The organism is Paenibacillus faecis (assembly GCF_008084145.1).
GTDB lineage: Bacteria > Bacillota > Bacilli > Paenibacillales > Paenibacillaceae > Fontibacillus > Fontibacillus faecis.
Window position 1 is genome coordinate 157,190 of the sequence record NZ_VSDO01000006.1, and the last position, 115,343, is coordinate 272,532.

Consider the following 115,343-nt stretch of genomic DNA (forward strand, 5'->3'; position numbering starts at 1 on the left):
CACTCAACTGGCTAAAGCCGTAATCATAACCACCCGTCCAACGGGTGGTTTGCTCTTGGGGTATAACCCCCTGTTGCCAAACTGCGCCTAAAGACGCTAGCCTGACAATAAAATTGTTCAGGCTCAGTGTTTTTGTCACTTTCACTTACCAGTTAAACTGGTTTACTTCTTTTTGCTACTGTTTCTGCTGAATGGATCTTCATACTCTTTTACGCTCAGTTTATCAATTGCTTGGTCATGTGCTTCCTGCTCACGTATATATTTAGCGACGGTGGCCTCATTTAAGCCCACAGTGCTGACGTAGTACCCCTCCGCCCAAAATTTCCGATTTCCATACTTATACTTCAAGCTGGCATGCTTCTCAAATATCATTAGCGAACTCTTTCCCTTTAGATATCCCATAAACGATGATACAGAGATTTTTGGAGGTATCGCCACTAACATGTGTACATGATCTGGCATCATGTGACCTCTATGATCTCCACTCCCTTGTATTTACATAACCGCTTGAATATTTCGATTAAGTCTTTCCTCACTTGATTATAGATCTCTTTCCGTCTATACTTCGGGGTGAACACGATGTGGTATTTGCACATCCATTTCGTGTGGGCTAGACTATAGCTCTTGTTTGCCATCTAAGACCATTCCTTTCATTATTGAGCCTGAACATCTCAATTTTATGGGAATGGTCTTGTTGGTCAAACCCTAGATCCCTCCACCCGCATAGCGGGTGGTTTTTTGTTTCGCACGCTTCGCGTACTCAACTGGCTAAAGCCACTAACAAAAAAGTCGCTAAATTAGCGACTTTCTATGGAACTATGTTCTTGTCCCTCGACAGTTGATAAATTGGATGCGTTGCATTAGTTGATGCTTGAATGTGTCCGTTAATCCCACTCAAAGGCACCTGTGTACAATTGATAATAAATCCCTTTAGCCGCCAGCAGCTGCTCGTGATCCCCGCGTTCCTTGATTTGGCCTTTTTCAAGAACCATAATGGCATCGGAATTTCGTACGGTAGATAACCGGTGGGCGATCACAAACACGGTTCGGCCCTCCATCAGGTTATCCATCCCCTTCTGGACCAGCGCTTCTGTTCGTGTATCGATGGATGATGTTGCTTCATCCAGAATCATGACAGGCGGATTGGCAATCGCCGCTCTGGCAATCGCCAGCAATTGACTCTGTCCCTGTGACAGTCCATTGCCGTTGCCGTCAAGCCGGGTCTCATACCCGTCAGGCAAACGTTCAATAAAACTCGCCGCATATGACAGCTTCGCAGCCTGGATCACCTCATCGTCACTGGCCTCCAGCCTTCCGTATCGAATGTTCTCAGCTACCGTACCCGAGAACAGATGGGTATCCTGCAGTACAATTCCCAGAGAACGCCGCAAATCTGCTTTTCGAATACGCTGAATATGAATGCCATCATAGATGATCTCGCCTTCTGTAATATCGTAAAAACGATTGAGCAGATTGGCTACGGTAGTCTTGCCCGCACCCGTTGCGCCTACGAACGCGAGTTTCTGTCCAGGCATGGCATATAACGTCATATTCTGAAGTACCTGTTTCTTTCCGTCATACGTAAAGCTGACGTCCTTAAACTCCACGTTGCCTTTCAGTACAACGCTTGTTCCGTCCTCCAGTTTCCAGACCCAACCGTCCTGATTCTGGTTTTTCTCCAAGGTCACACGGCCCTCATCTGCTTCAGGCTGTTCATCCATCAGGTTAAAGATCCGCTGAGCCCCTGCAAGTGCTACGACAAACATGCTGACTTGCGAGGAAATTTCGGCAATGGGCATTGTGAAATTACGGGATAAACTCAGAAAAGCAGCGATAATTCCCAGACTCAGACCGGCATTCCAGCCCGATAACGCCATAGCTCCGCCTGCAATGGCCACAAGCACGTAGATTAGTGTGGCCAGATTCGCATTGATTGGCATGAGGATATTCGAATATTTGTTAGCTGTCGCCGAGTCGTCAAATAATCTATCATTCAGGCGAGCGAATTGTTCCATCACTTTTTGCTCGCGACCGAACACCTGCACCACTTTTTGCCCATGAATGATCTCCTCGATATATCCATCCACCACACCGATCGATTCCTGCTGCCGGAAAAAGTGCTGGGTTGCCTTAGTACCCACGGTTTTTGTAATCCAGAGCATGGCAAGCGCACCAAGCACAACCACGATCGTTAACGGCACATCCAGATACAACATCGTACCGAGAACGACCAACACTGTCACCGCAGTGGACAACAGCTGGGACAATCCATCCGTCAGCATCATGTTCAGCGTGTCCACATCGTTCGTGTAATGACTCATAATATCCCCGTGGGCTTTACGGTCAAAATATTTAATCGGCAGCTTCTGCATGTGATCGAATAAGCGGTCACGAATCCTCTTCATAATCTGTTGCGAGATCGTAATCATCAGCCGTTTCGAGACAAACGTACTAATGACCCCAGCAGCGTAGATTACAGCCAGAATGATTAAAGCCTGTAACAAGGCGTCAAACACTGGATTCTGATTTCCGAGCAACGGTGTAATATAGTCGTCGATCAGCAATCGCAGAAAGGTCGCAGAAGCGACAGAGACGGCGGAACTAACCAGAACTAGGAACAGCGCCAATGCCGTTTTGAATTTGTAATATTTAAAGTAGGCCAGCAGACGTTTTATTGTCCGGCCGTAATTGATGTTATCCATCCAGTGCTTCACCGCCTTTCGTCTGTGTAAAATAAGCTTCTTGATAAATGGTATTTCTGCCCAGCAGTTCCTGGTGGGTTCCGATATCCACCATCTTGCCTTCATCCAGCACGACAATTTGATCCGCATCTTCAACCGATGCAATACGCTGGGCAATAATAATTTTGGTTGTATCCGGGATGCTTTCCTTGAAAACGCTGCGGATTAACGCGTCGGTCCGTGTATCTACAGCGCTGGTGGAATCATCCAGAATCAGAATCTTCGGTTTTTTGAGCAAAGCTCTGGCGATACACAGTCTCTGCTTCTGACCTCCCGAAACGTTCGTACCGCCTTGTGCCAAATGAGTGTCATATCCATCCGGAAACGTGGAAATAAACTCATGTGCCTGCGCCGCTTTGCACGCTTCAATCAACTCATCATCGGTGGCATTTTCATTGCCCCAACGCAGGTTCTCCTTAATCGTGCCTTCAAACAGGACGTTCTTTTGCAATACCATCGCGACCTGGCTGCGAAGCACATTTAAATCGTATTCCTTCACATTGACTCCACTGACAAGGACTTCACCCTCACTGGCATCATATAGACGTGGAATCAGTTGCACCAAGGTGGACTTTGCACTGCCCGCAGCTCCTATAATACCGATCGTCTGTCCCGAAGCAATTCGCAGATTGATACCTGAAAGAGCATCATTCTCGGCTTTATCGGAGTAACGGAAGGACACATTACGGAATTCAATCTCTCCACTGTGCAGCTCTGTAACTGGCGATTCCGGACTGGTAATGTCCGGCTGTTCACTTAACAGATCATGAATCCGGCCTGCCGAAGCGCGAGCAATGGCAACCATAACAACGACAATGCCCAGGGTCATCAAACTCATTAGAATTTGCATGGAATACGTGAATACACTCGTAAGCTCACCGGTAGTCATGCTTCCACCCACAACCAGTTTAGCTCCAATCCAGGAGATGATCAGCATCACGGCATACAGCACAATTTGCATCAGTGGAAGTTCGTACGACATAATGCGTTCTGCCTTAACCATCTGTGCAAATATCCGCTGAGATACGGCTTGAAACTTGGATACCTCACGCTCTTCTCGTACATAGGATTTCACGACCCGAATGCCGCGTACATTTTCCTGAACAACTTTATTCAGATCATCGTAACTGCCAAATGCACGCTCAAAAATCGGAAAAGAATACTTCATGATGATGATCATGCCAATAGCCAGGACAGGGATAACAACCATGAACCAAGCAGCAATGGACGGGCTGATGCGATACGTCATAATCGTCGCAAAAATCATCATCACCGGACTGTGAAAGGCAATCCTGATAATCATTAGAAATGCATTTTGCACATGCGTAATATCCGTAGTCAGCCTGGTGACGATACCTGAGGTTGAGAATTTATCCATATTGGAATACGACAGCCGCTGCACATGACGGAACAGGTCGTAACGCAAATTTTTTCCGAACCCCGACATGGCAATCGCAGAATGCTTACCCGCCAGCGCCCCAAAGACCAGAGACACAAGGGCAAACAACACCAGAATCAAGCCGTACTTCATCACCTGATTCATCTGCCCCCCCGTGATCCCCTGATCAATTAATTCGGCCATAAACAGCGGGATTATGGCTTCCATGGCCACTTCACCAAGTAAAAACAAAGGGGTCAGCCACGTATCTTTTTTATATTCCCGTACACTTTGCAGTAATTTCCTTACCATAAGCATTCTCCTCATCTAAAATAAACACACTGATCTGCGATCAAAAGTAGACTCACGATCAGAACAGATGCTATTATAAACTGTATAGTAACTATACAGTCAATCCGCTTTTTTTGACCGGGGGGTACTTATGCATCCAAATGAAATGCTGTCCATTAGTGCTTTTTCCAAGCTGTCCGAGGTTTCGCGCAAAACCCTCATTTACTACGACCGCATCGGTCTGTTCAAACCTGCCTTTGTGGCCGATAACGGTTATCGCTATTACAGCCACAGCCAGTTTGAAACGATCGGCGTTATTCATATTTTCAAAGAGCTGGGCATGTCCCTGGAGGAAATTCAGCAGCATCTCGGTGAGCGTTCTCCGAAAACCACCCTTCGATTGCTGTGTAAACAGGAGGAAAATCTGCAACTGCAGATCGCCAAGTTGACTCGGGCGAAACAAATGATTATACAGCGTGCGGAAAATATAGAGCAATCCATGCATCTGGACACCAGCCAAATGTATGTCATCTGGCAACCTAAAACCCCCTTGCTGCTGAGCCGCCGCATCTACTCATCCAAAAAGGAGTTCCCTGATGAGCTCTGGGAGGATTTTCGGGTCCGGCTAAACAAGGAGCATGCGCCACTTGGATACCCCAGTGGGGTCATCATTCCCAAAGAAGATCTGCTGAAGACGAATGGCGACATGATCTCCCATATGTACAGCTTCATGACGACAAAACATCACAAACAGGCCTATATGCCGGAGGGATTCTATCTCGTGTCTTATGCCAGAGCAGATTATGGGGATACCGATAAGATCTATGCGCAAATCTTTAAATATATAAAGGAGAAACAGTACGTCATTAAGGGCGATGCTTACGAGGATTACATGCAGGATGAGATCGTATTGCAACATGCAGAGGATTATCTGGTTCGGGTTATGGTGCACATTGAGGAACCGGCAGATGGTTATCATTTTGGAGAATAAGACGGATGCGCAGCGTCTGGATACCTTTGGAGGTGGCCGGTACGGCGCTCTCGGCGTACAACCACGCTTCCTGTCCAAATTTCGGAGTCTCCCCTTTTTGCAGCACAGGATAAGGCGCGAACACGAAAGTCGCTCCTTGCAGCGCATGGGTTTGGCTGTAAGCAAACCGCCTCGAGTAATGCACTTATTTCGCGGACGATAGCTTTTGCGCGGTACGCTCCAACAGGGAGTTCCCAATGCGATTTTTCTTGAGAGTCTACAGATCGAAACGTCGTCGTCTCGATATCAATTCGCGACCCAAGTCGCAGACTGCTATCCTCAATTTTGATTCGATATTTCAATTCATCTCCCCCCTTTCGTTATTTCTGACAGTATAATTTCAATTGACATACTTGAAAAGTACGCACTTTTGGGTATGTCAATTTCAATGAAGTGACTTAGTTTCATGAAGGAAACCTTAGTTAACATCAGGATAGAAGATACACATTTGTGACGATAAAACAAAAAAGCCGCTATTTTAGCGACTTTCTATGGGAACATGATCTTGTCCCCCGACATTACCCCTTTCTCTTTTTGATTTCTTTCCATAATCGTGTTAACAAAAAATAAAACCCGTTGGAACTAATCATCAACGGGTTTTAAAAATTCAATTTTTAACATATACATCAACCGATTTTTGGAGTTTGATATTCTCATCATCTGGTTTGCTCATGACCGAAGCTGTGAAGTAATACCAGCCGTCGGTATGTTTGTACACCCAAGGATCGGCGCGGTTTACCCGTGCCCCGCCAGCCGGGGATGCATGTCTACCGTTCATGCATTACCAAATTAGCACAGCATTGTTTTATGTAAATATGAATTTATTTATATATATTTAAAGTTAAATTCGAAAATCGATACCAGTACAAGCCGCTGGCGCTGTCAATATCCCGGTTTACCATAACGTGAGCTGTACTGTTTTGTCATCTTCTTTTTCATGAAATCTACCCTTTTGACACATATTCGAACGTTGCTCTATTTACGCACACCCCGTGCAAAATATAAGCTTTAAGTGAAAACTCGCTAATATAATCTAAATATAGGAGAATAAAAATATGACCTTAGATAACAAACCGCTTCTGGCAACCTTGCAGCCTCACATTCAAAGCTTTCCCATGAATCAAGTTATGCTGACCGACCCGTATATGGTTAACGCTTTTGCCAAAGAAATCCTCTATCTCAAAAGCTATAACCCCGACCGGCTCCTCGCCGGTTTCCGCGAAAACCGGGGGCTCACTCCCAAAAGCGAAAAATACCCCGGCTGGGAAAATACCGAAATCAGAGGGCATACGCTGGGTCATTATCTGACTGCGCTGGCACAGGCCTACCAGAGTACCGGCAGCAGCGGGCTTTTGCAACGGCTGGAATATATCATTGATGAACTGGCGGAATGCCAATTCGAGAATGGCTATTTGTCGGCTTTTCCCGAGAATCTGTTCGATAATGTGGAAAATAAACAGCCTGCCTGGGTTCCCTGGTATACCATGCACAAAATCATCGCAGGTCTGGTCGCCGTCTACAGCTCAACCCGCAGCACAGCGGCGTACAGCGTAGTTTCCCGGCTGGGTGAGTGGGTGTACCGCCGCGTCTCTGCCTGGTCGCCAGAAATTCAGGAACGGGTACTCGCAGTTGAGTACGGAGGAATGAACGATTGCCTGTATGACCTGTATAAGATTACGCAAGACGAGCACCATCTGTACGCAGCCCATATGTTCGATGAGCTGACGTTGTTCACGCCGATCCATGAAGGCCGGGATATTCTCAAGGGCAAACACGCCAATACAACGATTCCGAAGTTTCTCGGTGCGCTCAACCGTTATCTTGTACTGGGAGAAGGCGAGCGTTTCTATCTGGAAGCTGCAGTACAGTTCTGGGACATGGTTGTCAATCACCATAGCTATGTTACAGGCGGGAACAGCGAATGGGAGCATTTCGGCGACCCGGATATTCTGGACAGGGAACGCTCCAACTTTACCGCCGAAACCTGCAACACTTACAATATGCTGAAGCTGACCAGAGAATTGTTCAAGCTCACGGGCGATAACAAATATGCGAATTTCTACGAGAATACATTCATCAATGCCATTCTTTCGTCACAGCATCCGCACACCGGCATGACGATGTATTTTCAGCCGATGGCTACGGGCTATTTCAAGGTGTACAGTTCACCTTTCGAGCATTTCTGGTGCTGCACCGGAACTGGCATGGAGAGCTTCACCAAGCTGAATGACAGCCTGTATTTCCACCGCGGCAACAGCATTTACATTAATCAATATGCCAGCTCCAGCCTGGTGTCGGAACAGCACCGGATTGAGCTGACACAGTCGGCTAATCTTCCTTATAACGACACGGTAACATTTAGTGTACGTACCCTGGGCAGCCTGGAAGCCACAATTGCGCTGCATTTGCGCATCCCAGAGTGGATCGCCGGGACGATGCAAATTCAATTGAACGGCGAGGCGGTGGCCTACAAGACTGAAGGCGGTTATGCTGTTCTGGAGAATAGCTGGAAGGATGGCGACAAGCTGAGTATTCAATTGCCGATGAAGCCGTACTACCACACACTGCCAGACGCGCCGAATGTAGTGGCTTTCAAGTATGGGCCGGTGGTACTCAGCGCCGCTTTGGGTACAGAAGATCTGGCGCAGTCAGCAACAGGAGTGGCCGTCAGTGTGCCAACGAAGAATATGCTGATCAAGGATTTCATTACGCTTTCGAACCAGAACATCGGCGATTGGCTTGACCGCTTCGAAGAGCATTTTGTACGCAGCAATGATGAACTGGTTTTCGTCCTGCGGGGAACAGATGAGGATGGGCGGCTGGAATTCACACCGCATTACAAGCAGCATGAGGAACGGTACGGCATCTACTGGAAGCTCGTAGAACCGGATTCGAAGGAACTACAGGAGCATATTTTGCAGGGGAAACAAAATCAAGCCATCCGTGCGGCCACCATTGACAGTCTGCCGGTAGGCAATGATCAATACGAGCTTGAGCATGGCGTCAAGGGAGAGAATACATCCGTTGCCGTCTGGGACGGGTATACCCTGAGACAAGCGGAGAACAACGGCTGGTTCAGCTACCGGCTGAAGGTGCTTCCTGATCAGGACAACTATTTGTCTGTCACCTGCTTCTCCGGCAACAACGGCAGAACCCTTGATATTTATATAGACGGTGAGCTGCTTGTCAGCGATACTCTCATGATAGATAAGGTCCGCACCTTCTATACCAAACGCTATCTCATTCCAGCAGAGTGGATACAGTCCTCCACCGAGGTAGAAGTGAAATTTGTCATTCCGGGGCAAAAGAACGGAATCTTTGATCTGCTGCGGATGATGACGAGCTACAGCAGCGATGCGGAGTTGGCGGATCTGCACTTTAATGCGGGCACCCTCTCCAAAACGTTCGCCCCCGATCAGTCCGACTATACCTTGACAGTGGCCGCCGGCACGCCGGCAGTGCGGATGCATGCCGTACCGTCGCACAAAAATGCGCTCGTCTATATCAATGACATCCTGATCGAAGATACCCTTCCGAGAACAGTGTTCCTTCCGGATCTTATAACGAGCTTGCATATTATCGTCAAGGCGGAAGACCTGGAGACGGCTAAGGAATACAGAGTTACCATTATTAAGCCAGCCTAGAACAACAGATCCGTAGTATAAAAAAATACCCGGTCTGCCAAGCAGGTTCACCGCTCCGGCAGGCCGGTTGTTTTTATGAAGCTTGCTATGTTAATTTTATTTTTACAGTTATCTATATAACTTATATAGAAAGGGGGCCACACGAATGATTGCTTACAAACTGGCGGTTGACAAGCCTGTTGATCTGGAGATTACGGGGAAATTTGTTGCGCCGTCGCCGAACTGGGTGCATTTGAACCGGGTGCTGTGCGATTACGAGCTTATTGTTATGACCAGCGGCACATTATACATTGCCAGCAGCGAGCAGCGCTTTTCCGTGTCCAAAGGAGAATACCTGTTGCTCCCGCCGCTCGCGAAGCAGTATGGGTATAAAGCCTCCGAGTGCAGCTTCTACTGGCTGCATTTCTCTTCGGAGAATGCCATCGAACTGACAGAGCCCGCCTCCGTTTCCCCTAGCGTAAGAGCTGGAGAAGTGATTCTGCCCCAGTCGGGAACACTTGGCAGCCTGGAAAAAATCATCGTCATGATGAAGCAGCTTCAGGACTCCGTCCGCTGCTACAACGACAAGACGCTGAACAATTATATGTCCACCGTCATTTTGTGCGAGCTGTACAACCAGGTCCTTTTCTCATCGCACCCTCCTGCCGGAAAAAGCAAACAGGAGCAGCTCTACAATGACATCGTGGATTATATCAAATGGAGCCGGAGCAAGCATATCAAGGTGTCCCAAATCGCTGATTATTTTGGCTACAACGAGAAATACCTCTCTCATCTCTTCAGCACAATTTCCGGCACATCCCTGAAGCAGTATATCCTGCAGCAAAAGATGGAACTGGCCAAATTTCTGCTGACAGACACCAACCAAAATATTAACGAGGTCTCACTCCAGCTCGGTTATTCGGACTGCCATAATTTCATGAAATCCTTCAAAAAGATCGTCGGCCTGACGCCTACCGACTTCCGCAACGCATATGCGAAGCGGCTGCTGTTCTATGAGTGAGAGAGAACAATTTTACAGACCGAAGAATGAATCCAACTGCTCCACAGGGATGTTACTTCATCCCTATTTTCTTGTGTCGGGTTGTCTCAGTCCAAAAGCGTGTTTATGCGAATACGGTCAATCTTTGCATCTTTGATATGGAACGTCATTACATCCACATAGTTGGCCGGCGTATACCGGTATTCATCCTCCGCGCTGGTCGCTCCATTGCCCATTAGATTCCCTTCGGGATATGCTTTTTTAAGCTGCTCAAAACTGTCGCCGACTTTCATATTTCGGACTGTGGGATATTCAGGGGCTGTAATTTCAATCGAGGTTATATAGAAATCAGTACCTTCTCCTGTATTGAAGGTTTCGATTTCAAGCCCTGGAAAGGTGTATACAATTTTTGTGCGGCCAAGCAGCTGATCCATATTGGTCTTATCGTCTGCCGTATAGGTGTGGGATTTTTTCTCATCCGCTTTTCCCAGCATGCTTTCAAGCTTTGCATCGTCAACGATATCGGAAAGGGCAATGGTATTGTCCTTGTAGACGAAAGCCAGCTCTTTTAAAATTACATTCCCGTCCTTGGGAATCGTTCCTTCCTTGATTACGCCGGAATCGGCACTGCCGCCTTCCGGGTTACTGCCTGACGAAGGTACGGGAGCCTCCGGCGTACTCTCCCTGGTTCCCTGACATCCCGCCAATAAAGTCCCAAGAAGGACTATGGACAACATTAGGGTTGCAGGTTTGCTTAATACTTTCATACGGGTCCCCTCCCAAACTGATTTCTTAATTTTATGAAGTCATCATATGAAAACAAATGATTAGTCTAATCACAATCTTGTATCATTCTTGTAACTTCAATGCTAAAGGAAGAAGGATGGACACGGTGGTCCCAACGCCCACTTTGCTTTCAATCTCCAATTTCCCGTCAAATTTCTCAACGATTTCTTTGCATATAGAGAGTCCCAATCCTGAACCTTTGGCCACGTGAGCATTTTCCGCCCGATAAAATCTTTCCTGCACCCGGGCAATTTCATCTTCACGGATCCCGACGCCTTCGTCCCTTATTTGGATGACCGCCTTCTCCTCCCTGATAAACGTCTCGATTCTAACCTGTGTGCCGCCTCGGGAATACTTTAAGGCGTTATCTACAATATTTGCGGCCGCATGCGACATCAGGGTTGGATTGACGCAGGCGAAGACCGGTTTCCCCGGCTTGAAGTCAAGCAAAATGTCTTGGTCTTCCGCTTTTGATCTCATTTCTGCGGCCACACGTTCGGTTAACACGGTTAAATCCGTCTTTTCCTTACCCATTTCATCCGAACCTGCCTTGTCAAACCGGGATAACAGCAGCAACTCATTGATAAGCAGGGTCAGCCTGTCCGATTCATTTACAAGATGAGCATAGATCTTTTGTAATTCCTTGTCCTCATTTTCTTCTTCATATAAATATTGGGAAAATCCTCGGATGGCCGCAAGCGGTGTTTTCAGTTCATGAGAAACATTCGAAACAAACTGCTTCTGGTGCTGGATATACTCATTTAATTGAATGCCCATCCGGTTTAGTCCAGCGGCCAGCATCCCGAGCTCGTCTTTTCTGTTCAAATTTACCTGCTGAAACTGCTGTTTGGAGAATTTCTCCGTGGCCCCAAGCAGATATTTGATCGGTTTTGTTGTATTACGGGCAATAAATAAGCTTGCTAATGTAATCAGAAATAGAAATCCTGCTGCCCCGGCAAGCAAGATATACCGGATTTGATCCATCATCACGTAGAAATATGAAATGTCCTCCACAAATTCGAATACAAAGCTGTTTTGATAATATTTATCTTGAATAGGCACTGTAAAATAGAGCAATTTAGCATCGGTGATGGTGTACGCATAATTCCCTTTGAGGGCCTTTTGAAGGTTTCCCTGAAAAATTAGAGGAGTTCCATCGTTGATGACAATGCCGTCGACGGCCCATCCCAATAGCTTCTCACTGCTGTCGTAGATCCGCACTTCCTGGCCTGCAGATTTCAGCCTTTCCAAAGCGATTCTCGCCACCTCTGCAGCCGGTTCCTCGGCCGCCGTTCTATCCTGCATGGCGAGGGTTTCTCTAAAGGACAGCTCATACAAGTCGGCCTGCTTCATCATTTTCTTCTCTATCGTCACAAAACTAAAGTAGTCGATAGCTTTGTTCACGGAAATAATAATAATGGCAAAGGATAATACGGAGAAAAATAAATAATTCAACAGCAGCCGGGTTGCATATTTCAGTTGGAGCCACCTCCAAGCTGGTAGCCGAAGCCGTAGACGGTTTTCACATATTTGGGGTTTTCCGTGTCGTCCTCCAGCTTCTTTCTTAACCGCATGATGGTCATATCCACGCTACGGCTGTCTCCCAAATAATCAAAGCCCCAAACGAGCTCCAGAAGTTCATCCCGTGTAAAAACTTTTCCCGGCCTTTTAAGCAGCGTCTCCAGAATTTTAAATTCTTTAGCGGTCAGGGAAACCGGCGCCCCGTTCTTAAGCACCACTTTTCTGTCCAGATCAAGTGCCAAGTCCCTATAATACATCGGTTGATCTTCCCCTAATGTATTCGGATCGTTGTTTTCATATCTCCTGAGGACCACTTTAATTCTTGCAATAAGCTCCCGGTTATCAAAAGGTTTGGTCAGATAATCTTCCGCACCGAGCTCCAGTCCTAACACTTTATCTATAATCTCATTCTTCGCCGATAACATAATGACAGGAATAGCTTGTTTATTGGTGATTTCTTTACATAAATCATACCCCGAGTAGTCCGGCAGCATTAAATCCAGTAAAACCAGGTTCGGTTTGAAGGAGTCCAACTCCTTGAGCCCCTTACCTCCGTCTTCCGCTGTCCGCACCATAAAATTTTCCCTTTTGAGCACAAGCTCAATTAAATCTCTGAGGGCTGCTTCATCATCAATGACAAGAATCTTTTTCACGCGATCCCTCCTCTTCTTACAGAGTTATTGTTATCGTAATCAAATACATGGTTAAACACCAGTCTCAGTCTCAATCTTAACCTTATTTTTTATCTCGAAACCTATACCTACTTTCAGGTGGTGATCGATCTATTAATAAAGAGCCATGCAAATACGCACGGCTCTTTATTGTCTTGCTGTTTTGTTTTCCCATTTGGCGCTAATCAAAAGACTTAATACGGTTCGAAGCAAACAACTCATGAACATGGTGATCAGGTTGAAAAAAGGCTTTTCATCACGTATCTCCCCTTCTTTATGTCATCAAAAATACTTGATCAACGTGGCCAGGGCCCCTCGAGCCGAGTCGGATTGATAATTTCCATAGGCTTCAAACGCTTCGTCCAACGCAAACATATGCGTGATAGCAGGATTTACCGTAATTCGCTGATCAGCAAGCAGCCTGACGTACTCATCCATATTTCTTCCTTCCGTCCAACGCACGAAACCGATGGGATAATCCTGATTGTTCTTCTCGTACTGCATATCGTACCTTCCCGGCCCGCCCGCTCTCGAGATCAGGACCTGGGCTTCTTTGCGAAACATCAAATCTCTTGAAAACTTCATGGACAAATCACCGACGATCACGACTTTTCCCCGGTCACGAAGCCATTCAAGCGACTTGTTGATCAGCATTTCTCCAGGTCCGCCGGCACATAAGAGAATGGAATCGAATCCGTACCCCCCCGTTTCGTTCACCACAAAACGATCCACTTCCTCTTCACTTGAAAAGCTCGCTTGAATGCCCATCTGCTCCTGAAGCAGCTGAACCCGAGCTTCGCTCAGATCATATGCAGCAGTGTGGCATGCAGCAGCAGCGGCAATTTGGGCCACAAGATTTCCGAGAATACCCAGTCCAACGACAAGCACCTTGTCGCCGAACCTCACGTCGGCTGTACGCAGGGCATGTATGGCAATGGCCCCGAGCCCTGTAAATGCGGCCTCCTCAGGTTTGACATGATAAGGCACTTTGGTTACCAGATTGGTCGGTACCGAAATCACCTCTGCGTGTCTTACGTAGGGCACACCGTAACAAGCCACTCGGTCTCCCGGGAAAATATCTCTGACTTCACTTCCCGTTTTTTCCACAATCCCAACAGCGCTATAGCCAAGGTATACGGGAGATACGCCTGATCTCTTAATCGCGCTCATCTCCGTACCGGGACTAATCGCCGAATATTCGGTTCTCACTTGGACATGTCGTTTGTTCAGTGCGGGGATATCCGCTTGCAGTATCGTAACTTTTCCTTCCTTCGCAGCAACGATTTTCATTAGATAGAGCTCCTCCTTATGTCGATTTAGCCTTTTTCCGAACCGAGCATCACACCTTTGGCAAAATACTTCTGGGCAAACGGATAGATGAGCAGAACAGGGATCATGGAAAGCACGATCGTCGCATTTTTGATGGACTGAGGGGCAAGAGCCGAACGGTCGACAAGTCCCGCGTCGTTTTCCGCGCTGTAGATTAGCATATCCCGCAGCACGACCTGCAAAGGATATTTATCCGGATCGTTCAAGTAAATCAGCGGCAGGAAAAAGCTGTTCCAGTGACCCATGAAATAAAAAAGTCCGATAGAAGCAAGCGCAGGCTTGGATAAAGGAATGACAATGTTGAACAGAATGCGGTATTCGGAGGCTCCGTCGATCAGGGCCGCTTCGCGTATCTGGGAAGACATGTTTTCGTAAAAGCTTTTTAGAATAATCAGTTCCATGGTCCAGATGGCATTGGGAAGTACGAGTGCCCAAACCGAATCTGTTAACCCCAACTGCTGCACGACTACATAAGTGGGTATAATGCCGGGATTCAGGAACATGGTTAGAACGATGGCCAGCATAAAAAACTTGCGTCCGAAAAATCCTTTTTGGGACAAGGGATACGCGGCAACAGCCGTGATAAGTAAATTCACAAACGTGCCGAATGCCGTATAAAAAACAGAATTCAGATAGGCTCTTGGAATCGTGTCATTTTTAAGCACCTCGGCATAAGCTTCAAGGTTCAGACCTTTCGGGAAAAGAAACACCCTACCTTGAACGACTGCTGCTGTATCGCTCAAAGAAACGGCCGTAATGTACACAATGGGATAGAGTGTCGCTATAGCAACAAGACAGAGTATCAGCGTGTTAAAAACACCAAAAACAGATATTTTGCGTTCTCCTACCATAAGCCGTTTCCTCCCAGCCGTTTGCTGATCGCATTGGCGGACAGCAGCATCACCATGGCCACGAGCGCCTCGAACAGCCCTACTGCGGCCGCATAACTGTAATTCGATTCAAGCAGTCCTTTACGGTACACATACGTTGAAAATACATCGGCAACATTATAGGTCATCGGATTGTAGAGCAGCAGTACTTTCTCGTAACCGACGCGAATCAAGGAGCCGGTTTTCAATATAAACATGATGAGCATCGTGGGAAACAATCCGGGAAGCGTGATATGGCGGATCATATGGAAACGGCTGGCGCCGTCCACCTTGGCGGCTTCATAGAGCGTGGGGCTGATTCCCGCAATCGCCGCCAGATAAATGATCGATTCGTATCCTGCGTTCGCCCATATTTCCGAAATAACATAAATCGGACGGAACCAACCCGGATCAACGAGAAAATACTTTTTCTCGAAACCGAACGCAGCCAGTACTTGATTCAAAATACCATGGTTCGGAGAAAGGAAATCGATAATCATGCTGCTGATAATGACCACGGACAAAAATGCCGGCAAATAACTGAAGGTTTGAACGGACTTTTTAAACCATTTGTTTCTAACTTCGTTCAGCAGAAGGGCAAGCATGATTGGAAAAGGAAAGCCAAAAATGAGCGTATACAACCCAAGGAGCAGCGTGTTCCGGAACAGCATCCAGAAGTCTTGGTTCGTAAAAAACTTGATGAAATGCTCAAATCCCACCCATTCGCTGCCAAGCACTCCTGTAAACACGCTGTAGTCTTTGAAGGCAATAATCAGTCCATATAGCGGCCCGTAACGAAAGATGACGTAGAATAGGATGCAAGGTAGAAACAGCAGAAGCAGTTGCCTGTCGCGTTTCATATGATTCCACGTTTTTCCAAGCCGGCTTCTGAAGCTCTTCTTTGGCACTTCTTTATGGTAAACTGCCGAATGTCCCGTACCGATGTCTGCCATAAGATTTTCGCCTCCAATCCTTTTTCCCGCAAGGAGGGAATCGTTCCATGCCTCGTCCCCTCCAGTTGATTCACAGGTTTAAGGCCTTTTATTTGGACTCATCGTATCTTTTTTGAGCTTCATTATAGATCGTCATCAGTTCCTCCACGCCGCCTTTGCTGATTTGGCCTTTGAAATCCTCCCACTCGGCATCTCCGTAGCTGGCGTCAAGAATATATTTCGCGTTAAATTCCTCAGCCGATTTTTGCAGCGATGTCTGCAGCTCGGCGATCTTGGAAGTTTCTTCGTCCGTAAAATTAAGGATAGGATCAAGTGGTTCGAACCGATTCTCGTTCACGATTTTATCCTGCGCCTCCTGCTCTTTTTCCGAGAAACGATAGTAGATGCTTCGATGGTCCGGTCTTAGGTAAGCTCCTTCCAGCCACATGGCATACCGATCCTCCAGCACGGTAATATCGACAAGCGGAAGATCCTTCAGTTCCGGGTAGACCGGATATCCGTCCTCGCCCCATTCGAAGTTAACCCCTTCCACCCCGATGGTCATCAGTTCACTCCCGGATGGGCTGGTTAGATAGTCGAGCAGTTTGAGTGAGGTTTCTGTATTTTTGTTCTTGGCTACGGCAACGCTGAAATCCGAAACTTCTGGCAGGGTTCTGACATTGCCGGTCGGTCCCACGGGGTTTGCATACCTGAGGTCATAGTCCGGATTTTGCCCTTTGATCTGGTTGTAGAAGAGATCAAGGCGTCCAATCCAGTCAAACGTGACAAACGATTTGTCCGTCGTCATCTTGGTCGTCCAGGAATCCTGCGTGTCCGTCAAAAATTCCGGATCGAGCAGTTCTTCATTGTACAGCTTTTTCATGAAATCGAGCATGTCTCTATGCTCTTGCTGTACTGCGGCGTACTTCCAGATTCCATCTTTTTCATCGTAATAGGCCGGGTACTGATCCGTATTGCCGAGCCCCCAGCCGAAGGCCCAATCTCTGAAGATATTGGCCATGCTTTTGGATGCATAGGGGTAAGAATCGGGGTAAGCTTCTTTTACTTTTTTCAAAGCTTCGTAAAACTCGTTCGTGTTCGTCCATTCCTTAATGCCTAGCTCATCAAAGATATCTTTCCTGTACATGAATCCGTGATTTACTTTTCGATTGAGGTTATATATAGGCCAGGTATATATGTTGCCGGCTTCATCGCCGAAGGATTTGATGACCCAGTCGTTTTCTTCCATATATAGCTTTTTGAAGTTAGGGAGCTGATCCGCGTATTCATTGATGGCCGCTACACCTTTTTGTTTGCCGATTTTTTTGAGTTCGGCCGGTTTTAACCCTGTAAAAATGTCCGGCAGCTTACCGGATGCCACAATGACTTTTAATTTATCCTGGTAGGTTTGTGGGGAATAGGTTTGGAAGTTCACTTTAATACCGGTCCGTTTTTCAAGCTCCTGGACAACCAGTTTGCTCGGACCGAGATCTTTCGCGTTGCTTGGCAGCATGTACGTGATGGTCGTCGGCTCATCTACAAGAGGCAAAGTCAAGCCGCCTGTATCACCGTACTTTCCGGGCTCCTGGGGCGGCAAGGCGGCGGAACCGCCTTTGTCCGTACCGCTGCTGCATGCGGCAAGGATCGAGGTTAACAGCGTGGTCGCAAGCAGCATGGAAATCCTCTTTTTCAGCTTCATCAAACATTCCTCCTTCAGATAGGTGGATCTGATTCACTAGAACAAGGGGTCAATCCGTATAAGGCCTAATCACATTTCCATGAGGACGGTGCGTTTTTGTAGACGGCTTTGCTCCGCACACTCCAAAAACCGGATGACTTCCAGCGTTTCAGAGGGATGCACCGTGTACACGCCGTTTTTGAACAAATTTATGACAGACTTTAAAAGCTCTTTGTAACTCGGTTCAAGCGGGACATGGCGGGTAGCGTTTCTGGTGTGCAGGCTTATTCCAAAAGACTCTGGGCCACTTCGGATTCCGCGAATCGTTCCCATTCGCCCCTCTTTCCAGGTTCCGGTAATGAGATCGTCGTGATCTGTGGAAAAGGCGGTCACTTCCCTGCACCCGGGGCCCATGATTCGAAACAACAGTTCTGCCGAATGGATGCCGTACCAAAAATAATGCCCCTGCGTCGATTCGACGTGCATCGGGCCGTACACGTCCGCCCCCAAGATGTCTCCTCTTGTGCATTCAGGCAGGGCTTCTGCATAACGTAAGCTTGAAGCACTCATTAATGGGATTTGAAACTCTTCTGCGAGTTTAATGATTTCACTTGCGTCTGCTGTCGACAAAGTAAAAGGCTTATCGATAAATACCGGTTTCCGGTAAGGACAGATGGCCTTGAATTGATTCAGATGTGTCCTTCCGTCGGCACTCAAGATAAGGATGGCATCGGTGCTTTCTGCAACTTCCTGTACCGTGGGCATCAATCTCACTCCGTATTCTTTCGTCATCCGGCCGGCAAAAGTGTGTACACGACTGATGCTGAGAGGAAAATCCGGAGATCCGCCCGCATATGCGGCCGTCACGGTCACATCCGAAAAAAGAGTCTCCTGGGTTTCATGAAGAGTACGGGTGAATGCCAGGGCATGCGAGCTGTCAAGCCCAATGATTCCGATATTCATGGCTGGGAAAGAGAAGCAAGCCTAGACGATTTTGTCAAGCAGCATCTGGATGAATGGCTTTGACCCATCTTCCCGCCTGCGCCTAATATTAGAAGCTCCCCGTCTACTTTATATAAGTCGCTGATTAGCCGGTCCGATGCCTCCGAAAGCTTTGCTTCCAATTCAGCCACGGTCTTCATCCGAATAAAGTCACCTCTCTTTGTTAAGTTCTGTAATTGGATCATATGTGGTATTTATTTTCACTAAGAAATTAGCATATGCCAAGTTGTCTGTCAACTGGTTCTTTTGTAGTTCATATAAAATAAAAAAAGCACTTCCTCATGGCAGTGCTTTTTAGGCTTCTTTTCGGTTTTAAAGATTGAGACTTTTAGACGGAAGCAACACTTCAGCAAGTCCCTCTTCATCCGTTAAATAAGACATGTACTGCTTCAGGCTTTCTCCGAAACGAATCTGTGTTTCCATAGAAATCGACAGATCGCGATACGTCATGTATTTCGAACTATAGTCTCGATGAAGCTCCAGCCTGGACGGTTTGTTTTTAAGCTCCACTGAAAATGTTTCCGTAATATATCTGCTTGCAGGTAAACTGTATGTGTACTGTCTGATATAGGTCTGTGCCTCATCTGAAGTGAGATAATTCACAAAGCAGGCCGCCGTGTCCTTTCGGCTCGATTCGGCACTGAGAGCAATGGCTGTAGAGAGAAGGAGTGTTCTATCATTCTTAAAATGTGGCAGCGGAGCGATATCAAAGGAAAAATTCGCATTCTTCAGCTCATTCAGCATGTAATATGTGGTTAGCATGACGGAGATCTTCTGCTCCTTAAACAATTTCTCGGCTTCGAATTCACCTTGTGCCAAGGCAAGCGGAAATATTCCTTCCTCTGTCACAAGATCCCTGAGCCATCGTAATCCTTCTGTGGGCAAGCTGGTTCCGTTCTGAGCTGGACTGGAATCGATCGAAGATGGATCGTCCTCATTTTGCAACCAGAAAATGGGCCACCGATTCATGGAAAATAATTGAAAAGCGATGCTGTAGCGATGAGGCGCCTTGAGCTCCCTGAGCAGTGCCGCCAGTTCATCCCAACTCCAGCTGCTGTTTGGTTCACCCAGTCTTTTCTCCCTCAGATGCTCCTTGTTGTAACACAAAATAACAGGTGAGTAAACGAAAGGCTGTGCTGCCAGAACACCCGATTCCTTCTCAAAATAAGGTGTAAGAAAAGGGTATATCGTATCGTCTCGATCCTGGTCGGCAAACAAATCAAGGTAGTTTTTCTCTTGGAATTGGTACATATCCTGCAAGTTGATGGTTAATGCATCGATAATCCCCAGTTTGATCAGATTGGCGATATTGTCTGAATTCATATAAGGAAGCTCAATCGTTTCCACATGAATATGCGGATGTTTCTCGTGGAATCGCTTAATTAGTTCCTCCATCCCCGCTTCTTTATACAATGAGGGATATACGCCAAAACGAATGGTTTCCTTGGAAGCAGGCTTTGTTACCTGCGTGCCTACCCTGGGAATTTTAATGATCAAACCTTCTTGTACGAGCTCATCCAGAACGTATCTCACGGAGTTTTTGCTTAGATTGTACTGTTCTGTCAGTGCCAACTCGGAAGGAAGAAATTCTCCCGGGCTGTAAGCTCCGGAGTTAATTTTTTGCTTCAGATCGGCAGACATATGTCTGGTTCTGGTCTGAAAAGTATGACGATCTATTTTCGCCATTGGCCGTTCCACCTATCCTCTTCATCTTTTTATGTTCTAACTATATTTCATTGCACTTCCTGATTATTATTTTATTATACCAGATATGAACCAGTTGCACACGCTGTGAGTAAATTAATTCACTTAAAATATTATGGCGACAAACAGAACTTACTGCTTGCCGTTGTGGAAGAAAGCAGTTCGGCGGTTCTGGATATGATTGATCGAGGGATTTCATCCATCTCTGGGAGTTTGAGGGTCTTGAGCAGGCGCTCATCTTATTTTGCGAACAAATCATTGCTTCTGCGAACGGTTCGTCCGATTACATGGCTTTGACCCGTCTGCTTATGGTGGAAGCCGCCAACCTGCCGGACTCGTTTTTGGAAAGCCTGGATAACGCTACTGAAGAGGGGATTATCAGGAGATTTACCGAATTTGGCCAAAAAGGTTTACTCGATGTGCCCGATCCTAAAATGGCTGCGAAGCACTTCGCTGCATTAACGTCTTTATTGGCATTTAATCAACCATCATAATGATTGCGGTTTTGCTTAACGATAAAAGACTGGCGGGGCCGCAGCTGCAGGTCCAAATCCGTGCCGTAGAACGCGCCCCACTGCCGCTTGGTAACGACATGGGCGTTTTTCACGCCGGCCAATTCCGGCAGGATGCGGTCCCAGCCTTCGGGATATTGCCCGATACCAAGCTGCTGGTCGGTTTGCGGCTTCAACGTATCTTTGCCGTCGAGGGACGATGAAACGCGGACCAGCACAACGAACCCGCCTTTCTCTGCAAACGCGCCCCGTCAGGGAGTCGGGCGTTTTTTTTTGATCAGCGTATTGACCGACGGGTTCAGCCCCGAGGCCGAAAAAGCGATTCCGGCGATCAGTGAGACATGGGCTTGCCCCTTGGGTAAGCTGGTCGACGTACCCGGTGATGACCGGATCCAACGGAATACGTGGATCGTTTCAACTATTTTTCTTCTGCTTTGCAACTTGCCTACCGCCGATGGTAAGCATGATAACTCCAATTACTGCTAGAATAATCCGAACTAAAAATGGACTCAATGTAAACACAGTTTCACCTTGCCAGTGCAATCCGAACAACCTTTCATCTAGCCCTACAGTCTCCAATAATGGCTTAAGAAACAAACTCAGCGCTAAAAATACTAATCCCCAAATAATACTACTTTTCATTGATTAAAAGCCTCTTTTCCAACTTTTATTTGGCTCTGTAAAGGAATATGCTTTTGACCCTACTCCTCAATAAATTGCTGTCGTTTTCACCCTTGTGAACCACCTCCTGTTATCTTCATTAACAGTGCTTATTTGAGCCCACGTTCTAACTTCTTTTTGCTACTGTTTCTGCTGAATGGATCTTCATACTCTTTTACACTCAGTTTATCATAAGCCAGTTACCCCCAACAGTTTCCACATTTGTTCTTTTTCCAGCCTCGGATGAAGATAATTTTCAGTCAATGCCCTTCCAAATGTCGGGCATCATTATACTTTATAAGTGACCAAGTCTTATCTTCTTGCCTGGACCAGTGCGTAATGGACGTATGGTTCGTTTGAAATCCAACTTTCGGCATTTCAAAGGCGTTTAATCCGAAAAAAAACTGAAACGAGCAATCGATCACACCCCCGTGACACACGATTGCTATGGTCTTTCCCTCGTATTGGTGACAAATTCGATTAAGGGCTGACCCTACACGCAAAACAAATTGAGGCCAATTCTCGGCTCCGGGTGCTATCACGGAAAACGGGTTCTGCTTAGGGTTATGCAAGGCCAGTAATTCGTCCAGAGTCTCTTTGTTCATGCCGAGCGCTTGACCAGCACGCATCTCTTGAAGATCATCATCCAAAACAACAGAAACTTTTAGCCCTTCGGCAATGATCTCAGCGGTCTGCTTCGCCCGAAGAAATGAGCTTGCTATCCAAACATCCGCCCGGATTTCCTTGATCTAACTAGCCGATCTCTTAATTTCCTGGCTTGCACCACGCCCAGCTCTGTTAGTCCGTAATCATTAACGATGCCATCCTTTATAATACAAGCCTCTCCATGTCTTATCAGGTAAAGCTGCGTCATGGATCTCGCCACTCCTTTTATCATTTATACTTCGGCAGCTAAACTTCCAGTCCCCTAGGCACTCATCACACCGAGAAGCTGCTCGCGGTAAAACTAAATTTGCTGGAGCCGGTCCACCTCTTTTTGGCCGTAGTGATTCTTATTTAACTAAGATCAGATCCGTCGGCTTCATTCCCGTGATCTTTTTGAACAAGGTGCTGAAATACGGCACATTTTTGTATCCGACCTTTTCCGCCACCTCATAAACGAGCATGTTGCGCTCAAGCAGCAGCTCCCGGGCTTTCTCGATTCTCACGCGGGTGAGGTAATTGTTGAAGGTTTCCCCTGTGATGTTTTTAAAAATAATGGACAGATGGTTCCGCGAAATATAGATTTTTTCCGAAAGCTCGGCTAACGTAACATCTTCGGCGTAATGCTCATGGATATAATGAGTCATGAAATCGACGACCTGCCGGTGTTTGCTGTTCCCCCGAAGCTGGCGGCTTCTGCATATCACGGATATCTTGGAACACAACCATTCACCGAGTTGAACCGGATCCGTCAGCGAAATCAATTCTTTGGCGATGAGATCGTTCGGGAACAAGTCATTCAGCAAAATGCCTGCTTCATATAAGCTGTAGTTGAATACCCCCCACACCTCGCCGGCCTGCATTTGAATATACTCCGGTGTAATCGCTTTCTGATTTTCCAACAGCTTCACTTGCTCTTCAATCAGGGCCTTGGCTTCTTCCTCCTGGGACGATTTGATCGCACCCGCAATTTCAACGTAAAATTTGACCGGAAACAAAATGATGGACTGCTGATTTTCGCTCTCCTTCTCTTCTCTCTCGTACCCATACATCTCGTAGTTCGGGGTGAGCCGCTGGGTTCTCAAATCAATCGCGCGAAACGCCTCTTCGGTTGAGTCGGGAATTTTCGTCCATTCTTGCTTTATTTCCCCGATGCCGACGCGAATCTGGAGCTTCACATAACATTTAACGCTTTCGATCAGCTTCATGCCCAGTTCCTTCAGCCGCTCCTCCAATTCCCCGCGATTCTCCTCCGGCTGGGGGTGGACGATCAGCACCGCTCGGGAGCTGTGCAGCTCGGTATATTCGATCGCCGCAAAGATTTTACGCGCCACCTCGCACGCGATATTGCTGATGGCAAACCGGAACAGGTTCCAATCGGTCAAAGGGAGTTGACTGGCCCGCATATCGCGGACCGTATCGATGCCGATGGCGATATGATTGCATTTCGACCAATACCGGTATGGACGCGGCAAGCTGTCGGGAGAGCGGTATGTGCCCTCAAGCGTTCCGACCACCGCGGATCTTACCCATTCTTTTTCGATAAAAGGCTCGTAAAGCTTGAGTTTCTGCTCGACCTCGCCTTGCTTGATCCGCTTCTCTTCCTCCTCCGTTAGTTCCTCGACCACCTTGGACAAAATCCTTTTTAGCGTCGGAACGCTGATCGGTTTGGACACGTAGTCACTTACGTTAAATCTTAACGCTTGCCTCGCGTATTCGAAATCGGAATAACCGCTCAAAATAATGATCTTGCCATCGTACCCTTCCTTTCTCAACTGTTCGATCATGTCCAGGCCGTTCATCGACGGCATATAGATGTCCGTGATAATGATATCGGGTTCTGTCTCGCGGATCATGTCCAGGCCGTCCGCTCCATTCAGCGCTTCACCCGCCCATACGGCGCCGAGCTGTTCCCATGGTATTGCCCGCTTCATGCCCTGAAGTACCTGACGTTCATCATCCACAATGGCAATTTTCCACATTTCGCTGTCCTCCTAATCCTCTTACTTATCCTTCCCCGCAGACTGGGGAGGCTCCGTCAGACGCGGCAAATCGACCACGACGCGAGCACCGCCTTCTTCCCGCTCCGCCAGTTTGACTCCATAGCGGTCATCGAAGTAACCCGCGATCCTTTCCCTCACATTGCGCATCCCGTACCCGCCTGTGCGGCGAGGCTGTTTCCTGTCGGCGGCCTTACTGAGCCCGGCTCCGTCGTCTTCGATCGTGATTTGCAAGCTATCGGTTGTATCCTCGAACCGGATGCGAATAAAGCCGCGGCTCCGGGCATTAAAGCCGTGAACGATCGAGTTTTCCACGAACGGCTGGAGCGTTAGCTTCGGTATATACAAGTCGCGAAGCTCCGGCGGTGCTTCAATCTCGAATTCAAGTCCTTCGCCCCAGCGAAGTTGCTGGATTTCCAAATAACAAGTAATATGTTCCAGTTCCTCGGCAATCGTGATGAAGCTGTTGCCGTTCGACAAGCCGATACGGAACATGCGTCCCATCAGCTCAAGAATGCGGCTAAGCTCATCCTGCCCAGCTTCAATGGCCATCCAGTTCAACTGGTCCAGCATATTATAGAGAAAATGAGGATTAATGTTGGCCTGCAGCGCCTCAATCTCCGCTTTGCGCTGCTGCTCGTACCGCCGTTCGAGCGAGCGGTACAGTTCCTCAATCCGCTCGTTCTGCTTGCGGTAACCGGCAAACAGATACCCGAATTCGTTTTCGTAATCGCGGGGAAGCTCCGTTTTATTGCCATCGACGAAATCCGACCGCATGGCCGTAACAAGCTGTTTGATCGGCTTCGTAAACTGGCTGCTGAGATAATGGGTTAGCAGGAGGACCGACAAAATGGCGGCGAGACCGATAAACCCGATCACCATGGCAAGCGTATAACTGCCTTCGGTGATTTGCTTCCACGAGGAAATCTCCACCAGCGTCCAGTTGGAGTCCTGCAATTTGGAATATACGAGCAGCGAATCGCCGATTTTGGCATTTCCCCGGATCCGGACATGCCCCGATTCCTCGTCTTTGGCATTGATCCATTCGGACAGCTCCGTATGGTCCAAAACTTGTCCGGTTCTGACCAATTCCCTGCCCTGGGAGTCCACCATCAGCCGATTGGCATTGGAGGTATGGCCGGCCAGTATTTTGACGATCTCTTTATATTTAATATGAATCACCAGTACCCCCAGGTACTTGTCATCGTACACGATTTTGCGGCCAAAACTGAGCACCGGGACTTCTCCTTGGAAGCTATTAATGTCATGTTCAGTGGACCAGGCGAAATCATTGTTCACAAAAGCGCCGGCCCAAGCCTCTTGGTTTAGCTTGTTCAGGTCCCGGAACTGGATGTAATTGTCCTCTTCCCGCTGAAAAGGGTGTTCCATATATAAATCGATGCCTTGGATCAACGGAATCGAATAGGTTAGATTGGCCAATGCATTTACAACGTTGATGGAACGCCGATAAGTGTCGTATTGGTCCCGCCGATCCTTAAGAAAAGAGATAATCTCGTTATCGCGGGAGGTGGACAGCGAAATCTGTTCGATCATCGTAAGACGCGTCATAATCTCGTTGTTCAACTCATCCAGCAGCCGCTGCTGATACAGCGAGCTGGTTTTAACTAGCTCGTTGGAGGAAATAATGTAGCTGGCCCACGCGATGCAGGCGACCACGACCACGATGACTACGGCAAAGCTGCGAAAAAAAAGGGTGTCGACGCGGAATTTTTTAAAAGGGCTGATCATCTCTCGGGTGCTCCTTTCCGGTACATAAGGAGAAAAAACGGTAAAGCCGCGAAACGAATCGTTTCGGCAAAGCTCTACCGTTATATTATTGGCGGCCCACCATCCTTATCCCTTTATTCCGGTTGTGGCAATGCCTTCAACAAAATACTTTTGCAGGAACATGAATACGAAAGTGGCCGGCAGAATGGATACGAGCGACATCGCCAGAAGCTGGCCCCATTCTTGAGCGGACTGGGAATCGTTGATCATCCGCAGCGCCAGGCTGACCGTATATTTGTCAACCGAGTTGATATACAGCAAGTGGCCGAGAAAATCATCCCAGTTCCAAAGGAAGCAGAAGATCATGACGGTGACGATAGCCGGTTTGGTCAACGGCAGCACGATCCGCCAGAAAATGCCGAACCAGGAACAGCCGTCGATTTTGGCCGATTCGTCCAGCTCTTTCGGAATCCCCCGGATGAATTGAATAAGCAGGAAGACGAAAAACGTACCGCCGGCGCCTGCCGCTGCCAAGTGAGGGACAATAAACGGCAAATACGTATTGACCCAGCCCAGCTGATGGAACAAAGAGTATTGCGGAATGATCAATACTTGTCCGGGCATCATCAAGGTTAACATGAAAATGGAGAACCAAAAGTTCTTCAGCGGAAAGTTCAGTCTGCCAAACCCGAAGGCCACCAGCGAGCTGGAGATCAAGGTGACGGCCAACACGGCGATCTCCAGGCCGAAGGTATTAAGATAAAAGTCCGTAAACGTGTGTCCGGGAACCGAATTCCAGCCTTTCACGAAGTTGCTCCATTGCGGAACCTTAGGGAAAATATTCGGCGATCCCAGTTCGGTATTGCTTTTAAGCGATGCGCCGATCCACCAAAGCACCGGGTAGACCATCACAAAACTGAACAGAATCATGAAAATATGCCGGATGAACGGTTTTATTTTGATCATCATCTGCGTCTCTTTCTCCCTTCCGTCTCCGTTTCATAGAACACCCAATATCTCGACGTTCCGGCGATGATCAGCGATGCGATAACGATGATGACCAGCATGATCCAGGCGAGCGCCGAGGAGTATCCGAGCTGATACCGGCTAAACGCACGTTCGTACAGATAGAGGGCGTATACGTAGGTCGAGTTCATCGGACCTCCGTTGGTGATGACAAACGCGGAGGTGAACATTTGGAACGCGTTGATCACGCCCATGATCAGATTGAAGTAAATAATCGGCGACAACATCGGAAGCGTAATGCGGAAAAACTGAACAAATTGGTTCGCCCCGTCTACGGAGGAAGCCTCGTACAAGTCGTTCGGAATTTGCTTCAGCCCCGCCAAGAAAATCACCATCGCGGAACCAAACTGCCAAACCGCAAGCAGAACGAGCGTACTCATCGCGGTATCCGGGCTGGTGATCCAACCCTTGCCTTCGAACCCAAAGGCGGCGATGATTTTGTTGAAAATTCCCTCTACGCCAAAGATGTTCCGCCACAGCATGGATACGGCGATACTTCCGCCGATCAGCGATGGAAAATAGATCGCTGTGCGATATACCCCGATTCCACGAATGGCTTTGTTCAGCAGCATGGCGATCAACAAAGCCGCGATCAGCTTTAAAGGGACGGAGGCGATCACGTATTGGAACGTAGCGCGAAGGGATTCTTCAAACTTCGGATCCGAGCTAAAGATGTTGACGTAGTTTTTGGTTCCTACCCATTCGATCGGTCTGAGCAGGGTGTAATTCGTAAACGAATAATACAGCGATAATAAAAGCGGATACGCCGTGAGCCCGATAAAGCCGATCAGCCAAGGCGAAATAAATAAATAGCCGGCAATGGGAGCATCCCATTTTTTCAAAAAAGAACGTCGTCTTTTCTTCACGATCCTCTCCTGATTTGCGGCTACGGGTGCGGAACGACCCATATGCGATCACCTCTGTAGTTTGTCTGATAGCTTAAGTATAGATGGGTCTCCTAGGCGGTTAAATGAGGGTAATCCTCGATTTCTTTTAAAATATCACGAAAAAATCCTAACGGACACGGCGTCACCTTTTCGTTTATACTCTTAACGCAAACAGAGGAATGGCTCCCCATTCCTCCGAAATAAGTCCGCAAATGAAATTCTTGAAACCGCCAACGGCAATCCGTCACGCCTATTAATAAATCCGTCTGCCCCGTTCGTCAGGGATGCCGCTTTTGCGGAAGAAATACGTGTTGATCTGGTCCCGCCATTCTTTGGCGTGTTCCGCTTGCTCCGCCAGCCGGACCGCGACCTGCTTGTGCAGCGACTCGGGGATCAGGCCGGCCAGGCTGCCCCAGGTTTCTTCCAACCGGGCGGCGAGCTCCGCGCCTTCGAAATGCGTATCGTAGATGTGCTGGATGACCGTTTTGCCGGAATGCAGGACATGGGTGTACGGGACATGATGGAAAAACAGCAGCAGTTCATCCGGGCAGCTCTCCAAAGATTCGTACAGCCTGAAATTGGGCTCGGCGTATTGGGCCGTGTATCCCGTACCCGTCGCTTTGGTCCGGTCCACACCGATCCCGCGGCAATCGGCAAAATGGTACGTCCCCCACATCGAATACTCATAACCGTCGACGTTAGGCCCGTAATGATGATTGGGATTGACCATAAACCCGATGCCAAGCGGTGCCGTATAGGATTCGTAAATACTTATGGAGTCCAGCAAAATACCGCGAATCGTCCGGACCACCCGCTCGTCGTCCCCAAACGTCAGGCGGATCCACTCCTCCGCGATTTCCTCGTTGGTCAGCTCCGGATTCCAAGCGAGCCGGCCGTATCCGTACAAATTGGCCTGAGCCAGCAAATGCCCGGTCCAGTTGGCATCGTCCCCGATGTTGGAAACAGCAGCGAAGCCACTGTACCGGCTCCCATGAACCGAACCATCAACGATGCGTTTGATTGGAGTACCCTCCCCCTGCAAATACGTATCGAATTCCAGCACTTCCTTCCATTGCGGCACCAGATAACAAACATGCCGCTGCTGCCCGGTATACTCCTGGGTAATCTGAAACTCGATCATCTGGTTTGTGGCAGGCATTGCGCCGAGAAGCGGCGACACGGGCTCACGCACCTGAAAATCGATCGGCCCGTTTTTTACCTGCAGGATGACGTTATCATTAAAGCGGCCGTCCAGCGGGACAAAATGATCGTACGCCGCTCTGGCCCGGTCCGTCTTCCGGTCGCGCCAATCCTGCTTGCAGTTGTATACGAAGCAACGCCAGATCACGACGCCGCCGTGCGGGTCCAGCGCTTCGGCCAGCATATTGGCGCCGTCCGCGTGGTCGCGGCCGTAGGTGAATGGCCCGGGCCGGTTCTCCGAATCGGCTTTGACGAGAAAACCGCCGAAATCGGGGATATAACGGTAAATGTCCGCCGCCCGCTCGCGCCACCACCGCTTAACCTCCGGGTCCAGAGGATCAGCCGTGGGCAGGCTGCCGATCTCCAGCGGCGCTGCGTAATTGATACTGAGGAACAAATTGATCCCGTAATTGCGGAAAATCCCGGCAAGCCCGGCCACCTCCGGCAAATACGCTTCCGTAATCAGCATCGTTTCCAAGCGGTGCACATTTACATTGTTGATCGATAGAGCATTCACTCCGGTGGATGCCAATAGCCTGGCATAATCGCGAATTCGCTGCAAATCGGAGGTGATTTTGCCGTCCGCATAAAAAATCGAGTTCCCGGCATAACCGCGTTCGATCGACCCGTCGATATTGTCCCATTGGTTGATCATCCGGAGTTGGTTGACCGGATTTTCCACGATATGAATAGCGCTGATGGGGCTGCCAATACCAATCAGTCTTAGCAGATGGAAAACGCCGTACAACACGCCTGCGGAAGAAACCGCGCCAATGGCGATGCGTCCGGCGGACGCATCGCTTTGGATCGCGAAGCCTTCCGCCCCGATGCCTGCGCGCGTTTCTTCGTCAATGAATTCCTGAAGCAGCGAGTTGCCGCCGATGGTTCCAATCACAATGCCTGAACCGCCATCCCAGGTATGTGAAATTTCGGGCGTTTGCCCCAACATCCCTTCCAGTCCGCGGACGAGTTCGGCCACGGCGGAAGCGATGATTTCATCCTGCTCCGCAACGACAATGCGGCGATAATCAGCATACTGTTCAAGCGTTTTACCTGCTAACCGGTTATACCCAAGCCAGGCCTGATAGCCCGTGTTTTTTGCGAAAAATGGTGTATGGCTCATGCGTCCACTACGCTCCTGTCAAATAATTTGGAAAAGCGGCTTTTCAGCAACAAAATAAACGGGAAGGCCGGGGTACCGCGCCCTGAGCACACCCGCCAAATAATTCATGCCGGGCTCCTCGCTTTGCGCGTGGCCCAAGACGATGATGGCCTTGCGTTTTCCTTGCTGCACGGCATCTCTTACATATTCGGGCGTTTCCCACTCCGGACCTTCGCCCAATATAATCAAATCCAAGTTTTCCTGCTCAAAAAGCGGAATCGCCGTAAGGCCGCCGCCCCTGTATCCCGCGAGCAGGCCAATTCGCGAACATATCATGGACAGGTCGCCAACGACGCGCACATACGGAACGCCAAGCTTGCTCTTGAGGTGGCCGGCAATTTCACGTACGCTCGCCTCCGGAATTTGGATGATGGCCGATGCCGGGTGATATTCCGCAAGGTGCTTCTGCCAGTCCAACTGCTCGATCAGACCGGCCATAATCCCGTCGGGCTGATAACGATGCCAATAATCATGAAACCTGAAAATAGCCATTCCGGTTTCCTCGATCAGCTTTCGTTTTTCCGTGGCTACAGAATCATTTTTAATGGCCTCTCTATTATTATGATGGCTGAAAAATATCCCTTCGTGGCTGATCAGCAGATTTGCCCCTGCCTTTGCGGCCTGACGAATGACGTCAGAAGAGGCCACAAACGCCGTGGCGATTCCCCTGACTTCCGCCGACGGATCTCCGAATTCAAGCACATCCACCGTTGTTTCGAGCTGCCCCACGGGCCTGATGAGTTCATGAATAACATCCTCGATTCGAAGCGGCATGTTTTCTCCCCCTTCTATTCCTATAATCTCTGAAACGGGTAATATAATACCCGGAACAAGGTTAGCGTTCCGGGTTTTGCGTCTGGCCAAGCTTAGTTTTCGTAAGATGCGGAAGCTTCCTTCAATTGATCAAAAGCTTGTTCCGGGGTAATTTTACCGAAACTGAGTTGGTCATGGACATAAGGGAAGTCTTTATCAATAAAGTTCGTCCAACCGCCAGCGCCTGCCGTCCAGGTTTGCGCGTCAGGTGCGGAAGCGTTATACATGTCCAGACCGCCTTTATCCGTTTCGCTCATGCTGGATTCCAGAATTTTGGCGCTTTCGCTATTTGCCGGGATACCGCGCAGAGTGCCCAGGGTCTTAGCCGCTTCCGGATCATTAACGAACCAGTTCACAAATTCGATCGCTTCTTTTTGGTTTTTGGAGTCATTGGTAACCGCCAAATACATGGAGGGCTTCACCCATCCCCCCGCTTGCTCCGCACGAGGCATCGTCACAAGGGAGTAAGCGCCTTTTTTCAAGCTGTCCCAAGAAGTGAGCGCATTGGAGAAGCTGTAACGGAACAAAATTTTGCCCGAAACCATCAGATCCATTTGCGGATCAAGCTCTTTGTCCGCCGTGTTTACGTCTGCCGGAGGCACCAATCCTTCCTTCCGGAGCTTGTCAAAGTGATTCGCCCAGTCGATGAAGGTATCACGGTCGATGTTGAAATGGCCGTCGTCCGTAATGACCGGGCCCTTGCCTTTAGCGTATTGATAAGCCGAATACACGAAGTAGTTGGCGGCATAATCTTTAACGAAGTATTGTCCTTCCGGCAGCTTGGATTTGGACGATTCGGCTAACGCGAAGAAATCGTCCCATGTCCAGCCGTTGGCCGGAGTTGGAATGCCCAGTTTGTCGAGGGCGGCTTTATCGTAAATCATGCCGAACGCAACCGATCCAAGCGGAACAGCGTATTGTTGGCCGTCAAGCGAGCCGCCCGCGAGCAGCTTCGGATCGAATTTGGATACATCCACATCGGTCAATGGCGTCAATTGATTCCGGCTCATCCAGTCCGGCATCCAGCCCGGATCCAATTGAACGATATCCGGAGCATTTTTAGCCGCCGCTTGCGTGGAGAGCTTATCCAGATAACCGTCCATACCGGAATACTCCGGTTCAAAAGTGATGTTAGGATGATTTTTCGTGTACAAATCAAGAGCGGCTAACGTAGCCTGATGCCGATCCTGTGACCCCCACCACATAATCCGCAGCTTAACTTGCTTGTTGCTCGTGTTCGCAGCCGCGTTTCCAGAATTTCCTGTTTGCGAATGATCGGCAGAATTTCCTCCTCCTCCGCCGCAGGCGGCCAACGATCCTACCAGTGAAGCTGTCATCGCCACCTTAAGTAAACGCTTCCATATAAACATTGTGAAACCTCCTTTTGAATAGCAGATATCTGTTTACATCTCCTATAGTACCGATTCAAAGAGGAGGTTTATATAAGAGCAATGCACAATTTATTATAAAATTCCTCGAAAATAATCAGCCGGCATGCTATTCCTAAATTTAGTGAGAAAAACCATTTTTTATTGCGCTTATCATTCCAGGAACAAGGAAAAAGACACCAAAAAATACGGTCAGCAAATTATAATGGGGCGTTTCATAGAAATTAAACCATTCAGCAAAAATTGGAGTATCAAGTATTCTTCCAAGTATCGTTCCATGGGTATCTCTGTAATTTAGTTTCCATCCAGTTGCTTCAGATATAATAAAGAATATTTGTGACAACAAGAACACACCAATAGAAGATACCCAGTATCTTTTCAACAATGGAACAGTATTTTGTTTCCTAACCAAAGTAATCTCATCCTTTATTTAATCCCATTTTCTATTTATATTATAAAGTTAACTTCATTAAATAAATTAACACAGTTTAATTCATTTTGTAAATGCTTGCCATATCTCCCCGCAAGACTTTGTCCTGCAGCAATAAAAATCAGCGATGGATCGGTTCCACCGCCGGGCTATCGTCTTTTAATTGTTGAGTTACCAGAACAAACATTAAGTCTCTTTCCGTTTGTATACACGTACCGCGACTAGATATGCGACGATCAGTATCCCTAAGCACCAAGCGAGAGCGACCCAAATATCATTGCCCACTGGTTGGTCGGACAGAAGCGCTCGGATGGATTCCACGATCGAGGTTACCGGCTGATTTTCGGCAAAGGCGCGAACGAACCGTGGCATCGACTCGGTGGGTACAAATGCCGAACTGATAAACGGCAGAAAGATTAGCGGATAGGAAAACGCGCTTGCGCCTTCTACCGATTTGGCGGACAGTCCGGCAATCGTCGCCACCCAAGTCAAGGCAAGCGTGAACAGCATGAGAATACCGGCTACGGCAAGCCAAGGCAGTACCCCCGCCGACGAGCGGAAGCCCATAAGCAAGGCAACCAGAATGATGACGACAAGCGAAATCGCATTGGATACCAGCGAGGTCAGCACATGCCCCCACAGTACGGCGGAACGCGCAATCGGCATGGTATGAAACCGCTCGATGATGCCCCGTTGTTTATCCAAGAACAAACGGTAAGCCGTATAGGAAATACCGCTTGCAATAGCCATCAGCAGGATACCGGGCAACAGGTAATTTACATAATTATCCGTACCGGCTTGGATTGCGCCGCCAAACACGTAGACGAACAGCAGCATCATCGCAATCGGAGTGAAACAGACCGTGATGATGGTGTCCATGCTGCGGAAAATATGACGCATGGAACGTCCAAGCATAACGCCCATATCGCTGAAAAAGTGGTTCTTCATCGTATCCATTTAGACAGCCTCCTTTTTATCGATTATTGCAAGGAATATTTCCTCTAACGACGGCTGTTTTTCAACATACTCCACCTTTGTGGATGGGAACAATTCTTTCAGCTCTGAAAGCGTACCGTTCGCGATAATTCTGCCTCCGTGAAGAATGGCGATTCGGTCGGCCAACTGCTCGGCTTCCTCCAAATACTGCGTGGTCAAGAGTATCGTCGTGCCGCCAGCCGCCAGCTCCTCGACGATCTTCCAAACCTCGATGCGCGCCTCCGGGTCAAGTCCGGTAGTCGGCTCATCCAGGAAAATAATCCGCGGACTTCCGACAAGGCTCAAGGCGATGTCGAGCCTGCGGCGCATACCGCCTGAATACGTAGAAGCCCTGCGGTCAGCGGCGTCTGTCAAGCCGAAGCGTTTAAGCATGTCGTCTGCAACCTGACGCGGATTTTTTAGATGCCGCAGCTTGGCAAGCATGATCAAATTTTCTCGTCCGGTCAATATCTCGTCCACGGCGGCAAATTGCCCGGTCAGACTGATCGCATGCCGCACTTTCTCGGGTTCTAAGGCGACGTCGAATCCGTTTACCATGGCGGTGCCTCCGTCTTGTTTGAGCAGCGTGGCGAGGATTCTGACCATCGTCGTCTTGCCCGCGCCGTTGGAGCCAAGCAAGGCGAAAATCTCACCTCGTTTCACTTCAAAATCGACGCCCTTTAGGACTTCTTTGCCCTTGAAAGACTTTCGCAGACCTTTCACATCCATTGCCTTTTCCATCCCGAAATCCCCCTTACTTCTTTTTATCCTTGGCCTGGTTACCTTTTTGGGCAACGGACTCTAGATAGATTTCAGCGTAAGTTTTTGAATCTTGAATTAGATCGTCACAGAAGGCCGCTACGTCTCTGCCCGTCACTTCGAGTACGCCTTTTCCCATGGCTGCGCCCTCTTCAAAAAGATCGACGATCCCCGAGAGCAACCCCGTCCCGTCGGTAAGCTCAACGGGGCCTACCTTGAAGAGATATTTCTGGATCTCTTTATAAACCGATCTGGTAATCCTGCGGAAGCGCTTTAACACGCGCCACGTGCGCCCGCCACTCTTTTTTGCCTTCGATGATGTCTCGTATTCTCATCATATCCACCTCCTATTTGCCTAATTTTTTTGCAATAGTATTGTTGAGCTGCTCGCGCCACTTGTCGCGATAAGACTTTGCCCCTTCTTCGCCGGCCAATGCTGAACAGAAGCCATTGATATCGTCACCCAGCACCTCATGGATACTCTGACCCTCCGCAGCCGATTCTTCGAGCAGGCCAAGCACGCCGTCAAGAATTGGCATGAGGTTGCGGCCGGTGAAATCGGAGTGCGGCCAGAGATAGGCATTGATTTCTTTCCATGCCGCTTGATATTCAACCGGCAGCTTTTGGGCTCGCAATTCAAAAGCTTTGAATTCTTTATTCATATCATTGCCAGTTATTTTATTCCAGAAATTCATTACTTCCTCTCCTTTAACTCGTTAATTTTTGAGGATACGAACTCCCATTTTTCCCAGAACCTCCGCAGCTCCTCGCTCCCCGCTTCATTGAGCGCGAAAAACTTTCGTGGCGGCCCCATGTCGGAGGGCTTTTTGGTGACCTCTACCAGCTTGTTTTTTTCAAGCCGGATCAGGATGGTGTACACCGTTCCCTCCACAACATCCTTGAAGCCGAGGGCGTTCAGCTGCCGCGTGATTTCGTAACCGTAAGTTTCATTGCGGCTTATAATCTCAAGGACGCAGCCCTCCAGCACCCCTTTGAGCATTTCCGTAAGGTTTTCCAACACAATCACCCTTCACTATTCTGTATGACTGGTATTTAGTATTACTTACTACCGCTATAAAGTAACACGTAGTAGTTGCTTTGTCAATAGGGTTTGATCTCCCATTTGGGACCATGTCCTTGTCCCTCGACAACTCCCCCGCAACCAGATTCCTTCCGAGGCGACGTATCCGTACCCACGCTCCAAAACAAACAGGCTGCCACCAAGCGGACTAAGCGCTCGGGACAGCCTGTTCCGGTGCATTTTTAGTTCAAAGCCGAAACGATTTCATCCGTCGTCCGGATCTTGCCGATCCGCGGAAAAATATGTTTGCATACATAATCATGTTCTTCCCGCGTTGACGCAGTCATGGCATCTTCGGCAAAAATTTGTTGGTACCCGTGCTGGAACGCCTCTCTGGCCGTCGTGTCCACGCCGATGGAGGTGGAAATCCCGCACAGCACGATCGTATCGATGCCGCGGCGCCGCATCTGCAGATCCAAATCCGTGCCGTAGAACGCGCCCCACTGCCGCTTGGTGACGACATGGGCGTTTTTCACGCCGGCCAATTCCGGCAGGATGCGATCCCAGCCTTCGGGATATTGTCCGATAACGAGCTGCTGATCGGTTTGCGGCTTCAGCGAATCTTTGCCGTCCGGGGACGATGAAACGCGGACCAGCACAACGAACCCGCCTTTCTCTGCAAACGCGTTCGCCAGTCTGCCAGCGTTCTGAATGACCTGACCGCTCGTATAAGGAGCGACTTGACGTCCGGAATTGGCGATCCCCTGCTGGAGGTCAATCACGACGAGCGCCGTTTTCCCGATTTCAATATCCGTCACTTTCAAATCCGTCATATTTCAGCTCTCCTTTTCATTTGTTGGCTTCCGCATCGACGCTTCCCTGCGCCCTGTTCATTTTCCGGTACACTCTAAAATAGACCCAAACCGCGTTTGCCAACAGCAAAGCACTGGTCGTGAAGAATACATATTTGACGCCGAGCCAACCCGCCACCTGTCCACCCATCACGGAACCGGCGAAAACGCCCAAATACCCGGCCGCCATGCTGAAGCCGAACACGCGGCCCGTCAGGGAGTCGGGCGTTATTTTTTTGATCAGCGTATTGACCGACGGATTCAGCCCCGCCGCCGCGATCCCCAGCAAAAAGCGCAGCCCCGTCAGCTGCCAAGCGTTCGTAACGAAAGCTTGCGGGATAAACACGAAGCCCGCCGCAAGCAGTGCGGCCAGCATCACTTTATGGGTTCCCACTCGATCGGACACCTTGCCGAGCTGAGGCGCAGCCAACATATTGGCCAGCCCCGAGGCCGAAAAAGCGATTCCGGCGATCAGCGCGACATGGCTTGCCCCTTGGGTAAGCTGGTTGACGTACACGGTGATGACCGGTTCCACGGAATACATGGCCACACTCAAGACGAAAAAGGTAACGAACAAAGTCAACGTCAAGCTTTTCTCGTGAATCGCGCTCCAAATTTCTTTCATTCCTGGCACTTTGGTCTCCGTCCGCGTAAAATTTTCCTTCACGAACAACACCGTCGTCGCAAAAGCGATCAACATCAGCGCGCCGATGAGAAAAAAATCGTTTTGCATCCCGAAGTTTTCCCCGATAAGCCCTCCGATCGTCGGCCCCAGCAAGGAACCGGCGATATTAGCCGTGGACAATGTGCCTAAAGCAAAGCCCGCATGCTCCTTGTCCGTTTGGGTGGCGATCAACGTTGTGCAGGCGGTTCCATAGCCCGTGATCACCCCTTGCAGCATCCTTAATCCGATGAGGGCGTACACATTCGGAGCCACCCCCATGCAGCCGATCACGATCGCCATCCCCAGGCTGGCCCGCAGCAGCATCGGCTTGCGCCCGTATTTATCCGCGGCCAGTCCCCAAATCGGTGAAAAAATCGCCGACACGATAAATGTGATTCCGAACGCGAGTCCGGAATACCGCGCGACGGCTCCGGGATCGTCGACTCCAAGCTGCCGGATGTATAGCGGCAAAATCGGCGCGATCTGGCTCATGCCGATCCCCGTCACAAACATACCGAACCAGCACACGAGCAAATTCCTTCTCCAAATCGGCATACAGCAAAGCCTTCCTTCTGTTAAAACCCGTGAAAATGAAATGTCTGCGCATGCGCAATGAACAATATTGCAGGATTATATTAACGGAAAGAAAGGCATTACACCATGCATAATTTTAAATTCCATGGACAATTTTGCTGTAAAATTCGGAAGGACTGATCCCTTCTATTCGCTTAAAGATTCGGCTGAAATAAAACTCGTCGGCAAATCCAAGCTCCGCAGCGACTTCCTTAACTTTTCTGTCTCCCTCGGCAAGCAGTTCCTTGGCTTTGTCCACTTTGATTTTGTTGAAAAATTCAATGACCGAGTATCCCGTCGTGCTCTTGAACGCCCGGGACAGGTAATACGAGGACAAATGGACTCGGTCCGCCAACTCCGCCAAAGTCACGCGCTGCCCGATATGCTGATGCATGTATTCGATCACTTTCTCGACCTTTAAGCTGATGGCGTGATTTTCATTTTGCTTTAACCGAAGTTGCAAAATTTCGAACAGCAGCTGCTGAAGGTACACCTTTGCGATCAGCTCGTGCCCCGGCTGCTTGGCATACCAGCTCTCCACCAGTTTTTTGAACGTATCGGCGATTTGATAGCCCTTTTTAAGCGGCTGCGCCTCTTGCAGCGGAAGTGGATTCGCTTTGTCCCCGACCGACCAGACGCCGTCGTTGAAGCGGATATCCGCGCAGCTAAAATGCACCGTGAAGCAGCATATCGGATCGCGGGCATCGTTCTCGAACGTGTGCACAATATCGGGACGGATATAATACAGCATGCCCTCCTGCACCGCATGACTTCGGTTATCCACAGTAATACGGCCGGTCCCTCCGGTCACCAAGACCAGCTCGTGATGCTGTAGGGTTCGCGTGATGCGGGTCCACGGCTTCCTTGGATCGTTCGGATCCCGGCGGTTGCAGTAATGAATATGAAAAAAGAGGTTTTTTAGATCCATGGCTCCTCCTTGTTCTTGCCGTTTCATTATATAAAGATCTTATCATACGCCGTGATGGATATGCCGCTGTAAAGTGAAAAGGCATTGCCATGAGCATGTCCCGCAAGGGTACGCCCACTGGTAATGCCCCATTGAATCGTTTCATTCCACGCTAAAGTCTGAACCAAGTACACAGCTCAGCCGGCTCCTTGCTATTTTCAACCTACATTATCATTAATAGGAGCGGCATCAGTTGCTCGACCGGCCTTAAATCCTGAAGCGAGCAGCAGCATCAGAAATCCTACAGCTATGCCCCCCAAGATCAAAGCGTTCGAAGAGGCCGCGTCTAATCCGCCGAAGTACATCACTTCGCGCAACCCCCCTGCCGCAAACCGTAATGGCGTCCACGAATAGATCCAATCTCGCGCCGACTGTGGCAAGAATTCCGGAGCCATGTTCAGTAACGGGATGGAGAAAAACATCAGAAATACAAGCAGCGGCATCGCCCGGAATCCGATCCAATTCAGTAAGGAAGATTGCAGCAGGAAGAACGTTGATCCGACCAGCCATAAGAACAACCAAGTTCCCCCTGCATCTGCCATTTGCATCCCGTACCACGATAAAGCCATCCAGATGGTAAAACCTGACGCAAGGCTCACGGTCACAAGTCCGACGATAGCTTGCGATAAACTAACTGCCCATCTACTTGAACCAACAGCAATCGCCTTCTTGCTAGCCAGGAACAAGAAGATTCCAGTCACCAGACTGCCGATCCACATAATCTGGGTTAACAAAGCCGGTGCATTCCCCGAGGCGTTGTTAACCCCCGGCGAATGTACGATTTCTTCTTGAATGTTCATAGGTGTCACAAAAGCTTTAGCCGTCTCAGCTGTAATTTGTTCTTGTTGCTGCGCCATCTGTTCAAGCAGTTGTTGCGAAAGTTCCTCGCCAATTATTCTTAGAGCTTGCCCCAATACCTGTGTTACTATCGTCGAAGCTTGGGTGCTCATGCCTTCGTTAGCGATGATTTTCACATGAGGATGAGTCGGCGATGAAGTTGCTAACGAAAGCAAGCTACTGCTCAAATCTGCCGGAAGCACCAGCGCCCCGTAATATTCGCGTTTATCCAACCCTTCCCGGGCTACTTCCTCGGAACCCATAACATGCCAAACAAATGGCAGCGCCGGGTTCGCACCTAATGTCGCCTGGATTGTCTTCCCTACCTCTAACGTTCCGCCAGACGGCAGTTTCACCGGTTGGTCAAGGTTAACGAGGGCCACCGATATCCCTTTTGGCTCCGCACCGAGCACCGAGCCCATCGTCGCCAATCCGAATAAGATCAACACAACAAGTACGATTACCACTCCGAGCCACGTCATTTTTTCTTTCAGCATGCTCATGTTCCTCTACTCCAAATACACCAAACTCAAAATCTGCTGTTTGAATTTTTTCGTTTTTCTGCCGGCAGTATGGCCTCTACGACGTCCCAATGTTCGGCGATTTCCCCCTTCTCCACGCGGAAAATATCATAGAAAGCAGTAGGCTGACCGTTGAGGAAACCTTCACTCACTGTAAGCACAAAATCACCTTGTCCAATCACTTTATGGACATGAGTATATTCGAATTCGATGTTCTTCTCCTTCAGCGCCTGCAGTGCAGCATGGAGACCGGAAAGGCCGTCTGCAATATGCGGACTATGCTGAATGTAATTATCCCCATCAAAGTAAGTGGCTAGCAGACCGGGACTCTTCCCAAGCAGTATGTTTTCAACATAGCTTTTGACCAGTTTTTTATTATCCTCTGTCTTATCGATATCTTTTATCGTGACCGGTCCGTCAATCATCGTATGGTTGCTTGGTGTCTTGCCCTCCATCTCTTGCATATTATCCCAGTGTTCAACAATCAACCCATTCTCAAAACGGAAAATATCAATAATGATTTTGGGGCCAAAAAACTCGTATACGGAATGAAGTACTACATAATCTCCGTCAACCAAAGCGCGCTTAACACTTACCTTTGTACCAATTTCCTTTAAATGGTCAAGTGCACCGAGCATGGCCGCACGACCATCAGACAACCCTTGGTTATGCTGAATATATTGATCTGGATGAACGTAAGCACTAATTGCTTCGGGATTTCCGCTCTCAAAACTTTCCAGCACGGCAACTGCCTTACGAACAAGCTCATTTTGTTTTTCTGATGTCATTTGTATATCCTCCTATAATTTTATAGTCATTAGATAAATAATGAACGTAATGTTGTTTATTTATCTATCGCTCATTATAATAGGGGGTAAAATCAGGCTCAATATTCAATATTTTTGGTTTTGAAGGATAACAGACATCTCAATAAACTTTGTCGTTTAACTGCTCTAAATAAATTGAAGGGGACAGAAAATAATGAAGAAGAAAACTGACCTAAGAATACTTCGCACGAAACAATCGATTCGAAAGGCGTTTTATGAGCTTATTCAGGAAAAGGGATATGAAGCGATAACGATTCAGGATATTGCCGATCGGGCTATGATCAATCGAAATACATTTTATCTTCACTACCAAAATAAACCCAATTTATTAGATACATGTATAAATGAATTGTTGAACGAACTAAAGGATGCCGTCATTCTTTGTCCCATCAGCATAAACTCTTTCAGTATTTCTATGCTTGAGACAGTGATGCAAACCGTACTGGAACATATTTCGCGCAACATCACCTTTTACTACGCCATGTTAATTGAAGAGAACAGAATCTACCAGTTTCGAGCAAAAATGGAGAGTATCATTAAAGATAAATTAAACGAGGGATGGAATCCTAAGGAAAATGCTCCTGTAGCGATTTCTAAGGAATTGCTGCTCGAATATCTCGTATCGGCTTTCATGGGAATTGTCATTTGGTGGATTAAAAACGATCAGCCTCTTCCTGCCAATGAAGCAGCTGCTCAGTTTAGTAGAATTGTGACCTATGGGCATTTGAAAGCTGCTAGCACTTCAGCCGAGGAATAAAATTGGTGAGGTGCACCCCCTTAGAAATTACCCAGTCATTTAAGCCACGGTGTAGATGGTAAAGGACCCGATTCAAAGGTTTAGATACCGCACAAAAGCCTTCCCGCTTGGCGGTCATTTGCGCATGTCACGGCTGGAGCGACTGGGATAGGGATGTAACTCGCCATTATGTTTATGGGTATAGAGCTATTTTTGCAACTTGTTCAATCCCTTTACAAGAATGGTTGTTTTTTGAATATCTCCGCCACGATCAATATACGCAGACCATTTGGGGAAAACTTCTTTGAAGAATGTATTTCCTAAATCGGTTAAATCAGAGCTCCGCACTTCCAAGTCGTCCCTGATCGAACCATCCTCATGGAAAGGTTCTATAACAATTAACTTGTGCTCTACTAAAAAATTCATTAGTACCGTTGTCATTGAAGTAATTTGCTGTCGATAAGACAAGCTTTTGCTTCTTTTTAACATAGTGGGGTAACTGTATCTTAAAATACTCAAGCTTATCACCTCGGATTTCACCTACATAATCTGTAGGTATAATTTCAAAACTGTGAAGTACGATTGCTACCTTGTTTTTGTACTCTAACTGCTTCAGTGCTGCTTCCGACTTCCTTTTCCAAATATAGCAAAATAGGCAGGTATAGTCGAAACGCACTTCCACCTTCCCCCAGTAGTCCTCAAATCTAGTTCGAAGTGCTGCCCACTCGATAAAGACTTGATGGATCCCTGTTTGACACAGACTACGTTTAATCGTTACTATTAAAAATGACCTATTAGTTTTACAAAAAACCGACATATTAAGAATGGGGTATCTTCATGGTCCTGTAGGACAGCACGGTCGTTAGTGTGCCTAAGCTAGTTCTATATTTTGATACTCCTCCACACCATTGAAAGGTAGGTATCCCTAATTTGAAACTTTATCTTCATCCTAAAATGCTGTTGTCAGTCACAGTCCTGGCGATCCTAGCCTCATGTATTGTTAGTTTTTATTGTTCTCCAAACATTCCGATCCATTTTAGCGGAGGTCAAGCGGACCAGTTCGTAAACAAATATATTGGACTATTTTTGATGCCGGCAATCATGATCATTACGCTTTTCATCCAGCGGATTTATATCCAAGCGGCCTGGCTGATCTACTTTTCGGCCTGCCTGCATCTCTTTTTGTTGTACGCCGCTTTGGTTTATTAAAGTAATTTTGAGCAACTAGCTGATTCATATTAGAAAAAAGAAACGACAGCAGCTGTTAAACACAGGAGGAACTTTTTTGAGATTCGGAGAAATGGTTATCATTATTTTCATTATCGTATTAGCATTAGCCACCATTTGGGGACAAAAAACGAAAAAAAGCTGGCTGATTTACTCGTTAATCGCTCTATATGCCGTAACGCTCGTACAGATGATGGTCGGGAATTTCCGTTGGCAAATGATACCTTGTTATGCGGCTTCGGTTATACTTACGATTTGTATCATTTTTAGAAAACAAGAAAGGCAACAACGCTCCAGAAAAAGAAGATATATCGTAGCCTGGTTGTGGACCGCAATGTTGATCCTCTACTCGGCAGTCATGGTCGTATTACCTGTCCTACTGCCTGTGTTTACCTTTAATCAACCTCAGGGTCCCTACTCTGTGGGAACAACCTTATATCACTTTATTGACAATGAACGGCCTGATGAATACTCTGCCGATCCAACGGACCACCGCGAGCTGATGGTACAGCTCTGGTATCCTTCCGACCAAGCACCAATGCAGGAAACCGTGCCTTACATTCGCGATGTATCTGCTATTACGCAAGGTTTGGAACATGCGCTGTCATTCCCGGCATGGACGCTAAGCCATCTGGGCCTTGTTAAGACCCATGCTTATAGCAATATCGGTCTGTCTTCAGCGGAGCAACAATATCCGATCTTGATTTTCTCTCATGGCATGACGGGTTTCCGCGGTCAGAATACCTTCCAGGTTGAAGAGCTGGCCAGTTACGGCTATATCGTCGTAGGGATCGACCATCCCTACGACGCGGCCGCAACAGTCTACCCGGACGGCCGAGAGATTTTGATACGGATGCCTAACCCTTCAGGTTTTGAAGCGTTGGATGAACACATGCATCTTTGGACCGAGGATGTATCCTTTGTTTTGGATCAACTTGAACAATTGAATAAACAAGATGAACAGAACCTTTTTACCGGCCGTCTTGATTTAGACCGAATCGGAATGTTTGGACATTCTTACGGTGGAGCCGCCGCTGCCCAGATGCTGCTGAAGGATAACCGTATCAAGGCCGCTATCAATATGGATGGAACCTTATATGGAGACCCTATGCCCGGCACTGGACTGACTAAGCCATATCTACAGATGAATGGTGAAAAAAGCATCGATAAGACCGTATTCGACAATAAGCTGGATCAAGCAATAGCCCAAAGTGGTAAAACCAAAGAGGAATACGAAGAATTTTGGGAAGAGACGGTGAGAAGGCGGACGAATGCTCTGCAAGGAGGCGGATATACGATGACGATACCGCATACCTCCCATATGAGTTTTACGGACTTCCATCTATTTTCCCCGTTATTGCCTAACCCGGGAGAAGATCCAAGATCGATTCATCGGATCATTAATGAGGTAAGTGTTGCTTTTTTTGATCAGTATCTCAAAGGTGCTTCAAATAACGCTATGGATCGAATCGCGGAAAAATATCCGGATATTGAGTTGGTTCATAATTGAACGCTCGTGTCATGTTGTTAAATATGTGTCGTTGAATGGACAAAAACAATATAGCTTTATCTGCACCAAGCAATATGGACTGAGTCGAAATTAATTCGGCTCAGTCCATTCAACTATGCGGGCATATGCTATTCCTAAATTTAGCGTGGAAAACCATTTTTTATCGCACTTATTATTCCGGGAACAAAGTCCAAAGTCCCCTTTATGATTACCTCTTCCACTCCACGCTTCGCAGAAGCCGGTGCTTCATTAATTCCAATACAAATTCCACATAATAATCATGACGCACTATCACTTTAAATTTGCGGTCAGGGTAGCCATAAAACAGAACGTCCGTATGCACATCATTGGCTTCGAACCACTTTCGAATTTGCCTAAGTTCATGAACAAGCGCTTCTTCATTCACGACCTGGATTTCGAATTCCACATCCTTTTCGTTAGCCTTCTCTTGGATTTGAATCACATCCGGATCAAATTGATAAGTCAGCATCAATCAAATTCCCCCTCGATTAAATTAAATACCGTAGGTGCACATAAATGCTTGCCATGATTGAAAGCAACATAAGCGGAAATCCATACTACAAATATTGCACGAATCGAATCGGAAATCCTTCTTTAACGGACATGACTGCCACAATTAAATTCGCGCTGGCACCGATCAGCAAGCCGTCTTGTTCCGAAACCAAACCACGATTGGAATAAGTAACAGAGACAAAAAAGCTCCAATTAAAGAAAGCGTGGAATAACTGGAGTGTGCTACAACCATACCAGATAACATTCCTCCGGATGCTCCTGATAAAGCAATTAGTACGTCCACTGTCCCTTGTGTTTTTGCACGAACATGGGGTGGGGCTCCATCAACGATGGCCGCTGTCCCACTAATCAAACCAAAGTTCCAACCTAATCCCAAAAGAGCCAGGGCAAGTGTGGTTAATCCCATTGAATCACCAGGTACGAGGGCAGCCAACAAACCAGAGAGCAACAAGGTAAAGCCGGAAGCATAAGCCATTACATTATATCCGAATCTATCCACGAGTACCCCAGTGATTAAAGACGGTAAATACATTGATGCCACATGTATTCCGATCACTAGGCCGATTTTACTTAAATCATGACCATGATGTTGCATATGAACGGGGGTCATTGTCATTATCGCAATCATGACAATTTGCGTAAGCACCATGATCGAGGCTCCGATCATTATCCCCTTTTTATTGATACTGCTTCCTTCTTCAATTGACTTTGCTCCGTGTGTTCCTTCGTGTTGCAGGTTAGCAATAGCCTTAGCTACAATGAACGGGTCCGGGCGTAAAAAAATGAGAAGTATCACGCCAGCTAAAATATAGGCTATAGCTGCGAGCATGAATGGGCCCGTTAATGCAGGAGCACCCATTGAAGATGCTAGTTTCCCGGTAACCTCCACAAGATTAGGGCCTGCAACAGCACCAAATGTTGTGAAAACCATTGCCATGCTTATTGTTTTCGCTCGTTGCGTGGGTAAAGCAAGATCAGTACCTGCATAGCGTGCCTGTAAATTTGTTGCTGTACCTGCTCCATAAACCAACATCGAAATAAAGAGTAAGGGGATGCTGTGGAACAATGCTGCGAGGATAACTCCAATAGCTCCAAAGCCTCCTGCCAAGAATCCTGCAGCAAGTCCGGTCCGTCTTCCCAATCTTTGAGACAGTCGCCCAACCATCAGTGCCGCACCAGCGGAACCTAATGTAAAAAGGCCAGTAGGAACTCCCGAGAAACTGTCAGTACCTAACATGTCTTGAGCGAGTAATGCACCTACGGTAATGCCTGCTGCTAGACCAGCTCCACCGCAAATTTGAGAAGCAATAACAACTTTCATTGTTCTTGAATGCAACTGGCGTTGCTTCTCTGATGATTCCACATACTCAACAATGGAATAGGGAATTTGTGCTGATGCGTGTTTGTCTAGGGATGCTTGTATCATTAACATTCTCCTTATTTTCGAAGAGCCAATTTGTATATCGGAGTCTATATTCCATGCTCTACTTGCTGGGTAGGTCTAAACTAGAAAATAAACCGACATGCTGAACTGCCAATGTCGGTTTAAATTTATTTATTTACTCGAGAATAGTCCACAACATCATTTCTAAAATGTATTATAAATGCGGATTTCCGGCTCAGCTTGAAGCAAGTTTTTAAGTCCCACTACAACGTCGTTCGTAAAAAGATCGCTTTCTAGGTACGCTTTAGCATCAGCCTCGTTATTAAAACCATGCAGAACTTGAACATCTTCATCACGTACTAACAATTCTTTAGACACGGCACCAGGGATACCTGTAAGAAAAGGCTCCTTATACGTTGTATAGACCTTTGTAGCCGCATCCCTTTCCGGTGCATTAATTCTCAGTGTAATTTGAAGATATGCCTTTGCCATGATTTCGAACCTCCATTGGATAAATGTATCGATCTACTTAAATTCAACAATTCAATCGATTAATTGAATTATATTTCAGTGTTGTTATTTTAGTCAAGCAAACCCCATCCCTCTACTTTGATTACATTTAAGAACATGATAAAATTTTTAGTAATCAATTGATTTTATGATTCATTTCAGTAAATAAAGCTAATGTTTGAAGATAGATGTAATCGCGATAAAGCAAAAGAAAATAGCTCAGAATTGAGGTTGATTATGATGGAAGGTTCATTGGCTTCAGCTAAAATATTAAAAGAAGAACTGTATAAACAGCTTGCAAGGATTGGGAAATGTCTTTCGAGTGACAAACGGCTGGAGATTTTAAACGTATTATCCCAAAGTCCTAAAACTGTAGAGAAATTGGCAGTATGCACAGGCATGAATATGGCTAATGTATCACGCCATCTTCAAATTCTGCTTGATGCAAAGCTTGTTAAGTTCACCAAAAAAGGAACCTATGCCATTTATTCTTTGGCAGATCCGGAGGTCATCGATTTCATGTCATCCCTTTGGCGCATAAGCGAAAAGCAACTTCCCGATATCGCAAAGTTGAAAGACGATTTTCTGAACAACCTTGATGGTATTCAAACGCTGTCCATAGATGAAGTTATGGAGAAAGTGAATAATGAATCCATTGTATTGGTGGATCTGCGTCCTAAAGAAGAATTTGAAATGGGCCATATATCCGGAGCAATTTCAATGCCAATGGAGGAACTTGATACATTGATGTCGGAACTTCCCAAAGATGCGGAAGTCATCGCTTACTGTCAGGGACCACTTTGTGTATACTCGGCACTTGCAGTTCAAAAATTAAAACAAAAAGGTTATAAAGCATATCGTATGGATGAAGGGATAAATGAGTGGCAAGGACATATAATGCCTCATTAACTTAGCGCCGTCCGCACAGTTTCAAGCGAGCTATATTCTTGCCCCGGACTTGTGCGGATGATTAAAAATCCCATCGTATATTTGATGGGATTTGACCTTAAATTTTTCAACATAATTAGTGATATGTTTTAGTTCTTTTCAACTCAATAACGCATCCTTTGAGCCGCGCCCTTTCATTTCGGCACAGATTAACGCTTCGCCGCTGAATATTGCAAGGTTTGCAGTCAAAAATACAACAGCATACCCAGAAGCGTTATTAATCCGCCTACAAGTTGAAAGACGGAGATGGTTTCCCCTAGGAAGAGATAAGCCAGTATAATAGCCAAAACAGGTTCTCCAATAATGCCTACGGACACCGTGGTAGCTCCAATCGACTTAAGCAGCCGATTGAAAAAATACTGGCCGAAGATTGTGGGGATAATTGCAAGCAAAGGGAAATACATCCAGTCTGAAGAATCGTAATTGGTTAAGGAAAAGCCACTCAGCACGCTGTAGACGAGCAGTACGCTTCCTCCGACAAAGAAGACCACGACACTATACAGATTCGCATAATCATGACAAACAGCGACTGCAGCGCCAGGATTACCATGGAACTTGCTACCGAAGTATAAACAAGCGATTCCATCCAAAATAAGAAATGCAGTCCCAGCACGTATTAATCGTCTAAGTTCATTAGATCTGACCGAAATGTTTCGAGAGTTCATAAAAAAATAGCCGTCCTTAGGACGGCTCATCTTATGTGGATGCGAATCACGGGTGAACGTTACCTTGAAAACGCTCACGAACCTTCATTAATCTGTGGTAAAGCCTTCTTCGTCATTGGCCATATCGAACATTTAATGTGCCGGATGGAAGCCCTCCATAGTTTCACACCCCTTATCCAAAACATCTGGGTGATCTCTAAAAAATGGTTATCTTACAAACAATCCATATTCGACTGACTGAACGATCGTTGAGTGAAATGGGTAAAAAAAATTTCCTTACTTACTTCGACCATATTTGAGTATAAAAATCCGCCGTTCGCTCCATGTCTGCCTTAACCCAAGGTTGTCCTTTAATGATTTGCTGCACGATGAGGAATACATTATGGGATAGAAACTGTGAAGCCGCAATGCCAAAATCCATACTAAACGATCGTTGAGTTAATGGCAAACTTCATTTCTCTCATTGTCAAATACATTAAAAAAACCACCGCCAGCCAAGGCTAACCCGGACGGCGATGGTTCATGCGTTATATCCTCACTTCCACTCCGCTATACGGTCAATGGGAAGACGCGAGGTTCTGCGCGGCTCTTGAGCGGATTTCCCTACAGAAATGAGCATAACCGGAACATAACGTTCCTTGTCCATACCAAATGCTTCCGCAATGCGGGATTTATCGTATCCGCCAATCGGGTTTGTATCATACCCATGCGCACGTGCAGAAAGCATCAGCTGCATGGATACCAGACCGGCGTCGATAAGAATCATTTCACGAAAAGCTTGTGCTGGCACACGTCCAAAAAGATCAGTATAGTTGGCCATGATTTGTTCTTTAACCTCTGGCGTCATATACCCTTTTTCCACATCCATACTCATAATTTCATCAGCATAGTCAAATGCCTTCATATCTCCGAAGACCGCAATGACTGCAGAGGAGGTTGTAACTTGTCTTTTGTTACCTGGAGCAAGCTCTTCAAGCGTCAATTTACCTTCTGGGCTGTCAATAACAAGAAATCTCCATGGTTGAAGATTTACGGATGACGGGGCCAAAGTCGCTTCTTCCAACATTTCAGTCATTTCCTCACGGCTGATTTTAACCGTCGGATCGTAAACACGCACGGAATGCCGGGAAGTAATAATGTCTTTATAATTTTGGTTAAGCGTCGATTTAGTCATGTTATTCTCTCCTAATCTTTTTATGAATCAGTCTAGTCTTGCTTATTTCCTATAATTAGTTGAACGCGGCTGTTCAGCTTCTGAAGAGCTTGAATCAATCCGAGTCGTTCCGATTCCGTGAGGTCTGCCTGCAGCTCCTCCAGAAATCGATCTTTCTCCGCTTTAAACAAAGCTACTTTACTTTTACCCTCTTCGGTTAACTGAACTAACGTAATTCGGTTGTCGCTCTCGGACCTAGTCCGCTGAAGTATACCTTCCGCTTCCAATTGCTGAACATGACGGGTCACTGCAGCTGGGTCAATAGACACTGCTTTCTGCAGATCCGACTGGCTGATTTGGCCGCCCGTCAGTTTGCAAAGGAGTTCGAGCCGATTGGGACTAACGCCGGCGCATCGTTCAAACCGGGTCGCAATATGCTTGTTTAAATGCATGAGCAAATACAGCAGATCATCTGTGTGACATGTAGAAATGATTAAGACCTCCTCTCACATCATTGACCCGTCAAAGGTTGATGGATCAATAATAAGGGATTCCTTACAGAAAATCAAGTCCTTTTACCTGCCATAATGAATATCTTTGGGCTAAGGTGTGGAAATCGCAAACTTTAACCGGATTGAAGTAATCCCGCAATATACAGCCGCTCTAGGAATGGATAAGAACAAATAGCGAAAAACGGCCATCTCCGCCCCATTGGACGGAAATGGCCGTAATGACGGTGCCGCTCCCTCAGCTCGCTTTTGCGAGTTTTATGCTGCGAACCGAAGCCGTAGCGTAGACGACGAGCGCGGTCCAGATGAGCGCAAAGCCGATGAGCAGAACCGGCGAGACCGATTCCTTGAACACGATTACGCTCAGGATCAGCATGATCGTCGGTCCGATGTATTGTACGAAGCCTAGCGCGGACAGCGACATCCGGGCGGCCGCCCGCGCAAAAAAGAGCAGCGGCAGCGCCGTGACCACGCCGGAGAGAAGCAGTTCGACGAACGTGGACGCAGGCAGCGACCATGCCGTCGTCTTTTCCGCGGCAGCCAAATAGATCCAGTAGGCGAGCGCGACGGGCAGGATTACAGCCGTCTCCGACAATAAGCCTACAGAAGCGTCTTGGACGATCTTCTTTTTCGCGAGGCCGTACAAGCCGAACGACACGGCCAGTGAGATCGCGACCCACGGGAACCGCCCGTAGTCGATGGCGATAATGAGCACCGCAATACCAGCGATGGCAATCGCTAGCCATTGGCCGCGGCTTGGTTTCTCGCGAAGGAAGACGACGGCTAGCAGGACGTTCAGCAGCGGGTTCAAATAATAGCCGAGACTTGTCTCGACAACATGGCCGCTGTTGACCGCCCAGATGAAGATGAGCCAGTTCGCGGCGATCAGCAGGCCGCTGGCGGCGAGCGACAGCAGGAGCGAACGGCTGGAGGCAATCCGCTTCATGTCACCCCAACGGCGCTGGACGGCGACGAGAATACCCATGAAGACGAACGACCAGACAACACGATGTGACAGTATTTCGCCTGCCGGCACATTGTCGAACAACTTCCAATAAAGCGGGAGAACCCCCCACATGATATACGCGATAATCGCGTTGACCAGACCACTTTTCAAAATGAATCCCCCTCTTCTCTCTCTGATGTCTGAATGATTACTGGATATCTTTTTCCAATGTTTTGCCTTGGCAAAACCTCCGACTTAAAACAAAAAGACCGCAATGTATGCGGCTTTCCATGGTTTCTATAGGTTCCTGTCGTTTTCCACTAACGCAGTTGCCCCGTACTGAACATACCGTTCCGATTCTAATCGGTCTTGTTCCTTTTTGTCAATATACAATAATCATGCGGTTGGGTTTATTTTGCGGCTCGATGCAAGCGGAAACGGACTAGCGTATGATCGAACGCTAGTCCGTTTCTATAGCTCATGGAACCTAAACCTTAGGATGCGACTTTCCGTTGCGGGTGATTGTTCGGGATGCGGCCTGTCCATTTGCGGTAATCATCCAGCGCGGTCAAGTCGAGCATTTTCAGGGAATCTTCTTCGTTAATACCCATTCCTTGATTTGGTTCGCTACCTGTGCAGGTGGTATATTCGTTGTGTCTATGATCGGTAAGTTGGCGGAAATATAATTATTATACAGTTGATCCGCGTAAAGATTCGTACCCGCTATCCCCTGTTTCGTCCAATTGCCGCGTATCTGCAAACGTTCCGTTCGGCAGACGCTGCTGCAATGGAGCAGTAAATAGTGGATGGGATGAAAGAAATGAAAATGATCACATATATTTACATCGTACGGATAAGGAACGGCTCCAAATAAAATGGTCGTATTCCCGCTTATCGAGTTTGCATATGCAATCCTGAGCCACTGTTGGCAAGCCGTCTGGAAATTTCCATCGACAATGATCGTGTCCATATCATAAACATTGAAGCCAGTACCCATGATTTTACGTACTATCTTTACAGCTGTCGATTTACCCGAACCGCTAGTTCCTGCAACAATATAAAGAGGAAATGTCATCTATTCATCTCCCTTCCTGTCAGTGAGGAGCTATAGATATAATATGCAAACCGAGTGGTACAGGTATGGGAGAAATGCGGTTTTTTCGAAATCATTTTTTTATGAGTTAAAATATTCCGATAAAATCTCCACCAAACCATGCTTGTAGTCGTGTAAATGATATAAAGAGTTGTTCACTTTTTTCTTGGCTATAGTTAAACGGTTAAAAATTTCTTCTTCCCATTCCCTCCTGGCTTCAAGAACCCGCAAAGTCCCCTCCAACCCTTTGTAATTGTGCTTTTTTCCATACCCTTGGCTTGTATAGTATTCAATAAATCCGTCTGACCATTCTTTAGGCCTACCCTTAACAGCCTTACTGAAAGAATGATCAAGATCGTTTTGTTCTATGTAAATCAACAATGGATTTAACCGTTCAACAATGGTTGCCAGTTCTATAACGTAACTTATCACGTCTTCCTTCCTTGCCCCATATTTAATCATCCCCATGGTTACGGGGTTTTGTATAAAACAGCAATCAAAAACAAACGTTTCCGAACCACTCAAAGCATTTTCCGTAAACTGCTTCCATCTTTCTGTAATCCGCTCCCTATGTTGAGCCAACGGCAATTCATATACATCGTTTTTGGCAACGGCGTGCAGCAATTCATCTGGAAAATCCGACCCGTATTCATTCTTTATTCTTCGATATTGCAGAAAGTAATTGTTATCTTGTTTTATCACATGTTGACTTAACAAGTCCTTGAAATTTATATAGGTACTTAATAGCTCCTCGAATTCACTTTTCTGAAAAAAGGCGACTCCCTCGTAATCAGCGGGATGTTCTAGATTTCCTTCCAAAAATAGCTGTGATTTCATGTTCATCTCTGTAAGTATTTCATGAACCAGTTGAGCAGTTGTTGTTTTCCCGAAACCCGGTAACCCTTCAACCAGGATTAATTTCGAATTCATCATTAGGTCCCTCCATTCCTGATTAGGAGGATAAGCAGGGAATTCCCTGCTAGTTCCTCATTTCATGGATTTTTTGCAGGATATGGATGTGCAGCGTTCTTTCATCGTTTTGTTCTTGAGGTTGGTTTCCCGGTCCTGCGTCCATATACCACTCCACAAGCCTGTACCCGAACAGGAGTAAAATCATCTCGTAAATGCAATTGTCCGATAGGTGTGAAATATCCGCAAATTCCGAGAAGCCCTTGTAATACGCCGGGATACATCTATGGTAGTACTCAACCATATGTTCCATATCGGCTTCGTCCCCGATCAGACTTGCGATATCTTCGCCCAAATACCCCCACCCCGCGGTATCCCAGTCCAGGAGTATGGTTTTACCGTCTGAATAGAATAGGTTTGCCACCCAAAAATCCCGGTGACACAACACGATCGGCAGCTTTTCAATACGGTTGAATATTTCATCTGCTTTTTCATCAATATCGATGAGCATGTTACACAAGTGTTTCGGAATTTCGCAATCGTCGGAGCGTATATAATCGTACACTCGATTCCATGACCGATAATGAAGATAGAAGTTCTTCATATAATTCACATTGCTCAGGTTGGTCAAGCTCTGTAAAACCACTGGCTGCTCGGCAAATAACTTGCCTTGGAACCGCCCTAGTTCCTCGGCTGCGCGTTCATACATATCGCCGGTCAAGTCTGAACCGGATAGGCCGTCGATATATTCCATCCAAATCTGCGTTTCGTTTTGTTCTTCGTTCATTTCAGCGTGATAACATTCAGGCCAACGGAAGGATTCAGAAAACAGAACGCCGAAATTCGATTTATAAAAATCATATTCCCTGCGCCATGAATCGGGATCGCCGTAGCGTTCCCATTTCTTCTGCGTTTTTAAAACGATTTTAAAGGGCAAATTCCCGCCATCCGTGGTTTTGGCGTTTCCCGCTATAAGCTGTACATCCCCCACTGTACCGCCATGCAATGACTTGGTTTGGAAATCCGCGCTGTTTATTATTGTACCCAGCCTATTACTTAAAACCTGTGTCAGTGTTTCGGCTTTGATTTCGCTCATGATAAAGCCCTCTCTTCCTATTTGTAACAAGGTTAAATCCGCAAGTATCCATAAACATCATATTTGAAAAGATGACAACGACGATAGGCCGACTATAGATATACTCAACTATTACCTCAGCCATAGCTCAGATATATAACAAAACCTCCCGTTTAGAGGCTATAAATTTCTACTTAGCTTCTTATGGGAGGTTATTATTAATTTTACCGATTGATATGATACATGATCGCACTGTAAAGAAAATCCGCTAAATCCTCACTGCCATACTGATTAAAATAGTTTTTAAATCGTGCATCGAATTTGTAGGTATGGGCAATGCAAGCCAGCAACTCCGCATCACAGGTCATGAATTGACTTAGATTTTCTTTCCACTCCCCGATCAGTCGCTGCACTTCATCGGAGGCTGGATCCCGGTCGATACAAGCCGCTATTTGTTTGAATATTTCCTCCATGGATTGAAAACGTACCTCTTGGTCCTCTGGTGATAAATTTTCCAACGTTTCATTAAATTCTTTATACGATTCTGTTTCACCATATATGAATTTTGCTTCATTTGCGTATTGTTCTTTCAAGGGCAAAACGGAAGAATGGTTGAAGATTTGCAACTGACTAATGTCCTTCCCTGCGACGTATTCGTCGAGGGCTATCATGATGGTTTCTAGTCTTTGTTTTTTCGATAATAAGGCTTGTCTCTTCCTCTTTACTATTTGTTTCTGTTCTTGTTTGGTCAGCTTTAAAATGTCCGCAATTTCCTTCAAGGAAAAATCCAATTCCTTGAATAGCAAAATCGTCTGAAGCTTTCCGAGACTGCTCCGATCATATAGGCGGTACCCTTTTTCCGTCAGGTGTGTCGGTTTAAATAGATGAATTCGATCGTAATAATGCAGGGTCCGAGCTGTAATGCCAGTAATTTGAACAATATCTTTAACGGCCAAGAATGGTTTCTTCATCCCAAAATCCCTTTACCTCGTCTAGTATTTGAGCAGCCGGCGTGATTGTGGCCTCAAAGATCGACGTTCCTGTTTTTCTTAAATAATATTGGATCAAATGATATCCGCATGCGTAACCGGCGCTATAAGGCATATTGACCGGTTTAAAGTTTTGGAGCCTTGCGATCTCGTCGCCGTAAAGATACGGCGCAAATTGATCAAACCCGGTTAATTGCAGCTTCTCCCGAAGCACAGGCTTAATGCGTTCGTTAAGCGTTTCCGCGTTAGTTTTCGTTACCCAAGGGCCGAGGAAATCTTCTCCAAATAAGAACACAGCATAATTTTCGGCCAACCCCTCACTTACAAGAAGCTCGCCCAAATTAACGGTATGATCCCACTGTATAAATTGATATCGCACATTATGGTTGCATTCGTGCGCCAGCGCAGCCTTCATTCGAGGAATCGTGTACTCATTCGGCAAGATTGTCCCCCAGATAAAGCCGGGAATGCCCCCAAAGCCGCTATATCCTTCGTTTATGGTCAAGGCACGGTTTTCGGGATCCCCTAGCCTAATGGTAAACAAATATTCAGTCTCAGGAAGGTCTACTTCATGTTCTATAAACAAGCCGAGGCTTTTTCTTACCGCAAGCTCACACTCTGACCAGAACGAATCTGATGAAATCAATTCGATCTCAGGTAAGAGCTGCCGGGTAATCTGATCAGGGGATCGATGCATTATATTATTCATCGTAATCACGTCAAAACCGTTTGCCTCTTCCGCTCTAAAAGGGATCTGTTGAATTTGCCATTGTTTCATAAAGGGAGCCATCATTTCGTTTCTGAACAGCTCAAGCTTTTCCTCGGGCGAGGCCTGGGCTATTTTTTTATAAATTTGGTCCGAACGCAGTGCTTTTATGTTCATATCTCTCACTCCTAGTCGTTTATGGTGAGAATTATGCACTATGACCTAACGTCATAGTCAAGAACTATATAGTTCCGAACTAAGAATTGGCGTTGGGCAAGGATGTGATAGGCCAGTTCAACCTATATAGTGTTTTTTTGTTTCCACGCTTCGCGAGCTCAACTGGTTAAAGCAACTAATAAAACAAGCCTCGGAGTAGATTTCCCGAGGCTTTCGTCTTCCATAAAACTTTACTGTTGGTTGGCCAGATAATGGGCAAGCTGTTCGAAGGTGCCCTCGAATCCTTGTGCAACCATGGGTGCCATTGAGTCAAAGGCCTCCTGTTCCTCCGCAGAGGCATTGATCGGTCCACCCTGCAATGTGAGTACTGTTTTCCCCCCATTCTCTTCTAGTGTTAGAATATTCAGAATCTCAAGCGGCCAATTCGGATTGAACGGGGCACGGACGGTGTTACCTTCTTCATCGGAAAAAGACTGTACCCAGACCAGCTTCTCCGGTGCCAGTACTTCCTGGTAAACGAATTTGCCCCACATCGCGTGCTGTCCATCTGGCGACTTCTGGCAGCCAAGAAACATCCCGCCTGGACGAACGTCCATCTTAGCCACTTCAAGCGTAAACCCCTTTGGTCCCCACCAGTTGCCAAAGTGTGCCGGATTGGTCCAAACCTCAAATACCTGTTCTCGAGGAGCATCAAACTCACGCTTCAATACAATTCCTGGTTTGTTATTCATTAAATCTCCTCCTTGGATTTAGGGATTATCTGATTTTTTTAATTGATTAAGATAATCGGATAAACGGTCAAACCGGTCTTCCCACGTGCTTCGAAACGACTCGAGCCAGGTATCCATTTCCATGAATGGCTCAGGACGCAATCGGTAGATTCGCCGGTTGGCGTCCGCCCGTACTTCAACAAGGGCGGCTTCGTTCAACACCTTTAGATGTTTGGAGGCTTGGGGTTGCCGAAGATCCAACCGTACCGCAATTTCCCCGACCGAAAGCGGGCCTTCGCGCAACAGTTCGACGATCTGCAATCGGTTGGGTTCAGCGAGCGCGTTCAAAGTTGTCGTATCCATTGTCCCACCCGACTTCCTGTTACAATGTACTGGAGGCTTGTTTAAGAAGATTTGATAGCAGGCCAAGATCCGGAGTGTCGCCTTCCCGAAATTTGATCCACTTTCGTTCAGCTGGCCCTTCGAATCCTTTAGGAAAATCAATGCCGTCTGCGTTCAAGATCATGAACGCAATGGCGTCCTTTGCAGGTGAGATCACCGCTGCATAATGTCCATTCTTCAAAAAGTGAGGTTTCTTGTACTGAATACGTTCTTCTACTTCTGAAATGGTCTCATGAACCATATTCCGCAGGGTTGAACTAATCTCCCCTTGCCATTTCGGCAGATTTCCAAGGTAGTCTGTAACTTCCTGATTCATTCTTCTCTTCCCTCCCATTGAATAATTGCTTAGCTTATGCCCAGAGTATACCATATCAAGAATATTCCCGTAAAGGAATATTCAAAAATTCAGATTTTCTTTAGGTTTTCTTTAGAAATACTCTCACCAATTCCTTATTTTTTCTCGTTATGCTACCTCTATCGAGATGAGGAGCTGAGCATTAATGATTGATAATTCCGTGTTGGACCTCTGGTGTGATTAATCATTGGGCCGCTTACATTTGTATTCTGGCTGGCTTGCTAACGGCCATCACCGTTTCTTATTTTGCGGGAAAGCTATTTGGTCACAGACTTAAGAAAAAACTATTAACCAATAAACACTACCTTAAAGCCGAATCCATTTTAAGAAAAAGAGGCGATATAGCCATGTGTATCGGGATGTTTATCCCGATCGTGCGTTACGTGATGCCTCTACTGATTGGAATGAGCGATATGCATTACAAGAAATTTACTTTGATGACGTATTCAAGCGCTTTGCTGTGGACGTTAGCTTTTTTTACATTAGGAACTTTCTTTGGAAATCCCGTTCTATCGATGCTTCATTCGTTGAGTTTTTGAAGTCTCTGCCATGGAACGTATTTCGATTACAAGGTCAATTGATACTAGATGGGGGAATAATAAATGAAATCGAATAATAATCTGTTGTTTTTAAGAAGCTTTGTGAAAAATCCCAAAAATGTGGGGAGCATTATCCCAAGTTCTCGCTTCCTGGCCAATGCAATGGTTAAGCAAGTAGCTTGGAATGGAGTGACTGCTGTGGCGGAACTCGGTTCAGGTACCGGAGCCATCACACGATACTTTCATCAAAAGGCTAACGGGAAGACCAAGGTGTTCTTATTTGAAATGGATCAAACAATGAGAGACAATTTAACGAAAGAGTACCCTGCTTTCACTTCTCACCCGAATGCGGCCGCATTAGTCAATTCGATAAAGGCCGGCGGTGTGGAACACCTGGACTGCATTTTTAGCGGTTTGCCTTTTTTCAATTTTGAGCGCACATTAAGAAATACTTTAATGGAGCAAATTTATCAAGCGCTTAAACCCGGGGGATTGTTCATTGCATTTCAATATTCGCTGCAAATGAAGAAGCAGCTTTCCGAGAACTTTATCATAGAGAAAATTGAATTTGTCCCCCTCAATATTCCTCCCGCTTTTGTCTATGTGTGTCGTAAAAAGGAAAGCAATGAATAATATAGCATTACAGTATGGAGGGTTGGTTTAAAATTGACTGAACATGTTCAAAAGCCAAAACGTAAAAAGCGTATCCAAATGGATATTCTGCTTAGAATGATCATCAGCCTGGTGATTTCAATATGTATAAGCGATGTTTTCATTATGCTTTCCGTTAAAATTGGCAACGCTTTGGGCTCTGATTGGTATCTTCATTTCTTCCCCTATCTGAACTTTCCTTTGTTTGTAATTGCTTTTATTACGATTTTCCTGTTATTGACTCGCCGAATCGTCAAAGATTTGATTAAACTTGAGCAAGGGCTCGAAAAGATCGCGGAAGGGAATTTGGGTTTTCGTGTAGCTGTCGATCGTCATGACGAACTTGGCAATGTTGCTATGAATATCAACAGAATGGCGGAGCGTTTGGAGGAACAAATCGCGAAAGAACGTAAAATCGAACAATCCAGAATGGAATGGATCACCGGTCTCTCACATGACTTGCGCACTCCGCTCACCAGTATTATTGGGTATATCCAACTTCTTAAAACCGAATCATTCCGAGACAAGGAGGAGTATTCACGCTTTGTTCAGAACACATACAACAAGGCCGTTCATCTGAGAAAGCTCCTGGATGATTTGTTCGAATATACCCGGCTAACGTCGGTCGACGATACTCAGTTAAATCGGAAAGATATTGATCTGTTCCAACTTTTGGAGCAAATGTTGTTCGAATTCGAGCCGCTGGCACAAGAGAATGGAATCCGTATGGTGAAAGAGATAGGCCCCTCCCCCACTATGGCTTATGTGGACAGCGATAAAATCGCCAGAGCGATCGACAACCTTTTGATGAACGCCTTGAAATACTCATTTAAGCCCGGAACGATCTACGTCAGATTGAAAAAGCTTCCTACACATATCACTATAGAAGTCCAGAATAGGGGAACTCCACTCACAAAGAGTCAAGTAAACAAATTGTTTGATCGCTTTTATAAGGTCGATTTTTCAAGGAGTAGTGAAGGCATTCAAGCTGGCTCGGGACTCGGTCTTTCTATAGCCAGGAATATCGCGGAGCTGCATCAAGGCTGTCTAACCCTTCATCATGCCGATGATGTTTTTGTGTTTACATTGGAAGTACCCCTATGCAACTCCGGATCATGACTTCACGGTCTTGTCCCGAATTCATTAATTATCGAACGTGGTTCACCTTCAAAAGCCATATGAAACAGCACGTAGTGGTGGATATTGCGGGAGGAATTCTGGTTGGAGAACTGTGTTTCAGGTTAGCAGGGAAGTGGGTCATGATCAGACGATACAATAAGCAACATCCTGTCTGGAAAAGTGACTGACTCCCCTGCACTCCGTCGTTTACGCCGTTGCCTTTTACGAATCGATGGATTCCAAAACAACCGTTTTTCCAAAATCTTCACCAAATAGAATCTCGATTAATCTTTGCGCAGTGTATTCAGGCGTTTGTAATTTCCCTTCCTCAGATATTCGAATGAATTCATTAACATAGGGGAAAAGGTCATTGCTAACCGATCGTATTTCCGATTGCAAATTCGTATCGATCATGCCTGGATATACCGCGGTTATTTTTGCAGGATATGTAGCAAGCTTTTGTTCAATGTCCACACTTTTCGTAAAAGAGTCCAACCCAGCTTTTGCAGTGCTGTAACAGCTTTGTAACGGCAATAAATATTTTGCGGATGCTGAGGATATATTTAAGATCCTCTTGTCCACATTCATATTCTTTGTAAGTTTTAAATAGTTTGAGGTTATGATCATTGGTGCCACTAGATTTAAGTGGATGTTCTCTGTTATTTTCTCGGATGCGATCCGCTCAATGGGGCTCACAGGACCCAACATGGCGGCGTTATTGATCAGATAGATGGCTTCATGGTTCGAGTACAGAGCAATTCGATTAAAGACGTCTTCGAGAAGCTGATCGATTTCTCCAATATTTGTTAAGTCACAATTGCAATAGTCAAGGCTGCAGTCCATTTTCTTTGCCTGATCGATAATCCGTTGGTTCGTAGTTCTAGATATGCAGATCAGATGATGATTCTTATCGATTAATTGTTCAGCCAAAGATTCACCGATTCCCCTGGACGTTCCTGTAATAATAATATGTTTCAAGCGTATCACTCCTCCTCGCAGGCTCTCTATTGAATTTCTCGACAAATCATTCTATCAATGAGCTCTTCCCAAATGATCCGGTATTCCATCTCCATCTTCATCATCTTACATCTGGATAAATTATCGATAAGCAGAGCAAGAATTTTGGAACTAACTTCGATATTTGAAGGGGCAATCAGCCCAAATTCCACACCTTTCGATAAGAGATGGATAAAACCGTCTAGAAAATCTTGTTGAACTTTCAATAAAGGCGCTCTAAATTGGTCGTCACGTTCGGCGAGCATGGTAAACTCGCTTAATACTCTTAGTTTTGAACGATGATCTTCGTCATCGCTTGGCAGCATGTTCAGACCGCCTCTAACTAAAGTCTCTACAAAGTTGTCTTTATTAACGGAATCCATGTCAAAGTAAGCGGCAAAATAATGACCTTTAAAAATGTACTCAAATGTACGATGAATCAACTCTTCTTTGGTAGCAAAATGATAGTAAATCGAGGATTTCGTGATTCCCACTTTTTTCGAAATCATGCCTAAACTCGTCTTTTCTATTCCATGCTCTGCAAACAACTCGAATGCTGCTTGGACGATATGGCTGGATGTAATCTCTCTCTTCTTGATCACCCTCAGACCCCTTTCCAATGAATTAAGGTCAAGTATACGGTGTATCTTCAAGAGTTGTCAATAATTTAACGACCGATCGTTCAATTTTTAACACAGGATAATTCCAGAAAGAGGCGGTCATACTACATGCATTCGGCTTTGGCGCAATTAGGATCGGAAAGGAATGTTGAAAAATGAGCAACACTGAAAAACGAGGACAAGTGGAGTTTCACTCGCCCGCAGTTAAGCTGACAGCTGAATTGCCTAGTGATGAGAAGATGCGGGAACACCTCGATGAGCTGAAAGCGAATGATGGTTTTCAAGGCTCCTGCACCGTCTCGCCAAATGCGCACAGTAAGCGAAAGGAAGTGGAGACTGATGAATGAATGCCTGCGACCCGTTATGGACTGGCTCGACGAGCATATGGGGAGAAGCCTGCATATCCGCAAAGCGGAACAAGGAGATACAGACGAGGTCCGACTGAAGCTGGAGCATACGGACATACGCGATGATCGTAGCCATGCCTTAGACGACTACACGGGCGGGCCGGTGCTGATTTTGCAAGGAGAAGGCCGGGTAATCCAGCCGGGTGGCACAGAGCTTAACCTGCCTGGAAACGCATTTCTGATCCCGGTAGAAAATATAATGCAGGCTCGGATAGACGGCCAGACCATTACGGTTGAGACGGGGCGTGCCCGTTACGATATTACCGAGTCCTAAAAGGGATTCGTGCTCTCCCCAAATCATTTCCAAATAGCTCGCCTCTTCCCCCCCATTCGATAAATAACTGCCTGATAAATGGATATTAGATAGATTTTTTGTATCAAAAAATGGTATATTTTTGGGGAGCTAATCGCACAGGTGTTCGATTAATGCAGTCAGGCTCAAGCTATATTTTTTGGGGAGGGCACGATATGGACAAGCATGCTGTTCATAGAACAAACGTAATAGGTGCTGGAGAGGTTGGAAACGCTGTCACGGTCAGCCTGGATAAAGACTCCATTCATCAAACGAACATCCACTTTTGGGACACCAAAGGAAATGAAATTTTAGGAGCAACCGCGCTCCCTCTTTATGGAGCTTTTGTCTCGGAAGAACAATGCCAACTTTTTGGCGATGTTTCAGGATCAAAAATGTTGGAGATCGGCTGCGGGACCGGTCATTCTTTGCAATATCACGGAGAGCGCAATGCATCTGAATTATGGGCTCTGGATATATCGGACAAACAAATCGAAAAGGCAAAGCAACATTTGACGGCATGCGGCCTTTCGGCAAATTTTATATGCTCTCCCATGGAAGAAGAATGCGGCATACCCACGGATTATTTTAACTATGTTTATTCGGTTTATGCCATAGGCTGGACCACCGACCTTGAGGGTACATTCCGCCGAATCGCTTCTTACCTAAAAAAAGACGGCGTGTTTATTTTCAGTTGGTCTCACCCCATACACAAATGTGTTGTTGCGGAAGACGACATGCTTGTTTTTAAAAAATGTTATTTCGACGAATCTTGGTATGCGGTAACCCTGGACGAAGGCACGCTATCCTTATCGGACCGCAAACTATCAACCTATGTGAATACGCTCTCAAAAGCGGGATTCGTCATTGAGCAGATGGTTGAGCAATCGGATCAAGAGTTGATGGATTTGCGGGACGTTAACGACGATTTTGCAAAAAAAGCAAAGATGCTTCCCGTAACTTTTGTAATCAAAGCAAGAAAACTGTAGGCGATCGAAACGAAAAAAGGCTGCTTCCTTGTGAAGCAGCCGCTGACCATACTGTTTGGGTTGACAGCCTCGGCTTGCCGTACTTGGGTGCTATGGAAAGACATTATGGTGTATTTCGTAATATAAAGTCTTGTTTGAGGAGCGATTGATGATGAATTACGAACTTAAAGTACGGAGGGAAATCGCAGACTGGGAAGAAAAAATGTTCAAATCGCCGGGATGGCTGGAAAAAACCTCGAAGACCATCGGTAATCGAATAAACCAGCTGATCCCCCCAAAGGTACAGAGCGTGATGACCACCACCATACGTTCGATCGTGCGGACGGCCTTGTTTGGTGCGGAATATACGCCTAGCCGTTCGGTAAAAAGTAATCCGGAACTGGAGTCTTCCGATCAAGAAGCGAAAGAATTGTTCACCTTGTATCAAAAAATCGCCGTTGCCGAAGGAGCCGGAACCGGGGCTGGCGGCTTTATGCTCGGATTGGTGGACTTTCCGGCGTTAATTGCGATCAAGATGAAGTTTTTGTTCGAGCTGGCGCATGTTTATGGTTATGATACCAAACACTTTTCCGAGCGGGTCTTCATTCTCAAAGTATTTCAAATGACGTTTTCGGGGCCGGAAAATCGTGCCAGGCTGCTCTCTTCCATCAAAAATTGGCATATTGAAAAAGAACAGTGGCGCTCCGACGCCGAATACTCCCGGAATATGGACTGGGAAACGTTTCAGATCGAGTATCGCGACGCTATCGACTTCCGGAAAATGCTGCAGATGATGCCCGGGATCGGCGCACTCGCAGGCGCATGGGCCAATTACACCATCCTTGAGGATCTGCGTGAATTCGCCATGAACGCGTACCGCCTGCGAATATTTAATGATGATTTGTCGCCATAAGACTCATTATTATACGTGCTGCCGGGTTTGCCGATTACGCTTGCTCAAAATTTTCAATCCGATCGTTCATATAGAAAATCGCTACATGAAACGCCTCTATCCTTCTCGAAATGTAGGTCCGCTGCCCACTTCCCTCTTTCGCCTTCTCAAAATAGGAAGGAAGGGTCGACAGCAAGTCCTCTAGCACCTTTTTTGCTTCAATTAAATCGGTTCTGCCGACGTCAAATTTCTGGCCTTCCCATTGTGCAAGGAGCATATTAAGGCCAATCCGAGCTGCATTTAGTCGCTTCTCAAGCAACTTCGTCTGGGGCGCATCTGCTTTCAAATGAGCCAGCGCCTTTTCCGATTTGCGAATAATCGAATGAAACGCTTCAATGGACTGCTGCTTTTCTTCCGCAGTCAAGTTTTTCATGAGCCAATCACCGCACTTTCCATAGATAAAAGACTAATTTTAATCATACCCTTCTTACCTTCCCTAACTCAAAAAAGTTGGGGCTGGATTTAACTCCCGCCCCAACCCGTACATCCTCTTTACGGTTCTATCCCCCATACGAGCTGACCGTTCAAGTACCCGGTAACCTGTGTATGGTTTTCGAACTGGCTGCCGGAGGCCTTAAACGAGTAATCGTCAGTCTGGTTGTAATTGGACCAGTCGGCTTTGGAGAACCGGGCTTGAATTTCTGCGCTTTGGCCGGGATCAAGCGTTCCCGCCGAGCTCGCAAAGCCAATCTCCATAGCATAATCGGCTCCGGCAACCGGAGTCGCCAGTTCTACGAAATGGCCGGTGACATTCGCATTCCCTATACTGGCCCAGTCGCACCAGAAACTCTGTGAATTTTCTCCGTCTACCGTATAGTAGTACCGGAGTTTTACATCACTTAACCGAATTGCCGAATCACCGGTGTTGATCACTTTGAACTTGGGTGAAATTCCGTTGGTGGAGTCACTCGTATTGCCGTTAAAGGCTTGGATCGTCAAGTTTCCCGCCGGTACGGACACACGCCCGGCCAGAAATTCTTTTTTCAACAGCAGCGTATTGCCGCTTACCGTATAGTCCTGTATCTCGGTCAATGGTGTGGTACCCGCTCGAAGACCGGTTAAGGCGTTCCCGTTAGCATTTATGGTTATGGCCTTATCGCTTTGGCCCGGCGTGAATTTGTCAAATTCGACGGTTGTAGGGGTGATGGACGCGTTTTGTGTCGGATTCCCACCCGTTAAATCGGGCAGTTCATCCAACGTGATGACATAATCGCTTTGGTAAAGCGTCGTCAGCGTGGCCGGATAATTAAAGGCGGAACTCATAAGATGCTCGCCATACCAAGGACAGAAATAGAGCCACCCCGCTTTTTCCTCGGTCAGATTCTGCACGCTTGGCACCGTATCGTTCTCTGTCATCGCTACCATTTTCGTGCCGTCGGTTAAATCCACAAGCTGATAGAAAATCGAACTGATGGCATCCTCATTGGGTACGCCGGACAGACCGTCATAACGGTTGTAGATGGTGTTGTATTTATCATAGCCGACAATATCCACCTGATCGTTGCCGGGATACCAGGCGGGGGAAGTACTGTACACGTAGCTGTTGTAGGTCCAGATCAAATTGTGCAGCCCGTACGTCTCCGTAAGTTCGGTATAGAGTTGGTCCCACAGCTGCTTATACACTTCCGCGCCAGCCGAAGCCCACCAGAACCAAGCGCCTTCCCCATTCAATCCGCCGTTGCCCTCCGCCTCATGATAGGGGCGGAAAATCACCGGCACATGGTTTTCCTGAAGAATCAGCAGCTGTTCCGCCAAATCCTCAATGGTCATCATGACGTATTGATATTCTTTCGTACCGGGAACCACCGCATTGGCCGTATTAAAATTTGTTTCCGTCGGCTTGTAGGTGGCGTTCTTCCAATCCACAAACTCCCCGAGCTGATAGGAAGTAAAATCTCGGGGCACATTGATATGCCAGGAGGCCGTCGCGATCCCGCCCCGGTTATTCACCCAATCGATCATCCGGTCGGTTGTGCCGTCCTCCCAGCCGTAGAGCGGATTATAGTTCATAAGGTCGAAGCCGCGAATAGCCGGGTACTTGCCGGTTAAGTTGTAGATCCATTCAAACTCCAGCTCGGAATTGCCGTCATTTCCGCCTCCATAAATCTCCTGCTGGCCGGAAATAATATGGTTGCCGTAGACCTCCGTTAAGTAATTCATCAAAAGCTGAGTTTCCGGCGTGGCTTCAGGATCGCTGAGAACGGGCTGCACATCCAGGGGATCCAGATCCGCAACATCCACCGTGAAGGTATCAAAATAAGCGAATCCCCAACCGGCTTTCAATTGAATCGTGTTGCTTCCTTCCTTCAGTTTATGGAAAGCCAAAATCGAAATTCGACCACTCGGTCGTGTAGGGCAGCATATACGACCCCTTGGTGACCCCGTTTACGGCTAAATATTGCAGCCTGCCGTCCGGACTGAGCTCTTGCATGTACCGGGTGGAGATCTCATACAAACCGGTTTCCGGAACGGTCACAGTAAAAGTGATTGTGCCGGAATTCTGCATCCAGACAAATCCGCTCCCGGAGAAACCAGGCTTGGGTTGTCCGTATATCTCGGTCGCCACTTGAAGATCGGAAGTAAGCTGTGCGTCTTCGCCTTCAATCGTAAAAAGTGCGGTGTCTGCATTAACGGTCGCTGTCATCCATCCAAACAGAAGTGCAAATGCCAACATGATTGCGCTTGCCTTTTTGAGCCAATTGTTCATTTCCATCTTTCCTTTCCATGTAAAAGATGATAAATAATCGCTCAATTGTTCAAATCATGGATGCGCTTTCAAAGTTAACATATCATAGGTTACAAAATATGTAAATCTATTAAAATTAAAAATAAAATTTATATTTTTTTGACCGGTGAATTCGTATTTAGATGACCTCTTTTCGCTTATACAAATGCACATATAAAATAAGTCCGGTTATTGCGCATAATGCCGCACATAATCCAATGAAGCCGTACCCGGCTTGAAGTCCGCGAAGCAGACTTGTGGACGAATCCTCCCCCGCCATACGTTTGACGAGCTCGGTGACTCCTCCTATGAGGTAATTGCCTATGACACTGCCTAATCCCATCAAAGTGACCGTGAGCGTAATCGCCGCATCGCTCCCCTTCGGATATCTCTTCGCAATGAAAGCCATCACTGTGGGATAAATCATCGCAATACCTATACCGGAAGCCGCAAACAGAAACGCGACGCTCTCACCGCCGAATATTGCAATAAACGTACATAGTGCCGAGGCCCCTGAAAAGATAATGAGGGATACTACAAAGCCTATTCGATCTGTAAGCGGGCCAAGGAATAGCCGGGCCAGTGCAAAGCATAAGAAGAAAACGGATAACATCCCGGAAGCATTAACGGTATTCCATCCATAGGCTTTTTCCAGAAAATTGACGAGCCAACCGCCGACGGCCAATTCGGACACCACCCCAAACGTGAGCACCAGCACCATCAACCAAATTACGCGATCTTTCAGCAGTTCCTTGAACGGGATACGGTCTTCGTGCGGGATATCATCTCCTGGGAACGTACTGAACAAAGCAATCACAACCGGGATAACGGACAGGAGCAGCACCACCATGTACATCCCGCGCCAATCCAGCGTATGGCCGCCGATCGTCACCTGCATCAAGCCGGTTGCAAGCAGCGGAGCAACCGTTGAACTTAAGCCGTAGAACCCATGCGTCATATTCATCATCATTCCCGTGTTTTTCACGAAAATCCGCGCACTCAGAATGGCCAGGCCGATTTCCAGCATCCCGTTGCCGATATACATCAAGAAATACGAAGCCGAGAACATCGGGTAATAATGGGAGAAGAAAATGAGGATACCGGAAACCGCCATCGAGACGAACGCGGTAACGGTGACCCACTTGATCCCCCATATTTTCGTCAAATAAGCGGTAAAAGAACAAGCTAACAAATAACCCAAGGCGTTCAGGGATAACAAAGTACCCAGTTGCGCTTCACTAAGCATAAAATCAAATTGAATGCGCGGGATGGCCGGTCCCTTAATGTTTTCCGAGAATCCGAAAATGATGAATCCGATAAAAATGGTCGCCAGTTGCATGGCGTATATTTTATTGAACTTGCTTTTTCTGTTTTCCACGCTTTAATGCTCCTAACATGTGATTTTTCCAGAGCTTTGAAGGCTAAGGCAGGTCCAGTTTGCGATGCGATTAGTTCGCATGACTCGTTAGATCTTCAATAAGGGAGCTGCGCAAACGACGGACATCTTTGACCGGTGGCAGCCCAAACATCCGCGCATATTCCCGGCTAAAATGCGACGGGCTCTCGTATCCCACCTGAAACGCAGCTTCGGCCGCATCAACGGAACCGGAGAGAAGCAGTCGGCGTGCTTCTTGCAAGCGAATCTGCTTTTGAAATTGAATTGGACTCATCCCCGTAACTTCCTTGAAATAATCGTACAAAGACGATGCGCTCATCCGAGCCTCCGCCGCCAATTCGTCGACGCGCAAGGGCCGGGCAAAATCGCGGTTAAGCTTTTCGATCACCCCTGCAATTCGCTGCGCATGACTTCCCATCACGGCAAATTGCTTCAGGGACTTGTTGTTCTCGTGCTGAAGCACCCGGTAAAGGATCTCCCGGATAACATAGGGGGCGAGCACCGGGATATCGCGGGGCGTTTCGAGCAATTTGACAAGCCGCAGCACCGCATCCAGAAGCGTATCGTTCAGCCGGCTTATCTTCAAGCCCCGACGGGTCTCTCTTTTGACTTCTGCGGCTTCCCCGGATACCTGAAGGATCTCAAGAATTTGAGTCATATCGAATAGAATTTGCAGACTTAAATACGGCGTTTCTTCCGAAGCCTCCCTCACTTGTCCCGTAATCGGCAAATGCACCGAAGCGGTGAGAAAGCTGCTTGGATCATATTGGTACACCTCTTCCCCCAGCATGACGATCTTGGATCCTTGGGCCACGACGCAAAGAGAGGGTTCATAGACCGAGTAAACCGGTTCGGATATCCGGGAAGCTCGAATCAAACGCAACCCGGGAACCTGGGTATCATGCGTCCCATCTTCCTCTGCGAATTTCTCAAGGATCCGCAGCAGTTCTCTCTTTTGTTGATCGAACCATCCATCCACCCTCTTCACCTCCCTTTTTTTCCATAAGGTTAACTTTCTTAACTTTATCCTTTCCTGGAGGATTAGGCAATCATTATGTATGATCCGGCTACCGCCTGGTCTCCCGAAGAAACGATAATGGACATATAACAAACAGGTTTCAAGGTTGTATAAACGCCGGGCAGGCTGGCATGGTCCTTGATCCGCAATGAAAGGAGAAAACTCAATGAGTACTCAAAACAATCAGCCCCATCCCTATGTCGGGATGTGGGTGACGAAGGACGGTTACATCCGGCATGAGCTGCTGCAGAACGGCCGATATGACGAGGCGCGCGGAGATCGGAAGAGCGCTTACCAAGGCAAATATACTATAGTTGGCGACCACATCGAATACTTGGACGATACGGGATTTACGGCGGACGGCGATTTCCGCGATTCGGTGCTTTATCACGCCGGAATGGTTCTTTATCGAGAAAAATAGTGAGTCATGCACTTTTTTATGACGTTAATTTAATGAGGCCAACTGTTATGAATCAATTAAAAGGAGAAATGTTCAATGTGCGAAATCGGTGGAAAAGTAGTTGTCATTACAGGAGCGAGCAGTGGAATCGGCGAAGCGACGGCCAAGCTTCTTGCCGGCCGGGGCGCTCATGTCGTCCTGGGGGCCAGACGCCTGGAAAGATTGGAAGCTCTGGCATCCCTTATTGAGGCGGAAGGAGGCTCCGTTGCTTATCAGCAGTTGGATGTGACGGATATCGATCAGATGCAAGCGATCATCCGACTGGCCAAGACCCGGTTCGGCCGCATTGATGTGATCGTAAACAATGCCGGCGTGATGCCTCTCTCTCCTTTGGAAGCGGTGAAAGTCGACGAATGGAACCGGATGATCGACGTCAATATCCGCGGGGTTCTGCATGGCATTGCCGCGGGAATTCCCCCTATGAAGCAGCAGCAATCCGGCCATATTATCAACGTGGCTTCCATCGGGGCCTATGAGGTATCGCCGACGGCCGCGGTATACTGTGCGACCAAGTACGCCGTGCGCGCCCTTACGGAAGGTTTACGGCAGGAGGTCGGTAAAGACATTCGGGTAACGCTCGTGTCTCCCGGCGTAACGGAGTCCGAGCTCGCTGAGAGTATTTCGGATGAAGAGGCCAGGGAGCTGATGAAAACGTATCGGCGCAATGCCCTCCCCGCTTCCGCCATCGCACGAGCCATCGCTTATGCGATCGAGCAGCCGGCCGACGTGGACGTTAACGAGCTGGTGGTACGGCCGAAAGCCAAGCTCGCGTAATATATAATAAAGGCAGCCGATCGGCAAAACGATCCGGCTGCCTTGTTGTTTATAATATTTCGATATACCCTTCCGTTCCATTCACGCGAATTCGTTGCCCGTCTTGGATCAGTTTGGTCGCATTCTCCACTCCGACAACGGCTGGCAAGCCATACTCACGTGCGATAACGGCTCCATGAGTCATCAGCCCGCCAACTTCGGTGACCAGGCCTTTTATGGATACAAACAGTGGCGTCCAGCTAGGATCCGTAAAGGAGGTGACTAATATGTCCCCATCTTCCAGCTCGGCGTCTTCCATGTGTAAGATGACACGTGCTCGTCCTTCTATGACTCCGGAAGAAACAGCCAGACCCGGAATGGCATCGCTGGGGAGATGCTCCCGTTTGTACTCGCCTGTAATGATTTCGCCATCAGAAGTAATAACGCGCGGCGGAGTTAACTTTTCATATAATTTGTACTCGTCTTTCCGCTTGCTGATGATTCGGTAATCCAATTGATGGGTGCGTACGACTTCATGAAGTTCCTCAAAAGTCAGATAGTAGATATCTTCTTTCTCACGAATCACGCCGACTTGCACGAGCCGCTCGGCCTCTTTCAGCAATGCCTGCTTATAAACGAAGTAGCGGCTAATATAACCGTACTTGGGATACTCCCTATACCCGATGAAATTCCGAATGAGATCGATCCTTCGTTTGGTTTCTTTAGCCTTTTGTTCCCCATCCTGCAATGCCTTCAATCGATCCAATAGCTCTTGTTCTTTAGCCAAAGCTTCCTGCCGACCTTGTTCGAATTTCCGACTACCGGCATTGGGCTCAAAGTTTTTGATGTTGCCAAGAATCATCGGGACAAGCGTGATCGGTTTTTCGCTCCAGCGGGTTCTCGTAATATCGATCTCACCGGTACACCGCATCCCGTATTTGTCGAGAAAACCATCGATAGCGTCACGGGTTTCCTGTCCGCCTTTAAACTTAACCAGTTCATCCAAAAAGTCATCCTCTTTTGCCTGTTCTAAATAAGCAATGACTTCCGGATAGGGACGAATCACATCCGCCACATCCAATAACGCCAATCCCATTTCCGATGTAATGTTGTTTGGTACGGATTGAGAAAGCGTGTCCGCTGCGTTTTTTTCGCCCAACCATTTGTACATGTGCTCATTGATCCATGCTGAAGCCTCCATCGCAGTCATAAATACGGCCGTACTTTGCGGATCGAATAAAATCTTCTTTAATTGCTGCTGGATATCTTCCAGGATAAAATCAAACAAATCCGATCCCGATTTCGCTTGGATGGTTTGTTTTAACTCTTCGATCGAGGCTTGACTCCGCTTCATCAAATCGGAAACGATCGTCGGGTCGTTCTCGAATTTCGCAGGCAAATCCGCATTCCTTCGGCCCGGGACCGGTGCGGTTTGATCAGTCGGTACCAATTTTATAAAATCTCGCTCGATGATCGTCATGAGTGCGCCTTTTATGAGCGGATCGGATTGGCCGAGGTTATGGACTAAAGTTTCTCTACCGGCAGGTGAGGCCAGCATAGGCGCAACGTCGACGAACAACCTCCCGCCGGCTTTACGCATGGGTGCGGGTGTAATTAACAGGTAAAAAGACAATCCCAAGGGTCTAATGGGATCAGTCATCATTTGTTGATGAGCAACGGATAGATAGACGTGATTCTCTTGATCACTCGCTTCAGGAATCGGATATAAAGTCGTGATTGGCCGACTCTGGACCATGTAAAAAGTATCTTGGTCCAAACACCATTCGATATCTTGCGGCTGGCCGAAATAAGCTTCAATCTGTCTTCCGATGCGTGCCAGTTGTAAAATTTGCTCGTCCGTAAGGGTCTGCGTCTTTTGCCGATCGGGATCGATCTGCCGGGTCTCCGTGCCGCCTTCTTTCCGCCCATAGATTGCCAATTTTTTAACGGCCAATCTTTTCTCGACGATTTTCCCTTCCCTTACTTTATAACCATCGGCGGAGACCAAGCCGGAGACCAACGCTTCTCCAAGTCCAAAACCGGCATCGATGGATAGCACCTTTCGGTTTCCGGTCATGGGATCGGCGGTAAATAAAATCCCCGAAGCCTGCGGAAAAACCATCTTTTGAATGACGACGGCTAAATAGACTTGACGATGGTCAAATCCGTTTTGCATCCGGTAGATCACCGCACGATCCGTAAATAGGGAAGCCCAACATTGGCGGATATGCTGTAAAATGGCTTCTTTGCCGATGATGTTTAAATAGCTGTCTTGTTGACCGGCAAAAGAGGCGTGCGGCAAATCTTCGGCGGTCGCGCTGGAACGGACAGCATAAGCATGTTCCTCGCCCAAGCGGGAGAGATATAGCGTAACTCCTTTTACAACATCGGATGGAATTTCCGCTTCCATCAGCGTTTCCCTGATCTTCCTGCTGATTGCATCAATTTGCTCTCGATCTTCTTCTTTTAGCGTGGCTAGTCGATTCAATAATGCATGATACGTTTCATTATGTTCGATGGCTTGTCGATATCCCGCGGTTGGAACACAAAATCCTTCCGGCACCCGTATTCCTTGGATGTTGGATAGTTCTCCCAAATTCAACCCTTTTCCTCCGACGAGCGAATGCTGTGTTTTTTCCATTTCCTGAAAGCCTAGAACAAGTGAACCCATTGAACATCTCTCCTAACCATCGATTTGAGAAAAAAACAGTTGACACGAGTTTGCCGGCATGATACTATTAAGATGTAAGATGCGATACTTATGACAATAAGACATAAAAAACTTGCGATCTGATTATAACATCGAGTTTTCTTATATGCAATCCACAAACCTGATAAACCATCAGGTTTTTTTATTTTCCACTCCCCTATCTCTTTATTTGATCTCCCCTACCTTTTCTAAGTGCATCCGATCTTGACCGATGGCCGCCGCTATGCCTGCGATTCGACTGTTTCGATGACGGCGCCAGATATGCAAGCTCTAGTAAGAAATGCCTGCAGATTTGCATCTTTTTAGGAGTTAGAAGAGTCGGAAAATGCGCCAGGCCTTTGATCTCCGAATGGTTCAATATAATTTTTCTCCTACTACGATGTCTGAAGGGGCACTAGTCCCTCCCCCTCCCTTTGCGAACTCTTCACCGCCTCTTTTTCCATCAAATTTGAAACAAAGACGGAACATTTAGTTTGCTTAAACATACTATAATTTTTTTCAGTTACGGTTTACATAAAAGGGGAGTGTTAAATGAAGAGACGCAAATCAACGATGGCAATCCTGCTTGCCGGCCTCATCCTCTTAGGACAGATAGGGCTATACGGCGTACCTGCTCTTGCCGGTTCCCATGCGGACCCCCAAGGGGCTGTACCGCCGATGGAGAACGGCTGGGTGCTGCTGTCCGCACCGGAGCAGCTGGCCTATATTAACCGCAATCAAGAGCAATATCTGGACAAGCAAATCCGCCTGGTCAACGACATCGACCTAACCGGAGTGACCTGGGTTCCGTTCGGCGGCAATGACTTTGCTCCATTCAGCGGAATCTTCGATGGGCAGGGTCATACGATTACGGGTCTGAACATTGAGGGCGATACCCGGCTTAACGTCGGTTTCTTCGGGGAAGCCAACGGCAGCATTCGCAACCTTAGTCTCAAGGTGAACATAACCGGCGGCTCCATTACAGGCGGAGTGGCGGGTTACCTGTCGGGTGGCAGTATCGTGGGAGCGTATACGGAAGGTAATGTGACCAGCCTTGTACCCCGCGACCCAAATAAAGTGACCTCTACTGGCGGGATCACCGGGATATTGGGACATGCAAGGATCGAGCGTTCCTCTTCGTCCGCTTCCATCACCGCCAGCTGGGGTTTTAACATGTATGGCGGGGGCATTTCCGGCTACGTTTTTGGCGCCTCCATCCTTGACTCCTTTTTTACAGGACAGATCCGCAACGTGGCCAACGCTAGTAACTCTCATGTATTCACGTCCGGAATAGGCGCCTATTTTTCCGGCACTCCCGGAAATGAGAATACCGTCAGGAATACATATTCCCGCGGACGGATTCATCCGGAGAATCCGGGCTGGTATACAGGCAGGTCCGCGATCGCAGGCTATACGAACACAACCGGCATATACAGTTCTTACTTCGATAAAGAAACTTCAATGGTTAGTGTAGGCGTGGACAGCACTTATAATTCTGGTCCGCTCGAAGCCGCAGGGTTGACGACCGCCGAGATGAAGCAGCGGGTTAATTATACCGGTTGGGATTTCGAACACACCTGGAATATCCATGCCAACGTCAACGACGGTTATCCGTATTTGCGGCCTCGGGTACTAACCGAGGAGATCCCTTTTGCGGTGCAGGGCGAGCCTTACTCATTGATGCTGGCTGGCTTCGACGGAACGCACGCCGGTTTGACCTGGAGCGCCACAGGCCTTCCCGATGGCCTGAATCTTAACCCCTCGGGAGAGATCCACGGTACGCCGACTTCCGCTCTTTCCGGCAACTCGAGTTATGATGTTATCATTACAGCGACCGATGAAGGCGGAGCAACAGTAGTGCGTTCATTTCAGCTTGATCTAAAAACGATGGCTCCCCCGCTCGAAAACGTCTCGGTGCAGCCTGGTGCGGAGATCGGTACGACGGCTATCACGGTAACACCGCTGCAAACCGGCGCTACCTTGGCCTTTGTTCTGGACCGGACGGACGCGGAACCTCCGTTGTACGAAGATACGTTACCGCCGGACGCCGTATATTATGTACCCGGTTCGGATATTCCCGGTGTGCAACCGGGGCAAACCGTTGACTTGTACGAAATAGATGCCCGACAGCGCATTAAGGCCTGGCATCGCTTGATCCTTGAGGCGGACCATATCCGACAGTTTATCCCGGTCAACGGCATTTGGGTTGAACCGTCGGATCTCACGCTCATGGTTGGTGATGAACCGGTCAAGCTTAACCTGATCCTGGAGCCGGAGACAGCCACCAATAAAGAAGTAACATGGGTGTCCGCCGATCCGGCCGTAGCCGAGGTTAATAATCTGAACGGCGAAGTGCTGCCTGTAAAACCTGGGCAAACCGTTATTACAGCCACTGCTTCGAGCGGCTTGACGGCAAAAGCCGCCATTACGGTCCAACCCGCTACGGGAAGCGTAACAGGTGCCGTGTACAGCACCGTGAGCAGTTCTGTCTATGACAAAGAGCTGATCCCGCTGGCGGGGGCATCGGTATCCATAGGCGGGGGCAGCGTATTAACAAATATTCAAGGTGACTTCAAACTTGATGAGGTTCCCGTTGGACCGCAGACATTGACCATAGAGGCTTCGGGGTTTGCTCCTTTTGTGCAGCGTTTGGATGTTCAGGCTAATCAAATTTTGGATACGGGGATCATTGTGCTTGCTGCCGACAAGACCCCCGAGCCTGAACCACAGCCTGACCCGGAACCGCACGAGCCTTCCCCATCATCTCCTCCGGAGCCGGGGACCAATGCTGCTTCGGGTCGTTCCGCACCCGCCGCTGAGAGCAACGCCCGTTCGTCATTAGCGCAGTTAACCATCAACCATTCCAAGGTCTGGGTTGCCGCGTCGCGGGAGACTACAACCGACGGACAGACCGCTATTCGTCTAAAGCCGGACGCCTCTGCACTGGCTCGGGTTTTCACGGCGAATCATGAAGTGCTTATGGAATATCAGGCCGACGATACGCCCGCCGTATATCTTGACCTGCCGGGGAAATTTTTGGTGGATATGCTGAAACGGGCGGATACAATTGAATCCGGTTATTCCATCACGTTCAAAGTGAACGGTACCGGCTTTCAACTGCCATTACATTGGCTAAACGGGAGCAGGCCCGCGTTAGATCCCGACAGCGTAGTCACCATCGGGGTCCGTCAACCCGCACCAACTATAGTAGGCAATCTAAGTGCCGTGCTTGCCCAGCGGGGAGCGAAGCTAATAGAAAGTCCCGTCGCTTTCTCGGTTGAAATCAATGGGCAGCCGACAGAAGAAAGTATCCCAAACGGACAAGCGAACAGGTATTGGAATAAGACGATCGCCCTCCCCGCTTCAGCGGATCCGGTAAAGTCTACAGTTGTATGGGTGGACGGCCAGGGCGGGATGCATTTTACTCCATCGGTATTCCACAATGATCCGAGTGAAGCGACGATTTATTCGCAGCAATATGGCCTGTTTGCAGTTATTTCGTCCCAGCACACCTTTGAGGATATCGCAGGACATTGGGCCAAAGACGAGATTGAACTGATGGCTAATAAATGGATCGTACAAGGCAGAAGCGACGGTTTCTTCTCTCCGGATGCCCATATGACACGTGCCGAATTGGCTGCGCTGCTGGTACGCTCGCTGGGTCTGACGGATTCCGTGGCAAAGAAAGGCAGCCCGTTTGCCGACATTTCCCCCGATGCCTGGTATGCCGGAGCTGTTCGCACGGCCCTGGAAAGAGGCCTCTTTACCGGGGATCACGACGGGATGTTCAGGCCGGATGCGTGGATCACACGCGAGGAGTTGGCGGTCGTCGTCGCCCGTGCGCTGAGCTTCAATGCAAGGGCACCGCAACCGAATTCTGCGGCACTGGGAGCCTTTTCCGATGCAAACACCATTTCCGCTTGGGCTGCCGAGCCCGTGGCGAAGCTTACGGAGTCCGGTCTCCTTCAAGGTACCTCAGCAGCTTGCTTTTCACCAAGGAAGTATGCAACCCGCGCGGAGAGTGCCGTCATGCTAAAACGGATGCTGCAATATTTGAAGTTCATCAACAGCTAGTCGAATAAAGTACAGGTTTATAAAAAATGACGCATCGGATCGGTCGATTCGATGCGTTCTATTTTTTGCAATAATTTCATATCCCTTTCCGTCGAAATATGCAATATAATAATAGGATACAAAATTTAAACTGGGGGAAGCTTTATGACATCATCGCAACACAACCCAGTAGAGGGAAAAAACGATCGTTTTTCCTCATCTGGGTTCATATTGGCCGCCATCGGAAGTTCCGTAGGTTTGGGCAATATGTGGAAATTTCCTTATATTACGGGTGAGAACGGAGGTGCCGCGTTCTTTCTGCTGTTCATCGTCTGCTTGATCCTGATCGGCCTGCCTCTGCTTTTGGCCGAACTGGCTATTGGACGTTCCGGAAGAGGCAGTGCGGCTACGTCCTTCGTAAAAGCCGGCGGCTCCAAAGTATTCGGTCGCCTCGGTCTGCTGCAGGTCATTGCGCCTTTCCTGATTCTGACCTTTTACGTGATCGTTGCCGGCTGGACGCTTCATTATGCCGTGCAATCTTTCAGCGGTGCCCTTTACAGCAACTCCGACTATAGCGGACAATTCGGCGCGTTTACCCAAGGCTACATGCCGATCGTTTGGCAGGCAGTGGCGATTCTGATCACCGGATGGGTTGTCGGCAAAGGCATTTCCGGAGGTATCGAAAAATTCAACAAAGTACTGATTCCCGGTATGATCATCCTTCTGATCGTATTGATGATCCGTGCCGTTACCTTGCCGGGAGCCGGAGCTGGCGTATCCTTTTTTCTCCAGCCCGATTTCTCGAAATTAAGCCCGAATGCGGCATTGGTAGCCCTGGGACATGCCTTCTTCTCCCTGTCGCTCGGGATGGGTATTCTGCTTACCTATGGAGCTTACGTGGACAAGCGTCAGTCCCTTGGAGCGGCTACGCTTGCGATCGGAGCCGGGGACTTGATATATGCGTTCATCGCGGGGCTTATCATATTCCCGACAACCGCTTCTTTCGGCATTCAGCCCGACGCGGGTCCGTCCCTCGTCTTCATGGCGCTCCCCGCCGCATTCTCGGCGATGCCGCTGGGGGCTTTCTTCGGGGGACTGTTCTTCGTACTATTGGCGATAGCGGCCTTAACTTCTGCAGTATCGCTGCTTGAAGTACCGGTGTCCTTCGCCATGGATCGTTGGGGCTGGGGACGGGTGAAGTCGGTAGTGCTGATCAGCGTCTTGGTGCTGCTGGTCGGACTCCCATCGGCCTTCTCCTTTGGAATCGTGCCGGCTCTAACGGATATGGGCGGGAAAAGCTTCTTTGACTGGCTTGATTTCATCACATCGAATATTCTGCTGCCGGTAGGCGGGCTCATAACGACCGTGTTTGTGGGATATTTCTGGAAGAACGCTGCGGAAGCCGCAGGGCTTAAAGCGGGCTGGTTCCGGGTGTGGCTGTTCATGGTCCGGTATATCGCTCCGGTACTCGTGTTCCTGGTGCTGCTGCACACCACCGGAATTCTTAAATTATAGGAAAGTAAAGGCAATCTTCAGGTTACCCATAACCGTGAAGATTGCCTTTTTTCATTTTACCTTTTTCCCCCAAGAAACAGCGCATAAATAAATTCCTTTTGTGGCAAACTTTGGTTGTCGATGATGCGGAATTCAAACAGCGCTTATGAGCCGGGTTAACGGGGGAAGATCCAGGATGTCCAATAAAGAAGCCGCCATACCGACGGGGAAACTCGTCCTCGAATTGGATCGCAACGTTCAAACGCTGCAGGACGTATTCACCGATTGTGCCGATGTGATCTTTCGGCAACTAACCTTGGTGAACGGAACGAAAGCGTGCCTTATCTATATCGGCGGATTAGTGGAAACGAAGGAATTGAGTGACAATGCCCTTCGCCCGTTCATTGAAGCCTCCACCGCTCTCGGGGACGAGTCGTCTCCGGCGAAGCTTCTGAGTGAAAGTCTTCTCTCTGTTCCGTCCTCCACCACCTTCACGCGGTTGGCCGATATCGTCAGCGAGCTAACGGAAGGCAGCGCCGTTCTGTTGATGGATCAATGCGCCGAAGCGGTTATCGTTCGCGTCAAGGGTGGCTCGAGACGATCTGTCGAGCAGTCGACGACGGAAGTAAGCATCCGCGGTCCGAAAGAAGCGTTTACGGAGGATATTCAAAAAAATACCGCCCTCCTCCGCTTCAAAATGAAAACGCCTCAGCTAAAGATGGTATCGGCCCTCGTTGGGGAGCAAACCAAAACGACGGTGTATGTCGCTTATTTAAAAGATGTGGCCGATGAGCAAATCGTTCAAAAAGTGTTGGAGCGCATTCGGGCCATTCAAATCGACGGCGTCCTTGAAAGCGGGTATATCGAAGAGTTTATCGAAGATCATCCCTTTTCCCCCTTTCCGCAGCTTCAGTACACGGAACGGCCGGATACCGCCGCGGCGATGCTGCTGGAAGGACGCGTGATCGTTCTGGTCGACGGTACACCGTTTGTCCTGTCGGGGCCAATCACCTTTTGGCAGTTGATGCATTCTAGCGAAGATTACTATGAACGTTATTTTATCGGGAATTTGTTGCGATGGCTTCGTTACAGTTTCTTATTCGTTGCGCTGTATTTGCCCGCTCTGTATATTGCCGTGACGACGTTCCATCAAGACATGTTGCCTACCAGCTTAGTGTTCAGCATCGCAGCGGCACGGGAAGCGATTCCTTTCCCCGCCCTGATCGAGGCGCTGATTATGGAAATTTCGTTCGAAGCGCTGCGGGAAGCGGGCATTCGGTTACCGAAAGTCATCGGACAAGCAGTCAGCATATTAGGAGCATTGGTGATCGGACAATCCGCCGTGGAAGCGGGAATCGTGTCCGCGCCGGTGGTGATCGTCGTTTCTTTAACGGGTATCGCTTCGTTTACGATTCCTAGGTTCAATTTGGCGATTACTGTACGGATGCTTCGATTTCCGTTGATGCTGCTTGCCAGCATGTTTGGAGTTTATGGCGTCGTCATGGGGACGGTTTGGACGGTGATCCATCTGTGCGGACTGACCTCTCTTGGTGTACCGTACCTCACCGGGGTCGCACCATTCCGCAAGGGAGATCAGAAAGATATTCTCATTCGCGCCCCTTGGTGGGCAATGAGCCGGCGTCCGTCCTTTTCGTCGCGTAACCGTAATCGGATGAAGAACGGAAGGCTCTCGCAAGGCGGTGATTCAAAGGATGGTGGAAAGTCTCCATGAAAAAAATAGGTATCTCGATCGTTTGTCTGGTGCTGCTGGCCGGTTGTTGGGATCGGAAAGAAATCAACGACGTTGCCTTTATCGTTGGCTCCGCCATCGATATGGAAGATGGAGGCTATCGCAGTACGATGCAGATTGCAGCGGTCGGACAAATGGGAGGTCCGCAGGGCGGCGGCGGAAGTTCGGGTTCGAAAGCATGGCACGTAGAATCCGCCTTTGGCCGGACGATCCACACCACAAGGGAGGCGGAACAGAAGCATCTTTCGCGGATTCTCCACTTCTCCCACCGCCGGGTGCTGATCGTCAGTGATTCGCTTGCTCGGCAAGGCGTCATTCCTCTATTCGATTCGATTTTCCGGTTTCCCCAAAACCGGTTGAGTTCGTTCCCGCTCATTGCGATGGGCGAAGCCAAGGAAGTGCTCACCGCGGAAGCTCCGCTCGAGAGAACCCCTGCGGAAATGATTCGTGAACTTGCTCAAATGGCCACGCTTGAACCGATCAACATGCGAATCTTTGTGTATTCCCTGTTGACCGAAGGGATTGACCCGATCGCTCCGGCGATCCGTAAAATTCCGGCGGCGGCGAATTTGAAAAAGGACCAAAAGACTACCGTTGAGTTGGCGGGCATTGCTGTATTCAAACACGATAAATTAGCGACCATACTGGAGGACCGCTTAGCTACCGGTTTATTGCTGGCGATGGGTCAAGCGCGGAATCCGGCGATCGAAGTAATGGTTCCAGGAGAGGAACGAAATAGAAGAGCGATTGTTCTTCAGATTAGTAAGTCCGAGTCGCAAATTAGACCTAAGCTCAAGAACGGCCGGATCGAAATGGACCTTTCGTTGACCATGACGGCGAACCTTGCCGAAAATACGTCCGATTATGATTCGACCGACTACCGTTGGCGCGCCTTGTTGGAGCGTGCGGCGGAGCAACGGGTAACGCGGTTGGTCGAAGACGCCGTCGCCGCCTTGCAAAAGCATAAATCGGATGCTTTAGGCTTCGGAGACGCTGTGCACCGGCGTTACCGAAGCCACTGGGCCCGCCTGCGCGATCGCTGGGAGGAATCCGAATTTCCCCAAATCAAAGTTACAGTCAAGTCTGACGTTAATATGGAGAATGACGGAGCGTTGATTCGATCGCTCGACCGAAAATCAAAGGAGTTGAAGCCTTCCTCATGAAAGATTTTGCCCCGGTCGTCGTCTTGATTGTCCTTGCTCTCGTTTCGGAGTGGAAAGGATATAAATCCGCCGTCGCGGCGAACCGGTGGTTTGCCGCGGCTCTATATACAGCAAGCATTCTAATCTGGGTATGGATGACGAGCCGCCCCGATCTCCCGCGACCGGGGAATTGGATAGACGGTATCTTTCGTTAGGGGGTTGCCGGATGCAACAAAACGTTTCCAAGCTGCAAACGAATATGATCGCCGTGCTCTTTATGGTGTCCATTGGGATCAAACATCCGCCTGTTCCGATGATTCTTGCGGCACGGCAGGATGCCTGGATGGGATACATTGTAGCGGGAATCGCCGTCCTCCTTCCCCTGTGGCTGATGGACGCTGTGCAGCGGCGTTTCCCGGATGTTTCGCTGGTTGAAGCCATGATTTCACGGCGGCCTTGGGTCGGTAAAGGCGTTCTTCTCCTTTACGGATTTGTTTTTTTCTTTACCATTTCGCACGACATCCGTTTTCTGGTCAGTTTGCTTAGTGTTTACCTGCTCCCGATGACCCCCTTGTTCGTCCTTGCCGGTACCGCCGTTTTTACGGCCGTGCTTTTTGTCAAAAGCGGCATCGTCGTAACGGCTAGAGCGAGCGTTATTCTGGGGCCCCCATTCGTGGTTATGGTGTTTTTCCTTCCGGCGCTTTTGACGGGGCAAGCCCGCTTGGCTTTTTTAAGCCCCGTGCTGGAGCGGCCGCTCGGCGTCGCGGAAGCGTCCTTATATGCTTTCGGTCATTTTGCCGAGTTGATGCTGATCCCGTTGTTATTCGGACAACGGACCTTCCGCCTTGCCGAAATATTGCCTGGCATCGCCGTCGGAATCGCCGTCACGACCATTATGATTTTAGGTGAATTGGTGCTGTTCGGACCCGACCTCACGACGATGTTTTGGGATCCGCCGTATGAACTGATCCGGCAACTCCGGGTTACCGATTTCCTGGATCGGCTCGATATGGTGATCGCAGCGGCGTGGATGCCTACGGCGCTGCTTAAAATCGGGATCACCCTTTATTTTTTGTGCCAAGTCGCATGCTTAATCGTACCGAATTTGAACGCTAAGCTGGCCGCTGCTCCCGTCGGCATATTGGCTCTCGTTTGTTCCATGTGGTTCTTCGATTCGGCCGTGCAGTTGGGCGAGTTAACGGAGAGCCGTCCTATCCTGTTCGGGGTCTTCGCACTATTCGTACCGCTACTGCTATTCGTGGTGCTCCGGCCCAAGAAAACGAAGAACAAAGTACTGCACAGAAAGTAATCCGCGACTTTTATTAATATTTCGACTTTTTACTGAACGGAGCAAACCACCCAAGAAGTGCAATCAGAACCAAAACCCCATAGAAAATAAGTGTCCAAGATGTACTGTGCGGGAAATGCGGATCCAATATTCCAATATCTTCATGGGCGAGAGTAATTACGGTAAGCTTGACCCCCACCCAGGCAACGATGGCATAGGCTGTCGTCTCCAGAGAGGGGCGCTGCTCCAGCAATTTCACAAACCATGTAGCCGCAAACTTGATCAGAATTAATCCGGCAATGCCGCCAAGGACGATCACAATGAACTGTCCTCCGTCCATTCCTCCAAACTCCCCCAGTGGAGAGTCCGGCAGCCCCAAGGCGAGTGCTACCGCCGCGAGAATGGAGTCGATGGCAAAGGCCAGATCCGCAAAGGCGATCTTCCCGACAGTAGGCCAAAAACCTTTGCTGGCGGGTGGTTCTGCCGCTTCAGCATGCAGCGGCTCCGCATCTTTACTTTTGCGCGCTTTAATGATGTGTTTTAACCCGAGATATAAAAGATAAATTGCCCCTATCGCTTGTACTTGCCAAACATTGGCTATAAAGGAAATGGCAAAAAGAGCGGCGAACCTAAAAACAAACGCCATAAGGATTCCGTAATTTATCGCTCTTTTTCTTTGTTCAACCGATAAGTGTTTTGCAATAACCGCCAATACAAGCGCATTATCCGCCGACAACAAACCTTCCAACCCAATCAGAATAAGTAAAGCCCACACATATTGCAGCCAAAATGTGTCCAATCACCAGCGCTCCTTTCGTTCGCCTGCTCCCTTCGCCAACTATAGGCTTAAGGAAAAGATGTGTGATGCTCCTAATCGTCATTTATTATTTGATATTGCTCTTCGCATTATCACACAAAATTGAAAAAGGGTCCCCGGGGACACCAGAGACCGGAAAACGGTTATTTCATTCGGTATCGTACGTTTGATTTAATACGGGTCAGCTTTATGGCTTTGCTTGACTGCTTCCTCCGCCGCCTTGGTCGCCGCACGTGGCCCTTGGCCAAATTTCGATTGACCCGCTTCTCGACCGGGAACTTGGTGCTCTCTCTTCATTTCTTCAGTTATCTTAGCGATACCCTCCTTCACCCGACGACCATAATCTTCATCGGCTTGGGTAAAGTGATGGATCATCGCCTCCTGAATTCGTTGATCGCAAACCGCAAGGGCTTCCGATAAGTTTTTAATCAATTCATTACGTTCCCAATCTTCAAAACTGCGATAGGTATGACCGGCTTGGCCGTAGTTGTTGGGACGGTCGATCGGAGCGCTCATGACCGCCGCGTGATACATCGGTTGATGCGGTATCCGATCTTCTTTGCTCGCCTCTTGATATCCTCCCACCATGGAAGGCTCATAGTTGATATGCGGGTTTTCACCGGACTCCTTAGGGTCCCGAATATCCATTTGCCCGCGATGCTGGTTCGTGCGTACAGGTACTTTCGGCGCATTTACCGGCAGCTTCAGGTAGTTTGCGCCAATACGGTAACGCTGCGTATCGGAGTATGAGAAGGTGCGCCCCTGCAGCATTTTATCGTCCGAAAAATCCATCCCGTCGACAAGAACCCCCGTACCGAAAGCGGCTTGCTCAATCTCCGCGTGAAAATCGACAGGATTCCGGTTCAACACCATACGACCCACCGGCAACCAGGGGAACTTGTCCTCCGGCCACAGTTTGGTATCGTCAAGAGGATCAAAATCCAGCTCAGAATGGTAATCATCTTCCATTATCTGGACAAAAAGCTCCCATTCCGGATATTCTCCCCGCTCAATGGCCTCATATAAATCTTGCGTCGCATGCCCCACGTTCTTGGCTTGAATGCTTGCGGCCTCTTCTTGCGTTAAATTGCGAATTCCCTGTTTGGGCTCCCAGTGATACTTCACCAACACCGCGTCGCCCTTGTCATTTACCCATTTGTAGGTGTTAACGCCAGAACCTTGCATGTGCCGGTATGTTGCCGGGATCCCCCAAGGTGAGAAAAGAAAAGTGATCATATGCGTGGCTTCAGGCGTACGGGAAACGAAATCAAACATACGCTGGGGGTTGGGCACATTCGAAGCCGGATCCGCTTTAAACGCGTGAATCATATCCGGGAATTTCATCGCATCGCGAATAAAGAAAATCTTCAGATTGTTTCCAACGAGATCCCAGTTCCCGTCTTCCGTATACATTTTCACGGCAAACCCCCGTGGGTCCCGCGCGGTTTCCGGGGAGTCCTTCGCTCCTGCGACGGTGGAAAACCGGACCATGAGAGGCGTCCTCTTCCCTGCGCCCGAAAAAACTTTGGCACGCGTATATTTCTCGACCGGTTCATCCCCTACTTTTCCGTAAGTTTCGAAATATCCAAACGCCCCGGTTCCGCGGGCATGTACCACACGCTCGGGGATCTCCTCCCGATCAAAATGGGAGATTTTTTCTATGAAGTGGTAATTTTCAAGTGTGGCGGGACCGCGATTCCCGACAGTACGAATATTTTGGTTATCCGTCACGGGATGACCCTGCCGAGTTGTTAATGTTTCGCGTTTTACATCTTGCTCATTTGAAGAATTTCCTTCAGCCAATGTAAATTCCTCCCTATAAGGTGTTTTACCTATTTTGCCCAATAAGCAGCGTCATCATAAGTACACCATCGGCAGCGCTCCCGATCAAAAGAAACGCGACAACCGGGGAATGGCTGGTGCTCTTCTTTTTTACATTTTAAGTATATCAGTTAATAATGACCTTCACTTTGCCATTAACGAATGCGACGGTATCGAAATTGGCGTATACCCAGGTTTCGATGGTTTTGCCGTCCGCCTGAGTCGCACTTTTACCAGCGGGCTCTCCCCAGGAAAGGAGCACCTGCTCTTTCGTCATGCCTAGAGCGATATGCCCTGCTTTAATTTGGTTCCAGACGGAAGAGGACCATTGATACTTCTTATAGGGATCAAAATTAAAGAAGGCCGTTCTGTTACTGAGCAACTCCGCTACATGACCAGAGGTCATAGAGTAGCTTTTCAGCGTTTTGCCGGTTGCGGTTTTAAATACGATGACGAAACTTCCTGTATCATCGGGCAGAATATCCGTAACCGTTACTTTCATAATACGGTCCCACCCTTGGAAATAATTAACCCAATAGCTTTTCCCGACATAATTAGCCAAACTGCCCTGCATCGCTTTCTTGACCAAAGCGGCCGTTTCTGTCGATACAACCGTCATATTGGCAGACCCAATAAAGGGGATCGGTTTGCCGTTGTCATCAAAATCGAAAGTATGATAAAGTACTACCTTGCCGTTGTTATAGAGCAGTGCAGCGCGTCCATCATAAACGGCAATGGCCGTCACGGCTGACGGATCGGGTACCGTTCCGACCTTGTGGAACACGTACGCTTGGTATGAATCTTGAAAGTAAAGTTCCCCACTCGACGACAAAGCCGCAAAAAAACGATCTCCGTAACCGATATGCTCGATATTCTCGAGGCCTTTCATTTTGCCCTTGCTGGTCCAGACCGTTCCATCCTCTTTTAGCCAATAATAGCCCGCGACCTGCTTTAGTCCCGTTTGACCTTCCACCGCGCGTGGACTGAGGCCCATATCCCATTCGATCAGCTTACCGTCCCGGGTAACCCCCAAACCGGCATACCTGGAAGTCTCGGAAATCGAAGCGACATTACCGGGGGTCAGCACCTTCCCTTTTCCATCAATCATCAAAGTCCACATGCTGCCATCATCCATCAGAATGGCATTGTCGTATGCAATATCTTTGATTCGCTGCCCTCCTTCAGTTGCCGCATCGGCCATATCCGGTCCCCAGATGCTCTGCCCTAAAACCAGCATTAAGCCGATCGTCAGGATAACATGTAATGCTTTTCTCATCTTTTGTCCCTCTCTCAATTGAACTTTTCACGGCCTTATAGATTCCCCCAAAAATAGACATAATTCCTTCTCTGTCGGGTAAGGAAAATTGGTCGGATAAATGCCATCAACCCTAAGCCCGATTCGAAATCTGACGCTAAAGAAAAAAGCCGCGTTTCCGCGACTTTGCTAGGGTGTGATCGAATGCTTTTTTAATAAAATGGCTTTGCTAAACTTTGTTGTTGATATTCGATAGCGCATGTCACCTTGTTTTATTGGCGGCATAAGATTCTCTCTGCTTTAAAGCAGATTCCAACCGATGCGTTTCAAGATACTGTTGAAATGGACGTGACTTATTTCTTGTTCTCTGAAAAAGGTAGACGTAACATCACCGAACGCAAGCCAAGTAACGTGGAGGTAAAGCTAATTATCGTGGTATAAGCCACGATCAAGTGTGCGTACTGGTTACCAAACTTCGGATTTCTGCTTATTCTTGGTAAGCTAACTGGCAGTTATGTACTAAAAATTTGTTCGAGATGGTGTTCCAAGTGCTCAACATAGTCTTTTATAAGCCACTCTAACGTAACAAGTTTTTCTTCACCAATGTCGCATAAATACAGCAACTTGTCTTCAGGAATGTTTGCAATGACTTCAGCCACTTGCTTATTCAACATAACCCATAGAGCCAAAATATGATCAATACTTAGGTTTTGGTAGTTCATGAGTTCCACCCAATGATTCTGGGCGTATTTTAACACTGAGTAAGGTTGAGATTCATATTGAGAACGCACAAATCGTTGTAAATTAGTAAGTGCGGAGTCACACAGATGCCCTAATATTTCCTTTTTTGACCAACTGTTTGGTCGGGTTCGAATAGAAAAATCGAGTTCAGAATAAGTATGGATTCTGGATGGAACATCCGTAATCCTAAAATTAAGATGTTGTAAGATAGCTTCCATGGTATTTCCTCCAATTTGTTTTATAGATTGTACCAACACTGATTAAGCTTGCTTTCAGGTTCTTCACCGTTTTTTATATGGTTCTGTTTTTTAAAGCAGCTATTAAGTCATTTTCATTGACAATCCCGCCACGAGCCGTATTGATAAAAAGTGCGGTATTCTTCATCTTTTTGAATACTTCTTGATCAATCAGCTGTTTGGTTTGCGGATTCAGTGACGCATGTACAGTGACTACATCTGATGCACTTACAAGATTATCGAAATCCGTCATTTGAACATAGCTGTCAGGTTGTACACCGGCTTGTCTAGCATGAACCAGCACATTCATATCAAAAACCATGAAACTATCCAGGTAGGGTATGTTTTTATAATAAGACAACATCAGCGCCATCACATGCTCGGCCACTGCCTGCGCATTCACTCCTGCAGCATTGGCTGCCCAAATACCGAGTTGCGTGCATGCATCAATATCTACTTTATCATACCCTGCACCCGTTTGTAATTGGTGTAAAATGGCCTACTATAAGAATTTTCATGATGAAGCCACCTCCCATTTCTTTGCTCTTACTCCCAGAAATATTTCATCTCTTTATAGCCGATATCCCACACTTTTTCATTTCCCTCCACGGTGATCTTAAGCTCGTCCGCCTGTTCGAAAAACCATTCGAAACGATTCGGCGCATGGCCTTGAATATCTGCGGAATTGGACAGGATTTGCTGACCGTCTACCACGACGCTTATACTTCCTTTAAAATTGCCTTGATCGGGAATTCCGTACTGCATAGAAAAATAAAGCTCCTTATTCTTCAACTTATAGGTGTAGGTTTTCGCTTCTTCTCCTTCGGCGCTGTATACATTGAATTGAGGCGTAATCTCTTGACCGCCTATTTTAAAATGATAGGGTTTTGTGTTCTTCGCCGCATGACCGAGGCTATCGTCCAATTCGCTCAACGCCACAAACGGACCTTCTTGTTTGGTGAGAACCGAATCGATGGCGCTGCCGATTCCCCACACTCCGATCAGGAGGATGACGGTGGAAAGGCCTGTCACGGCAATTTTCCGCCACATGCCGGTTGCGCGTCTTCCCAATGCGTAAGCTCCGAACCCGATCGCCGCGCCGGATGAATTTTGCAAGACATCGTTAATATCGAAGCTGCCGAGCAAAGTAAACGCCTGTATGGTTTCGATGACGAGAATCGACAGGATAAACCCGGCAAGGAATCGAACGAATCTAATCGGATAGAGCAAGGGAACCAGGATGCCGAAAGGGATGAATGCTGCGGTATTTCCAATACTTACAAGATCCATCAGGGTAGGGTGTAGGAGATCTGACGGATTCGGCAGCTTTAAGAAATTTTCGGGCAAAAAAATAAAAGTGTAGCTCGTCGCTTCGGAACTTGCCCGGTCGAACGCGAAAAACATACAATAAAGAACAAAACAGGTATAGAGTAGAGTTGCGGCTAAAATCGCCTTGCGTTGTTTCAACAAAATCAGCTCCTATTTTTTTCCCACTCAGCTTCCTATAATCCGTCCAAAATAAGACACGGCCCATATCACTGCATAAAGTAACATAATCATCCAAGTCGCAAAGCTGATCCCTCGAATAAGTTTTTCATGCTTTGTTTTGTTATCTCTATCTTCCATAAGACGTCAAGACTCCATTCATTATTAGCTTCGTTTTTTCTATAATATCCCTTCCCTGGGTATTCGTCTATCTTACAGAAGAAAGCCAACCGGTATTGGGTATACTGGTTGGCTTTTGTTTAGCTTCTTACTGGCTATTTACTACTCGTCCTCGGCAGCGATCTCCACGGTAACGTTCTTATGCACTCGCAGGTTCCGGGAGGCCGATTCGATATCGGGCGCAGCCCAGCTCGCTGGATGGACATCGGACCATCCGGACTCGCCGATCTCTTGGCGATCCAACAGCGGGCGCCCGAAGAGCCGGTTCAGTACAGCGATGGCTTCCGCGCGCGACATCGTCTGGTTCGGACGGAATGAACCATCCTCGTATCCGAGCATGTACCCCGCCTCACGTACCGCGTAAATGGCGCCGGCCGCCCAATGACCTTGGGTATCGGTAAACGCCGCGTTTGTATTTGCAAGTTCAAGCCCTTGCAGTCTGGACGCAATGACCGCCATTTCCGCGCGGGTTACTCCAGCCTCCGGGCGGAACCGCCCCTCCAGATCGCCGGAAAGAATGCCCGCCCCGGTCAGTTGGAGAACCGCTTTCGCGGCCCAATGCGACGCCGCCAGATCGGAGTACGGATTTACGGCGCCTTCGCTGAATTCCGTTTGGACGGCGATCAACCTGGCCATCTCGGCGCGCGTCACGGATTCGGTAGGGTGGAATTTCCCGTCCGGATAACCGGAGATATACCGTAAATAAGTTTTGTAGTCCGCTTCCGTAGAAATAATCGTGAATGTGCTAAATTTCCGGACGTCGATTTCAATGCCGATCGGATGCCCTGTTTCATCGTAAACCGGCTGTCCGAACTCGAGCTCTTTCTCCCCGTCGCTGTGATCGATGAACACCGCCAAACCGTTTAAGAAGTTCTTACGATCCTGGGCATCCTCGGGAAGATCAATACCTGTCAGCGGAAACATGACTTTCGTGGCCCGATTTGTGTAATTCGTTTCGATCGTCATCGGTTGACCGACGGCACGCGCGTTCCGGCCCCTGGCGTACTCCCGGAACTCCTGTGCCGACTCTACCCGATCTTGAACCGTTTCGGTTTCGGACGTTTTACGAATCGGGACGACCCGGAAATAAAGGTCTTTTCCATCATCGTTCAGTTGGCCTAACGTATCTAAAGGCAAACTGATCTTGGCACCGCCCGCCTCGATGGCTAGCCCCAATCTCCCTTCTTTAAGCTTCAAAAGAGCTTCCTTGGAAATGCTGACATTGACTTCATCGGCAGGCTGGCCGGGAATGTCGTCGACGACGATTCTTGCCGTGCCGGCGCCGGAGGCTGCGGCTTTTGCCACGATTTCGTCAGCCTTTGATTTTCCGAATGTCACCGAGTCTACAGCAACCCCGTTCTTCAGGGTACGGGTAATTTCGACCCGCGCAACATTCTCTTCACTCTCCCCTGCTACTACCTTGGCCTGACGGATTACCGGAGAGGGACTTGCCGGAGTAAGTTCATCCGGGGGATTGGAATTTGAGTTCGAATTTGAGTTCGAATTTGAGTTCGAATCCGAGGACGGATTCGAACCGGAACCGGAATCAGGCCTTGGTCCCGGCGTCGGAACCGGATCCGGTTTCGTGTCTGGAATCGGCTCCGGCTTGTTTGGCATGGCCGCTCGCGTAATATCCACGTCATACATTTTAATAGCTCCGCCTGGGGCTGTGACGATGATGGTCACATAATTAACGCCGTCGGCCAGGGACAAGTTTCTCGAAGTTCCCGCCAGTCCGTTAATCGTTACCGTTGCCGCCGGATCTTCCAGGTAGGCCGAAACAGTGATGGAGCTTGTTTCACCTGGAACTTCCGCGGAGTAAGACGTTACGCCGGGTTCGAACAAAGGGGTCAGGGCTGCGGAACCGATCGACAAATCCACCAACTCGTCGGAAATGACCTGGACCGTCCTGGTGGCTTCTGGGGCTGCATTTCCGCTGTCATCCTTTAAGTTGTATCGTAGAATATAAGATCCTATTACGCCGGAGTAAACATCCCCCGTTACGGTAACCCGATCCGTCAAATCACCGTCGACTTCGTCTTCAGCGGAATAGCCGGGTTCTACATATGGCTCACCCTTCAACAGATACATTAACGATTCACCGGCTAAGGTAATAAAAGGCTGATCTTCATCCAATATATAAAAACTGGCTTCCGCCGTATACGTTTTCGGATCGTCATTTTCGCCGGTTCGGCCGTTATCGCTGACCGTATAATTGAATTTGGCCAGGCCGGAGAACCGGTCCGACGGTCTGAACTCGACGCGGCCGTTGGCCAGTTCGACCGATCCTCCTTCCACCGCTTGAACGTCGGTAATCGTCAAGGACTGCCACTGCGTTTCATCAAGCGGGCCTGCCTCATCGTTAGCCGTAAGTTCGTTAAAGGTGAAATTGACTTGCTCGGTCCCTTTCTTGACCTTGCCTAATCGGTCGTCTTTTGCCACCGGCGCGTCATTGACTTCGGTTACATGGACGACCGCTTCCGCTGCATCGCTCAGCAATGCCCCGTTCCCATCCGCCGCCGCCTGGACCATGAAGCCGAATCCCGAGCTTCCATGGGCGTTTTCATTAGGCATAAACTTCAAGCCGTCGGCACCTTCCGAAACCGAGATGAACCCCCCGTCTTGGATCGGTGTTGAACCGTTATGCTGAAACAGCCTACCCCCGGTGATCCCGCTGATTTTGAAATGCGTTGCCGGCGATCCGCCGCCATTCGTCGGAATCATCACGAGACCGGTTGAATTCATGGTATCCTCTGCCGTCTCTGCCCCGGTAACTTGCGGACGATCGGTGAGCGGAGCTACGGTGATGAACGTAAGGGCCTGGCTTTCCAACCCGCCGTCATCCGCTACCCGATAACGGAACGAGGCAATATCCCGAAAACCCGGTTCAGGCGTGAACACCACATTGCCCGAGTCATCAAGACGCACATCTCCGCCGCGAACCTTTTCCACCGAAGTAATCCGCAGCGTTTGTCCAAACTCATTATCCGCTCCTTTGCTGTCGTTTTTGAGCAGTTCGGACGCAAGGATCGTATAGTCGCCCGAATTTTCCGGCACCGCTTCCAGATGATCGTCATCGACCGCCACCGGAGCGTCGTTAACGGCATGAACTATAATCGTCACCATCGCGGGGGCGCTCAGCCCCCTGCCGTCTTGATCGATCGCGGCCTGTACCTGAAACGAAAAAACATCTCCGGCCGGACTGTTGGCGTTAGGGTTTGGCGAAAACTTCAATCCGAGCGAACCTTCGCTCATGGCTACGTAACTGTTCGCCGGAATCGGGGTAGTTCCGTCATTTTTGTACAACGTGCCTCCCTGAATATCGGTGATCTTCAAATACTGAATATCCACTCCGTCAAAAGCGTTTCGTCCAATCTGCAAGCCTTCGGAGGTTTGCGTGTCTTCCTCCGTGACGCCATCAGTTACGACGGGGACGTCCGCCATCGAGCGGATCGTGAACGAAACGGTTCCTTCCGTCTCTTCCGGCGACACCTCACCATGGGTCGTCCCGTTATCCGTCAATTTATATTTGAAGCTCGCCGCACCGTTATAGTTCGGCTTTGGCGTAAAGACCAGGTCGCCGTTATCCAACCTTACGGTTCCGCTCTCCGAATCGTTAACCGGCGTAATCGTCAAGGTCTGGTCGTTCTCGTTTATGGCGCCGGCGGAGTCGTTTTGCAGCAAATGAGAAATCGGGATACGCACGGGATCGGCGTCTTCGTCAATATCGTCCCACGTATCGTTGAGGGCGACGGGAGGATCGTTGACTTCGGTTACCGTAATTTGAGCGTGCACCTTTTCGCTTAATTTTTTGCCATCTGTCTCCGGAGCAGCTTGCACAGAAAACCCGAATCCGGAAGTGCCATGCGCATTCGGACTCGGCGTGAATTTCAACCCTGCAAGGCCTTCGGACACCGTAATGAAGGAACCTTCGGGGATCGGGGTTGTTCCATTGGTTTTAAACAAGGTTCCCCCGGCGATTTCGGAAATTTTATAGTAGTTGGTTGGCGCTCCGATCACTGAGTTTGCCGTAATGACAAGACCGTTTTGGGTCTGCTGGTCTTCGGCCGTCGCGGCGTTGGTCACGCTTGGGGTGTCGGCGACAGCTTCGATCTGGAAGGTGACTATAGCTTCATTTTCACTGGTCTTCGGGTCGGGATTTCCCCCGGTTAATCCGTTATCTTGAACCTTATAAGTAAAAGAGGTCGGTCCTGCGTAATTGTGCGCGGGCGTGAAAATAACGCTATTTCCGTCTTGGGAGATCTTTGCCGTGCCGACACTCGGGTCAGCGGAGACCGAAGCGATCCGCAGCGTATCGTTCTCGTTCACCGCGCCCGAATCGTCATTCGCGAGCAATTCCGGGGCGGAGATCATGTAATCGCCCGAATTTTGTTCGATCGACGGAAGCGCGTCGTCATGCGCGATCGGGGCGTCGTTTACCGCGGCGACAGTAATGCGCGCCTCAGCCGTGCCGCTCAAACCTTTACCGGCGGCGTCCTGCGCCGCTTGCATCAGGAAAGAGAAGGTTCCATCGACGCTGTTGGCGTTTGGATTCGGAACGAATTTCAACCCGGCCGAACCTTCCGCCGAAGTGATGAATTCTCCATCGTGGATGGCGACCGTATCATTAAAGCGGTACAATTTACCTCCCGTAATGCTTGTGATCTTGAAGTGCGTCACATCCGAGGTATCTCCCGGAACCTTGGCAACGACGAGCCCTTCGGCCACAGCATCTTCCTGAACGGTCCCGTAGATCGCGCCTGGCGGTTGGGAAGGCGTAACGGGCGGAGCCGCATCTTCCGTTACCAACACAAGCTCCGGTTGATCGAAGGGGGCATCATCGGAATTATAGAATATTTCCAGATAGTCCATGTTTCCGCCAAATGTCTCATTCGCAAGCAAGGCAAAAGAAACGATCCCGTCCGTTTGCCGCGATACAAAATCGGTGACATCATATTCAAGCCAACCCGGCCGTAGATCGCCCCCCGTTTTCGTTTCCAACGCTTGGTCCGTATCATTCAGGGGAAAGGAATCCCCCCAGGTATCGAACGTGGATCCATAGAGCGTCAAAAAAGGAATCAGTTCAGCATCACTTTTTTCAATAGCTTCGACTTTAATGCGCAGTTTAGCCGAGGTAACCGACTGCCCGGTGAGATCGGGCAGCTGGAACTGGAGTGCCGACCGATAATACGCTATTACGGCATCCGCCGATTTTCCCACAAGGTTCTGCTCTATATCCATGATAACGTTGGGCGGCTTTCCCCAAGTTCCGTCCTGCAGCAATGTCGGCTGCATCGGGCTTGCCTTGGCCTGCCCATAGAAAGCATGTTGCGGAGTCAAAGCGATAAGCGATGATACCGCGAGGATGGCGATCTTTTTTTTCATCTAAAAAACTCCCCCAAAAACTCAAAATGTTGAGCAAAGACCGCACAGTGTTCTGCTATTTCGTAACGGTATGTGAGAATCATTGTATAGAAACATTCGACAAAAGTCGACATATTTTTACCACTCCGACCTGGTTTCACCAGCATCTATTTTGCCGACGCAGAAAATAAAAAAAGCGCCATTGGCGCTATGAAAATTTCATTTTCTGACAGAACCTAACCCAACTTATGTTGGAGTATAACCGCCAGTTCTTCTACGCTCTCCCAAACCATGGGACGAATCTCTTCGATTCCGGGAAGTTGTATATGGGCCCCACTGCTGTGCACCGTCCAAATGATCGGGATATTCAAACCGAACGCATAACCGGCCGCAAAATAAACTTCGGAAGATTGCCCCGTTAAATCGGCGATCATCAGTTTACTCTCCGAGATTCTTTCCAAAGAGAATTCCTCTTCCCCGTTTCTCGCACCCGAAAGCGTAACAACGCGAGGCAGGTAGCCGTACTTCTCGATTTTTGGCAGCAGTCCGCCGAGCCACTCCGATCGCAGCTCTTCCTGATCAGGAAGGAGCACGGAGCACGGGGTCCGTTTTTTTCCTCCGCCGATAGCGGCTGCTTCGCTCCATCCCTTTTCGGTAAGCTGAAAACTGATTCCCTCTCGGACGAGCAGATGCTCGTTCCTCAACGTATCGATAATGTACACCAGTTCTTGTAGATTGGGAGAATACGTCAGGTTATAGTTGCTGGAGAGCGGATGAATGACGACCGATTCCCCCGGATTGCCGGCGTGTCTGTATAAGTACTGAAGTAAACGATGTCCTTTGTCCTCAAGGGTCAGGGGAATTTCAGGCGAGTTTGCGATGGATTCCAAATCGTTGACGGTTAGCGTAACCTTATCATCAGAGTCCGTCCGCTCCCGGATATAAGCGGATATTAAATGAAACATCTCTCTCTTCTTTTGGTGCGTGAACGACTGGATAGCTTCATAGCTGTCTGACCGCAGGCTGTAGTATCCGCCGGGAGAACAGGAGCAGCCTATATATCTGTCATAATTGCTTTCCGATTTAGTAGGGACAATCTCATCGCAAAATAAACAGCGTTTTTTCATCATGTTAGCGTATCACCTCTTCATGGTTTGCTCCCCCTCCTACCTTACCAAGATTTTTTCGAAAAATAGACAAGAAAAATTTCCCTGAACCCAGTCAATAGGGAACCCAAGTCGTGTGCATCAAGCCGCTTTTCCCTTTCTTTCCGTAAGGAAATACACCAAGGCCAGGACGGGAAAAAGAACGCCAAGCCACATCGCCGCTTTCCATCCGCCCGTCGCGTAAGCCCATCCCCCGACTGCGGAGCCTATGGCCCCACCGGCAAAAAAGATCGCCATATACAAACCGTTCAGCCGGCTTCGCACCTCAGCTCCCAAAGCGAAGATCGCCCGCTGCCCCAATACCAGGTTGGCGGAAACGCCCATATCCAGCAAAATAGCGGCAAGCACCAGGACAACGACGGAGAGCAACGAACCTCCGGCAAACACAATCGGCAAAATGCCGGAAAGAATCACCAGCGCGATGGATATAACGGTCGCCGGACGGATCAGGCCCCGATCGGCAAAGCGGCCCGCTATAGGCGCGGCTGCCGCTCCGGATACCCCCGCCAAAGCGAACAAGGCGACACCGGTGGACGAAAAATGGAACAACGGACTCGTCAAAACGAGGGGAACGGTCGTCCAAAACAGACTGAACATGGCGAACAGGCAGGCGTGATAAAGGGCCCGGCGCCGTAAAATCGGCGTCGTCTTCAACAGCTGCAGCATGGATGAGAGGATTTCCGGGTAGTTGAGCGTGATTTGCGGCCGTCTTGCCGGAAGCAATTTGGCCAAAACAAGAGCCAGCACCAGAAGCAGAACAGAAGAAAGAATAAAGATCGCACTCCAGCCGAAGTAATTTTCCACCAAACTCGAAACCGGACGGGCCAGCATAATGCCGAGTAACAAACCGCTCATTACGTTGCCGACATTGCGTCCTCTTGTCTCATCGGGGGACAGATGGGCCGCATAGGGAACCAGAACCTGAGCCGCTACGGACCCAACACCTATAAACAACGAGGCGGCAAGAAACCATGCCGCGCTCCGGACCTCGGCAGCGACGATCAATACACCGGCCGTGAGAATCAACAGCGTCACCACCAGCTTGCGATTCTCCAGCAAATCTCCCAAGGGGACGATAAATAATAAGCCGATTCCGTAGCCGATTTGGGTGAGTGTGACGATTAAACCGGCAGCTCCCGAAGACAAACCAACCGCCGCACTGATCGATTCCACCAGCGGCTGGGTATAGTACAGATTTGCCGCGATGAGACCGCACGCCACAGCAAGAATCAGCATGATCCCAGACGAAACGGCACTTTCCACTTTTTTCTTCACGATGGTAGTCATCCAAAAACATCTCCTTTAATGGGATACTTCTTCCTAATATCGGAACGATCGTTCCGTTTTGGATACACTCGACCTGCCTTCTTCGCTTCGAACAGAAGGTTTTTTTGGAACGATTGTTCCATTTTGTTTAAAAAAAATATTACAGCATCTCTAAGACCGCATTCATCATGGCGCGGACTTTTTGAATATCGCCTTGGCTCCTGGCGATCACATTGATGCCGTGGTTCAGATTCAGCAGCAGGTAAGAGAACATTTTAATATCTTTATCCGGAGCGATTTCCCCCGTCTCTTGCCCTTTCTTCAACTTCTCATAGAACAGCCGTTCCAACTCCGTAAATCTTTCGCGAATCGCCTCCCGCAACGGCTCATCTACCTCATCCAGACCGATCGATGCATTCGTGATCAGACATCCTTTAGGGAAAGCTTCGCCATGCGCGGCAAAAGCGTTCGTGATATGTACCTCAAAATACTGGCGGATGCCCTCGATAGCGGTAGGAGCTTGGATCAGCAGATCGCGTTTTTTTTGCGACATTTTCTTGTAATATTGAATAGCTTCTAAATAAAGCGTCTGTTTATCCTGAAATGTTTCATACAAACTGGATCTGCTTAACCCCATGGAATCCAACAAATCCGGTATGCTGGTCGCCGCATATCCCTTTTCCCAAAAAACGACCATCGCTTGACGTAGCACGTGCTCCCGGTCAAACTCTTTGGTCCGTCCCATACTACCTCCTCCTTTCGAGTTCAAGTATAATCCAACTGGAATGAATAGTCCAGTATTTTTTTCATTTCCGTTACAGGCGGGTAAAGGCAACTTAAGCCCCCTTTTTCTACCATTTTAAAAAAAAGGAATTGCCGGTTGTATCCTTGTCCCTATTATTGCCTATATAAGTGAAAGCATGTTGATCCTCATTTTGAAAGGAGTAGAAATATGAAGAAGATCTTATACGTACCGTTAGATGACCGGCCGGTCAATTTGGATGATGTCATTCGGCAAGGGCAATCCGCAGGGCTGCAGCTCATTACGCCAAGAAGGTCCGATATCCGGAATCGGCTTGATTCCGTAGCGGACACTTGTGACGATCAGCTTCTCGGCACATCATCACCTCGCTTCGGCCGCACGGCTAATATCCGTGAATTTATCTTGGAACACGCCGCATCGGTCGACGGCTTTATCATTTCCATCGATATGCTTGTTTATGGCGGGCTTATCGGCAGCAGGCGTCTGCGGACGAGAGGAGGCGGCATGTACCCGGAATATGATGCCGATGCGACTCATCTGCTCGATGTGATTCGGAAGGTGAAGCGGCAATACCCTCGCAAGCCGGTTTATGTGCTGGATACGATCATGCGGCTGGCCACAAACACGTTTGTCGAGAATCTAAATTTTGACGCCTATACGGAAGCCCGGAACCATATGGGTCAGCCTAGGCAGCCGTTCACTGAATTCAACGAGATTATAAATGGATACGACCTATCGATTGACGGCACTCCTTACGGGGACACTATCTATTTTAATAAGAATCACTACTACCATGCGCGCCAACATAAATTTAAAACTAACCTGTACGTTTTGGACCAGCTTGTCAAGCCCGGATATATTGATTTTCTGGCCGTTGGTGTGGACGATGCGAAGACGGAAGGAGTTCAGATCAATGAAATCCGTTTCGTGGAAAATTATATTAACCAGGCTTTAGGCGGCAGCGGCGCGCAAAATCCGGACCGAGCGATTATCCTGCCGGATGCGGACGGTTTGGGACATTCCCTCTTGGCCCGCATGGCGAACCAGTTGCATAGGGAAGGTGCCAAAACGAAGGTCAGCATTCAATATTACGGTCCTCATGGTTCCACAATCATTAATCCGTATGAATACATGAATTTGCATGAAAACCTTCTGCGGCATATCGATATCATCGGCGGTCAGTTTGTTTCGGAAGATCCGGATATGGAGGTGATCGCCGTCACCGCAGCGGACCGGGCTTCCGAAGCCGCTAACAGAGTAGCAAGCAACGGAAGCGATCATCAGGCTACCGTGGTGGTTGATTTTGTAGGAGGGGGAGCCTCCGATTCCGCTGTAACGGAAGCGTTGTTGGCAAGTTCCTGCACCGGGCGTATCCTGGGTTACAGCGCGTGGAACACCGCGGGGAATAAAATCGGAATTTCCCTCGGCATGGGACAAGCCCGCTATGCGTTTCTGGTTACGGAGAAGCATCCCGCCGCGCTTGGCAAGGCGGTTAATGCCCACGGTTCCCTCCTGTTCAAGCGTTTTCTGAAAGACTACTATTATAAAACGATGGCCATAGCCGAAGTCCGGAATTATTCAAGAAGCCACATGAAATATACGAACCTGCCGCAAAGTGTAGCCGATCAAAATATGCTCATTTTCAATACGCCGTCCGATTTTCAACATTTGACCGAACTGCTTCAGGATCAGATGCAAACCTATATGGACCTGCTTCGTGCCAAACCCGCTTTTCTGAGGGGTGACACGTCCAAAGCGTATAATGTTCGGCAAATTCAAGGTTCTAACTGGTCGTTGGCGGAATACAGGAGAGCCGAACTGGATCGTGACAATCCGCAGTATATTTGGGGACGCGCCTTTGAAATAACGCTTAATCCAACGGTTGTTCTTCACTGATCAAACCATAAAAAGGCTGAACAGCGACCTGATCCCGGATCAAACCGAAGACTCCGGGATCGGCCGCTGTTCTTTCGTTTAAGGCCTCGTGCTTTTTAGGTCGGCGTAACGAGGGCTTTTTGTTTTGTGTAACGGTTTTCGGGCACCGGCAATCCCAAATTGCCGCGCAATGTATCACTCTCGTACTCGGTCCGGTATAACCCTCTTTCCTGCAGAATCGGCACCACGTACTCCACGAAGTCCTCAAGCCCTCTCGGTACGCCCGCGGAAATCATAAAGCCGTCCGCGGCGTCCCCTTCAAACCATTGCTGAATTCGGTCGGCCACCTGCTCCGGCGTCCCGATGAAATCGCCGCGCGGAGTCGCCGCCTGCAGCGCCACTTCCCGAAGGGTAAGCCCTTTCTCCCTGGCATCCTTCTTGATTTTATCCGTGCCGCTCCGGAAGCTGTTCTTTCCGAGATCGCCCAGGTCGGGGAACGGCTCATCCAGCGGATATTGCGAGAAGTCGTGATGCTCGAAGAAGCGGCCAAGATAATCGAGCGCATTCTCGATCGTCACAAGGCTCGCCACTTCCCGGTATTTCAGCTCCGCCTCCTCCGGGGTGCGCCCGATAATCGGACTGATCCCCGGAAAGATCAGCACTTCGTCCGGCCGGCGTCCGTACGAGACCGCGCGGGACTTCACGTCCTTATAAAAAGCTGCGGCATCCTCCAAGCGTTCATGACCGGTGAAGACGGCATCGGCTTCCTTCGAGGCGTAATTCTTCCCGACTTCGGACGCTCCCGCCTGGAAAATGACCGGCTGCCCCTGCTTCGAACGGGCGATATTAAGCGGCCCCTTCACCGTGAAGAACTCTCCCTCATGATTCAGCGTGTGCAACTTGGCGGGATCGAAGAACACTCCCGTCTCCTTGTTTCGCACGAAAGCGTCGTCCTCCCACGAATCCCAGAGGCCGCGGGTGACCTCCAAAAATTCCGTAGCGATCCGGTACCGTTTGTCATGCTCGGGATGTTCCGTCTTTCCGTTCCTGCCGTAGTTTAACGCTGAGCCTTCGAGCGGAGAAGTCACCACGTTCCATCCGGCGCGGCCGCCGCTGAGTTGATCCAGGGACGCGAACTGGCGCGCCACGGTAAAAGGGTCGCTGTACGAAGTGGAAAGCGTGCCGACGAGTCCGATATGCCGGCTGACCGACGCCAAGGCGCTCAAGAGGGTGATGGGCTCGAACCGATTCAGGAAATGGGGAATGGATTTCTCGGTAATATATAGGCCATCGGCAATAAAAATCAGATCAAACTTCCCCTCCTCGGCCTTTCGTATCCAGTTCTTGTAGAGCCCGAAATTTACGCTGGCGTCAGGCTGTGCATCGGGATGCCGCCACATCGACGTTCCTCCTCCCACACCGTGAAGAAGCGCGCCTAGCTTCAATTGCTTCTGCTTTGCCATATTTCCCATTCCTCCCTTATGAATGATGCTACGGACTTCGGCGCTTCGCTTTCGTCCTGCGTCTTGCGGCCCCTAAGCGCACTGTCCCGCGCAGCTCAAACCGGCGCGGCCGCCTGCTTGATGCGCTCGATCTGGCCCAGATGGTTCTCCACATGCCGGATGAATCCACGGACGATATCCGCCACACTGACGATCTCCCCCTTCGCGTTGACGGCGGTTTGGTCGAAATCCGCTCGCTTCAGCCGCCTTAGAAGCTGCGCATTATAATGCAGCAGGGCCGTGAACGTCTCCAAAATATCGGACACGGCGCCTTCGTTGGCATATTGCCCGCTGATCCAAGCGTCTTGGTTGAATAAGGGCAGCCGCTCCTCCGTTCCCGCCAAAATATCGCGAAGGCGAAACGAGGTGATTATACTGTGATCAACCAGATGGGCTAACACTTCCTGCACGCTCCACACCTTCGGCGCCTGCTTCCACTGCAGCTGTTCCGCGCTTAGTCCTTCAATGGCGTCTAGCAGCCGCTGACGGGTATTTAAAAAGGTTTCGATGAAATCGCCGCTCATACCCTCTCCTCCATTCGACTTACTTTCCATGTCTCAAGCGCCTTTTCCGCCAGTTTCGTAAAAAAATCCACGCTGACCGGAACGGCCTTCTCATCCAGATCGAATGCCGGATGATGCCATTCGTGGGGGCCTGCGGTCCCCATGAACACGAACAGGCCGGGTATTTCCCGTTGATATACGGCAAAATCTTCGCCGGCGGGCGACGGCGCGGGAACCACCGCCTCGTAGCCAAGTTCGGCTGCCGTTTCCCGGCCGATCTCGGCCAGGGCGGCGTCATTGATTACGGGAGGCGGGCCCCCGATCCAGCGGACGGCCGCCGTTGTATCGAAGGCGGCGGCGACGCCCGCTACAACCCGGCTGAATCGTTCCAGCACCCGTCGCCTTACGTTCTCGTCAAAGGTGCGGATCGTCCCTTCCAGCACCGCTCTGTCCGGGATGACGTTCCAGGTCGTCCCGCCATGCAGCTTCGTCACGCTGACGACCACGCTCTCCAGAGGACTCACACTCCGGCTGACGATCGACTGCAGCGCCGTCACGATGTGGGACGCCGTCACGATCGGGTCCAGCCCCGCCTCGGGAACGGCGGCATGCGAGCCTCGGCCGGCCACCTCCACGATGAATCCGTCGGCCGCCGCCATCAGCGGGCCTTCTTTGATGCCGATCGTGCCGACAGGCAGGTCCGGCTTATTGTGCATCCCGAATATCGCCCGGACCCCCTCCAGCGCCCCGCTGTCGATAACCTGACGGGCGCCCTTGGCCTTCTCTTCGGCCGGCTGGAAGATCAGGCGGACCGTCCCCGGAAGGTCGTGTTCCCTCTCTTTTAGAGCATGGGCCGTGCCGATCAGCGCCGCGGTATGAAAATCGTGCCCGCAAGCATGCATCCGGCCCGGTATCTCCGAAGCGAAAGGCAATCCGGTCTCCTCCTGGACGGGAAGCGCGTCGATGTCCGCGCGCAGGGCGATGACCGGCCCCTCCCGATACCCGCCCACTTCGGCGACAACGCCGGTCGCTAGCGGAACGTCCAGGATGCGAATGCCGGCTTCCCCCAGCCATTCCCGGATGCGGCGAGTCGTCTCGAACTCCTCGCCCGACAGCTCCGGGTAACGGTGGAGCCGGCGCCGGATTTCAATGAAGCGGTCGGCTTTGGCTTCGCCGATTGTTGTTGGATATGGCATAAGACTCACCTGCCTCCTTGTCGTCGCTCTTATTCGTTTATGCCTCCTCCGGCAACGGTTTGAAAGGCCGCCGTGGAGCTTTCCGCCACCGCGGCATACAGCAGTTCGAACGAGCGAACCCGTTTGTCGAAAGACTCGATAGGACTCGTCACGATGAATTCGTCGATGCCGGATGCCCGCTGCAGCTCCAGGAGCTTGGCGCGGACGGTCTCCTTCGTCCCTTTCGTCACCGCGGGCTCCAGCTCTTCGATCGAATACGGCTCGCCGGATTGCCGCCCGAATTCCTCCGCTTGCTTCAACGTTCCGAGCGTCAGCGACCTGCCGCCGGCCAGATGGATCCGGACAAGCGTCCGCGCCGCGGCCAGCCTCTCCGCCTCCGCCTCGGTATCGGCCACGACGACCGAGAGCGCCAGCAAGACCTGCGGTTCCGTCCCGTGGGAGCCGTTAAAACCCCGGCGATAGCTCCGAATCGCCTCCAGCGCCGCGCCCTCGTCCCCATTGATGAAGAGGGAAAAGACATAAGGGAGGCCGAGCTCGGCCGCAATCTCGGCGCTGGCGGTGCTTGCGCCGAGGACATACAGCTCCGGCGCCGTCTCCGGCAGCGGAGCGGCACGCAGTCCGGCGAGCGGATGATCTTCGTCCAGCTTGTTGTGGACGAAATTCCGGAGCTCGACGATTTTCTCCGTCAGCGACGCCGGGTCTGGCCCGCCGCGCTGGAGCGCCCGCGTACTGCGGGGCAAGCCTCCCGGCGCGCGGCCGATGCCGAGATCCACGCGGCCGGGGGCGAGCGACGCCAGGACGTTAAAGTTTTCGGCCACTTTGTACGGGCTGTAATGCTGGAGCATAACGCCGCCCGAGCCGACGCGGATGCGCTTGGTCTCCGCCAGCAGATAGGCGATGAGCACTTCCGGCGAAGAACCGGCCACTTGGTCCGAATCATGATGCTCGGATACCCAGAATCGCCGGAATCCGAGCTCTTCGGCCTTGCGGGCCAGCGCCACGGTATGCGCGAACGCTTCCTCCGCCGTTTCTCCCGGATAGATCGGACTTTGGTCCAGCACGCTAATCGTTAATCCCATGTCTTTCGCCTCCTAAATACTATAATTCGGCACCGGCGCGATCCGCTTAAGGAATTGCCGGGTCCGTTCTTCCCGGGGATTCTGGAACAGCTCCGCAGGCGTTCCCTCCTCCACAATGACGCCGCCGTCCATAAACACGACGCGGTTGGCCACGTCCCTGGCGAATCCCATTTCATGGGTCACTACGATCATGGTGATGCCCTCCTTGGCGATTCGGCGAATCACTTCAAGCACTTCCCCCACCAGTTCGGGATCGAGCGCCGAGGTCGGCTCGTCGAACAGGATGACTTCCGGCTCGAGGGCCAGCGCTCTGGCAATCCCCACCCGCTGCTGCTGCCCGCCCGAGAGCTGGCTCGGATAAGCGTCCAGCTTGCCGGCAAGCCCCACCTTTTCCAGCAGGGCCGCGCTCTTCTCCCTCGCCTTGGCCTTCGGCCATTTTTGGACGACAATCAACCCTTCCATCACATTTTCCAGCGCCGTCTTATGCCGGAACAGATTATACTGCTGGAAGACCATGGCCGATCGCTGCCGAAGCTCGTGGATCTCTTTCTTGGAAGCGCGCCTGCAGCGAAGCGAGAAGCTGCCGATTGCTATTTCCCCGCCGCTTGGCTGCTCAAGATAGTTCATGCACCGCAGCAGCGTCGTTTTGCCGGAACCGCTTGGTCCGAGAATCACGACCACTTCGCCCGTGTTCACCGTCAAGTCGATTGACTTCAGCACCTGTTGCCTGCCGAACGATTTGGATAGATTCGTCAGCTTGATCATGTGATACCTCCCCTGTTATACAATGTGATACGCTTTTCGATGACAGCGCTCAGCCGTTCGAGGAGGAGGGTTAATCCCCAGAAAATCCCCGCTGCGGCCAGATAGGATTCGAAAAATTTCCAATTGGTCGAAGCAACGATCTGCGCCTTTGCGTTGATGTCCACCACGGACACCGTAAAAGCGAGCGAGGAGCCGTGCAGCATGCCGATGACCGAGTTGGACAGGTTCGGCAAGCTTGCCGCCAGTGCCTGGGGGAGGATAATCCGTTTTAAGGCTTGCGGCGTGGTCATACCGACGGAATACGCCGCTTCGAATTGCCCCCGGTCCACCGCCAGCAGGCCCGAGCGAATGACCTCCGACATATAGGCTCTGCCGTAATCGAAAAGGAAACGAAGGCAAAACCGATCATCGGAATCGCGGCCGGATCAAACTTCCATCCCATCCCGGCTGCCAGTACCTCCAGCAGCATCGGAAGTCCAAAGTAGATCAGCAGCAAATGGGTCAGCATGGGAGTTCCCCGAATGAAGGTCACATAGCCGGCGGAGAGTTGGCTCAGCACGGGAACCTGATACAAACGGGCAAATGCCGTAAGCAGACCGATGACAAAGCCTGCCGTAACGGAGACAACCGTAATCAGCAGCGTAGTCGGAACGGCGGACAGGAGGTTGAGGAACGCGGTCCAGATAAACGAGGGATCGATGTTCAAAGCTTCACGCCTCCTTTCCCGGTTTCCAATCCGGCGGCGAATCGCCGGCGGAGTCCCTTTCTCCGCAGCCCAAACGGCTGCTTCGTCGGCGCCTCCGGAGCCTCATGCTTCCTCAGCCGAAGTTCGGCTCTGAGCAGCAGTTTCTGCAGCGTCATACTGACGGCCAGATAGATGGCGGCCAGCGCCAGGTACGCCTCGACAAAATGCTGGGTAATGCTTCCGAGGGTCTGCGCCTTCCCTGTCATCTCCATGAGCCCGAGGGTAAAAGCCAATGAAGTGTCTTTCAGCAGGGCAATAACCGTGTTGGAAAAAACAGGTAGCGCGATGCCGAGCGCCTGGGGCAGGATGATCCTGCTAAAGGCCTGATGACGCTTCATCCCGATCGCATAGGCGGCTTCAACCTGGCCCCGGTCCACGGCCATGACCGAGGCTCTGATCATCTCCGACATGGATGCGCCCGTGTGAAGACCGTACGTCAGGATAACGAATAGCAGCACTGGTGTCCGGGACAAGTCGACGTCAACCAGCTTCAGGATTTCGGGCAAACCGTAATAAAACAGGAACAATTGGATCAAGATCGGCGTTCCCCGGAAAAAGGACACATATACCTTGGAGAACGTCCCGACTAAGGGGACGTTGTACAAGCGGGGCAGCGCGATCAGGAAGCCGACCACGATCCCGAGCAATAAAGATCCGGCGACAATAAGAAGCGTAATGCCGAGCGTGGCCGCCAGCTTGGGCAGGAAATCAAGCACATACGAGAAATCGAAAGGCGCACCCATTAACTCCCCTTCTCCCTATTTTGGTGATCGCATCATTGGCTAAAGTCGTCTCCCAACCACTCCCGGCTAAGTTTAGAGAGTGTCCCGTCGGATTTCAATTCCCGAATCGCCTTGTCTATGGCGTCCGATAGTTTCTGGCTTTCCGGATCATTCTTGCGGAAGACGAATAGAATGTCCCCTTCGGAGAGCGGTTCACCCGTCGTCTTCAGCTTTCCTTCCGGATCGATCAGCGGCAGCGTGAAGTCCGCCCCGATCGTGGCTTCCACCCGCCCTGTCGTGATCTGGCTAACCGTGTCATTCGCCGCGCCGTTCTGATAGACGATATCGATCGCATTACCGTTCTCCTTGTTGTAAATCTCCAGGATTTGGGCGGCTGCGCTGGTGGCGCCCGTCAGCACTTTTTTTCCCTTCAGGTCGTCCAGAGTTTGGATACTGTCGTCATGATCTTTGGCTACGATGATTCTGTTCCGCCAGTGCGCATACGGCTCCTTATTGAACAAGTATTTTTCCGTACGCTCCGGGTTCTTCTCCATTTCATGGGCAACGAAGTCGATTTTCCTCGTCTCCAGACTAAGCAGCAGGTTCGCGAATTCCTGGGTTTGAAACTCGAATTCGTACTCCGGCAGCCGCTTGTCGATCTCCCGAACCAATTCGACGTCATACCCGGTCAGTTTCCCGTTTTCATCGATAAAGCAGATGCGAGGAAAAGACGTGCCCGTGCCGACGATAATCTTCGTCCTATTCTCCCCTGCGGCTTGTACCTGGCCCTCCTTCTGCACTCCGTTGCTTTGTGAGCCGCCGCCGCATCCCGCGATCACCCCAGCAAGCAGAATGACAATCACGGCTCCTAATGAAGATGGTTTCATCGCCTTTTCCCCCTTCCAACACGTTCAAACATTAACCAATAAATCTCATGTGTTTAGTATGATTTGGTTTGACACTTACTTTAACGCGATTTAAAGGGCGCGTCTAATAGAGTTTTTCTATGCATCCATCCAAATCATCGATAAGACCAAGGAACGCCCCACTCCAGCAAGGCGTCCAAAAACACGGTGTTTTGGCCTGTCAAGGCGACGAGATGGGTTTGTAGGGAGATCCCCGCGGTTTCGGTGATTTCCACCGGGATCAGCAATCCTTCCATCTCCTCGTGCCTGGCGCATAATCCCGGAAGGAAACAGATGCCCGCTCCTCCAAGGACGAGCTTCTTGGCCGTCTCGGCATTGTCCACCTGGAAAACGATATTCGGCGGCTGCTCCAAGCTTTCGAATACCCTGTGAATTCTTAGCCAGTCAAGGGATCCGCACTCGAAGAAGACGAGCGGCTCATGCCGTAGATCCCGGATCGAGGCTTTTCCCGCTGCCGCCAGGGGATGGTCGCGATATACATACAAACGGATCGGATCCTCGAATAAAGGATAAGATTGGAAGGCCGGGTTCATCTGCTTTCGGACGAAGGCCACATCGATTTCCTTGGCCGTCAGCCTGCCGGCGAGTTCATCCGTTCCAGCTGTAGTCAGTTTAAAGTGAATGCCCGGAAACCGGCGGCTCAGCGCCGTCAATAGATCCGGCATGAGATAATTGGATACCGACACGGTGCTGCCGATTCTCAGCTCGTTGGGAAGGGTGTGTTTGGATTGCAGATGATGCTTTCCTTTTTGGAAGGTGTGCAGGATCTCTTGGGCATAGGGTAAAAACTGTTTGCCTTTGTCGGTAAGAAGGATTTGTTTCCCGAGCCGGTCGAACAGCCTGCAATCCAGTTCCCGTTCCAGCGACTGAATCCGCGCCGTCACCGTCGGCTGTGACAAATAAAGCACGTCGGCCGCCTTGTTAAAGCTCCCGTAATGATTAATGTAGACAAAAGCTTCGATATTCTCGATATTCAAGGTAATCCCCCCAGTTCACTATAATTCCTATTTATCCAATTAGTTTAGGTGGTTTATATGCAAGAAATGGTGAATAATTATCCTTATCTTAGGCAGATGACAATTTTATGTCAATCTTATTGGAGTTCAATGTCTTATAGAATTTATTAATCAATGTATTAATATTAATAATTTCCTATGTGATTAATTGGTTTAAATTGATATACTATGCACAGTCTTTTGGGGCATCCAGCCCTTAAGTATCCAATAAATGAGTAAGGAGTGGTCGGATGAAAACCGTTCAGGAAGTGACGATTCGGGATGCGCGGGACGGGGAGCGCGAAGCCATTGCCAACCTGATGCTGGAAGCCTATCAACAGTACGCGTATGATCTGCCCGGGACCCGGTGGGAGGAGTACTCCCAATCCATACGCGACTCTGTTTACGGCGATGTCCCCTATGCCCGCATCGTGGCAGAGTTGGAAGGAAGCATCGTGGGAAGCGTCCAGCTCTTCCTCTCCTCTCAAGAGGCGTATGGCAAGCCGGAAATGGGCATTTCTTCTCCGATTATTCGACTTCTCGCCGTATCTCCGGCTGCGCGAGGACGCGGCATCGCCACGCAGCTGATTCGCGAAGCGGCGGTGAGATCTCTTCGACTCGGTGCCTCGACGTTGCATTTGCATACGTCGGACATGATGGCGTCCGCCGTCCGGCTGTACGAGCGGCTCGGCTTTGAACGCGCTTATGAGACGGATATCTACAACGGCGAAACGCTGGTCAAGGGGTATCGGCTTTGCCTTTCCGATTCCTCGCTTCTTCCGTCGTCAACCCCGTCCATTTAAAGCAAGCCTTATTTTTTCTAAAAGTAGGGTAACTAAAAAAAGCATACCTCCTGTGCCGATAGGGTAACTACGGCCTAGGAGGTATTTTTCGTGTTGCATCTTTAATTTAATTTCTCCAGATCATCCAACATCTCAAAAAGCCCTTTATATTTTGACAATGTGTCTTTGTCCTCAACTTTGGTTCCCGACTTATAGAATTCGATGTCCCCTGTTCCCTCGTTAATTTGATTCTTATCTTCGAGGATACGTTTCAGGTGATTTGCCGTTCCGATGCTTCCGGAAATCAAGTCAACTTCATTGGGGAAAAATTTACGAAGAGCCTTTACGAAGTAGGGAAAATGAGTACATCCGAGTACCACGGTTCCATACTGACCCAAATCCAAAGCGGATAGCTCGTTTTCTAAATAAGGAATCACGCTGTCCTCGTCGAATTCAAATTTCTCAGCCAATTCCACAAGTCCCGGTAGAGGCAAGCTGTCAACGATATCTCCGTGAGCTACCTTGCTGATCAGATCATGATACTTCTTCTCTTTTAAGGTTAAATTGGTGGCTAACACCAGGACTTTTTTGCGTTTCCCTTCCCATCTCTCTACCGCCGGTTTGACCGCCGGCTCAATCCCCAGAATCGGAAACTCATACCGCCGCCGAAGTTCTTCAATGACAATGCTCGTGGCGGTATTGCAAGCGATGACCAGTGCTTTTACATTTTGTTGCGCGATAAATTCAACCGCGTCAAGGATATATTTCCGTACTTCTTCTTTCGATTTTTCTCCATAGGGAACATGGGCCGTGTCGGCATAAAAGATGTAATCCTCTTTCGGTAAGAGTCGGATCGCTTGATGGAGTACGGTTAATCCGCCGATTCCGGAATCAAAAAAGCCGATCTTCATGTTTTTCACTCTTCTCTTTGTTAGTTAATTCTGTGCAACTCTTGAGACATCGATTGAACCTGTCTCCTCTGTGGTTTGGTTTGAAAGAACAATCCGAAAAAATTGTACCATATCCTAAGGAATCGACGATAAAAAATCAACAAAAACTTATGATTTTCCAGATATTAACCGATGTAATTATAGAATAAGTTTATTTAGAGGTGATATTGTATGAAAATTGGCGGCAATTTCGCTAACAATCCGTTGTATAACGGAAAAATCCAAGCAATTGATCCGAATGGCAAGGACATCCTCGCGGTCAAGAACCGGGTGGCGCATAGCCTTGATAACCAGGAGAAGGCAAAGGAAAATCTAACGCGGGAGGAGCTGCAGACCACTCCGCAAGAGAAACCAAGCGCTTTGCTAGACAGGGGCAAGTCACAGGAAAATTTAATCAACAAAGGTCTTGGTGTAATGGACGGAATCGAAGAAGCCTATCAGAGCTCGTTATCCCAAAGTCTCGATCCACTGCGCGCCCAGTTGGAAGAAGTAGACACATCGAATTTAGATCAGGAGAAAAAAGACGCCATGAAATCCGCCATTCAACAGGAAATGCAGCGGACGGAGCGGGCGCTTAAGCATTTTTACGGAAGTTTCCAACAGGCCATCACCAAGCTTTATGACAAGCTGACAGGAGGAGGCTTTCAACGGGTATTGGATGATCAGGGCGGCCCTCCTTCTGAAGTATTTTTCTACGTTGGCGTGAATATCCGGCCGGTACCACTTTGTTAGGTCATGGGCTTCAAATAGTTCAGGCATTCCTAGGCGTTTGGACCGCCGGCCGTTCATTCCGTCTCCTATATTCAACGTGTCGATCCAAATCCGATCCACCGCCCCATCCATCATTTTAGGAAAATCAGGGGTAAAGGGCAGTACCGGAGAAACGGAAGCTTGAGTAGATACGCCCGCATCATGTATCGTTTTCAATGCCTTTAACCGCAATGGAATTCCGGGGGCATACGGCGCAAAGATCCGTCGAATATCGTCCCGGTCCGTTTCGATCGTCATGGATACGAGGACTTCACATTTATTCTTTAAGGCGACCAAAAGATCAAGGTCTCGGGTAACGATCGGGCTCCTTGTTTGGATTTGCAGGAAATCGGGCGGATGCTCGATCATTTCTTGAAGGACTTTTCTTGTGATTTCCGCTTTCCGTTCGATCGGTTGATACGGGTCCGTTGCCGAGGACATGAAAATATGGATGGGCTTGTTTTTTCGACGTAGCCCGATGACTTCACGCCGATAATTATCCGCCGCGTTGATTTTGATGTCCACCCATTCGCCCCAAGACATTTCCTTAAACTGTTGAATCGGCATTTCTCTGACGTAGCAATAATGACAGGAAAAGGCGCAGCCGCTGTATGGATTCAAGGAATGAGTAAATCCTACATTTAAATATCCACTGGCCTCACTCAGAATTTTCTTCGATATGATCTCTTTCATATCAATGGGCATGAGATTATCCCCTATCCCGCCTATATCAGGCTTAATAATCCTCTATATTTATACTATCTCATTATACAAAACATATGTTCTGTTACCAACAAAAAAAGCCGTGGGTTCCCACGACTTCTGGCGTGCATATTCAGTCCGCTCCCCATATCTCATTCGATCAAACCCATTTGTTCATAAACCTGACGAGAAACAACCCCATTTGGAATCAGGTGATGGTCTCTCTGATATTTTTTCAGGGCCTCGGTTGTACTCGCTTTGAATCTCCCGTTACAAATCCCGTGAAAATATCCGGCGCTCCTTAAACGGGATTGTATAAGCTGTACGTCTCCCCCTGCATCCCCTTCAGCCAGATCCCTGGGATTATGGTTCAGGTCGCCAAGCACATGCCCGTATATTCTTACCGGAGTACCGACGGGAATCCAGTCGTATAATTCAACCACATCCTTGTTAAACATCCGGACGCATCCATGGCTGAGGTGCTGGCCTATCGAATACGGTTTATTCGTGCCGTGAATTCCGAAATGTCCCCAGGGAACGTTTAAGCCGATCCACCGTGGACCGAAAGAAGGACCCCAATTCGTACCTTTATAGATGACTTTAAAATCCCCGACAGGTGTCGGAGTCGACGGATTCCCTACGGCAACGGAATAGGTCTTGACAACTTGACCATGATCAAGAACAAGCAATTTATGCCGCATGGGGTAGATTTCAATTTCAAGACGATGGGGTTCTTTTTTTGCCGATATGGCGGAAGCTGATGAATCCAGCACGCTTAATACAACCAGTGCGATAAGAACAATCTTACGATTCAATGTGAGCATTCTGGACCACCCGTTTTCATTTCATTTTTTTCGTACAATTATATATTCTTATTCCTTTTCTTTTTTTATTCAGTATTTTTAGCCGATTCTAGACCTTCCTTTGGTCCTTATCGTAGGTTCCCCCTTACCGCTGTGACGGCTGGGAAAGTTAATTTTCCCCTGGAACAAATGAATAATTTTCCTCCTTTGGCAAACAATACGAGAAATCAAAAGGAGGCTGAAGCTTAATGTGTCAACGTTTTTCCATGGCGGCCGAGCTGCCTGAGGTTCAAGAGCACTTCGAGATCGAGCGCGTGATGGTTTATTATAGAAACCGTTATAATATCAGGCCGACACAACCCATGTCTGTCGTACTTCAGCAAAACGGGGAGCGGATTCTGGATGAGTTTCGCTGGGGGTTCATCCCCTATTGGGGAAAAGATGCGGTCAATGCGGATCTAAGAAATGTGCATCGGAATCCGACCTATCGCAAATTGGTGGACAAGCAGCGGTGCATTATTCCCTGCAACGGCTTTTACTATTGGAAACAAGAAGGGAAGCGGGCTTACCCGGTGCGGGTCGTCATGAAAAACCGCGGGATGTTCGGAGTGGCCGGTCTTTACGAGATTTGGCGGGATACAAGAGGAGAACCGCTCCGTACTTGCACCTTGGTCATGACGGAAGCCAATTCGCTGATCGGGGAATTTGAGAGCCGGATGCCGGCGATTTTGTCCAAGGAGGACATAAGCCGGTGGCTCGATGAAGAGACTTACGACTTGGAGGCGCTGAATCCGATTCTGCGTCCCTATTCGTCGGAAGAGATGATTTCGTATGCGGTGACACCGCTGATTGATATTCACGGAAACGACTCGGATGAATGTATTCGGGAGATGGATCTCAAACGGGCGTGGGTTAAGCGTTAATTCCCCCACGCCCCACCCTCCCGTTGTATCTAAATCACAGCAAAATATATCAAGTCTAGTATCTTAAGATGTTGTAAGATAGTCGGTGTCAGGAGGTGGTTTCCATATACGAGGAAATGATTCAGCGTAGTCTATCCTATGTTGAGCAGCATTTATACGAGAATCCCAGCCTTGATGACTTGGCAAGAGAAACGGGTTTTTCCAAATACCATTTTCACAGGATGTTTAAAAAGTATGTAGGTAAAAATATCTCACAATACATCCGTTCTCGAAAAATGGCCTGCGCGGTAGACCTGCTGCTATATACCGATGAAAGGGTTCTCGATATCGCTTTATTAACAGGTTTTGAAAGCCATGAAGCCTTTACCAGAGCATTCGGTAAAATCTATGGCTTGACCCCATCAAAATACAGAGAGCAGATGAGGGTATTTATTAAACAAAAGGGAGATGAGAAATTGAACAAAATAAAAGGATGGTTGTTTACAGGTACCACACCGGAGAAATATAGTTGCGAACTGGACAAGAAAGTTTTTATAAACAGTAACTGCTCCGTTACCCTACGCGCAAATGAAGGGGAAACCTTTCATGACAATGATTTCGGTACCCTTATGCAGCAATTTCAGGCGGCCGATTTTCTGGGGAAAAGAGTGCGCTTCTCGGGTTTTGTAAAGTCGGAGAACATCACCGGCTGGAGCGGTCTATGGATGCGTATCGATGATAAATCAGAGAATATTCTGGGCTTTGACAACATGGAGCCCCGATGTATTAAAGGGACGACAGAATGGAATCATTATGCTTGCGTCCTGGATGTCCCAGAGGAAGCCAACCGGATTAATATCGGCGTTCTTCTATCCGGTTATGGGCAGGTGTGGTTAAGTTCTTGCAGCTTTGAAGAAGTGGGGAAAGATATACCGGTAACCGATTCACTGGCTGCTGCAGATAAATACCCCCGCCAACCTCAAAATCTGAATTTCTCAGACTAGTTACGGGGGATCGGATGTTTTCACTACTTAAAACCATCTTGGGGCAAGGGATTGAACTGATGTCCGGTTTTTTCTCCGGCAACTTGCCTGTTATTTTCTATTACTGGTGTCTGGTACTGTTATTCATCGTAATCTTTCAAGTGATTAGAGAGAAAAAAATCGGCATTGAAAAAAGTAGTTACTTGAATAGGTTTGTCCTTGAATTTCTGCTGTTTTTCCTATTTTGGACAATGGGTATTGTACTATCCGAGTTTATTAAGGATATCATTTCAAACGGTGTGACCTCTCCACAGAAATATACCTTTACTTATATCGGGTTGATACCGACTACATCCATATATCTTTCGGCTCCATTGTTGCTGTCGTTAAGAAACTGCCGATTTAAAGAAGACACCTTCCGAATGATCGCTTTTATTACCGGATTTTTAACCGCTTTTATCCAGTTTAAAGCCATCGACAAGTATATCTTGCATATGGAAAAATTATCGCTTAGTTATCTGATCACTCTCTCTGTCGTCACGGGTATAACAGCCCTTCTGATCAGACTGGCATATAAAATAAGTTTTGAAAAAGACGTATAGCTATAGAGCAAACCACCCGATTAAAGGGTGGTTTTGTTTTTTTACTGACCCAGCTTCAACTCGTAGGTTAATTCAAGCAAAGGCTTCCCCCAGTCGTTGCTTGGATGCTCCGCCACTTTGACAAACCCCGCCTTCGTATACATGCCGATCGCCTGCTGTTGATCTTCCGTGGTCTCCAGGTACACGGTCCGATATTTCTTCGCCCGGCAATAGTCTACTGCTTCATTCAAAAGCCTGCTGCCGAGTCCGGTACCGCGGTATTGGGGGTGCACGAGAAACCACCTCAGTTGCGCTTTGCTCGGTGAATGCTCCACGATGGAAATCGCGCCGATCATGTTCCCCTCGGTTTCCGCAAACCAGAACCGGTCCTTCCCCGGACGGTAGTGCTCAAAAAAATCGTAAAATGTTTTGCACACGTAACCTTCAAAACGGTGATTGTAGCCACGCTCCTGGTAAATCCAGCCGTGCAGATGGATCAGGTACCCCGCATCCCCGGGCCGCAGTTCATTGCGGATGCTGATCGGGTCCGAGGCAACTACCGGTTTGCCCGACAAAGCCGCTTCGATCGAGGTCATCCCGGCTACGAGCTGCTGCTGAT

At 48.8% G+C, this 115,343-nt stretch carries 102 protein-coding genes and 7 pseudogenes (1 of these 109 cut by a window edge); 29 read left to right on the plus strand and 80 right to left on the minus strand.

Annotated elements, in window-relative coordinates; genetic code table 11:
* Positions 1-162: 162 nt before the first annotated feature.
* From tnpA to FRY98_RS25915, 3 genes and pseudogenes are all read right to left on the minus strand, one after another.
* Positions 163-635: pseudogene (gene tnpA / locus FRY98_RS25905) on the minus strand (IS200/IS605 family transposase).
* Between the two features lie 249 nt (positions 636-884).
* Positions 885-2,702: an ABC transporter ATP-binding protein gene (locus FRY98_RS25910; protein WP_148457610.1), complete on the minus strand. Its 1,818-nt coding sequence runs from the start codon at positions 2,700-2,702 to the stop codon at positions 885-887.
* Complete coding sequence (locus FRY98_RS25915) at positions 2,695-4,431, minus strand: ABC transporter ATP-binding protein (RefSeq protein WP_148457611.1); 1,737 nt, start codon at positions 4,429-4,431, stop codon at positions 2,695-2,697. Before FRY98_RS25915 ends, FRY98_RS25910 begins: the two co-directional genes overlap by 8 nt.
* 130 nt (positions 4,432-4,561) lie before the next feature.
* Between FRY98_RS25915 and FRY98_RS25920 the strand changes: the two genes are divergently transcribed.
* The 3 genes from FRY98_RS25920 (at position 4,562) to FRY98_RS25935 (ending at position 10,084) form a co-directional block, all read left to right on the plus strand.
* Positions 4,562-5,401, plus strand: coding sequence for a MerR family transcriptional regulator (locus FRY98_RS25920; protein ID WP_148457612.1), 840 nt, complete (start codon positions 4,562-4,564; stop codon positions 5,399-5,401).
* A 1,094-nt stretch (positions 5,402-6,495) separates the two neighbouring features.
* Positions 6,496-9,084, plus strand: coding sequence for a beta-L-arabinofuranosidase domain-containing protein (locus FRY98_RS25930; RefSeq protein ID WP_148457614.1), 2,589 nt, complete (start codon positions 6,496-6,498; stop codon positions 9,082-9,084).
* A gap of 145 nt (positions 9,085-9,229) precedes the next feature.
* Positions 9,230-10,084, plus strand: coding sequence for an AraC family transcriptional regulator (locus tag FRY98_RS25935; RefSeq protein ID WP_148457615.1), 855 nt, complete (start codon positions 9,230-9,232; stop codon positions 10,082-10,084).
* 86 nt (positions 10,085-10,170) lie between these two features.
* On the opposite strand, the gene FRY98_RS25940 is transcribed toward FRY98_RS25935, so the two are convergent.
* The 9 genes from FRY98_RS25940 to FRY98_RS25985 all read right to left on the minus strand — a co-directional run bounded on the left by FRY98_RS25940 (position 10,171) and on the right by FRY98_RS25985 (position 20,537).
* Positions 10,171-10,830: a hypothetical protein gene (locus tag FRY98_RS25940; protein WP_148457616.1), complete on the minus strand. Its 660-nt coding sequence runs from the start codon at positions 10,828-10,830 to the stop codon at positions 10,171-10,173.
* A gap of 82 nt (positions 10,831-10,912) precedes the next feature.
* Positions 10,913-12,304 (minus strand): sensor histidine kinase, encoded by a 1,392-nt coding sequence (locus FRY98_RS25945; RefSeq protein WP_249043538.1) that lies wholly within the window; start codon positions 12,302-12,304, stop codon positions 10,913-10,915.
* A 20-nt stretch (positions 12,305-12,324) separates the two neighbouring features.
* Positions 12,325-13,023, minus strand: a complete 699-nt coding sequence (locus tag FRY98_RS25950; RefSeq protein WP_148457618.1) for a response regulator transcription factor — start codon at positions 13,021-13,023, stop codon at positions 12,325-12,327.
* A 300-nt stretch (positions 13,024-13,323) separates the two neighbouring features.
* Positions 13,324-14,331, minus strand: a complete 1,008-nt coding sequence (locus tag FRY98_RS25955; RefSeq protein ID WP_148457619.1) for a zinc-dependent alcohol dehydrogenase — start codon at positions 14,329-14,331, stop codon at positions 13,324-13,326.
* Positions 14,332-14,357: 26 nt separating this feature from the next.
* Complete coding sequence (locus tag FRY98_RS25960; protein ID WP_148457620.1) at positions 14,358-15,221, minus strand: carbohydrate ABC transporter permease; 864 nt, start codon at positions 15,219-15,221, stop codon at positions 14,358-14,360.
* A complete protein-coding gene (locus tag FRY98_RS25965; RefSeq protein WP_225040778.1) occupies positions 15,215-16,099 on the minus strand; it encodes an ABC transporter permease in 885 nt (294 codons plus the stop codon). Before FRY98_RS25965 ends, FRY98_RS25960 begins: the two co-directional genes overlap by 7 nt.
* A gap of 181 nt (positions 16,100-16,280) precedes the next feature.
* Positions 16,281-17,870: an extracellular solute-binding protein gene (locus FRY98_RS25970; RefSeq protein WP_148457622.1), complete on the minus strand. Its 1,590-nt coding sequence runs from the start codon at positions 17,868-17,870 to the stop codon at positions 16,281-16,283.
* Between the two features lie 69 nt (positions 17,871-17,939).
* Positions 17,940-18,812, minus strand: a complete 873-nt coding sequence (locus tag FRY98_RS25975; RefSeq protein WP_148457623.1) for a Gfo/Idh/MocA family protein — start codon at positions 18,810-18,812, stop codon at positions 17,940-17,942.
* A gap of 351 nt (positions 18,813-19,163) precedes the next feature.
* Entirely contained in the window at positions 19,164-20,537 is a 1,374-nt protein-coding gene (locus tag FRY98_RS25985; RefSeq protein ID WP_148457624.1) for an extracellular solute-binding protein, read from the minus strand.
* A 305-nt stretch (positions 20,538-20,842) separates the two neighbouring features.
* Here FRY98_RS25985 and FRY98_RS29135 point away from each other — a divergent pair, with 305 nt between their 5' ends.
* Positions 20,843-21,049 (plus strand): TetR/AcrR family transcriptional regulator C-terminal domain-containing protein, encoded by a 207-nt coding sequence (locus tag FRY98_RS29135; protein ID WP_249043539.1) that lies wholly within the window; start codon positions 20,843-20,845, stop codon positions 21,047-21,049.
* On the opposite strand, the pseudogene FRY98_RS25995 reads toward FRY98_RS29135, so the two are convergent.
* The 22 genes and pseudogenes from FRY98_RS25995 to FRY98_RS26100 form a co-directional block, all read right to left on the minus strand.
* Positions 21,037-21,297, minus strand: a pseudogene (locus tag FRY98_RS25995) (cysteine hydrolase family protein); the annotation flags it as partial. The gene FRY98_RS29135 and the pseudogene FRY98_RS25995 overlap by 13 nt on opposite strands.
* Positions 21,298-21,481: 184 nt before the next feature.
* On the minus strand, positions 21,482-21,709 hold the full coding sequence (locus FRY98_RS26000) for a hypothetical protein (protein ID WP_148457626.1): 228 nt from the start codon (positions 21,707-21,709) through the stop codon (positions 21,482-21,484).
* 278 nt (positions 21,710-21,987) lie between these two features.
* Complete coding sequence (locus FRY98_RS29565) at positions 21,988-22,476, minus strand: histidine phosphatase family protein (RefSeq protein ID WP_148457973.1); 489 nt, start codon at positions 22,474-22,476, stop codon at positions 21,988-21,990.
* Positions 22,446-22,625, minus strand: a complete 180-nt coding sequence (locus FRY98_RS29570) for a histidine phosphatase family protein (RefSeq protein ID WP_148457627.1) — start codon at positions 22,623-22,625, stop codon at positions 22,446-22,448. The genes FRY98_RS29565 and FRY98_RS29570 overlap by 31 nt, the downstream gene beginning before the upstream one ends.
* Positions 22,626-22,740: 115 nt before the next feature.
* Positions 22,741-24,372 (minus strand): response regulator transcription factor, encoded by a 1,632-nt coding sequence (locus tag FRY98_RS26015; protein WP_148457628.1) that lies wholly within the window; start codon positions 24,370-24,372, stop codon positions 22,741-22,743.
* A gap of 21 nt (positions 24,373-24,393) precedes the next feature.
* Entirely contained in the window at positions 24,394-26,139 is a 1,746-nt protein-coding gene (locus FRY98_RS26020; protein WP_148457629.1) for a sensor histidine kinase, read from the minus strand.
* Positions 26,140-26,244: 105 nt separating this feature from the next.
* On the minus strand, positions 26,245-27,087 hold the full coding sequence (locus tag FRY98_RS26025) for a carbohydrate ABC transporter permease (protein ID WP_148457630.1): 843 nt from the start codon (positions 27,085-27,087) through the stop codon (positions 26,245-26,247).
* Positions 27,084-28,052, minus strand: a complete 969-nt coding sequence (locus tag FRY98_RS26030) for a carbohydrate ABC transporter permease (protein ID WP_148457631.1) — start codon at positions 28,050-28,052, stop codon at positions 27,084-27,086. Before FRY98_RS26030 ends, FRY98_RS26025 begins: the two co-directional genes overlap by 4 nt.
* Positions 28,053-28,284: 232 nt before the next feature.
* Positions 28,285-30,354, minus strand: a complete 2,070-nt coding sequence (locus FRY98_RS26035) for an alpha-glucuronidase family glycosyl hydrolase (protein WP_148457632.1) — start codon at positions 30,352-30,354, stop codon at positions 28,285-28,287.
* Positions 30,355-30,372: 18 nt separating this feature from the next.
* On the minus strand, positions 30,373-31,167 hold the full coding sequence (locus FRY98_RS26040) for a Nif3-like dinuclear metal center hexameric protein (protein ID WP_148457633.1): 795 nt from the start codon (positions 31,165-31,167) through the stop codon (positions 30,373-30,375).
* Positions 31,168-31,259: 92 nt separating this feature from the next.
* Positions 31,260-32,576, minus strand: a complete 1,317-nt coding sequence (locus tag FRY98_RS26045; RefSeq protein ID WP_148457634.1) for an ABC transporter substrate-binding protein — start codon at positions 32,574-32,576, stop codon at positions 31,260-31,262.
* 139 nt (positions 32,577-32,715) lie between these two features.
* Positions 32,716-33,006, minus strand: a complete 291-nt coding sequence (locus tag FRY98_RS26050; protein WP_148457635.1) for a YfzA family protein — start codon at positions 33,004-33,006, stop codon at positions 32,716-32,718.
* Between the two features lie 204 nt (positions 33,007-33,210).
* A complete protein-coding gene (locus tag FRY98_RS26055) occupies positions 33,211-33,981 on the minus strand; it encodes an ABC transporter permease (protein WP_148457636.1) in 771 nt (256 codons plus the stop codon).
* Positions 33,982-34,740, minus strand: coding sequence for an ABC transporter ATP-binding protein (locus tag FRY98_RS26060; RefSeq protein WP_148457637.1), 759 nt, complete (start codon positions 34,738-34,740; stop codon positions 33,982-33,984).
* A 13-nt stretch (positions 34,741-34,753) separates the two neighbouring features.
* A pseudogene (locus tag FRY98_RS26065) lies at positions 34,754-35,093 on the minus strand (DUF1048 domain-containing protein).
* Positions 35,094-35,105: 12 nt separating this feature from the next.
* Positions 35,106-35,453 (minus strand): DUF1048 domain-containing protein, encoded by a 348-nt coding sequence (locus tag FRY98_RS26070; RefSeq protein WP_148457638.1) that lies wholly within the window; start codon positions 35,451-35,453, stop codon positions 35,106-35,108.
* On the minus strand, positions 35,453-35,758 hold the full coding sequence (locus tag FRY98_RS26075) for a PadR family transcriptional regulator (RefSeq protein WP_276508735.1): 306 nt from the start codon (positions 35,756-35,758) through the stop codon (positions 35,453-35,455). Before FRY98_RS26075 ends, FRY98_RS26070 begins: the two co-directional genes overlap by 1 nt.
* Positions 35,759-36,021: 263 nt before the next feature.
* On the minus strand, positions 36,022-36,612 hold the full coding sequence (locus FRY98_RS26080; protein ID WP_148457640.1) for a hydrolase: 591 nt from the start codon (positions 36,610-36,612) through the stop codon (positions 36,022-36,024).
* Positions 36,613-36,628: 16 nt separating this feature from the next.
* On the minus strand, positions 36,629-37,849 hold the full coding sequence (locus tag FRY98_RS26085) for a multidrug efflux MFS transporter (protein ID WP_148457641.1): 1,221 nt from the start codon (positions 37,847-37,849) through the stop codon (positions 36,629-36,631).
* A gap of 115 nt (positions 37,850-37,964) precedes the next feature.
* The gene (locus tag FRY98_RS26090; RefSeq protein ID WP_148457642.1) at positions 37,965-38,795 is read right to left on the minus strand and encodes an AraC family transcriptional regulator; all 831 of its coding nucleotides are present in this window, start codon (positions 38,793-38,795) and stop codon (positions 37,965-37,967) included.
* A gap of 197 nt (positions 38,796-38,992) precedes the next feature.
* Entirely contained in the window at positions 38,993-40,174 is a 1,182-nt protein-coding gene (locus FRY98_RS26095; protein WP_148457643.1) for a YhgE/Pip domain-containing protein, read from the minus strand.
* Positions 40,175-40,200: 26 nt separating this feature from the next.
* Positions 40,201-40,980, minus strand: coding sequence for a nuclear transport factor 2 family protein (locus tag FRY98_RS26100; RefSeq protein WP_148457644.1), 780 nt, complete (start codon positions 40,978-40,980; stop codon positions 40,201-40,203).
* Between the two features lie 193 nt (positions 40,981-41,173).
* On the opposite strand from FRY98_RS26100, the gene FRY98_RS26105 reads away from it, so the two are divergent.
* Positions 41,174-41,776, plus strand: coding sequence for a TetR/AcrR family transcriptional regulator (locus FRY98_RS26105; protein WP_148457645.1), 603 nt, complete (start codon positions 41,174-41,176; stop codon positions 41,774-41,776).
* Between the two features lie 186 nt (positions 41,777-41,962).
* On the opposite strand, the gene FRY98_RS26110 is transcribed toward FRY98_RS26105, so the two are convergent.
* Entirely contained in the window at positions 41,963-42,283 is a 321-nt protein-coding gene (locus FRY98_RS26110; RefSeq protein ID WP_211373372.1) for a hypothetical protein, read from the minus strand.
* A gap of 426 nt (positions 42,284-42,709) precedes the next feature.
* Here FRY98_RS26110 and FRY98_RS29575 point away from each other — a divergent pair.
* Positions 42,710-42,850: pseudogene (locus FRY98_RS29575) on the plus strand (DUF1648 domain-containing protein); the annotation flags it as partial.
* 190 nt (positions 42,851-43,040) lie between these two features.
* A complete protein-coding gene (locus tag FRY98_RS26120) occupies positions 43,041-44,492 on the plus strand; it encodes an alpha/beta hydrolase family protein (RefSeq protein ID WP_148457648.1) in 1,452 nt (483 codons plus the stop codon).
* Positions 44,493-44,700: 208 nt separating this feature from the next.
* Here FRY98_RS26120 and FRY98_RS26125 read toward each other — a convergent pair whose 3' ends face one another.
* The 3 genes from FRY98_RS26125 to FRY98_RS26135 all read right to left on the minus strand — a co-directional run bounded on the left by FRY98_RS26125 (position 44,701) and on the right by FRY98_RS26135 (position 46,902).
* Positions 44,701-44,982, minus strand: coding sequence for a hypothetical protein (locus FRY98_RS26125; protein WP_148457649.1), 282 nt, complete (start codon positions 44,980-44,982; stop codon positions 44,701-44,703).
* Positions 44,983-45,150: 168 nt separating this feature from the next.
* Entirely contained in the window at positions 45,151-46,452 is a 1,302-nt protein-coding gene (locus FRY98_RS26130; RefSeq protein WP_148457650.1) for an MFS transporter, read from the minus strand.
* A 162-nt stretch (positions 46,453-46,614) separates the two neighbouring features.
* The gene (locus FRY98_RS26135) at positions 46,615-46,902 is read right to left on the minus strand and encodes a hypothetical protein (protein ID WP_148457651.1); all 288 of its coding nucleotides are present in this window, start codon (positions 46,900-46,902) and stop codon (positions 46,615-46,617) included.
* Between the two features lie 258 nt (positions 46,903-47,160).
* Here FRY98_RS26135 and FRY98_RS26140 point away from each other — a divergent pair, with 258 nt between their 5' ends.
* Positions 47,161-47,829, plus strand: a complete 669-nt coding sequence (locus FRY98_RS26140; protein ID WP_148457974.1) for an ArsR/SmtB family transcription factor — start codon at positions 47,161-47,163, stop codon at positions 47,827-47,829.
* A gap of 224 nt (positions 47,830-48,053) precedes the next feature.
* Here FRY98_RS26140 and FRY98_RS26145 read toward each other — a convergent pair whose 3' ends face one another.
* The 12 genes from FRY98_RS26145 to FRY98_RS26200 form a co-directional block, all read right to left on the minus strand.
* Positions 48,054-48,533, minus strand: a complete 480-nt coding sequence (locus FRY98_RS26145) for a DMT family transporter (protein ID WP_249043540.1) — start codon at positions 48,531-48,533, stop codon at positions 48,054-48,056.
* A 535-nt stretch (positions 48,534-49,068) separates the two neighbouring features.
* Positions 49,069-49,707, minus strand: coding sequence for a nitroreductase family protein (locus FRY98_RS26150; protein ID WP_148457652.1), 639 nt, complete (start codon positions 49,705-49,707; stop codon positions 49,069-49,071).
* 32 nt (positions 49,708-49,739) lie between these two features.
* Positions 49,740-50,138: a MarR family winged helix-turn-helix transcriptional regulator gene (locus tag FRY98_RS26155; protein ID WP_148457653.1), complete on the minus strand. Its 399-nt coding sequence runs from the start codon at positions 50,136-50,138 to the stop codon at positions 49,740-49,742.
* A gap of 295 nt (positions 50,139-50,433) precedes the next feature.
* Positions 50,434-51,312, minus strand: coding sequence for an EamA family transporter RarD (gene rarD, locus FRY98_RS26160; RefSeq protein WP_148457654.1), 879 nt, complete (start codon positions 51,310-51,312; stop codon positions 50,434-50,436).
* Between the two features lie 412 nt (positions 51,313-51,724).
* Complete coding sequence (locus tag FRY98_RS26165; protein WP_148457655.1) at positions 51,725-52,216, minus strand: DEAD/DEAH box helicase family protein; 492 nt, start codon at positions 52,214-52,216, stop codon at positions 51,725-51,727.
* Positions 52,217-52,315: 99 nt separating this feature from the next.
* Positions 52,316-53,164, minus strand: a complete 849-nt coding sequence (locus FRY98_RS26170) for a P-loop NTPase family protein (protein ID WP_148457975.1) — start codon at positions 53,162-53,164, stop codon at positions 52,316-52,318.
* 49 nt (positions 53,165-53,213) lie between these two features.
* A complete protein-coding gene (locus FRY98_RS26175; RefSeq protein ID WP_148457656.1) occupies positions 53,214-54,239 on the minus strand; it encodes an aminoglycoside phosphotransferase family protein in 1,026 nt (341 codons plus the stop codon).
* A gap of 203 nt (positions 54,240-54,442) precedes the next feature.
* Entirely contained in the window at positions 54,443-55,189 is a 747-nt protein-coding gene (locus FRY98_RS26180; protein WP_148457657.1) for a MerR family transcriptional regulator, read from the minus strand.
* Positions 55,164-56,090 (minus strand): DUF2268 domain-containing putative Zn-dependent protease, encoded by a 927-nt coding sequence (locus FRY98_RS26185; RefSeq protein WP_148457658.1) that lies wholly within the window; start codon positions 56,088-56,090, stop codon positions 55,164-55,166. The genes FRY98_RS26180 and FRY98_RS26185 overlap by 26 nt, the downstream gene beginning before the upstream one ends.
* Positions 56,091-56,320: 230 nt before the next feature.
* Positions 56,321-56,821, minus strand: coding sequence for an SRPBCC family protein (locus tag FRY98_RS26190; protein ID WP_148457659.1), 501 nt, complete (start codon positions 56,819-56,821; stop codon positions 56,321-56,323).
* Between the two features lie 18 nt (positions 56,822-56,839).
* A complete protein-coding gene (locus tag FRY98_RS26195) occupies positions 56,840-57,163 on the minus strand; it encodes an ArsR/SmtB family transcription factor (RefSeq protein WP_148457660.1) in 324 nt (107 codons plus the stop codon).
* 19 nt (positions 57,164-57,182) lie between these two features.
* Positions 57,183-57,518 carry a DUF1801 domain-containing protein gene (locus FRY98_RS26200; protein ID WP_148457661.1) on the minus strand — a complete coding sequence of 112 codons (336 nt, stop codon included), beginning with the start codon at positions 57,516-57,518 and terminating at the stop codon, positions 57,183-57,185.
* Between the two features lie 215 nt (positions 57,519-57,733).
* Here FRY98_RS26200 and FRY98_RS26205 point away from each other — a divergent pair, with 215 nt between their 5' ends.
* The 3 genes from FRY98_RS26205 (at position 57,734) to FRY98_RS26215 (ending at position 59,866) form a co-directional block, all read left to right on the plus strand.
* Positions 57,734-58,096: a DedA family protein gene (locus FRY98_RS26205; RefSeq protein ID WP_249043541.1), complete on the plus strand. Its 363-nt coding sequence runs from the start codon at positions 57,734-57,736 to the stop codon at positions 58,094-58,096.
* Between the two features lie 63 nt (positions 58,097-58,159).
* Complete coding sequence (locus tag FRY98_RS26210; protein ID WP_148457663.1) at positions 58,160-58,729, plus strand: class I SAM-dependent methyltransferase; 570 nt, start codon at positions 58,160-58,162, stop codon at positions 58,727-58,729.
* Between the two features lie 33 nt (positions 58,730-58,762).
* The gene (locus tag FRY98_RS26215; RefSeq protein ID WP_148457664.1) at positions 58,763-59,866 is read left to right on the plus strand and encodes a sensor histidine kinase; all 1,104 of its coding nucleotides are present in this window, start codon (positions 58,763-58,765) and stop codon (positions 59,864-59,866) included.
* A gap of 222 nt (positions 59,867-60,088) precedes the next feature.
* Here FRY98_RS26215 and FRY98_RS26225 read toward each other — a convergent pair whose 3' ends face one another.
* Both FRY98_RS26225 and FRY98_RS26230 read right to left on the minus strand, forming a co-directional pair.
* Positions 60,089-60,844: a (S)-benzoin forming benzil reductase gene (locus FRY98_RS26225; protein ID WP_148457665.1), complete on the minus strand. Its 756-nt coding sequence runs from the start codon at positions 60,842-60,844 to the stop codon at positions 60,089-60,091.
* 26 nt (positions 60,845-60,870) lie between these two features.
* Positions 60,871-61,464, minus strand: coding sequence for a TetR/AcrR family transcriptional regulator (locus FRY98_RS26230; protein ID WP_249043542.1), 594 nt, complete (start codon positions 61,462-61,464; stop codon positions 60,871-60,873).
* Positions 61,465-61,637: 173 nt separating this feature from the next.
* Here FRY98_RS26230 and FRY98_RS26235 point away from each other — a divergent pair, with 173 nt between their 5' ends.
* The 4 genes from FRY98_RS26235 (at position 61,638) to FRY98_RS26250 (ending at position 64,062) form a co-directional block, all read left to right on the plus strand.
* Positions 61,638-61,829, plus strand: a complete 192-nt coding sequence (locus tag FRY98_RS26235; RefSeq protein ID WP_148457667.1) for a hypothetical protein — start codon at positions 61,638-61,640, stop codon at positions 61,827-61,829.
* Positions 61,822-62,163, plus strand: coding sequence for a protein YmzB (gene ymzB / locus FRY98_RS26240; protein ID WP_148457668.1), 342 nt, complete (start codon positions 61,822-61,824; stop codon positions 62,161-62,163). Before FRY98_RS26235 ends, ymzB begins: the two co-directional genes overlap by 8 nt.
* A gap of 194 nt (positions 62,164-62,357) precedes the next feature.
* Positions 62,358-63,170, plus strand: coding sequence for a class I SAM-dependent methyltransferase (locus tag FRY98_RS26245; RefSeq protein ID WP_148457669.1), 813 nt, complete (start codon positions 62,358-62,360; stop codon positions 63,168-63,170).
* Between the two features lie 151 nt (positions 63,171-63,321).
* Complete coding sequence (locus FRY98_RS26250) at positions 63,322-64,062, plus strand: EcsC family protein (RefSeq protein ID WP_148457976.1); 741 nt, start codon at positions 63,322-63,324, stop codon at positions 64,060-64,062.
* Between the two features lie 34 nt (positions 64,063-64,096).
* On the opposite strand, the gene FRY98_RS26255 is transcribed toward FRY98_RS26250, so the two are convergent.
* From FRY98_RS26255 to FRY98_RS26270, 4 genes and pseudogenes are all read right to left on the minus strand, one after another.
* Positions 64,097-64,474 (minus strand): hypothetical protein, encoded by a 378-nt coding sequence (locus tag FRY98_RS26255; RefSeq protein ID WP_148457670.1) that lies wholly within the window; start codon positions 64,472-64,474, stop codon positions 64,097-64,099.
* 119 nt (positions 64,475-64,593) lie between these two features.
* Positions 64,594-66,808, minus strand: a pseudogene (locus tag FRY98_RS26260) (glycosyl hydrolase).
* Positions 66,809-66,965: 157 nt separating this feature from the next.
* Positions 66,966-68,204: an MFS transporter gene (locus FRY98_RS26265; protein ID WP_420819714.1), complete on the minus strand. Its 1,239-nt coding sequence runs from the start codon at positions 68,202-68,204 to the stop codon at positions 66,966-66,968.
* Positions 68,205-68,274: 70 nt separating this feature from the next.
* On the minus strand, positions 68,275-69,201 hold the full coding sequence (locus tag FRY98_RS26270) for an AraC family transcriptional regulator (RefSeq protein WP_148457671.1): 927 nt from the start codon (positions 69,199-69,201) through the stop codon (positions 68,275-68,277).
* Positions 69,202-69,406: 205 nt separating this feature from the next.
* On the opposite strand from FRY98_RS26270, the gene FRY98_RS26275 reads away from it, so the two are divergent.
* Positions 69,407-69,661 (plus strand): Atu4866 domain-containing protein, encoded by a 255-nt coding sequence (locus FRY98_RS26275; RefSeq protein WP_148457672.1) that lies wholly within the window; start codon positions 69,407-69,409, stop codon positions 69,659-69,661.
* Positions 69,662-69,736: 75 nt separating this feature from the next.
* The gene (locus FRY98_RS26280) at positions 69,737-70,474 is read left to right on the plus strand and encodes an SDR family oxidoreductase (RefSeq protein WP_148457673.1); all 738 of its coding nucleotides are present in this window, start codon (positions 69,737-69,739) and stop codon (positions 70,472-70,474) included.
* A 49-nt stretch (positions 70,475-70,523) separates the two neighbouring features.
* Here FRY98_RS26280 and ppsA read toward each other — a convergent pair whose 3' ends face one another.
* On the minus strand, positions 70,524-73,124 hold the full coding sequence (gene ppsA / locus FRY98_RS26285) for a phosphoenolpyruvate synthase (protein ID WP_148457674.1): 2,601 nt from the start codon (positions 73,122-73,124) through the stop codon (positions 70,524-70,526).
* 570 nt (positions 73,125-73,694) lie between these two features.
* On the opposite strand from ppsA, the gene FRY98_RS26290 reads away from it, so the two are divergent.
* The 6 genes from FRY98_RS26290 (at position 73,695) to FRY98_RS26310 (ending at position 82,890) form a co-directional block, all read left to right on the plus strand.
* Complete coding sequence (locus FRY98_RS26290; protein ID WP_148457675.1) at positions 73,695-77,216, plus strand: S-layer homology domain-containing protein; 3,522 nt, start codon at positions 73,695-73,697, stop codon at positions 77,214-77,216.
* Between the two features lie 144 nt (positions 77,217-77,360).
* Positions 77,361-78,710, plus strand: a complete 1,350-nt coding sequence (locus FRY98_RS26295; protein ID WP_148457676.1) for a sodium-dependent transporter — start codon at positions 77,361-77,363, stop codon at positions 78,708-78,710.
* 175 nt (positions 78,711-78,885) lie between these two features.
* Positions 78,886-80,421: a spore germination protein gene (locus FRY98_RS26300; protein WP_148457677.1), complete on the plus strand. Its 1,536-nt coding sequence runs from the start codon at positions 78,886-78,888 to the stop codon at positions 80,419-80,421.
* Positions 80,418-81,602 carry a Ger(x)C family spore germination protein gene (locus tag FRY98_RS26305; RefSeq protein WP_148457678.1) on the plus strand — a complete coding sequence of 395 codons (1,185 nt, stop codon included), beginning with the start codon at positions 80,418-80,420 and terminating at the stop codon, positions 81,600-81,602. The genes FRY98_RS26300 and FRY98_RS26305 overlap by 4 nt, the downstream gene beginning before the upstream one ends.
* A complete protein-coding gene (locus tag FRY98_RS28620) occupies positions 81,599-81,796 on the plus strand; it encodes a hypothetical protein (protein WP_170287195.1) in 198 nt (65 codons plus the stop codon). The genes FRY98_RS26305 and FRY98_RS28620 overlap by 4 nt, the downstream gene beginning before the upstream one ends.
* An 11-nt stretch (positions 81,797-81,807) precedes the next feature.
* Positions 81,808-82,890, plus strand: a complete 1,083-nt coding sequence (locus FRY98_RS26310; RefSeq protein ID WP_170287196.1) for a GerAB/ArcD/ProY family transporter — start codon at positions 81,808-81,810, stop codon at positions 82,888-82,890.
* Between the two features lie 13 nt (positions 82,891-82,903).
* Here FRY98_RS26310 and FRY98_RS26315 read toward each other — a convergent pair whose 3' ends face one another.
* The 3 genes from FRY98_RS26315 to FRY98_RS26325 all read right to left on the minus strand — a co-directional run bounded on the left by FRY98_RS26315 (position 82,904) and on the right by FRY98_RS26325 (position 86,783).
* Positions 82,904-83,668 (minus strand): TerC family protein, encoded by a 765-nt coding sequence (locus tag FRY98_RS26315; protein ID WP_148457680.1) that lies wholly within the window; start codon positions 83,666-83,668, stop codon positions 82,904-82,906.
* Between the two features lie 189 nt (positions 83,669-83,857).
* Positions 83,858-85,489, minus strand: coding sequence for a catalase (locus FRY98_RS26320; RefSeq protein ID WP_148457681.1), 1,632 nt, complete (start codon positions 85,487-85,489; stop codon positions 83,858-83,860).
* Positions 85,490-85,634: 145 nt separating this feature from the next.
* Complete coding sequence (locus tag FRY98_RS26325; protein ID WP_148457682.1) at positions 85,635-86,783, minus strand: hypothetical protein; 1,149 nt, start codon at positions 86,781-86,783, stop codon at positions 85,635-85,637.
* Between the two features lie 231 nt (positions 86,784-87,014).
* Here FRY98_RS26325 and FRY98_RS26330 point away from each other — a divergent pair.
* A pseudogene (locus FRY98_RS26330) lies at positions 87,015-87,241 on the plus strand (IS1595 family transposase); the annotation flags it as partial.
* 33 nt (positions 87,242-87,274) lie between these two features.
* Here the strand turns inward: FRY98_RS26330 and FRY98_RS26335 are convergent.
* The 7 genes from FRY98_RS26335 to FRY98_RS26365 form a co-directional block, all read right to left on the minus strand.
* A complete protein-coding gene (locus FRY98_RS26335; protein ID WP_018885565.1) occupies positions 87,275-87,721 on the minus strand; it encodes a DinB family protein in 447 nt (148 codons plus the stop codon).
* A gap of 73 nt (positions 87,722-87,794) precedes the next feature.
* Positions 87,795-88,235 carry a 2-hydroxyacid dehydrogenase gene (locus tag FRY98_RS26340; RefSeq protein ID WP_211373381.1) on the minus strand — a complete coding sequence of 147 codons (441 nt, stop codon included), beginning with the start codon at positions 88,233-88,235 and terminating at the stop codon, positions 87,795-87,797.
* 50 nt (positions 88,236-88,285) lie between these two features.
* On the minus strand, positions 88,286-89,206 hold the full coding sequence (locus FRY98_RS26345) for a VanZ family protein (RefSeq protein WP_318249416.1): 921 nt from the start codon (positions 89,204-89,206) through the stop codon (positions 88,286-88,288).
* Positions 89,207-89,506: 300 nt separating this feature from the next.
* Positions 89,507-94,789: a tandem-95 repeat protein gene (locus FRY98_RS26350; protein WP_148457684.1), complete on the minus strand. Its 5,283-nt coding sequence runs from the start codon at positions 94,787-94,789 to the stop codon at positions 89,507-89,509.
* Between the two features lie 215 nt (positions 94,790-95,004).
* Positions 95,005-95,898 (minus strand): hypothetical protein, encoded by an 894-nt coding sequence (locus tag FRY98_RS26355; RefSeq protein WP_148457685.1) that lies wholly within the window; start codon positions 95,896-95,898, stop codon positions 95,005-95,007.
* Positions 95,899-96,015: 117 nt separating this feature from the next.
* Positions 96,016-97,221 carry an MFS transporter gene (locus FRY98_RS26360; RefSeq protein ID WP_148457686.1) on the minus strand — a complete coding sequence of 402 codons (1,206 nt, stop codon included), beginning with the start codon at positions 97,219-97,221 and terminating at the stop codon, positions 96,016-96,018.
* Between the two features lie 139 nt (positions 97,222-97,360).
* A complete protein-coding gene (locus FRY98_RS26365; protein ID WP_148457687.1) occupies positions 97,361-97,945 on the minus strand; it encodes a TetR/AcrR family transcriptional regulator in 585 nt (194 codons plus the stop codon).
* Between the two features lie 207 nt (positions 97,946-98,152).
* Between FRY98_RS26365 and FRY98_RS26370 the strand changes: the two genes are divergently transcribed.
* Positions 98,153-99,859, plus strand: a complete 1,707-nt coding sequence (locus FRY98_RS26370; RefSeq protein ID WP_148457688.1) for a DUF4127 family protein — start codon at positions 98,153-98,155, stop codon at positions 99,857-99,859.
* A 95-nt stretch (positions 99,860-99,954) separates the two neighbouring features.
* Here FRY98_RS26370 and FRY98_RS26375 read toward each other — a convergent pair whose 3' ends face one another.
* The 9 genes and pseudogenes from FRY98_RS26375 to FRY98_RS26415 form a co-directional block, all read right to left on the minus strand.
* Entirely contained in the window at positions 99,955-101,301 is a 1,347-nt protein-coding gene (locus FRY98_RS26375; RefSeq protein ID WP_148457689.1) for an LLM class flavin-dependent oxidoreductase, read from the minus strand.
* Between the two features lie 95 nt (positions 101,302-101,396).
* Entirely contained in the window at positions 101,397-101,864 is a 468-nt protein-coding gene (locus FRY98_RS26380; RefSeq protein WP_148457690.1) for a DinB family protein, read from the minus strand.
* Positions 101,861-103,039, minus strand: a complete 1,179-nt coding sequence (locus FRY98_RS26385) for a M20 peptidase aminoacylase family protein (protein ID WP_148457691.1) — start codon at positions 103,037-103,039, stop codon at positions 101,861-101,863. The genes FRY98_RS26380 and FRY98_RS26385 overlap by 4 nt, the downstream gene beginning before the upstream one ends.
* Before the next feature lie 29 nt (positions 103,040-103,068).
* Positions 103,069-104,118: an LLM class flavin-dependent oxidoreductase gene (locus FRY98_RS26390; RefSeq protein WP_148457692.1), complete on the minus strand. Its 1,050-nt coding sequence runs from the start codon at positions 104,116-104,118 to the stop codon at positions 103,069-103,071.
* Between the two features lie 12 nt (positions 104,119-104,130).
* A complete protein-coding gene (locus tag FRY98_RS26395; RefSeq protein ID WP_148457693.1) occupies positions 104,131-104,883 on the minus strand; it encodes an amino acid ABC transporter ATP-binding protein in 753 nt (250 codons plus the stop codon).
* A pseudogene (locus tag FRY98_RS26400) lies at positions 104,880-105,589 on the minus strand (amino acid ABC transporter permease). Before FRY98_RS26400 ends, FRY98_RS26395 begins: the two are co-directional and overlap by 4 nt.
* Positions 105,586-106,371: an amino acid ABC transporter permease gene (locus tag FRY98_RS26405; RefSeq protein ID WP_148457694.1), complete on the minus strand. Its 786-nt coding sequence runs from the start codon at positions 106,369-106,371 to the stop codon at positions 105,586-105,588. The pseudogene FRY98_RS26400 and the gene FRY98_RS26405 overlap by 4 nt, the downstream one beginning before the upstream one ends.
* 32 nt (positions 106,372-106,403) lie before the next feature.
* Entirely contained in the window at positions 106,404-107,237 is an 834-nt protein-coding gene (locus FRY98_RS26410; RefSeq protein ID WP_148457695.1) for a transporter substrate-binding domain-containing protein, read from the minus strand.
* 134 nt (positions 107,238-107,371) lie between these two features.
* Positions 107,372-108,253 carry a LysR family transcriptional regulator gene (locus FRY98_RS26415; RefSeq protein ID WP_148457696.1) on the minus strand — a complete coding sequence of 294 codons (882 nt, stop codon included), beginning with the start codon at positions 108,251-108,253 and terminating at the stop codon, positions 107,372-107,374.
* A gap of 269 nt (positions 108,254-108,522) precedes the next feature.
* On the opposite strand from FRY98_RS26415, the gene FRY98_RS26420 reads away from it, so the two are divergent.
* The gene (locus FRY98_RS26420) at positions 108,523-109,074 is read left to right on the plus strand and encodes a GNAT family N-acetyltransferase (protein ID WP_148457697.1); all 552 of its coding nucleotides are present in this window, start codon (positions 108,523-108,525) and stop codon (positions 109,072-109,074) included.
* Positions 109,075-109,175: 101 nt separating this feature from the next.
* Here the strand turns inward: FRY98_RS26420 and murI are convergent, their stop codons facing one another.
* The 3 genes from murI to FRY98_RS26435 all read right to left on the minus strand — a co-directional run bounded on the left by murI (position 109,176) and on the right by FRY98_RS26435 (position 112,279).
* On the minus strand, positions 109,176-109,964 hold the full coding sequence (gene murI / locus FRY98_RS26425; RefSeq protein WP_148457698.1) for a glutamate racemase: 789 nt from the start codon (positions 109,962-109,964) through the stop codon (positions 109,176-109,178).
* 543 nt (positions 109,965-110,507) lie between these two features.
* Positions 110,508-111,458 carry an SPL family radical SAM protein gene (locus FRY98_RS26430; protein WP_148457699.1) on the minus strand — a complete coding sequence of 317 codons (951 nt, stop codon included), beginning with the start codon at positions 111,456-111,458 and terminating at the stop codon, positions 110,508-110,510.
* A gap of 149 nt (positions 111,459-111,607) precedes the next feature.
* Entirely contained in the window at positions 111,608-112,279 is a 672-nt protein-coding gene (locus FRY98_RS26435) for a L,D-transpeptidase family protein (RefSeq protein ID WP_148457700.1), read from the minus strand.
* Between the two features lie 227 nt (positions 112,280-112,506).
* Here FRY98_RS26435 and FRY98_RS26440 point away from each other — a divergent pair, with 227 nt between their 5' ends.
* From FRY98_RS26440 to FRY98_RS26450, 3 genes are all read left to right on the plus strand, one after another.
* Positions 112,507-113,181 (plus strand): SOS response-associated peptidase, encoded by a 675-nt coding sequence (locus FRY98_RS26440; protein WP_148457701.1) that lies wholly within the window; start codon positions 112,507-112,509, stop codon positions 113,179-113,181.
* Between the two features lie 116 nt (positions 113,182-113,297).
* The gene (locus FRY98_RS26445; RefSeq protein WP_148457702.1) at positions 113,298-114,164 is read left to right on the plus strand and encodes a helix-turn-helix domain-containing protein; all 867 of its coding nucleotides are present in this window, start codon (positions 113,298-113,300) and stop codon (positions 114,162-114,164) included.
* A gap of 14 nt (positions 114,165-114,178) precedes the next feature.
* Positions 114,179-114,745 (plus strand): DUF5823 family protein, encoded by a 567-nt coding sequence (locus FRY98_RS26450; RefSeq protein ID WP_148457703.1) that lies wholly within the window; start codon positions 114,179-114,181, stop codon positions 114,743-114,745.
* Between the two features lie 41 nt (positions 114,746-114,786).
* Here FRY98_RS26450 and FRY98_RS26455 read toward each other — a convergent pair whose 3' ends face one another.
* A protein-coding gene (locus FRY98_RS26455) for a helix-turn-helix domain-containing GNAT family N-acetyltransferase (RefSeq protein ID WP_148457704.1) crosses the window boundary here: on the minus strand, positions 114,787-115,343 show its 3' portion. It continues 379 nt past the right edge of the window; only the last 557 of its 936 coding nucleotides appear in the window; the start codon falls outside the window, past its right edge — the gene reads right to left on this strand; it ends in the stop codon at positions 114,787-114,789.

Coding starts and splice junctions, on each gene's coding strand:
- FRY98_RS25975 (WP_148457623.1), bottom strand. CDS start 18,812: ATGAATATCGGAATCATTGGGCTTGACAGCTCGCATGCCCTGGCATTC.
- FRY98_RS26250 (WP_148457976.1), top strand. CDS start 63,322: ATGAATTACGAACTTAAAGTACGGAGGGAAATCGCAGACTGGGAAGAA.
- FRY98_RS26325 (WP_148457682.1), bottom strand. CDS start 86,783: ATGAGAAAAGCATTACATGTTATCCTGACGATCGGCTTAATGCTGGTT.
- ymzB (WP_148457668.1), top strand. CDS start 61,822: ATGAATGAATGCCTGCGACCCGTTATGGACTGGCTCGACGAGCATATG.
- FRY98_RS26445 (WP_148457702.1), top strand. CDS start 113,298: ATGATTCAGCGTAGTCTATCCTATGTTGAGCAGCATTTATACGAGAAT.
- FRY98_RS28620 (WP_170287195.1), top strand. CDS start 81,599: ATGAAAGATTTTGCCCCGGTCGTCGTCTTGATTGTCCTTGCTCTCGTT.
- FRY98_RS26075 (WP_276508735.1), bottom strand. CDS start 35,758: ATGCTCAAAGGGGTGCTGGAGGGCTGCGTCCTTGAGATTATAAGCCGC.
- FRY98_RS26200 (WP_148457661.1), bottom strand. CDS start 57,518: ATGAATCAGGAAGTTACAGACTACCTTGGAAATCTGCCGAAATGGCAA.
- FRY98_RS26080 (WP_148457640.1), bottom strand. CDS start 36,612: ATGACGGATTTGAAAGTGACGGATATTGAAATCGGGAAAACGGCGCTC.
- FRY98_RS25915 (WP_148457611.1), bottom strand. CDS start 4,431: ATGGTAAGGAAATTACTGCAAAGTGTACGGGAATATAAAAAAGATACG.
- FRY98_RS26405 (WP_148457694.1), bottom strand. CDS start 106,371: ATGGGTGCGCCTTTCGATTTCTCGTATGTGCTTGATTTCCTGCCCAAG.
- FRY98_RS26370 (WP_148457688.1), top strand. CDS start 98,153: ATGAAGAAGATCTTATACGTACCGTTAGATGACCGGCCGGTCAATTTG.
- FRY98_RS25935 (WP_148457615.1), top strand. CDS start 9,230: ATGATTGCTTACAAACTGGCGGTTGACAAGCCTGTTGATCTGGAGATT.
- FRY98_RS26295 (WP_148457676.1), top strand. CDS start 77,361: ATGACATCATCGCAACACAACCCAGTAGAGGGAAAAAACGATCGTTTT.
- FRY98_RS26045 (WP_148457634.1), bottom strand. CDS start 32,576: ATGTTTATATGGAAGCGTTTACTTAAGGTGGCGATGACAGCTTCACTG.
- FRY98_RS26125 (WP_148457649.1), bottom strand. CDS start 44,982: ATGCTGACTTATCAATTTGATCCGGATGTGATTCAAATCCAAGAGAAG.
- FRY98_RS26060 (WP_148457637.1), bottom strand. CDS start 34,740: ATGGAAAAGGCAATGGATGTGAAAGGTCTGCGAAAGTCTTTCAAGGGC.
- FRY98_RS25910 (WP_148457610.1), bottom strand. CDS start 2,702: ATGGATAACATCAATTACGGCCGGACAATAAAACGTCTGCTGGCCTAC.
- FRY98_RS26185 (WP_148457658.1), bottom strand. CDS start 56,090: ATGAACATAAAAGCACTGCGTTCGGACCAAATTTATAAAAAAATAGCC.
- FRY98_RS29135 (WP_249043539.1), top strand. CDS start 20,843: ATGGCTTTGACCCGTCTGCTTATGGTGGAAGCCGCCAACCTGCCGGAC.
- ppsA (WP_148457674.1), bottom strand. CDS start 73,124: ATGGGTTCACTTGTTCTAGGCTTTCAGGAAATGGAAAAAACACAGCAT.
- FRY98_RS26145 (WP_249043540.1), bottom strand. CDS start 48,533: ATGAACTCTCGAAACATTTCGGTCAGATCTAATGAACTTAGACGATTA.
- FRY98_RS26335 (WP_018885565.1), bottom strand. CDS start 87,721: ATGGAAGCTATCTTACAACATCTTAATTTTAGGATTACGGATGTTCCA.
- FRY98_RS25985 (WP_148457624.1), bottom strand. CDS start 20,537: ATGGCGAAAATAGATCGTCATACTTTTCAGACCAGAACCAGACATATG.
- FRY98_RS26275 (WP_148457672.1), top strand. CDS start 69,407: ATGAGTACTCAAAACAATCAGCCCCATCCCTATGTCGGGATGTGGGTG.
- FRY98_RS26355 (WP_148457685.1), bottom strand. CDS start 95,898: ATGATGAAAAAACGCTGTTTATTTTGCGATGAGATTGTCCCTACTAAA.
- FRY98_RS26210 (WP_148457663.1), top strand. CDS start 58,160: ATGAAATCGAATAATAATCTGTTGTTTTTAAGAAGCTTTGTGAAAAAT.
- FRY98_RS26280 (WP_148457673.1), top strand. CDS start 69,737: ATGTGCGAAATCGGTGGAAAAGTAGTTGTCATTACAGGAGCGAGCAGT.
- FRY98_RS26300 (WP_148457677.1), top strand. CDS start 78,886: ATGTCCAATAAAGAAGCCGCCATACCGACGGGGAAACTCGTCCTCGAA.
- FRY98_RS26095 (WP_148457643.1), bottom strand. CDS start 40,174: ATGAGCATGCTGAAAGAAAAAATGACGTGGCTCGGAGTGGTAATCGTA.
- FRY98_RS26055 (WP_148457636.1), bottom strand. CDS start 33,981: ATGGATACGATGAAGAACCACTTTTTCAGCGATATGGGCGTTATGCTT.
- FRY98_RS26100 (WP_148457644.1), bottom strand. CDS start 40,980: ATGACATCAGAAAAACAAAATGAGCTTGTTCGTAAGGCAGTTGCCGTG.
- FRY98_RS26430 (WP_148457699.1), bottom strand. CDS start 111,458: ATGCCCATTGATATGAAAGAGATCATATCGAAGAAAATTCTGAGTGAG.
- FRY98_RS26155 (WP_148457653.1), bottom strand. CDS start 50,138: ATGCATTTAAACAAGCATATTGCGACCCGGTTTGAACGATGCGCCGGC.
- FRY98_RS25955 (WP_148457619.1), bottom strand. CDS start 14,331: ATGAAAATCGTTGCTGCGAAGGAAGGAAAAGTTACGATACTGCAAGCG.
- FRY98_RS26085 (WP_148457641.1), bottom strand. CDS start 37,849: ATGCCGATTTGGAGAAGGAATTTGCTCGTGTGCTGGTTCGGTATGTTT.
- FRY98_RS26305 (WP_148457678.1), top strand. CDS start 80,418: ATGAAAAAAATAGGTATCTCGATCGTTTGTCTGGTGCTGCTGGCCGGT.
- FRY98_RS26255 (WP_148457670.1), bottom strand. CDS start 64,474: ATGAAAAACTTGACTGCGGAAGAAAAGCAGCAGTCCATTGAAGCGTTT.
- FRY98_RS25965 (WP_225040778.1), bottom strand. CDS start 16,099: ATGAAACGCGACAGGCAACTGCTTCTGCTGTTTCTACCTTGCATCCTA.
- FRY98_RS26150 (WP_148457652.1), bottom strand. CDS start 49,707: ATGACTAAATCGACGCTTAACCAAAATTATAAAGACATTATTACTTCC.
- FRY98_RS26130 (WP_148457650.1), bottom strand. CDS start 46,452: ATGATACAAGCATCCCTAGACAAACACGCATCAGCACAAATTCCCTAT.
- FRY98_RS26180 (WP_148457657.1), bottom strand. CDS start 55,189: ATGAAGAAACCATTCTTGGCCGTTAAAGATATTGTTCAAATTACTGGC.
- FRY98_RS26380 (WP_148457690.1), bottom strand. CDS start 101,864: ATGAGCGGCGATTTCATCGAAACCTTTTTAAATACCCGTCAGCGGCTG.
- FRY98_RS26395 (WP_148457693.1), bottom strand. CDS start 104,883: ATGATCAAGCTGACGAATCTATCCAAATCGTTCGGCAGGCAACAGGTG.
- FRY98_RS26170 (WP_148457975.1), bottom strand. CDS start 53,164: ATGAATTCGAAATTAATCCTGGTTGAAGGGTTACCGGGTTTCGGGAAA.
- FRY98_RS26140 (WP_148457974.1), top strand. CDS start 47,161: ATGGAAGGTTCATTGGCTTCAGCTAAAATATTAAAAGAAGAACTGTAT.
- FRY98_RS25930 (WP_148457614.1), top strand. CDS start 6,496: ATGACCTTAGATAACAAACCGCTTCTGGCAACCTTGCAGCCTCACATT.
- FRY98_RS26105 (WP_148457645.1), top strand. CDS start 41,174: ATGAAGAAGAAAACTGACCTAAGAATACTTCGCACGAAACAATCGATT.
- FRY98_RS26310 (WP_170287196.1), top strand. CDS start 81,808: ATGCAACAAAACGTTTCCAAGCTGCAAACGAATATGATCGCCGTGCTC.
- FRY98_RS26175 (WP_148457656.1), bottom strand. CDS start 54,239: ATGAGCGAAATCAAAGCCGAAACACTGACACAGGTTTTAAGTAATAGG.
- FRY98_RS25940 (WP_148457616.1), bottom strand. CDS start 10,830: ATGAAAGTATTAAGCAAACCTGCAACCCTAATGTTGTCCATAGTCCTT.
- FRY98_RS26360 (WP_148457686.1), bottom strand. CDS start 97,221: ATGACTACCATCGTGAAGAAAAAAGTGGAAAGTGCCGTTTCGTCTGGG.
- FRY98_RS26435 (WP_148457700.1), bottom strand. CDS start 112,279: ATGCTCACATTGAATCGTAAGATTGTTCTTATCGCACTGGTTGTATTA.
- FRY98_RS26030 (WP_148457631.1), bottom strand. CDS start 28,052: ATGGGTCGTTCCGCACCCGTAGCCGCAAATCAGGAGAGGATCGTGAAG.
- FRY98_RS26165 (WP_148457655.1), bottom strand. CDS start 52,216: ATGACATTTCCTCTTTATATTGTTGCAGGAACTAGCGGTTCGGGTAAA.
- FRY98_RS26070 (WP_148457638.1), bottom strand. CDS start 35,453: ATGAATTTCTGGAATAAAATAACTGGCAATGATATGAATAAAGAATTC.
- FRY98_RS26365 (WP_148457687.1), bottom strand. CDS start 97,945: ATGGGACGGACCAAAGAGTTTGACCGGGAGCACGTGCTACGTCAAGCG.
- FRY98_RS26450 (WP_148457703.1), top strand. CDS start 114,179: ATGTTTTCACTACTTAAAACCATCTTGGGGCAAGGGATTGAACTGATG.
- FRY98_RS26195 (WP_148457660.1), bottom strand. CDS start 57,163: ATGGATACGACAACTTTGAACGCGCTCGCTGAACCCAACCGATTGCAG.
- FRY98_RS25970 (WP_148457622.1), bottom strand. CDS start 17,870: ATGAAGCTGAAAAAGAGGATTTCCATGCTGCTTGCGACCACGCTGTTA.
- FRY98_RS26420 (WP_148457697.1), top strand. CDS start 108,523: ATGAAAACCGTTCAGGAAGTGACGATTCGGGATGCGCGGGACGGGGAG.
- FRY98_RS26000 (WP_148457626.1), bottom strand. CDS start 21,709: ATGAAAAGTAGTATTATTTGGGGATTAGTATTTTTAGCGCTGAGTTTG.
- FRY98_RS26375 (WP_148457689.1), bottom strand. CDS start 101,301: ATGGCAAAGCAGAAGCAATTGAAGCTAGGCGCGCTTCTTCACGGTGTG.
- FRY98_RS26410 (WP_148457695.1), bottom strand. CDS start 107,237: ATGAAACCATCTTCATTAGGAGCCGTGATTGTCATTCTGCTTGCTGGG.
- FRY98_RS26245 (WP_148457669.1), top strand. CDS start 62,358: ATGGACAAGCATGCTGTTCATAGAACAAACGTAATAGGTGCTGGAGAG.
- FRY98_RS26190 (WP_148457659.1), bottom strand. CDS start 56,821: ATGAATAACAAACCAGGAATTGTATTGAAGCGTGAGTTTGATGCTCCT.
- FRY98_RS26035 (WP_148457632.1), bottom strand. CDS start 30,354: ATGAGCCATACACCATTTTTCGCAAAAAACACGGGCTATCAGGCCTGG.
- FRY98_RS26385 (WP_148457691.1), bottom strand. CDS start 103,039: ATGCCATATCCAACAACAATCGGCGAAGCCAAAGCCGACCGCTTCATT.
- FRY98_RS26090 (WP_148457642.1), bottom strand. CDS start 38,795: ATGGATCTAAAAAACCTCTTTTTTCATATTCATTACTGCAACCGCCGG.
- FRY98_RS26015 (WP_148457628.1), bottom strand. CDS start 24,372: ATGTGGAAAATTGCCATTGTGGATGATGAACGTCAGGTACTTCAGGGC.
- murI (WP_148457698.1), bottom strand. CDS start 109,964: ATGAAGATCGGCTTTTTTGATTCCGGAATCGGCGGATTAACCGTACTC.
- FRY98_RS26440 (WP_148457701.1), top strand. CDS start 112,507: ATGTGTCAACGTTTTTCCATGGCGGCCGAGCTGCCTGAGGTTCAAGAG.
- FRY98_RS26020 (WP_148457629.1), bottom strand. CDS start 26,139: ATGATCAGCCCTTTTAAAAAATTCCGCGTCGACACCCTTTTTTTTCGC.
- FRY98_RS26040 (WP_148457633.1), bottom strand. CDS start 31,167: ATGCCGCTTCGAATCGAGGATGTTATTCATGAACTCATCAGGCCCGTG.
- FRY98_RS26350 (WP_148457684.1), bottom strand. CDS start 94,789: ATGAAAAAAAAGATCGCCATCCTCGCGGTATCATCGCTTATCGCTTTG.
- FRY98_RS26025 (WP_148457630.1), bottom strand. CDS start 27,087: ATGATGATCAAAATAAAACCGTTCATCCGGCATATTTTCATGATTCTG.
- FRY98_RS26290 (WP_148457675.1), top strand. CDS start 73,695: ATGAAGAGACGCAAATCAACGATGGCAATCCTGCTTGCCGGCCTCATC.
- FRY98_RS26235 (WP_148457667.1), top strand. CDS start 61,638: ATGAGCAACACTGAAAAACGAGGACAAGTGGAGTTTCACTCGCCCGCA.
- FRY98_RS26390 (WP_148457692.1), bottom strand. CDS start 104,118: ATGGGATTAACGATTAGCGTGCTGGACCAAAGTCCGATCTATCCGGGA.
- FRY98_RS25920 (WP_148457612.1), top strand. CDS start 4,562: ATGCATCCAAATGAAATGCTGTCCATTAGTGCTTTTTCCAAGCTGTCC.
- FRY98_RS29570 (WP_148457627.1), bottom strand. CDS start 22,625: ATGATAAAAGGAGTGGCGAGATCCATGACGCAGCTTTACCTGATAAGA.
- FRY98_RS25960 (WP_148457620.1), bottom strand. CDS start 15,221: ATGGTAGGAGAACGCAAAATATCTGTTTTTGGTGTTTTTAACACGCTG.
- FRY98_RS26135 (WP_148457651.1), bottom strand. CDS start 46,902: ATGGCAAAGGCATATCTTCAAATTACACTGAGAATTAATGCACCGGAA.